This window comes from Mediterraneibacter sp. 210702-DFI.5.30 (genome assembly GCF_020560115.1).
GTDB classification, from domain to species: domain Bacteria; phylum Bacillota; class Clostridia; order Lachnospirales; family Lachnospiraceae; genus Mediterraneibacter; species Mediterraneibacter faecis.
The window spans coordinates 1-115,343 of sequence record NZ_JAJCME010000001.1 but is presented as its reverse complement, the minus strand read 5'-3'; the positions used below and the strand labels follow the sequence as shown (position 1 = coordinate 115,343).

Here is a 115,343-nt window from a genome sequence, read left to right as displayed (position 1 = left end):
CGGCAGGAAGAAGAACATTTCCGTAAACTGGACAGCCTGATTCGCCAGCAACAGGCGACCCGAAGAGAAAGTGTGAAGAATAGTCCGGTACTGAGATTCAAAAAAAGATTTACATAGCATTTCTGCGATTTCTAATTGCACACTGCACATACCGGTAGATTTATTGGATTTGTATACCGAAAAAAGACAGGCGCTCTCCAACAAGTGCCTGTCCTTTTCTTTTTTATATCTCCTGATCCTGCTGACGCAGCTCGTTTCCAAAACGAGTGTACTGTGGCATCCACGCAAGACGCACTGTACCGATCGGGCCGTTTCTTTGTTTTGCGATAATAATTTCTGCAATGTTCTTATCTTCCGTGTCAGGATTATAATAATCATCACGATAGATAAACATACAGACATCGGCATCCTGCTCGATTGCTCCGGACTCTCGGAGGTCTGAAAGCATCGGACGCTTATCTGTTCTCTGCTCAACCGCACGGCTCAGCTGTGACAGTGCAAGCACCGGCACATTCAATTCTCTGGCAAGACCTTTCAAAGAACGTGAGATCTCAGAAATCTCCTGCTGACGGCTCTCATTCTTTCTTGAATTGCTTCCACTCATCAACTGTAAGTAGTCGATAATGATCAGGTCAAGTCCCATCTCCAGCTTGTATTTTCTACACTTTGAGCGCATCTCTGAAATCGTAATACCTGACGTATCATCAATGATCATTCTTGATGATCCTATTGTTCCGGCTCCTTCGATCAACTTCTCCCAATCCGTATCTGACAGATTACCGGTTCTTAGTATCTGTGCATCCACATGAGACTCCAATGAGAACAGACGGTTTACCAACTGCTCTTTGGACATCTCAAGACTGAAGATTGCTACTGCTTTATTCTGACGAAATGCCACATGCTGTGCGATATTCAATACAAACGCGGTCTTACCCATAGAAGGACGGGCTGCGATCAGTACAAGGTCTGAGCGCTGCAGACCGGACAACTTATAATCAAGATCAATGAATCCTGTCGGAATTCCTGTTACTGTTCCTTTTGTCTTAGACGCACGCTCGATTACATCCAATGCATTGAGTACAACCTGCTTGATCGGTACATACTCTTCTGAATTCCCAGTCTCTGCAAGTGCAAAAACCTGCTTCTGTGCATCTTCCAGAATCTCCTCTAATGGCTGATTCTGCAGATAACAGGCATTTGCCGTCTCTTCATTTACTTTGATCAGGCGACGCATGATTGATTTTTCACGTACAATTTCAGCATAGCTTTTGATATTCGCAGAAGTCTGTGTTCCCATCAGCAAATCTCTTGCAAACTCCATGCTACTGATCTCTGGCGGGACATCCTTTTCTTTCAGATATTCCTGCAAGGTGATCAGATCGACCGGTTTTCCCGCATGAAACAGTTCCACCATAGCATTAAACAAGATTCCATATGCTGTCTGATAAAAATCATCCCCTGATAATATCTCGGAGGCCACCGTGATGGCCTCCTTGTTCATCAGCATCGCACCGAGCACTGCCTGCTCTGCCTCCGCACTATGCGGAGGAATTCGTTTCATTGCTGCTTCCATATCCATAAAGATTTCGTCTCCTTATGCTTCTTCCTGTACAACTACTTTCAGTTCTGCTGTAACCTGTGGATGAAGCTTTACAGACACGTTGTGTGTTCCGAGTGTCTTGATTGCTTCTTTTAACTGGATCTTCTTTTTATCAACATCAAGATTCAACTGTGCTTTTACTTCCTCTGCAATCTCTTTGCTTGATACAGAACCGAAAGTTCTTCCGCCTTCTCCAACTTTGATGTGTGTTACAATTTTAGCTTCTGCGATCTTAGCTGCAAGTTCTTTCGCTGCCTCCAGGTTCTCCTCCGCAACTTTTTTCTCGTTATTCTTCTGAAGCTTCAGATCATTCAGATTCTTTCCTGTTGCTTCCAGTCCAAGCTTCTTTGGAAGGATAAAGTTTCTTGCATATCCATCATTTACGTTTACGATCTCTCCTTTTTTTCCAAGAGATTTTACATCCTGTAATAAAATAACTTTCATTGTCAAATATCTCCTTCTTCTATCATTTTATCAATAGTCTCTTTCAATGCACTGACTGCTTCATGCATATTCGTGTGGTCAAACTGTGCTCCCGCAGAATTAATATGACCGCCTCCACCGAGCTTCTCCGCGATAATCTGAACATTCACTTCATCAATGGAACGCGCACTCATATAAATCTTATTTTCATATTCTGTCAATACAAAAGATGCCTTTATTCCGCTAATATCCAGCAATTCATTCGCCGCTTGTGCTGCAAGCACTGTAGGACTGTCAATATCGCTTGGACATACTGCAATCGCATACTCCTTACGATAAACTTCTGCATTGCGGACTGCCTCAGCCTTTGCCTGATAAGATGCCATATCATCACGGAACATCTTACGTACTCGTGTAATATCTGCACCACATCTTCTCAAAAATGCTGCTGCTTCAAAGGTTCTCACACCTGTACGGTTCATAAAGTTTCTCGTATCGATCATAATTCCGGCATACATGCACTCTGCTTCAAGTGCCGGGAATTTGATGTCATCTACCATATACTGTAGAACTTCTGCGATCATCTCGCAAGTGGAAGAAGAATACGGCTCCACATAAGAAAGTACCGCGTTCTCAATAATATTACTACTCTGCCTGTGATGATCAAGCACTGCAATCATCTTTGATTTCTTCAAGAGTTCCGGACACTCTGTCATCTGTGGCTTGTTCGTATCTACTACAATGACCATTGCATTGTCATCCACATAATCCAATGCCTGTTCTGACGTAATAAAAATATCATCCTCATATGCAGGGCTCTCCAGAATCTCATCGTACAACGGACGAACAGATCCTGTAACTTCATTGATCACAATATGTGCCTTTTTCTCCAGACTTACTGCAGCACGGTAAATACCCATACATGCACCAAAAGAATCCGGATCAGCAATCTTATGACCCATAACAATAACTTTGTCTCTGGTCACAATAAACTCTCGAAGTGCCTCAGCCTTAACACGCGCCTTCACTCGTGTATTCTTCGCTGTCTGCTCCTTCTTACCACCAAAATAAGTTATTCCGTTACAATCCTTAATAACTGCCTGATCTCCGCCTCTGGCAAGTGCAAGATCGATTGCCACACGCGCATACTGGTAGCTCAACGCATACGTTGCCGTATTCAATCCCAAACCAATACTCAGTGTTGCTGATCTTGAATTACCGATATTAACCTGTTTTACCTCTTCCAAAAGAGAAAACTTGTCTTCTTTCAGTTTTTTATAAGCATCCTTTCGAAGTACGATAAAGTATTTATCCTTCTCCAGTTTCTTTACGATACCATCTACATCTCCGATATACTTATTGATCTTACGGTCGATCAATGCCACAAGAAGGGATTGTCTGACTTCCTCAACACTCTCCATAACTTCATCATAGTTATCAATATAAATCAATCCGGCAATCATTCGCTGATCTTCGTTCTCTCGGATGTAGGCATTCAGTTCTGTTACATCTCTTAAAGAAACTGCAACAAAATATTCCTGCTCTTCCGGAATCTGAAGCAACTCTTCTTTCTCACTGAATCCCTCCAATGATACTTTTCGAAGCTCTGCCTGATAACTTCTTTCACGATAAGTTACTTCCAATTCTACATGATCCACATCATTTTTTGGAAACACACCCGGATGTAATTCTGGAATCATACGGTTCAGATAACGTTCTTTTCTCTGACCCTCTGTCAGATTCAAAAAGCAATCATTCTTCCACAGAATCCTCCCATCCTCCAGCGCAATCGCATAGGGAATTGCCAGTTCTTTGAGCAACCGGTTTTCAATACCTTTATACTGTACTGAAAACTGGATCAGATCTGCCAGGATCAAAGATCTGTTATAGAAATACAGCGAAAAAGCGATTCCTACATATATAATTATGATCACTGACATCAAAAGTCCGGCTTTCTTGTCCACCATGTACATCCATACATCCATGCCAATCAAGAGAAGTGTCATGATCAGCGGCCATCGCATGTACATTCTGAGCTGTCCCTTCAGCTGCATTTTATTCCTTTTCATAACTAATACCTCACCTGGGACTACTATCAATCACCATCATCTGTGACTAATTACAATATAGCTAATCTATTATAGCATCTTTTCCCCTAAGATGCTATAGGTTGTATTATGCAAAAAACACGCAAAAATGAATTAGAAAAAGCAAAAAGATCGAATTTCTGAATTTCTCCAAAAATTCGATCTTGCTATTAGCTAATTATCTCAATTAGTCCTGAACGTAAGGCATAAGAGAAATGTGTCTAGCTCTCTTGATTGCTACTGTAAGAGCTCTCTGGTGCTTAGCACAGTTTCCTGTAATTCTTCTAGGAAGAATTTTTCCTCTTTCAGAAACATATTTTTTTAATTTTGCAACGTCCTTGTAATCGATTTCGTTGTTCTCTTTACCACAGAACACGCAAACTTTTTTTCTTCTACGAGCTGGGCCTCTTCTTTTGAATCCACCCTCTGGTCTGCTTCCTTTTTCGTAAGCCATGATGGTTATCTCCTTTCCGACTTAGTTAAACGGTAACTCCTCATCGATACCATCCGGGATATTCATGAAGCCATCACCTGCATCTGCGCTAGGTGCCGGACTCGGTGCAGACTGACGCTGGAAACTTGCTCTGTTAGCTTCTGCCTCGGCTCTGCTCTCTGCAAACTCCTGCTCTTCCACGATCACTTCTGTTGTGTATACTTTCACACCATCTTTGTTCGTGTAGCTTCCTGTCTGGATACGTCCGGAAATAGAGACACGCATTCCCTGATGGAAATACTTCTCAGCAAACTCTGCGGAACGTCCGAATATAACACACGGAATAAAATCCGCTGTCGGCTCGCCGTCTCTTCTGAATCTGCGATCTACAGCAAGTGTATATCTTGCAACCGCTGTAGCATTGTCTCCCTGTGAATATCTCACTTCTGGGTCTCTTGTTAACCGTCCTACTAAAACTACTTTATTCATATATACCTCTTTCCGCTTATGCTTCCTGTTTCACGCATAAATATCTGAGTACATTGTCCATAATGCGGATACGCTGCTCTACTTCAGCTGGAACTGTACTTTCAGCCTCGAAGTGGATGAAGTAATAAAATCCTTCTTTCATTTTCTGGATCTCGTAAGCGAATCTTCTCTTGCCCCACTCATCAACGTCTGTTACATTACCGCCGAAACGAGTGATCATTGCTTTCACTTTCTCGATTACTTCTGCTCTTGCTTCGTCTTCGAGTTTTGCGCTTACAACAACAGCTAATTCATACTTATTCATCTTATTTTACCTCCTTATGGTCTCTTGGCCCCCGGTTCCTCCCGGGAACAAGGAAATTGAATGACTGATTGGAATTGTTCCATCAGCATGTCACAGTTTCTTATAATACCATAAAGAATTTATTGTTTCAAGCCTTTTTTGTAATTTGTCTTGTATTTTTTTCTACCAATTTTCTTGGCACCATAATCTGGTGCCCGCAGCCCATACATTTGAGACGGAAATCCGCTCCGACCCGGAGAATCTCCCACTCCTGACTTCCGCATGGATGCGGTTTCTTCATCTTAATAATGTCGCCTACATCAAATCTGTCTGCCATTCTAATTTTCTCCTCCGTCTGTCGCTGTCAACACTCCCTGCAAAAGGAATCTCTCATCTTCTCTTACATTGGTACAAGTTGAAAGACTGACAATCTGAGACTGCGCATTCACTTCTGTTCCTGTGTCATATGCTGAATCTTCTTTACACATTTTCAAATAACTCTCAAACGCTTCGTCTGTCGCATAAGTCAGATTATACTGATCTGCAGTATCCTTCACGACAGCTGCTGAAAACACGGTATAAGTCCTTGTTTTTCCATCCGGTGTATAAATATAGAAATTCGGATGTTCTTTATAGAAAGATTCTTCCTCATACTCTTTCAGCTGCGAAAACATTTCTCCGCCAACTTTCAGGTTATGTCCATAAATCATTGTATTTCTATCTGAAAAATCACTCTTATTTTTCATGTCCATGAAAATTGCACCCAGTTTATTATCATTTGCGGAAAACGTCTTTGTCAGATATTCTTTGTTATCTGCACTTTTTACAACCGGATAACTGATGATTGATGGTTCATCAAACCGGATCCAGGCTACCGTATCTGGATTTTCCTGCAAAAGCACATCAAAATCTACTTTAAATGTGTCTCCCGATACATCTCCCGGATCATCTGTTTGCTCCTGTACAGTGATTGCTTTATTTTTGAGCTTATCATACTCTTTTCCACCAGAATAATATGGCACCATTGTGCGTACCAGCTGATAAAGCGAAAATGCAAAAACACAGACTGCCACAACCAGGACCACCATTGTTACTTTGTCAAATAAACCGCTTTTTTTCTTTTGTCTGCTTCGTTTCTGTCGCTTTTCTAATCTGTGGCGCACCGGCTTCTTTCTATTTTTTCCCATTCTTTTTCCCTTCTCCGGCTACTAGAAACCAAGATTCTCATCTACAAGAATAATTTTGAAACGACCTTTCTGACGGCTGAATCTTGTTACCAGAATCTGACAACAGATACATTCCGGGCTCTTGCAGTCAAAGCAGCTTCCAGCCTTGGAACATGGTGTATCAATTCCAAAACGCTGTGCATTTACAGGTGCAGCTTCATTTCTTGCCCTGCTCATTGCATCTTCCTGTGTCTTTACAACTTTGTTCATACCAACAATTAGAAGTACATTCTTTGGTCCAAATGCATATGCTGCTACACGGTTTGCATTTCCGTCAATATTGATGAACACTCCATCTTCACTCATCGCATTCACACTTCCAAGAAACCAGTCACAGGAAAATGCTGCTCTCGCGATTTCCTGCTTCTCTTCCGGTGTAGCTGCTTTATCTCTGTCACAGAAATTATAGTTTCCGGATTTTATCGCATCAATCAGACCGCATTCGTGTACGGAAGAGGCACCTCCCATATTGATCGTACTTCCTTCCGGAATCCACTCCAGTGCTTTCTGCACTGCTTCTTCCTTTGTCTCAGCATAATAAGCATCCATATTTCTGGATTCAAGTGCTTTCACCACACGTTCTCCAAGTACTTTGTTTCTTTTCTGTCTTACATCCATCTTAATTGCCTCGCTTTTATTTTGTGTTATCAACATGCATTTTCATTTTTTGAAAAGTTATTCACAATTTGAGTAACTGTTCAGAGCCAAGCAAAATTTCAAAAAACAGGTGTAAAATGCTTGCATTTTTAAGACTGTTTTTTGAAATTTTATTTGGCGGATACGCCACACCGACGAAATGCGTAGCATTTTGGAGGTTGGCTCTGAACAGTTACCAATTTGAATTGATTTTCCCCTGCTTTTTCAACAGTTCATGAATGGTATATGCCACCCCTAAGTCTTCATTTGACTTTGTAACATATTTTGAAACCCGCTTCACTTCCTCATCTGCATTTTCCATCGCGACAGTTGCGCCAAAATCCATAGACAACATAGAGTAATCGTTCAGGCTGTCTCCAAACACCATCACTTCCTCTTTTGTATAACCTAAAGATTCAATATATTCCTGAATCGCAGGTCCTTTCTCCGCTCCTTTTACCGTGATTTCCAGATTATTATAGAAGGAAGACGCAACTGCGAGTTCCGGATTCTGCATCAGTCTGCGCTTGATCTTATCAAGCATCTCCAGATCGCCTGTAAAAAGGAAAATCTTATGGATCATAATTCCCTGTTTCTCTAATTCGTCCACAGAATCGATTCGTCTTGAACTTGCCTTCACTCGCTTATAAAGTTCTGACTGCTCTATTTGGTCTCTGCACTCAGATAAATGGAACAGCTGAATCTGACGAACAATACTCTCCTCTACTTCCTCCGGTGTTCCCACACGATACTCATAAGGTCCGGCGCAATACAATACCGAGATTGGATATTCTTCCAATACCTTTGCCACCTCATTGCAAACCTCATATGTAAATCCTATGCTTTTTAGAATTTCACCCTTTGGGTTGCGTATCTCTGCGCCTGAGCCCACAATGAAATCACAGCCAAGATCCAGACCTTTTAATTCTTCCATTGCTCCATTATAACTTCTTCCGGTTGCTATCATAAAGCGGATTCCCGCCGCCTGTGCTTCACGGATTGCTTCTACTGTCTCCGGTGCTACTTTATGATTGTCTCCAAGAAGTGTTCCATCCATATCACTTGCTATTACTTTTATCATAATCCGCTTTCTCCTGTTAAAATTTTCTTGTCTTATAAATATATTTTTTGCCTTTGCCTATGAGTATAACTGTTTTTGTGAAGCTGTGCAAGACACGTCTGTTGAAGTTAACCTGTTGTTTTTAAAACCTTTACTGCTTTCACGATTTCTTCTTCCGAAGTCTGCCAGAGCGCATAATCTCCACGCTCTGACAATCCAAGTCCTATTCCTTCTTTTCTATATTCCATCGCACTGTCCACTACGATTTTTCCAGACATATGATAAGAAGTAATTCCAGTATATGGAAGAAGCTTTTCTATTGATTTTGCACCAATCCCACTTGCCGCAAGGATCTCAATCCTTCCTGCGCTTTTCTCCTGAAGTGCTTTCAGCATCTCTTTTCCTTCCCACGCAGTTTCTTTCTGTCCACTTGTCAGAATCGTATCAAATCCAAGTTCAATGGCTTCTTCGAGTGCTTTCATTGGATCTATACAAACATCAAATGCACGGTGAAGCGCTTTCTCTTTATTTCCTGCTGCCTTGATAAGTTCTGCCATTCGCTCTGTATCCAATGTACCATCCGGATTGAGCATTCCGATGACAACTCCATCAGCTCCCATCTCACAGTACATCTGAACTTCCTCTTTTAGCTGTTCAAATTCATATTGGTTATAGCAATAATCTCCATATCTCGGACGAAGAAGAACTCTCGTCTTGATGTCTGTATATTTCTTGACAAGGTCAAATAATGCCTTTCCCGGAGTAAGTCCTCCGATCACAAGATTGCTGCATAATTCGATTCGGTCTGCGCCACCTTTCTGCGCATTGATCGCTGATTGTACACAATCTGTGCATGCTTCTAATATTATTGTTTTCATATGTTCTATTTTCCTTTAATAATTAAGAATTTGTAACTGTTCAGAGCCAAGCAAAATTTCAAAAAAAGGTGTAAAATGCTTGCATTTTTTAGACTGTTTTTGAAATTTTATTTGGCGGATACGCCACACCTCCGAAATGCATAGCATTTTGGAGGTTGGCTCTGAATAGTTACAAGAATTTTATATATTAGAAGAAGCTGCCGTTGGCAGCTTCTTCATGGTTCTTATCGTTTACTAAGAAGTCTCTCTAGACACAAGCTACTATAAGCTTTAACCGTATGTCAGTTGATAACCTCTTGCAGGCATTTTACAGGTACTTTGCTGCCTCTTCATCACAGATCACTGTTACATGTGGATGGAACTGTAAGATACTTCCAGGTACCTTTGGTGTAACCGGTCCGTTTACTACTTCTTTCAGGATCTCTGCTTTATTCTCTCCGTTTACAAGAAGTACGATCTTCTTTGCACGCATAATTGTTCCGATTCCCATAGAAACAGCTTTTCTCGGCACATCTTCTTTCTTCTCAAAGAAACGCTTATTCGCTTCAATTGTGCTGTCTGTCAGGTCGATCTCACCTGTTACTTTTGTAAACTCATCTGCCGGCTCGTTGAATCCGATATGTCCATTGCATCCAAGTCCAAGCAGCTGGATTTCTACCTGTCCTGTCTTTGCCATCAGTTCTTCGTAAGCTTTTCCTGCCTCTCCAGCTTCAAATCCAACCCCATCCGGTACATGTACATTCTCTTTGTTGATATTTACATGATTGAAAAGATTGTCATTCATGAAATAATGATAGCTCTGATCATGCTCCGGTGCCAGTCCAATATACTCGTCAAGGTTGAATGTAGTAACCTGAGAGAAATCAAGATCTCCAGCCTCATACATTTTAACAAGCTCTTTGTACAGACCAACCGGTGTAGATCCTGTTGCCATACCAAGGATTGTTTTCGGATTCTCCATAATCTCTGCTGCAAACAGTGTTGCTGCTGCCTTGCTCATCTCTTCATAATTCTTCTTTACAATTACTTCCATGTTTAATACCCTCTCATTTCATTATATTTATATCGAGTGCTTTGGAAGCCACCCCATATTTTCATAGATCAAATCTATTTGCTTCCTGCTTCTGTAGATATATTTTATAACTTCCTAGTTCCTTATGCGAGTTTACCATAGCTGATTGTCTGTACTAAATCAAAGTCCTCATTTAATACGACCATGTCTGCATCTTTTCCTGCTGCAATAGCCCCCTTAGAATCAAGTCCGAACTCTTTCGCCTGATTTCCAGAGGTCATCTTTACTGCATCTTCAACTGTAGCACCTGTAAATTCCATAACATTCTTAAATGCCTGAATGTATGTAAGGATACTTCCTGCGATCGTTCCGTCTTCCAGTTTTGCCATACCATCTTTTACGATTACGACCTGTCCGCCCAGTTCGCTCTTTCCTTCCGGCATTCCTTTCGCACGCATGGAATCTGTGATCAGCTCGATTCCATCATACCCTCTTACTTTGCATGCGAGTTTCACCATATCCGGTACGATATGCTTTCCGTCACAGATTAGCTCTGCATGTACCCCTTCTGCCAACATACCATATCCTGTCACACCAGGCTCTCTGTGATTTAGTCCTCTCTGTGCATTGTAAAGATGAGTCACATGTGTTGCTCCGCTTGCATTCAATTCCCCGTATAATGCATTCGAATGTCCTGCGCTTAAGACAACTCCATTTTCCTTGCACCATGTCTCAAATGACGGATCAGCCTCTTCCGGCGCATAAGTAACAATACGCAGGAGACCGCCGCTGATCTCGTTCCATTTTGCCAGTGTTTTTTCATCCGGTTTCTTAATATAAGAAGGATCTTGTGCTCCCTTAAACACAGTTGAGATAAATGGTCCCTCTACGTGGATTCCTTTGATCACCGGGTTCTTCTGTGCCGCATCATGAATATTCTGCATTGCTTTCTCGATGTTCTCATAGGTCTGAGTCATAGTTGTACAGAAATAAGTTGTGATTCCCTCCTGCTTTGTCATCTGCTTAACCATCTCATCAATCTCATCCGGTGTAGCATCCATGTTATCTTTCCCATAACCACCATGACTATGAATGTCAATAAATCCAGGAACAACCCTTGTTCCTGCACAACTTACCTCAAGATCCCCTTCTTTCGGCTCGAACCCCGCCATATCACCGACTTCTTCAATCTTCTCATCAAAGCGGATATAGCCATTTTCGATTACACCGTTCCCAGTATAAATCTTCTTCTCCTTGATCAGTTTCATGTTGTTCTACCTCGTTTTCTACTTTTTAGAATACTGGTATCTGTGAAGATACTGAACAGATACGGATCTATTACTGTTCGCAGTTACCTACGAGCAGCAATAGAACTCTTACTTTTCTATTATCTCACAATACAAGGTGAGATTCCATCAATATTTCATAATTTATGAAAAAATCTCTGTCCGTTTCTACTAACCGCAGAACTATAAGAAACACCTGAAACAATAGTAGTTTCCCCCAAACTATTGACAATATCCGCCTAATTGCGGTAAATTAAATGTTATTGTGGGTTAAAAATGCCTTCAATTATGATACCTACGGATTGTATCTGTGCTACGCACTTTGACGATCCTGCCCGATATCATCATATCAATATAAGGAAAGGATAAAAAATTATGAATTGGGAAATCATTACTTTTATTGCGTATTTCGTCATTTTGCTTGGCGTAGCATTAGTATTTTACTTTAACGGTACCAATAAGAACTCTGAGGACTTCTTCCTTGGTGGAAGATCTATGGGACCATGGGTAACAGCACTGTCCGCACAAGCGTCCGATATGTCTGCGTGGCTGCTGATGGGACTTCCGGGATCGATCTTAGCTTTCGGTTTCGGACAGATGTGGATCGGTATCGGTCTTGCATTAGGAACAGCTGCTAACTGGATTCTGTGCGCAAAACGTCTGCGTACATTCTCTAAAGCTGCAGATGATGCAATCACATTACCACAGTATCTGACAAATCGTTTTGCAACAGACTCCAGATCACTGCAGTTGACATGTGCACTGATCTTCCTGTTTGCTTATACAATTTATGTAGCATCTGCACTGGTAGCCGGTACTTCTGTATTCACAACACTGTTCCCGACAGTTTCTCCTAAGATTGCTATGTTCGCATTCTTGCTGATCATTGTTGCCTACACATTCTTTGGTGGCTTTGCGGCAGTTTGCTGGACAGACTTTTTCCAAGGATTACTGATGATGCTTGCACTGATGCTTGTACCTCTCGTAGTCTGCATCGGTCACAGTGATCTGTTGGATCCTACTGCTCTTACTACAGTATATACGTATACTGATGCTGCTACAGGCGCTGTAACACAGTGTGCTTTCGGAGGCGGTATCTTTGATGCCAGCTGGCAGGATATCGTCAGCGGACTTGGCTGGGGGTTAGGATACTTCGGTATGCCACATATTCTGGTGCGTTTTATGTCTATCGAGAAACCATCCATGATCAAGAAATCTTCTATCGTAGCAATTGTATGGGTAATCATCTCACTGTTCTCTGCTGTCCTGATTGCTTACTTAGGCAGAATGGTTATGGGCGCTGAACTGCTCACTCAGGGAAATCAGAAACTTGTATTCATTGCTATGGCGCGAAGATTCTTCCCGGCAGGCATCTGTGGACTTCTGCTTGCAGCGATCATCGCCGCTTCGATCTCCACTGCAGACTCTCAGCTGTTGGTAGCATCCAGCTCCTTCACAGCAGATCTGTACAAGCCTTTCTTCAGAAAAAATGCTTCTGAAAAAGAGACGCTGATGGTTGGACGTATCCTCGTACTGATCCTCTCCCTGATTGCTTTTGGTATCGCAAACTCCAAGGGAAGTGGTGCTCAGGCTATCATGGATATGGTTGAAAATGCATGGGGCGCTTTCGGTGCTTCCTTTGGACCTACAATCCTGCTGTCTCTGTTCTGGAAACGCTTTAACTACCAGGGCGCTGTAGCAGGTGTAATCTCCGGATTCGTTGTAGATCTCGGATGGCTGCTCACAGGAATGACAGATGCCACAGGTATCTTCGAGATTGTCCCTGGATTCTTTGCAAGTCTTCTGATTGCTGTTATTGTAGCAAAGCTTACTGCTGAGCCAAATAAAAAAGCTGTTGAAATCTTCGACCAGGGAATCAAAGCGGAAACTGAATAAATTACAAATGTATTATAAAGTCAAAAAATCAGTCGTAAATATTTACGGCTGATTTTTTGTGCATTTATGATTCATATTTATCTTATTTATATACAAAAAGAAGGGGCTTACATAAGCCCCTTCGACATTTGACACCTGACTCACATCAGTGTTCAAATCATCCTTCAATTGCGATTGTTTTCTTTGTCTCAACTGGTTTTGCCTCTTTCTTCGGCACTGACAGTCTCAGAATACCATTCTCGTATTTTGCTTTGATATCTTCCTGTGTAAGGTTCTCACCTACATAGAAGCTTCTCTGCATTGCTCCGGCATAACGCTCCTTACGGATGTATTTACCTTTCTTGTCTTCCTCATCCTTATCAAGACCCTTAGCAGCTGATACGGTCAAATAACCATTCTCAAGCTCAATGCTAATCTCATCTTTCTTGAATCCAGGAAGATCGATATCTACTTCATATCCTGCGTCATGCTCACGGATATCTGTCTTCATCATGTTCTTAGCGTGTTTACCGTATAACGGATTCTTCTTTCCCCAGAAATCCTGCTCAAATGGGAAGTTCATCCAATCATCATCAAATAAGTTTTCTCCAAAAATACTAGGCATCATCATAAGTCATTTCTCCTTTCAATGCTAACTAACTTTGTTGCCTTTTGTGAGAAGATCTCACAATTTATATAAGCTGCTTTCGCAGTTGTTGTCAGAACATCCGGAGGATTCAGAAGTTCATTTCTTTTCTTTTTTCTCTGTCTTCCTTTGTTCTACTTATTATATAGCACGCGGTTTTTAGCCATGTCAAGAGGTGAGTGCTAATTATTTTGTGAAGATTTTGTGAAGCCTTGATTTTATGGGCTTCACAGGGATTTTTCACTTGCTTTCGCACTCGATTTTCTTGATTTGACCACATTTTTACGACAAATCTTTTGAAAAATATATTTGTCTGATTTTCTTACCACATTTTACGACAACGACATCTGGTTTATACCACAGCAGGTACAGTTTCCGGCAGGTTCATTTTAGACATCTCATTCTCCACGTGAGACTTCTCAGCAATATGATTATAGACATTCATTGTGATCTGTGCATCTGAATGGCCCATCACATACTGCATAACTTTGGGATTGACATTATTCTCACCCAGTCTAGTACATCCCGTATGACGAAGGGTATGCGATGAAATAGGAGGCATCAGCTCCGGCTCTCGCTTCTCTTCTTCTGCCAGTTTGCTTTCTTTTTTATTATAGGCATTGACAATATTTTTCAGAAAGCTGTTCACTCCCGCCGGCATGATCGGACGTCCATGCTTTGTATTGAAAATGAATCCACTGCGTCCACCGATCTCCACATTGCTCTGCAAACCAAGCATCAGGTTCAGCTCTCTCTGTTTACGGAACGCATCATATACCATCTGTGTCATAGGAATATCTCTGATTCCCGCATCCGTTTTGGTTTCTGAATCATGGAAACAATATCCGTCATCACCTTCATAATACACAAGCTGTCCACCTACATGGATCTCCCGGTTCTTCATATCCACATCTGACCAGGTTAAGCCGATGGTTTCACTCACTCTCAAGCAAGCCCCAAACATAACCTGCATCATTGGAAGATGAGGCTTATACACATTACTCTGTTCAACAAACTTCAGAAGTTTTTCCTGCTGTTCCAGTGTCAGTGCTTCCTTCTCTTTTGCCGGAGCCCCATAATCTCCAAGTGTTCCTGTTACCGGATTCTTACGGATAATCCCATCTTCCACTGCCAGTTCAAAACTGGGATTCAATAAGCCATAAAGACCTTTGATCGTACTGTGTGCCAGTCCTTCATCTGACAATGCGGAAAAGAACGTCCTTACATGTGATGTCTTGAAATCCACAACACGAATGTTTCCAAGAGTATTTCGTATCCGGTAATCCCACATACGGATATAATTCTTCTTCGTTCTTTCCTTGATATTCTTTGTTGCCATGTATCGCTCAAACAACGTATTCACAGTCAGCTTCTTGACTGATGCATCTGTAATAAGCAGATCATCCATATCCTTATTGATCTTCTTTTCCATTTCTCGTAAACTCGCCAAATCAGCTGCATAAACCGAATTACGCTTTCCGGTAATTTCATCTTTGTAGCGATACTCATAACGTCCATCAGGACGCTGGTATTCACCTGTTTTTAAATTTCTGCCTTTATTATCTTTTCTTGCCATATCAATCATTCCTTTCACTTCATTTTTCGTTATTCGGAATGATTTTTGTCCTGTCGGTATCAGTCATATACTGTCTGATATCTGCTCACAGATTAACATAATATTTTATGATTTCCAAGGGTAAATTCCTGCAAAATGCTAATTTTTATTTGCCTGTTTTACAGGAATATTTTCCCTTTTTTGCTTTTCATTCCGAAGGAAAGTTGTTGTATTTTATCTTCTCATCTTTCATTACACTGCCATTGCATCAAGATATTTTTTTATCTTATCCACGTTATAAAGAACACGTCTTCCAATAATCACTCTTGCTTCTGCATAATCTGCAATTTTCTTTGCAGTTACTTCTCCGCAGGATAACATTGCCATTAATCCTTCAATATCTACCGCCAGACGATTCTCAGTCTTATACTCTGTTGTTTTTCTCATGATGCACATACCTCCTTTCCTCCGTATTCTTCTGCATCACCTCCGAGACAGCGGTTATGCCCGTTGTCAGTACACTCTACTTTTTGTTTAGACTTCTTACGATGATTTTCCATTCTGTTCGGCGTGTTGGCTTCCATTTGTATATGGCGGTGTCAACGTTACAATTGACCTCTATCAGAAATCTTTCTGAATACTGGCAGCTTCTTCTCAAGCATACCAGCCGTTGCCGGAGTATCTTCGGTTTCCACATACTACTCTCTGATACAGCGGTGGAATCCTGTGTTACCTTTAAGCCCGAAAGGCACCCATACAGCTCATTCAATTTTCAAGGTTCAATAATCAAAAGTTTTGCAGGTATACATTTTTGTACCCATTTGATTTAATGCCATTATATCCCCCGTTACTGCTAATGTCAATAGCACCTCATGCGTTTTAGGTTCTTTTTTGTACTCTTTTTCATTGATTTTCTGCTAGTTTGTGTTATAATATGGACAAATAGTTATTCATTTCTTGATTTTACTATCTTCAATGGATGTTTATCAGGACTAATGCAGAGGTGACTTTATGAATTTTAATCTGAAATTAAAAAAAATCCGGACATTCCGGAAAATGACACAAAAAGAACTGTCAGAGAAAATCGGACTGACCGATCAGCATAGAATTGTACAATATGAAAAAGGCGTTCGTGTTCCCAAAAAAGATCTGGTCGATAAAATGGCACAGGCTCTTGATGTCAATCCTTATACCCTCTATGATACCGCTGGACGTGACGCTTCCGAAATGATGGAACTGCTTTTCTGGCTGGATGAATTTAATCCATCAGCATTGCATCTGCTTCTCCCTCGGAAATTTCCTGGTGAGAAATGCAATGAAGTAGCTGACACTTCCGTTTACTACCATGACAATGATAGCTGGCCTGTCCATGCTCCTGTCTGTATGTGGTTTAACTATGGAGTTCTGAATGATTTTTTGAAAGAATGGGTGGTTCGGATGGATGAACTGAAATCCGGTGAGATTACCAGAGATGAATATTTTGAATGGAAAATCAACTGGCCACAGACCTGTGATGGGTGTGGGAAATATGAACCTAAGAAAAAATGGCGAATATAGCAAATACAATGCTCCCCAAAACTGGACAATATTCCAATAATGGGGAGCTACTATTCTTTTTTTAATCTAATGCTCTTCTACTATATGTATTTTTCATCACTCAACTACTTTATAGCCCGCATTTGTAATTACACAAATTTCTTCGCTTTTTCTTTCAATATATTTTTCTTTCAAACAAGCATTAAGCGCCTCTTCCCAAACAGCATATTCACGTCTATCTGGATACTCCTTAGCAACTACTTCGCTGCCAATTTGAATATATGTACCTGATTCCAAATCTGAAGTTATCAGAATCTGCCCTCCCGGTGCATCTGCCACTTTTTTAAGGAGTTGCTTCATTTCCTCTGTAATTAAGGCAGGTGTAGCACTGATATTCTCATTTTTGGTTGATACATCGCCATTTATTTCACTGATGAACTTGTCCCTTGCTTCTTCCCAAATAATATCTTCATTATCTGAAATATCAAATTCTGATTCTAATTCCCGTCTCAACTGATTTAGGCGATCTTTTACTTCTGAACGATCACCATCTAACTTAATAGCAATGCAGTCACTTCCAATTACACCTTTCATTCCAGAAAAATCAAAACCAGGAAGAAGAAGTGAAGTTGCATTGGCTCTTAGTACCCATGCTGCGCCCATTTCATTTAAGCTGACTGGGCTTTCGTAATATTCTGGCGAATGTACGAAAATAATATGCAAGTCATAATTAAGGAACCGTTCCCTTAAAAAGTCAAAAATATTGGCTCCATTTGGTATTCCATATCCTGGTAGGGAGCTACAAAAAATATCTCTGCGAGGACTTAAATTGATTGAACGAAGTAAATCCGCAATTTTTGCAACTTGATCCTTATTCTTAGAAGAATGACTTATAAATATAAGCGGTTTCTTTTTCATACCAGAAGCACCTCCTTGTGAATGTGACAATCCTGACTCTTTCTCCTCGTCCGGATAATATTTATCAATATTTTTTCTAATAGCCTGAAGTTTTCCGACAAGCTCAATAAAATACTTTTTCTCCGTAAAACCATCCAGACGCTTGCCACAGAAATTGATAGTTTCCCACACAAAAGTGTCATGAGTTCGATCATAAATTCCCTGTAATTCCAATTTTATCTCTTGAAGCCAATTTTGGAATTCAGGCACATCACTGATCCGTTCAAAGGATGTTCCCATACCGCCACCAAACGGATGAAACATTTTTTCTATTTCTTTTCGTGAATCTATAAGTTTAATTAAGTCTTTCTTCAATCATTCTACCCCCAATGCCTTAAACACCGCATCTTCCGCACTCTGGTACGGAATCAGCTGAAATGCACTCATCAGATCAGCCGGAACACTTGCGAAATCAACAAACGAGGTACTCGGAATCAGCACCTTCTTTGCGCCGCTATCCAGACACACCTGAAGTGTATTGGCAAGTTCATCCACCTTTATCATTGTACCACTAATTGTTATATCTCCCAACACTGCCAAGTTGCTGACAACAGGCTTTCCAAGGGCAATCGAACAAAGTGCAATTAATGTTGGAAGTGCCAATTTGTCTGTCATACCAATTCCCTGTAAATCCTGATAGTTGATGATATAGTCTTTGGTTGAAGTACTGATAGCGCCACTGATCCGATTGCCGTTGGCTTTCAGATAATTAAATGCCGTGTTCACCGCTTCCTTGCATTTAGAATCGCTGCCTAAGCCAGTCCGTTCAATTTTGCCATTGCCCGGAAGCATCTGACTTTCCAAACGGAATACACCAATCATGCCGCTTTTTCCTCTGGATACGGTATAAATCTGCCCCGGGTTACACATTCCATCCGGTATCAGCTTACCGCCACCCTGTTCTGGTACAGAAACATAATGTTCTGACATATCTTCTAAATCTATATAGGAGAAGTTCACATCATAAAACTCCATACCACCCAGCTTCTTCAATTGCTCCTTGACACGGCGACGCATTTCCAATGCAATCTGAATAATTTCTTCCAGTTCTTCTTTAGTAAACTCACCATTTGGGTACATCAACTTCAGATAACCGTCTATCATACGACGAACCGCAATTGTATCACGCTGATTCAGATTTCTCCCCAAGCGGAAGTAGTGGTCAAGTGCATCTCCATACTGCTCCTTACGAAGCTCTCGGATGAATTCTGCCAAATAGTCACTGATAAAACCGTAATCATCGGTAAAATGCTCCGGTCTGAACTTCGGTATCTCCCATCCAGGAAGATAACAGTGCATACGATCAAGAAATGCTGTATCTGTTCCCATTTCCTGCGGGAAAGGTGCAAACAGACTGGAGGTTTTCAACAGCACATCCACACTCTGATTGATATTTCCCACAAATACCATGGACGCAGTAGCAGCTTTTTCTTCTTTGCCACGGGCAAAAGATCCGGATGCCATATAATCCTTCATGATCTGAATGCCATCTTTATCTTTAAACTTGATACCTGCCACTTCATCAAAGGCTACACAATCCCATAAGCCGACCAGTCCGACCGTTTTGCGTCCCATATTGTAAAACAGATTTGCAACTGTCGTCTGCCCACCGGATATTAAGATACTATTCGGAGAAATCTCTTTGTAGAGATGAGATTTACCGGTACTTCTCGGTCCAAGCTCGCAAAGATTAAAGTTATTCTCAACTAATGGAATCATACGGGTCAAGAGCAACCATTTCTCACGGTATGTAAATTCATCTGGCTCCATGCCGATAGAACGAAGAAGAATATCCAACCATTCATTTTTCGTAAAAGCTGTTCGCCCCTGCTTTAGTTCATCAATATCAATGTGCGGCATCTGGATCGGTGTCAGCTTACGGATACTAATTGGTGAAATATCTTTCTGCTTTTTCTGTTTGGAACGAAGCGGATTTCCCTCAATGTCCTCAATGCCAAAATTATTGTCGCCTTCAACCTCATAATCCAGCTGAACAATACACCAGATACCGCCACAGAGCAGGCGATCAAATTTTTCTGGATATTCATCGGCAATCGGTACATTACCAACGCCCAAATTAGAAAACTCTGCAAAAAAGCAATCCTTTTTCATATCCAGTCGAACAGTCACCATATCAATGATTGTGTGACTTCCTTTTTTACGCAGCTGAGACAAAATTTTCTGTGATTCATCCGGGCGTACAAAGTTGTCAGCAAGAATACGCTTCACATTCTGTACGCCTTTCTCTATAACCGTCTCATCATCTGAACTGCAATACTGTCCCAACAAGAACTCAAGAACATACACTGGGACATTCGCCCCTTCTTTAATTTTCTTTGTCAGGTCTTTCCGAACAATCTTACCGTCAAAGTTCTGACGGAGCTTGTTCTTTATTTCTTCACGGGTACTTTCACCCTCTGCAAATTGCTCCATCTTTCTCTCCTCCTGCGGCATTAATTAAAAAAATCAAACTCGTCCACCGCAAAGGCGATGTCAATCTGGAATGGCTCCCGCTGTGGCAGCTGTAATCCCTGTTCATCTGCAATTACCAGATAATAAGTAGCTGTATTGCTGTATTTCAGAGATTTCAAATTAAACTGACAACGGAAAGTTCTTTCTGCACCGTTATCGCTGGTCTTATCTGCAATAATCTTCTGAATATCACTAATCTGTTTGCCGTCCTCATCTGTAAAATAAACTTGATAGGTTGCTGCTTCACGATTTGTACTGACCGCATCTTTTTGATAGAAGTTCAACGAAAAAATCATATTGCTGATTTTACGGTTTGCGGACAGTAAATTGACCGTTACCGGCTTGGTATCATATTTCTGCTTATTTCGCCTATATTCCATAGAATCATTGCGGAGATAATGATACTCAATCACCGGAACAACCATTTCCTGCAAACTGATACCACCATGCACAAAATTCATACCGCCGCCATTCATTTTGATACGAATACTTTCTCTCGGTGCAAATCCATTGAATTCCGTATTTCCGCCCAAGAATTTTACAGGCATCAAGTAATCTGGTTGCACACCCTTCTGCATAATTGCATATCTTCTGCCATACTCCACACATCGCTTGATACTTTCTTTTTTTGTAATGTCAGTGTTTGTTACATCCACATCAAAAAATCCTCTTTTATCTACTTTGTCCTCTTCCTTCAAAGGACTGTATGTATAAAGAAATCCATGATCTGCCGTAATTAAAATATTCGTTCCGCCAAATTCATTTACAATGATACGCACAAGATTCTTCAATTCTGAAATTGCCTTGTCACACGCAGCAAAAACAGCAATATCCGAAGTGTGGCTGGCTTCATCAATGGTATCGTGGTAAATATAAACCACATCCATACCTTTTACCAAAGCACATCTTTCCGCTCGTTTCATAGCAATGATGTCATTATACTTTAAGGCCACGCTTGCCGAATCTTCTGTTTTCAGAACCTTGTCCCTATAAGTACTTGCCGTAGACTGTCCATCTGCCAAAACCGTCAAAATATCGTTCCGAACCTCTACTGTCAATTCTTTGTGCGGCAACAAAGCTGCCATACCAAACTTTGTAGTAGAAGGGAAGATACTCTGCATACTACTGATAGAAACCTTACTTTGCGTTTCTCGCTGAAGCTGATCTGCCATCGTAGCTGCCACTTCATAACGCATGGCATCTGAGATAATTACAAATACTTTAGTATCCGAAGTCTGAATACGAGAACGGTAAAAATCTTCCTGCTGCGGTACTTCCAGAACTTTACCGTAAGTTGCCAGTTCATCCGCACATACATCTGACCAGTTATTGCCCAACTCACCTAAGAACCAGTGAGTATAAAGTCCTTCCACCTTATCGACAACATGCTTGAACAAATCATCCAGCAGAATATTGGAAGTCTCCAAGCTCTTTTGAAAACTAAGATGGAACAAACGGTAATATGTGTCCATCTGATAGTAGCTCTCAGTATATTCTTTCCAGATACTTTTCGCTTCTGCGGTATGGAATCCGGCTGAATGTTCCTTAAAGAAACTTTGCATATTCGCCACTTGTAAGATACCGTCATAAAAATTTTCAAATGGCTCATACCATACACAAGTTCTCCGTTTTTCAACAGTATTCGTAATGGTATCCACATCAATGATATGGTCACTGATCTCTGTCATTAGCTTTGTCAGAATCACTTCATTAATACACGGGAAGCATTCTGTTCCTACCAAATCCTCTACCGTCAGCTTTTCAAAGCGCTGATACAGACGGGCTTCATCCTCAACATAACGTGCCACATCATATAATTGCGGAATGTTGTCACTATGAAGCCATTCAGAAATAAAATCATAGCAATATGCCTGATGTGGCATGGAAATAAAGCCGTCCAGTCCGGCAAGATATTCCTGCCGCATGGTGCGGGTCGTTGCAGTTAAAAGCAGATGAATTGCTAACCGCCCAAGGTCTGGTTCTTCCTCCACAAATCCGCATCCCTGACGAACCATCGCCCAAAATGCTGTGTCTGCATGATATTTTACAAAATCCTGATAAACCGTATTATTATTCAAATCAAGTCCCGCCTGGAACACACTACGGAGAATCATATTAGGCTGTGCATCTTTCAATCCACAGATTGCCGCCATAACAGCCATGTGTAACTGTGCCGGTGTTTCCGGAACTTTATTCTGTGTACTAACTTTCAAACGACGGTCTTTCGCATTGAAGTAAGCACGATAATTTTTAACCTGTTTCCTCATTGCCGGATTTGATATAAGTCCCATCTCATCCATCCAGATAGAAATCAGATCTGCCCGAAACTCTTCGCTGTAAAGCTCCACGTCCAGAAGCCAGTTATCATCCGGGCGATTATAAACACACGGACTGTAAACCAGATAATTTGTGGTCAAATCATCTACTGAAAGCAGTTTTTTTACAGAAAACGAATTATTTCCAGTCAGCGCAATCACCTTTGCATTTTCCAAAACCACTTCATCCAGTTTATCCTCAAATTCCTTATCTTCATCGTACCAGAAAATGATACGACGCTGATAAAACTCAGCCAGAGGTGCAGCAAATCTGCGATTTAAATCTTGTATTATTTTATCTGTATCCATGCTGTCCTCCTACCTTATAATTTTCCAATTTGCTTTTCGTTTTGTTCCGCCCTGTACCAATCTACCTTTTTCCTGTAAAGAAGCGAACATTCGAGAAACCGTTCTTTTCGATATACCCATTTTTTCCGCATAATATGCCTGTGTTGCAGACGGATTCTTCTCTATAATCTGCAACAATTTTTCTATCTGCGTCTGTTCCTTATTAAGCGGCACTTCAGCGCTATTAGTGCCATCATCAACGCCACATTTAACGCCATTAGCGCCATTTTTAGTGCCATTGGCGTTAATCATGGCGTTATTGGTAGCAACCTGACCTCGATAAATATTAATACGCAAATCAACTTCGCCACCAATAAACTCCGGCTCCCGCAATCCGGCAGCTTTTACTTTATCAATAATTCTCGGAATGCCGCTTCCCCAATGCTCAATCAGGTTCATATAGGCAAACGCATGGGCAAGAGCTTCATTTCTGATTTTGGAATAGCCTTCTTTCATACGCTCCATCGTTTGTCCCATTGGCAGCTTTCCTGGAGAAGTAATTTCCAATCGGTTGTCATATACCGCTACCTGTATCGTACCATGATCCAGATAACTACGATGTACCATAGCATTGATAATCAACTCACGAATGGCATCCGGTGGAATCTCATAAACATCCTGGCGATAAATTCCCACAATAGTAGCACCCAGATGAATATTTCTTAAGACAAACTGAAATGCTTCGTCTATCTGTTCCCAAAGCGGACCGCTATATTCTCTACGGTCAACAAAAACTGCTTTTGTTGTCCCTTTGAACACACCACATTGCGTTGCAACATGAAGTCCTCCGTTTCCAGTCAAAATAGCAAAAGCATTAGACGGATAATCTTTTCCATCACGCTCAATTAAAATTCCCCAGGAACGCAACTGCTGTCTTCCCACATCTTTAATCGATGCTTTCTGTTCCTCTGTACGGGCATTTCTGACAGCCTGCTCTTTCATAGCTTTGCAAAGGGCATCAATATCTTCCTCTGTAACATTTAACCCAGTACATAAAGCCTGATCATAGTAGCGGTTATTGCCCTCAAACAACAACTCCTTTACCATATACTCATCGGCAAGGCGGGTAGTTCCGGCAACACGGACATATACACCACCATCTCTACCAAGAGCTTTGATATAATATGGACGTTGTCTGCCCTCAGAAACCTCTACCACGATGACAGTCTTACCATCAACCGTCTGTAAAGTAATATCCGGGATGATTGCCGGTTCACAGCTGTCTGATACGGCATTGGCAATGGCATCCATTTTCTTGAACACATCTTCTTTGTCAAAGCCGACAACCTCTCTGGTTTTATCGGCAATTCCGAAAATGATTTTCCCTCCGGTTCCATTTGCAAAGGCAACCACAGACTTCATATATTTGATGCTTTTCTCTGGCAGGGTCTCTTTGAACTCTATATTCTTGGATTCACCTGCAAGAATTTCTTCTATGGTCATTGTAACACCTCGCTCTCTTTTACAGTTTTAACTGTTGTTACGATAGCATTGGTCCAACGAATTGAATCAATGCCGCAACTGCCGATCCAAATTCGACAGTTCCTTTTATAGCCTGTAACGAAGCTATTGCTGTCTTTATCATAGATTTCTTTGGCTTTTCAGATATAACTTCTGCTTCTATAACTTCCAAGCTTTCAGATGCTGCTTCTTTATCCTCATCAGATGTAAGAGTATCCATCTTCGTCCTAACTGCATCAATTAACTGTTCAATATCGTTTGCTGTTGCCCCAATATTTGTAGTTGCCATAACAGATGAATTATCATTTGCAATAATAGCTTGACCATTTTGCACCGTCACATTATAAATATTCTTTTCATCTATTCCCATATCAATACCTACTTTCGTTAAATAACTTTCCACATGGCGAATCAACACCATAACAAATCGTTCATTAAAACCTTTGATTTTATCTTGCCATTTGGATGAAGAAGAATATCCCATGGCAACACCACGATATACAGAACTGTTATTTTCCACCAAATATCTTAAAACAGCGTACACATTTCGTATTTCTTCGCTATCAGTTTCACCCAATGAAAAAATCAATCTTCCGTAGGATCCTTGTACTTCTTTAACTTCACTCTCTAAATTCCAATCACAGCTGCCACAATCATGAATATAATCACTTATAATCGGAGTACTATCTATGTAGTTCACAAATTTCCCAAGCACATCAGCATAATCTTCATAATTTGCCTGAAGTAGTCGATTAGAGCAACTATTAAAATCATATTGAATTTTTCGCAATTCTTTTCTATTCAATTTCATAATTTTTCACCCCACAAAACGGGCAATATGCACCCGTCATTTTCAATAATGGTTTAATTTTTGCAGTACGTTTGCAACATGGAAAATCACAAATTTCCATTGCTTCTATTCCTGAACGAATAGGATCTTCATTTTCATGCTTCGGACGTTTTCCAGCCTTGAATGTAATGATTCCTTTTTTGCTATGCCGTTCCATTTTTTTGAATTCATTATAAATCATATCATTGACAGCATTCGTCTCCATTTTCATGGCAAGTTCAAGTACATCCTCAGTAACATAGTTTTCGCTTATTAAGCCACAACTTGGACAAAATATATGAAGCACCCCGTCATCCTCCAAATCAGAAGGAGTTGCCTTAAAATATGTGCCACATTGTTCGCATTGCAAAAGAACATAACCATCATCATCTGTAGGAATAGGAATCGTCATATTGATTTCATCACTCATATTGCTCCCCCCCTTACTTACTTTATTTTAGCCAACACATCTTGAAAAATTGCATAATTCTTCTTCACGCCATCGTCCAAATCAATAGAAATCATCTGGTCGGCAAGGTGATGAATCTTTTCCTCGTAGGTTCTGATTTCAGTATCCTGTGCTTGTAAAGTGGTCAGCTTTTTATTCAGCTTCACACGCTCACCAGTGGACGCATTGGCAATACGCTGTTCCAGATCGGCAAGGGCAGTGCGGTAACGAGCCTGCTGCTCATGCACATAATCGGTACGGATGCGGGCAATGGTGTCCGGCTGATAGCGGTGCATATAGATCAGTGCCTTGAAGCCATTCTTTTTGCCACTGTCAAACAACCAGTAGATCGGGCGTTTCTGATACATCTTGCAATGGTCGGAGTAGAAGTCACTCAGGAAATAATTCCGAATCACATCCTTCGGCTGACCCTTGCCACCCAGAGCATCGGCAATGAATTTCAAGTTTTCGTCCAGCATATCAGCACCGTAAACGGTTTTCACAAACTCCACGAACAAACCAACAATATCATCCTCAAAGTATTCATCGTCACAAATTGGGATAATGTTATCCTTATCAACCGCAAAAGAAACACACTTACTGGCATCCCATTCGCCGCCTGCATAGGCAAGACCATCCACATCCAGAGAGTAGCGACCAAACATACAGCCAACCGCATAGGAAATGAAAGAGCGAATATCTCTGCCAAGGTCAGCTTTGCGGACAGTAACATCCTTATCCTCAACTTCTGGTGTCAGTTCGTCCTGTAAACCGTAAATGTCAATGAAAATACGGTTCAATTCTTCCTCGTTGGATTTCAGCTGGTTGAAGCGGTCATCACATTCAGTCTGCCACTGGTCAAAGGCTTCGGCAATGGTAGGAACGTTGCGAAGTAACGGATGGTGCTGGAAATCCCATGAGGTTTCAAAGGAATCCCAATCCTTTTTTGAAAAATCAACATTCTCTCCTGCCAAAGCGGAAACTTTGCTTTTCTGATCTCCAATATCTGGTACAATAATTTTCCCAACATCTCCAACTTGACAATGAATTGTAGAATTAAATACTTTAAGCAATTCTGCAAATATTGACGTATTGGCATACCCCAAAAGCCATAATTGATCTTCTTCTTTTGGAAAGAAACAATGACCAGAAATATCATAAAATGTATCATCTGGTGCTATACGGAAACTATTTTTGCTAATAGTTAAATCTGTCCATGTGCATTTTTTCTTTTTCAAGAAATCCAAATCTAACACTCTGGCATTTTTTTGCTGCAATATAAAATCCGGTGTTTTATTATAAAACAAAAGATATTCTAAATTACCGTACCACTTTCTGTAAGCTCCTCCCTTCAAATATTTAATCCACTTTAGTCCATAACTGGAGCCATTAAATTCAGAAAAATCCACTTCATGCCATAGTCTTAAATATCTATCATTATTCGATGTCTGCATGCCAACTTTAGGAGCAGCAATTTCTGTCATGGTTTTGTAATTTCCATACATCTCATATATTTGGCGATGTAACCAATAGGCTATTGGCATTCCAGGAATCTTCATAAAATCTTCTTGTTGAATGGTATGTAATCCTTTTCTGTGTAAAAAAGCGTTCCTACGTTCCTCTACACCATGAACTTCGCCCTGGCTATCAAATAATCTATAATATCGCCCCACATAGTTCTTAATATATGTTTTAGATATAACAAACGTTGTTGTGCCAAAATCCGATCCGAAAATTCCTCGTCCTGGGTGAACCATATTAACGATCATATTGTTACGAAGCATTGTATTTCGCATTTTTTCATAACTGGACAAGAACATCCATACTGGAATGTTTATCATAGAAATATAACCATGGCTCGTACTCATTTCTAATGTTCGTTCCATCATGATTGTACTCATATCCGATTTCGTATCTGGATATTTTTTCTTTACAAAAGAAGATAATTTTCCCGACATTCCTGACGCACCCATATACGGCGGATTCGTTACAACTGCATCATAATTCTGTGCCAATGCTTCCGCCACCTGCACCAACGGCAGTAACTCTCTCAATGCCGTCTCACGGGACATATTTATATCTTCTGTAATCTCTGCAAAACGATCATACAGTGCAGACCAATCCTGCGGTGTTACGGTCAGAATAGAGCCGTATTCCTTTGCATCATGCAGCTCTTTAATGATGGTGTCCATAGCAACTGTGAGCTTCATATCGCCATTACAGAAATAGTCCATCGCAAATTTATCTACATGGTTGCTCTCCACAATAGCGTACACATGGGGCTGAATGCCACGGCTGAAGAAGCGGCGGTCATACTGACGTGCTTTCATCATTACCGCAAAGTAAGCCAGCTGTGCCGCACGGTCATCAATATCCAGACCGTAAAGATTGTTCTCTACAATGCTTGCCACCGCTTCACGGGTGGTATAGCCGTAGGATTCATAAATCTTCATCAGTACGTCAAACATATATGCAAGGATATGACCGGAACCGGAGCATGGGTCAATGACTTTCAGCTGATCCGGTGTCAGTGCGGCGTATTCCTTACGAATTTCTGCAAGCTGTGCCTGCACTTCCGGCTCCTGCTCAGCTTCTTCCAGATAGTAGTGCCATTTGGTATCTTCCATGTCACGGTTTCCAGCAGCATAGGCAGACTGTTCTTCCTCGGTAGGAAGAAGCTGATCTTTGGCATCTGGGTGTCCTTCCAGCCACAGACGACCAAGGCTGTTCTCTACCATGTAGCGAACAATCCAGTCCGGTGTAAAAAGCTGGGTTGCTGCAGGGATATTTTCCTTGGTGATTTTCACATTCTTTTTCAGAGCTGCGAAAACATCGTCTTTTTTCTCGCTGTTATAATACTGATACAGCCAGCCGATGATCTGGACAGCATCCTTCCAATCATCCTCTGGTATCAGCTCAATCATCTGCTGAATGACACTGCCTTCACGGAGCAGATTGTCCGGCAGAAGAAGCTCTGTGTAGTCGGCAATCTTTTGGAACATTCCCGGCAAAATTTTATTCAGAGCGTTGCACTGCACAGTCAGTAGGTATTTATACAGTTCTTCGGTCTTTTCTGCATCTTTCAGCTCATAGACTTTTTCCATATTGAGTCCATCCAAATCCAGATGAATGGCTTCGGTTATAATCTGCGGCTTAAAGTTGTTTTCCTCGTCCGTAAATACACGCACATGAGAAGGAAGATAGCCGTTGACTTCCATGAATCGCAGAGCAGAGAAGCGATTGAACCAAGTATAGGCAACCTCTTCCATGACCTGCTTATATCCTTTATCGTTAATCTCGGCAATCAGAGCCTGACGCTGTTTCTTTTCATCGGCAGTGAGGACTTTGCCGCCAACACTGTCCGCATTGGCATCCTCAATGTTATCCTCTGTGATACCGTATTCCACACCTTTTAGGGAAACACGGGCGATCAGCTCTGTTCTTGCCCAGACAGCAAATTTTTTAATCGCATTCTTATCCATACTCGTCTCTCCTCGTTAGTTCAGCTTAATCTCGTCGCAATTCTTCAACAACTGTTTCAGCTGAGAACGAATTTTCTCTACATAATCATCAATATCCGCATCCGTCTGTAAGGTCTTTGCCTGAAATACAACCTGACGGTTATAGGCACGAACCACTTTCTTCTTTACAGGAGCAGTTTCTTTTCCTGACTGTGTCGGCTGTACCTGTGGCTTCGGTACAGGCGGAGCCAGAACGGATTCAATATTATCGACTGTATCATCCTTGTACTGACACATTGGCAGAAACATGGCATCCAGAAGGGCAAGGCTTTTTAATTCTGCGATTTTTTCCTTGCACTGGCTGAAATACCGGTCTGATTTTTCAATCAGATGGGATGCCTTGGAATCGCCGTTTGCAGCAGTGTGGGTTGCTTCCATACACTGACGAACTGTTTCCAGAATCTCAACACGTTTTTCTTCCAACATCTTGTCATGAGCTGTACGAACAGTATCCATCAGCGGATTCAGTTCACGAATCCGGTTATAGTTGAACTTACTTCCGGTCTGAACCATGATAATCAAACGAATGGTATTCAGTGCCTTGTGTGCTTCCTCATTTTCTGCGATACAATCAAGATCATCATGCAGAGATTTTTCAAACTGTACTGCCTGATCGAACACTGTTACCTGAGTTTTGAAGAAGTTTTCAATGCCGTTGCTCATGGCTTCTTTATTATCAAAGAGAGCATCCTCTTTTTTCAGCACACGCTCAATCAGAGCAATATTGTCTTTCTTCTGTGAAAGTACATCGTCCATCAGATGAATGGCTTCCTGTACCAATGCACGATCCGGGTATTTATGTCCGTCATAACGAGCATCCAAAGAAGCATAGTAATCACGCTGCTCGGTAAACTTCTCCGTCACAAAGCGAATCAGGCCATCTTCATCGTCCGGTACATCCATGATGTCGAAATACTCTCGGAGCATCGCTTTTACATCACGCATCATCATAGCAGAAATGGTTTTACGCTTGCTGATGGAAGTCTTTCCGATCTCACTCTTTTTGCGGAGCATATCCGGCAACTTCGGGTCATCCGGCTGAATGGTATTGCCTGCATACTTGATGGTTACTTTCTGGGAATAAATCAGCTGTGCCGCAACCGCAGCAATATCAATTTCTTTCCATCCATACGGAATCGCACTGTATTTGCTTTGCACATCTGCCATAGAAGTCGGCAGCTTTTTTGCATCCTGCATTTCCAGATATTCTTCCATGGCAGAAGCAGCATCACGGTTCGGTTCCATGCCCGGAAGTGCTGTTACCGCACCTGTCAGAATCGCAATAATATCTGCATCACTGCCTGCATTATCTGTAATCAAGTCGAGCTTGCTATACACATGGGCAACCAGATATTCAAGTGACTGGTCAATCTTACTCTTTGCATTTCCGGCTTTGATTTCCAGATGCTCACCGTCTACATAGAACTGTGCCCCCTCGATGGCATTTTGCAATTCGCTCATGGCACTCAGCTCATATTTTCCGGCTTCGTCCTGCTGGTCACTTATGATTTTCTGCACAGTTTTTGGAAGCTGGCTTACATTTCTCTGCTTTACATACTTGCGAATTTTCATAGCAGATTCCAGAGATTCATAGTAAGGTGTGTCAGCCAGGACCACGATTGCTTCGTTGCCTTTGGATTCTGCCATCAGACGATAATCCGTTTTTTCAATAGCATCGGTAGCAACAGTCAGGAAACGTAGACGCATACCGCCTGTTGCCACACCGACAGTAATACCATCTACCATTTGGTCGAAGGCAAAGTCATATTTTCCATAACGGAACTTCTTAGTTGTGAAAATATCACCGTAAATCATCTGAGCAATACGCTCTACGATAGAAGCGGTATCCACATTTGTATCTCTAATTTCACGCTGAATGTCCTGTTCTTCGTCAGTCAGGAAGTTATAAGTATCACCGGTTCTGCCGATATAGTTTTGGCTCATCAGACGATCAAGGCATCCACGGACAGCTTCACGCATGATAATCTTATCCACACGAATATCGTCTGCCATAAGGATAACGATATTGTCCAAATTAGAAGGAATATCATCAATATATCGAATCAAGTACAGAAGTTTCAGCACATCCACATCCTGCTGTTCGATGCCATCGCCGTTGTCGGCTGCTTTCTGACAACGCTCAATTACACGACGGATTGAACCATCCAGAAAAGTATGTACGGTATCATAAAAACGGAAGAATGGAACAAGTGCGTATTCATCCTTCTCCTGAATTTTCTGTGCAGCTTCCTGGAAACCGGACAGCATGGAACGCTCACCACCAGACAGGTGCTTACCGGAATTTCCATGTTTCCGGATTTCAGCAAATACCTTCTGCATGATGATAAACTGATACGGCACGAACGGGAAGTTCTCGGTAAATTCCCTTGGGCCGGAATAACCTTTAATATCCAGAATGGAACCGTTAAAGCTGAACAGGTTACGAAGAACAGAATCATTCTGCTCATAAACATCTTCCAGATTTTTAGCTGCTTCTGGTTTCTTTTTCAGAATACGTTTCTGGATGACTTCATCCACAGAGGAAGATGATAAACTCAGTCTTGTCTTAAAACGAGCCTGAATACGGGAGAACTCATCGGCACGAACTTTGATGATTTCATCAATCGCTTCCTGTCCGGTGCAGATCACCCAAATCTTTCCTTCACACTCACTTCCGATTTTTTCTGTCAAAGACTGGAGGTTCAAAAGCATATCGGTGTCTGTGCCGACATACTGACCAACTTCGTCGATCATAAACAGCAGACGGAAGTTCGCTGGTTTAGTATCCACATAGGCTTTCATATCTTCCACAAGCTGAGCAATAGATATTTCTGTTGCAGTTTTATCATTGAACCATGCCTTGGCATCGTCCTCACTCATATCCAGAACTTCCATTAAAGTCGGAATAATAAACTTTCCATTGAATGCAAAGGCACGGCGCATTTCCATCCAGGACTTGCCTTTCTTTTCTTCAAAGACTCTGCGGAACTCCTCCGTTTTTCCCTGCTGGTCGATATAACGCTCCATCATGGCAACTTTCAGATTTTCTCCGTAAAATCCCAGATGGTTATAGAACATCTTCGCAAAAACACGAAGTACAGCTGTCTTATCTTTATTGCTGAATCCCTCAATATCAATATTAAACAGAATTGTCTCCGTTGTTCCCTTTGTAGCACGGTCAATCAGCATAAAGGTTGCCGGATCGTCCTCAAACTTTTTACGAAAACGTTCTACACTCCGAATACCTTTTACCTCTTTATTTTCCAGAAGGTAGGAAAGCATTTTCAGAAAGTGAGATTTACCACTTCCAAAGAAACCAGAAATCCAAACCCCCATATCAGCCGTAGGCTGGTCAAAGGCATCTCCATAATAGTTGAAGAAAGTGATGAAGTGTTTCTTCAATTCTCTGGTAATGACATATTCATTTAACTCCTGCTCGATTACATCATCAGCAGCCTGATCTACTTTAATTACACCATTGATTTTGCGGTTGATGTCATCCGCAAACATATCTCGAATCATCATGGTTTTATCCCCCTTAATCTATGACATTGAATGCCCGGTAATAATCATTTGGTGTCAGACGATTGAACAGTTTTACATGATGACCATCGAACTCACCCGGATACATAACCAAAATCGGAACATCCGAAAAATACGGTTGCAAGGCTTCCAGTAACGTATGGATTCTCATAAATGGAAACACCTCGCCTACACCTGTCAACATCAGCACATCACCTGGTTCGTGTGGCTCATACTGAATTTTATCAATGAACTCTCCATTGCCGATTGCGGAATTCAGCTGCTCCAGAAGATAAGCACTCCCGTCAGCTTCTTCCATATCTGGAATTGCATCTGTGATGTCCATATCATCGCAGATAGAGAGAAATGTTTTATATAAATTACAAACGATCAAATGGCAATCTAAGGACTGATCAGTTTCCAGCTGATTCACAAAATGGCGGACAACCATTTCATTTTCAGGTTCATAACAAAAGATTCTGATATTCACTTCATTGCTCAGTCCCTTGCCTTCCAGGAACTCCGGTTCCTGGATCAATGCCCGAACTTTGTCCAGGCGCTCTTTTATTTCACTCATCGGGTTACCTCCTACACAAAGCAATTAAACGCCGGCAGTATTGTCATATCGCCATTGCTTCTGATGGCATTTTCCAAAACAGGATGCAGCCATACTGGATTCAAATGATCTGCCTTGAGATTATCGAGATATTCTGTTTCGACAAGCACTCTGGCAATAATCTGTTTTAACTTTGTTATTGTACTATCGCTCCAGGAAGCCACGGTATCATTCTGCTCCTGCAAGCGCATAAAAAATGTATTCAAATCAATCTTACCAAAAGACGTGTCCCTTAATCTGTACTTCTCGCCAATGACGGTCAGCATAAATTCCCAGACCAGTCGGCTTTGCTTCATTAACGCATACAGACAAATCTGTTTTGCTACATCAGTTGGTTGTGACGCAATCGCAGAAACCAGAGAATCATCTTCCAGAGCATGAAGCCGTTTGATGCAGGCTTTCGCCATGCGTGTGATAGATTTTTCCGTTGGGTACTGGAAGAGATTCTGCTCTACAATTTCTTTTACAATCGCATCATTGGAAATTCCTTCTACCATTAGCTTTGCGGTAGAACGCATTTCGTAGAAAAGGAACGGCTCTCTGGTCAAAGACGCAATATAAGGATAAGAATGATCCATGTTCCCGTACCTCCTTACTGCTCCTCTTTTTTATCAGGAACAAATTCCATGATATCTCCCACATCACAATTCAAAGCAGAACATATCTTTGACAGAATCTCTGTACTTACATTTTCATCTTTTGATAATCGAGACATCGTTGTTGTACTAACTCCTGTCATTGCACGCAAATCTTTCTTCATCATTTCTTTATCAATTAACAATTTCCACAATTTCTTGTAACTAACTGCCATTTTTTCACCTCAATCTTATTTGCTTGAAATATCTGTTCACATGGTATTTATCATCATATCACAAAAATGCGTTTCAAACAATCTAATCCATCAAAAATCAAAATTTAATTCTGAAATATCGCATTTAAAATCACAAGAAACACATCTTAACAAGACAAGCTGAAAGTACAAATGCCACTATATATCCGATTCCACAGAAAAATTTTATCTCGTTTATTTTCTCTGATTGCAATTTTATTCTTTTTTTCAGTTTTTGCACTTCCTTCTCAGCTATCTTTCTATTCTGTTCCGCTTGATACTTTAATGACTGTAATTGTTTTTCTGCTTCTTTTTGTTTTCTATATGCCTCATCAACAGCTTGCACAGATGATTTATTAACCTGTATCTGCAATTTAGCGTTCTGGTCCCGAACGTCTTTTATTTCTTCTTCGAGCTGCTCTTGCTCGCTCCTGCTCTTCAATCCGTTTCTGTTCCTCAAATCGTCGTTGTTCTTCTGAAGCGATTGATTCAGCTTCTGCGTTTCGGACAGTTCGGTTGTCAAACGATGAATTTCGTCGTTTAATTTCCGAATTTCGTCTTGCATTTCGTGATTCTCGAAGAATAGATTCTGTTTTTCCATTTTCAGCTTGTGTGTCCTTTCCTGAAATTTCTGGATAAACTCGTTCATCTTCTGATTTCTCACCTGTAATTCGTCCCTCTCCACCGTTTCTGCCTGCTCCTTCGCAAGCAACTTCCACTTGTCGGTAGTATACAGCGAGTTCTTCGTCTGATCCGTTTGTTCGTTCTGCTTCGGCTCGTATCCTTTCGTAATTTCCATTAAATTCATTTTCCAATCCCTCCTTGCTGATATCCAGATGAAATGTTTTTGACAAATTGCTGTCTCGCACCTTCTTCCCGTCCTGGTTCTGAAAAGTGATGTGCTTCCGTTTCTCTGACCAGTTTACATTCCATCCAAACTGTTTCATTTTTTCTATAAACTTTTCTTTGCTGATACAATTTTCCATTGCCTTTAATACTGCCATTGCACAGTCCGCTACAAAGCTGTCCTTTACCTGCTGTCGGAACAGGTTATATTTGTCTTTGCTCCATGCAATGACTTCCCCTTTTTCAATCTGACTTCCATCAAAATGTTTTCCTTTTTCAGCAACGGACAAGCCACGTTCTCGGCACATCTGATTGGTAAGCTGTTTCATACGCTCCAGATCCTTTTTGGTGTTATGCAGTTTTCTTCCATCTTCATAACTCACTGAATTAGTAACCAGATGGCAGTGGATATGATCTTTATCCTTATGCACAGCCACTAAGGTCTGGAATCCACTAAACCAATTTTCTGCAAACTCCTTCCCAAATTCTAATGCCTGCTCCGGAGTAATCTGCTCGTCCTTATGCCAAGAAATAATGTTGTGAGCGTACATTCTCCCAGAATCTTTATCCCATAACTTCTTTTCCTCTAAAAATGTTCTGTACACTAGATCATAATTGATCTCGTCATGACAGTACGGGCCTGTTACACAGGTAAATAATTCGTTGGTCTTGTCCTGTCGCAAAACATATTCGATGCAGTTTCTCATTGCTCCATGCGTATTTGTCCGCTTATTAATCGTCTTATTAATAGCCATATCTTTTCACTCTCCTTCCGGTACTTAAGAATATTTTTATTGAGGAAATACAACGTACTATCATTTGGAACTTCTCCATCTGTATGCAGCTTTCTTGCAATCTGATTAATATTTGTAGTAGCTCCACGAAGCTGACTGAGAATATCTGCAAACAGCTGGTTCAATCTTTTCAGTTCTTCCACTTCCTCTGTAGAAGCTATCTTCAAATCTGCGATTGCTTTTATTACAACTTCCTGCTGTGTTCTTCCGGATTCTTTCACTTTGTTTTGAAGCAGATTATATTCCTCGTTATTCATCCGTATGGTTACTGTATGATTTCGTTTTCTCATAGGCTTTTGTCTCCTTCCTTGCTTCATTTTCATTCTTTATCAACAGACACAGCGTTTCGGCTAAAATTTACAGGGATTCCATAAGGGGCAACGCCCCTTTGGTGGGTGCAGGGTGAAACCCTAGTCAATCAGTAAGTGTTCCGTAGGAATGTCCGGTGGACATTTCGCAGGAATACTTACGCCATTGACGTGCTGGGGTTACAAGGGGCGGAGCCCTCTGGCAAGTTTAGGGACAGCCCAAAGGCTGGCTCCGGTGCATAGTGGATTGCCACTTTGCGAAACTTGCCTGTCATCTCCCCACCACTGAACCGACACCCACCAAGCCATATTTTCCACCCTACGTTATCAGATCAAAATGGAGATGACGGTGGTTTTGTGGTGCAGGGACAGACTGTGGAAGAAAGAGAAAAGCTCCCATTCCGATAGATTTTCTCTTTCTGAAACAGGCTGTTCATGCATCACTCCGATGCAAAGAATCGGACAATCATGTGCCGTATCCGGCACTCTATTCTTTTCTTCGCCTTGCTTGTTCAATCCACCCATCTACCAACGCTTTTCTGTTATATTATCCTGTTATTTCTGTCTTTCTTTTTCTGGATCTCTTTCCATTTCTGCTAAAAGACATAAAAATAGCAGTCATAAACATTTCTCCAATTCATAATGTCTGAAATGTAATCACTGCCATTGTCTTTTTCTGCTATTCTGTTTTTGTAAAGCTATTCCTTACTGTCAGTCTGTTTTCCTGTTACTGCTATTTCATAACTATCTAAAAACTGTCTGCAAAATCCAATGCTGCATCCATATCAGCTTCTTTCTCCCAGTCCAGATTATCTTCTGCGATCTCTCCATCCGTTTTCTCCATTGTTAGTGTTCTGTCTGGCAGATTAATTTCTCCTACCGATTCTTTTACAAACGGTACAAGCATTTCCATCAGATTCTTCGCTATAGCCATCGGGGCAGATTCTTTCACTCCATCCCGGACAGCTGTTTCCACTCTTTCTAGAAAAGCATCTTCCTTTTCTCTGGTTTCCAGATACGGATCTGCTTCATTCCTGTACTCTCTGGAAAAATAATCGTTTAAAGCAACTACAACTGCTCTGGTGTACGATTTATATTTTTCCCTGTCCATCGTCTGCAAATATTCCCATGCCTGCCTGTCCTGTTCATCACAAAGATTCAAACGGATATTTGTGTTGATGATTTTCCGTTCTTTTCTCATACAAGCATCCCTCCGTTTCTCTGGATTTTCCTTACGGTCATTGCTTCATAGCCTTTCGCTGTGGCACAGATGTCCCGTACAATTGTCACCCGGCTCTTGTCATATTCTCCAAAATTCTGGATCATACAACCGCCACCGCCGACCACATACAGACGCATCAGTTCTGGATTATATTCCCGTTCTCTCAGCTTATGAAAGATTTCTTTCGTATAATCTCCGGCAGCTTTACGAATGACTGTCAGATATTTCTCACCAATATCTGCTGTCCCGGTACGGATCACCTGCTCAATCACCAGATCATCCACCACTGTTCCCAGTTCTTTCAACAAAGATTCCCTGACTGCAAGCACACACTGGTGCGTTCCATATTTCTCTGTAAAGCATTTCTTCTCTAATGGACGGGAATTATTGATATACATGATGTTCATTGTCCCGTTTCCAATATCCACAAGCATGTTGATTCCTTTAAAATCCTGTAAACGGTAAAAAGCTGCTGCAAATCCCTGTGGGTAAATATCAGCTCCTGCAAACTCTACATGATATTCTTTATTGCGGAATGTAAAATCCACACATTCATTCTGGAGAAGATATTTCTGGAAATCTTCTTTCTGTGTAGCTACCCAGGTAAGTGGAAGTCCGGCTGCAATGTGTACCTTTGCCCGGTTCATACCTTTCCCATCCAGTTCCCTTGCGATAGCCGCCAGTGTCAGCACATAATAGTCCTCGTCCTGCGTTTTCTCTGCACAGAACTCCTTGTGTTCCTCTCCGATCTGGTAATACATGCCATTGTAAACAAGAAGATTATTCTGGAAGATTGGCTCCTTGTCATATCTGGCTACACCGGATGGAAAGCATCTGGTAGCTGTTTTCATGTTTCCATAACCATGATCAATCCCGATCACCATAACTGTTTCATTTCTGTTATTTTTCATCATTCTCATAATCATACCTCATTCTTTCTTTTCTTATCCAATCCTATTAATACTTACGTGAATTGATAAGATGGATATTTTATTTACTGATTCTTTAATAATTCATATTTAGTAACATAGATTATTAATAGCAACGATTTGTCCAGTATGGGATTTACCATATCTGGTTTTCCTATTTTCTGATGTCCGGAGATAGAAATTTCCTATGACCTGATTGTCCAAAATTGGACTATCTACCCTTAGGCACTTCTCTTCTCCACTTAATCATTTTCTTCTCCTAATGGAACTTCCCGGATAATATATTCGGTATCGCCATAAAAGCCATACTCATTACGCAATCTATGACGTTCCACATATCCATGATGCTCTAATTCCTTAATTGCAGAACGAACAGAATCAATCCCATCTCTGCTCAATGTTGCCAGTCCTTGCATATTGTAATTCCAGTCATCTGGCAAACTTAACATCAGCGATAATAGACCTTTCGCTTTCAATGTCAGATTCTTATTCTTGAAATGATGATTACTCATTACCGTAAAATTCTTAGTTCTCTCTACACGAAAAATCTGTGCCATGCTCCCATCCTCCTTTCCAGTTCAAAAGAAAAAGACGCAAGCCATATCTTATGACTCACGTCTTACTTCGCTCACAATATTCTATTTTTATCAGTTACCTGCCAGATTAGTTACTGGCAATCCTTATACATAAATCAATTCTTTCAGGATAATCTCTTCTGCAATCGCTCTGTGCTGATTGGCAGCTCTTACCCATGCCATCTGATCTTTCTCCTTATCCGGCAGTAGTTCTTTTTCTTCCAACTGTTTCAGAATCACTTCTTCCCGTTCCCTGGCTGCCTTGTCCACTTCCAGAAGATGCTCTCCAATCGTATCCTGCAGAAGCATCACCTGATAGGTTGAATTTCGATGGTTTTTCAGATAATCTCTGCGAAGAAAACCATACTTGCCAAGTTGCTCCATCTGCTCACCGGATTTATAGGTGAGATTCGGGATCAGATATCCATTTACATTTGTATACGTTAATTTCATTTTATTAGCACTCTCCATTTCTCATCATTTTTTGACCACAAATTTACGACATTTACGACAAATCTGACACTGCTTTACAATACCAGACAAAATGACTGATGCCCCGGAAAGCCTGTAAAACAGGCACTTCCGGGATACACAAGACAGGACAAAAATCGACTTCCATTATCAATAGGTGAGTGCTAATTTTTTTGTGATTTTTTCTTTTTGACACCAATTTGACACTAATTTTTCTTTTTATAAGCCTCAAGCATTTAACACCATACTATCTAGTCTTGCAATCTCATTTTCAATCCTTATCAGTTCAATCGCTTTTTCGTCCCCGTCCATTGCTTGTGAAAGCAAATAGTAGGACTGCTTCTTAAATGTTTGCTTCCTTTTACTATTTCTCTTTCTTCCAGTTTTAATCTTTCATCAGTTCAAAAAAATGAAAGTCTACTGTACCTTTTCCCTGAAATCTGGAGAATAATGCTCTTTTTCCTCTTGGGATGTTTAAGGCACCTTTATAAGTATGCATTTCTTTCTCTCTGTTACTCACTTCAATCTCTGCACAAATATTTTCAAAATCAGATTTGTCAGAAACCTGCATTGTTCCCTTTGCATTCCCCTGTATAGTAATTCCGATCTGATTTGCCTCTCCCATTTCGAAATATTTAAAACCAGCGACCGACCCATTCTTCATATTTGCAATGTACTGATCTCCATTATTTTCTCGATCTTTTCCACTCTGCGTGAAATAAGGATGATCTTTCAATTTTTGTTTCGATGACTTTCCATCATATCGTCCTGTTCCATTTATCGACCACAAATTGCAAGCTATTCTTGCTTCATAAGCTCCTATCCCTTTCAACGCTCCTTGATTTAAGCCACAGCTTGTAATTTCTGCCTGCTGAAAGCCTCCGTCATTTCTACGTTCCAGTTTTTCTGCACATGCCTGTCTTGCATAAGAACTACGATTTGTCTGTCGATGATAAAAGATATACCATTGATCTTCTATCTGAAGCATTCCCCCATGTGTATTTCCTAAATAATTAGAGGCATGTGTCTCATCTTCATTTCCATTCAAATAAAGATCACCAATATCTACCAGAACGCCTCCATAAGTAAATGGACCTTTAGGTGAATCTGCCATTGCGTAGCAAAGATCATGATTGTGTTCTGATGAATATACAAAACAATATTTTCCATCCACTTTTCGTATAGAACTTGCTTCAAAAAAAGCATGATCCTGAAAAGCACCCTTTTTTCCTTTTGTAGGAAATAGAAGTTCTGGGCCGGATTTGATTGTAATCATATCCTGTTCCAGTTCCAGAACAACTCCGCCTTCATTGGTCAGATTACGTCCTCTGGAAGCAACAGCCGGAACCTTAGTAGCAAATCCGGAATAAAGATATACTCGCTTATCATCATCTACCAATATCCCCGGATCAAACGGAAATGGTTCCCCACTCTTTTTTCCCCATACATGTCCATCTTTAAAATGAACATGTCCGTAAAATTCGTACTTGCCTGCCGGAGTATCACAGACAGCAACTCCCATCTCACCCATGAAGTCGAAGGCATAATAGAGATAGTATCTTCCATCTGGTCCCTGTGTAACATCTGGTGCATACAAACAGCGAATTCCTAATTTATTAGAAGGATCCTGATTTTTTCTGTATATAACACCTTCATATCTCCAATCAGAAAGATCTGTCACAGGTGCAGACCAACAAACATAATCCTTCACACAGAAAATCGGCGCTCCAAAGGAATCATGAGAGCCATAGACATATACTCGATCTCCAAACACATAGGGTTCTCCATCCGGGATATATTCCCAGCTTGGCAGATATGGATTAAATACCTGCTGTTTCATTCCTATCATCTCCTTGTATCATTATATTATAGTTTCTTTACTGAACACATCTTATCACAAAATATGTAATGTCATTTTTTTATTTCATAAAATGTATTTCCCATTTCACAAATAGTAAGCTTTTTCAAAAATTCCTCTCCAGCACAATATAAGAAAAGACGTAAGTCACATTTCTATGACTCACATCCTTTCTTGCTCATGTTTTACCTTTTTATAACAAACTATTTTCGGAATGTATTTTCACAGTCATATACATTCCATAATTATCTTCTCGCATCTGTCGTACCCAAGCTTGGAACTATTCAGACACAACGTATAATTGCTGGCTTTTCCCCATTTCTGATCCGTATAAAAATTGTAATTCGCCATACGCCTTTTATCTGTATCTGCCATCATTTTGACAGCTTCCTTTTCTTCTACATTATATAACCCCATAATTCGCTGTGTTTTTTCCGGCATATCCCCATGGATAAATACATTCAGTACATCATCCCGGTCTTTCAGAATATAATCTGCATTTCTTCCAATGATCACGCAAGGCTCCTTTTCAGCCAGTTCTAAAATAACTTTCCTCTGTGCCTCATACACCATGTCTTCTACTGATTTTCCTGTGATATCACGTCCAGCAAATGCATATGCAAACAAGCCTTTTTTCGGAGATAATTCCGCATTTTTCTGAACATACTCCGGTGACAAACCGGACTTCTCTGCAATGTCATTAATGATATTTTTATCATAATAAGCAATTCCAAGTTTCTTTGCTACTTCTTCTCCGATAAAACGTCCGCCGCTTCCGAATTCTCTGCTGATTGTAATAATTCTTTTTTTCATCTCCGCTTCCTCCTTAACTTAAAACATCAACTTTATTTTTTCTGATTTTCTTTAAGAACATATATCCCACAAAACATGACACTATTTCAGTAATCGGAAATGCCCACCAGATTAATGTAACTCCCATCTGGCCATTTCTGACAAATATCGAAAAAATTCCGGCCAGTGGCAGAATAATGATAAGCTGTCTCAAAAGCGAAATTACCAATGATTCCACACCACCGTCCAATGCCTGATAAATACCCTGATAAGCAACATTAATTCCGGCAAACAGAAAGCTGACTGAGATTACCCTCATTGCTCCGATAAAATATTCTCTTGACTGTCCTGCATTAAACAGTGTCGCGAACGCCCCAGGGAAAATCTCTGTAATAGCAATTCCAAGAATCATTAATGCAATCGTATAGATCAGACCATATTTGATTCCATCCTTTATTCTCTTCTTACTTCTCATTCCATAAGCAAATGCAAGGATCGGAGTGATCGCGTCACGCAGACCAAATGCAAGGAAGAGAACAAACTGCTGCACCTTATAGAACAAACCATATGCTGTCTGTGCTGACGGATTGAACTTCAGGATCAGATTCATTACATAAACCATAATCGACATCAATGCCTGTGCAATGATCGCCGGAAGTCCGATTGCATAGATTTCTTTTATAACACCGCCATCCGGCTTCATATATTTCACCCCATGCTCAAACTCTTTATTCAATTTTATATGGAAAATGAACAGCAATACTGCGGACGCTACCTGACCAATTACCGTTGCATAGGCCGCGCCTTTCACTCCCATTTCCGGGCAAGGTCCAATACCATAGATCATGATCGGATCAAGAATAATATTTACAACTGCTCCGACCACCTGACCGATTGTGGAATAAAGGGATCGTCCTGTTGCCTGTAATAACTTTTCGAATAAAGAGAAGAAAATAATTCCAAAAGAAATCACGCAGCATATCCGCAGATAACTGACACCCATCTGAAAAACTTCTGCATCTACTGTCTGGGATGAAATGTATGCTTTCACTTCAAAGATGCCAAACAATAAACAAACCACATAAATGATCACTCCCAGGAACAGACTGTTTCCGGCCACCTTTGCTGCTTTTTTACTATTCCCCTGGCCAAGCGTTCTTGCCAGAAGTGCATTGGTTCCGACACCTGTTCCGATTCCCACTGCTACCATAAGCATCTGAACCGGGAATACCAGTGTCAATGCATTTAATGCTGCCTCACTGCCCACTCTCATATTTCCTACAAATGCACTGTCTACAATATTGTAGACCGCCTGCAATGCCATAGATAAGATCATCGGGATTCCCATCTGGACCATCAGCTTATTCACCGGCATATCCTTCATTTTGTTGCTTTCCACCATTTTGTTTTAACTCCTCTCTTTTCTGCACAAAAAAAGTGCGCACCTTGTCTTATAAGCTGGACTTACGCTGACAGGCTACACACTTTTTCATGGCGATATTCTATTTGTAACTGTTCAGAGCCAAGCAAAATTTCATAAAACAGGTGTAAAATGCTTGCATTTTTAAGACTGTTTTTGAAATTTTATTTGGCGGATACGCCACACCGACGAAATGCGTAGCATTTTGGAGGTTGCCTCTGAACAGTTACTTCTATTTTAATAAGAAAACGAGCAGCCGGTAAACTGGATTTACGCTTACATGCTACTCGTTTGTAGTTATTATATTTCCTGTTTTATTAAAAGTCAAACAAAATTTTCTTTACTTTTCTATCCTCTAACCAGCTCTCTCAACTTATCCAGATCTTTCTTATCCGGATGTGATAAAGCACGGTCAAAATTTGCGATCAGCAGATCAAGATTCGGCATATGATCCGGCTGCTCTTTCATTTTCACATAACGGTCTCTCACCGCTTGCGGCATCTTTCCCTGACACATATACTCACCAACTACCTGATTGCTTTCATCCATAGAACTCTTAACATTATTCAGAAGCTTCTGAAAATATGCCTCATTCTCACCAAACCCGGCTGTTCCAAACAGAAAGACTTTCTTATTCTTTATTCTTTGCAATAACTCCAATGCGGATTTATCTGCATTTCCCTGGTCTGTCCAGAAACCAATGTAAAGCATTTCCGATACCGGTTCTTCGATTTCGCTTGTTCCGAAATAATCACAATTCTCCTGCGGCAATGCATCACGAATCGCATTTGCCAGCTCTGCTGTATTTCCTGTTTTGCTGCTGAATATGATTGAGTATCTTTCTTCTTTCATACTATAACCTTCCTTCTAAGCTAAATCGATTCTGGAACAATATCTTCAGACTTCTTATTTCTGCTTGATTTCCATAATAACAGTTTTTCCAGCCTGAACTTCTCCCTCTTCACATACAAGCTCTTTCCCTTCAAGGCTTGAACCGATGACGATCGGTGTGATGGAATTACGTCCTGTTTCTTTGATAAACTCAAGGTCTGCATCTGCAAGAAGATCTCCTGCTTTTACCTTGTCTCCTTCTTTCACATGGATCTGGAAACATTTTCCATTCAGTGCGACTGTCTCAAGTCCGACATGTATCACAACTTCTACTCCGTTATCGGAAGTAACAGCATAAATGTGACCTGTCTCTGCTACTTTTGATACAGTTCCGTCAACCGGGCTTACAACCTTACCTTCTGTCGGAACGATTGCGATTCCATCTCCAAGAATCTTCTCTATAAAAATAGGATCCGGCACTTCTGTGATTGCTACTGCTGTACCGGTCATAGGTGCTAAAATTGTTTCAAATACATTCTCCTGATTGCTCATATCTAACTCCTCCTTAGACGTCTTTCATCCACTCATTACTTCTCTTACTAACTAAAAAATTATAGTCACTGTTTCTGCGAATTTCAATCCCATTTTTTGATTTATTTGTGAATTCTATGTTTTGCATATTTTTCCACGCTAGTATCGTTTCTTCTTATTCATAATGATCAGCAAATCTCTGCAAAGGTCTTATAGAAATCATATACCTTACCGTCTTCCTGTGCGCAGAGTAGAAAGCGACTGATCACATCCCCTGTTTTATGATATTGCTGTAGATATTCTATATGTTTCTGCAAGTCATTTGGATAATTCTCGGCAACTTCTTCTTTCATAAGAAATGTCATATATCTGCCGCCATGCTTACGCCAGATAATATGTGACTCGTCAAACACATTGCTCGCGTCCGGCAAGACAGTCAGACCACGTTGTTCCTGCTGCAGCGTGTCCGTATGCTGTACGCGGGAATAAAGATACGGATCTTCAATATATTGAAGTAACTTCTCCTGCTCAATCAACTCAAAAGAGACAATGCACTCCGTATCGATCTCTGTTTCCTGATAAGGCGTCTGTCTCAATTTTTCCAACGTCTTCACCGCCTCAATATGCCTTTGCAGTTTTTTCATTCGAAGTTTTAGCAGTTCCTGTTCCTGTTCAAGCTCCGATAACTTCTGTTCAAACAGATTTGCCTGTTGTTTCGGTGTATTGGATTTCATCTCTCGAATCTGCTTTAACTGAAATCCGAGATTTTTATAAAAGATCACATCAGAAATTGTCATCAGATCTTCTACCGCATACTCCCGATAATGACTTGTCTCCCCTTTGTTCGGTGATAGAACCTGCATCTCTTCCCAATAGCGCAATGTAGATGCGGGAATGTCAAAGAAATGGGATATCTCTCCTATTTGAAATTCCAAAGCTATATTTTCCGCCTCCTCTTGATGATTAGATGATCTTTTTCTCTTCATCGTTCATGAAGATACCGACATCTTGCTACTTGTATTTTAGCAATCTTTTTATTGACCTTCAAGTACCTTTAAGGTTTATCCTATACTAAGATATTTTTTTAACAAGGAGGCTTCCTTATGGAAAAAACTCTTATATTTCGTTCGGTAGATGAGATTCGATTAAAGAAATTATTACGCTTTATCATTCCAACTTATCTGACCTCATTATTTACTACAGTTTATACGATCGTTGATGGAATCTTTGTTTCTGCTTATGTTGGAACAAATGCACTCGCTGCGATCAACGTTGTCTATCCGCTTGTAAATATTCTGTACGGTATCGCACTTGCCTTTGCGACAGGCGGAAGTGCGCTTGCTGCTCTTCATATCGGTGGAAAGAAAAATGACGAAGCCAGCCGGACTTTCTCGGTAAGCATGGCTGCTGCCATTGTCATTGGCGCTCTTGTCTCTGCGCTTATTCTTTTCCGGTTGCCACTCATCCTGCAGATGCTTGGTGCAACCTCACTGTTGATGGAAGATTGTAAAGCTTATATCTACTGGTGGCTGTTCGGTGCTCCGATCGTGGTTGGAAAAGAGATGTTCACTTATTTCATCCGTGTTGACGGTTCTCCGACGTACAGTTTTCTGACAGCACTTTCCGGAGGGATTTTTAATATTGTTTTCGATTACATTTTTATCGGACAGCTCCATATGGGAATTACAGGTGCCGCACTTGCAACTTTCCTCGGCCTGCTGCTTTCTTTTGTAATGGGAGTGGTTTACTTTGTAACACATCCGAACTTCCTTCATTTTACATTCCACGGATTATCTATAAAGGAAGCATTTCATAGCATGGTCAACGGAACTTCTGAATTCGTAAACCAGCTTGCGATTGCGATCACAACCGTTATCTTTAACCGAAGTGCCCTACTTTTCGCCGGAGAAGACGGCGTTGCTGCTGTTTCAATCATCATGTATTTACAGTTCTTATGTATCGGAATTTATTTTGGATTTTCTATGGGACTATCAACGCCACTAGGATATGCTTACGGAGACAGAAATTTCTCTGTCTGTCGTGTTTTAGAAAAGTACGCTTATCGCTTCTTTGCGATTGCACCGATCATTCTCTACGGATGCACTTATCTGCTGACACCAATTGGAGTGCGTTTCTTTGCATCTCCCGGCAGCACAGTCTTTAACATGGCAGTTTCCGGAATGCGCTTATATGGACTCGGATTCTTATTTTCAGGAATCAATATCTTCGCAGCAATCCGTATGATGACATATGGCAAAGGATATATCTCAGGTATGATTACTTTCCTTCGTTCCTTTGCACTGCTGCTTCTTTTCCTGACAGTTCTTCCAAGGTTCTTGGAATTAAATGGAATCTGGCTGGCAGTACCGGCAGCTGAGATATTGACACTGATTGTTGCACTTTGGACGTTGAGGAAAAAACTGTAGCTTAAAAACAACTATTTAAAGAGAACTAAAAGACGGAGGTTTCTGACATTTTGTAATCAGAAATCTCCGTCTCTTTTTCATAAAATCTTATTTTTTAGAATCCTACTCGACTGTCTCCCAGTTCATTCTTCCATATCTGAGTGTCATCTCCTGGATTTCCTTCTGCAATTTCAATGATAACTGTCTCGTATTCACTCTCCATTTCCAGTTCTTTCCTACCGTAGACGGAGTGTTGATACGACAATTATTTCCAAGTCCTAAATAGTCCTGCATCGGAATAACACACAGCTTTGCACTGCTTCGCATAATCAGGCTGATCAGAGATTTATACAGTTCACTTTCCGGTGTGTACTGGTCACACATGTAATCTCTCGCCAGTTTCTGCTCCTCTTTTGTGATACTGCTCCACCATCCAACGATTGTTTCGTTGTCATGAGTTCCTGTATAAGCCACACTGTTCACCGGGTAGTTATGTGGAAGATAATCATTCGCACAACCTGAGTCACGGGAATCAAATGCAAATTCCAGAACCTTCATTCCCGGAAAACCACTCTCGCGGACCAGCTCACGAACAGAATCTGTCACATAACCAAGATCTTCGGCAATAACCTGCTTCCATCCAAGTGCCTGTTCCACTTTGCGGAACAGATCGATTCCAGGACCTTTCTCCCAATGTCCTCCGATCGCATTCTCTGCCCCATACGGAATTGAAAAGTATTCATCAAATCCACGGAAATGATCGATTCTGACAACATCATACATCTGGAATACATAATGCAGTCTTGAAATCCACCATGAATATCCTGTCTCTCTATGATAGTCCCAACGGTACAGCGGATTTCCCCACAGCTGTCCTGTCGCAGAGAATCCATCCGGCGGGCATCCGGCTACAGCTGTCGGAACATTTTCCTCATCTAACTGAAACAGTTCCGGATGCGCCCAGGTATCCGCACTGTCCATTGCAACATAGATCGGGATATCTCCAATGATCTTGATTCTATTTTCATTTGCATATGCCTTTAATTTCATCCATTGCTCGTGGAATTTAAACTGCATGTACTGCTGGAATTCAATATCATAATACAGTTCCTCTCTGTAATAATCCATTGCCCATTTCCAACGGAGACGGATATCTTCTGCCCATTTTGTCCACTCTACATTGTCAAATCTTCCTTTTACAGCCATGAACAGTGCATAATCTGACAGCCACCAGCTATTCTCATTCACGAATTTCTGATACTCCGGATTCTCACTGATCTTACTTCTCTCATAAGCCTTTCGAAGCAGTGGATAGCGTCCTTTATAAATCTTCTCGTAATCAATAGAACCCTTTGCTTTTCCCCAGTTTACTTTCTCACATTCTGCACGTGTCAGAACACCTTCCTCGATCAGTTTATCAAGACTGATAAAGTACGGATTTCCTGCAAATGTAGAAAAGGACTGATATGGAGAATCTCCATAACTGGTCGGTCCAAGCGGGAGAATCTGCCAATAACTCTGGCCTGCTCCTTTGAGCCAATCTACAAATTCATACGCACTTTTTGAAAAACAACCAATTCCGTACTCTGACGGCAAACTACTGATCGGCATTAAAATACCTGCTGCTCTTTCGCTCATTTTATCTTCCTCCTCTTAATCTTCTACCTCGATCATTACTCCATAATGATCGGATACTACCGGGTAATTCTTACCATTACATACCACTTTCGATGACTTTACTTTTTTCTGCGTATTACAGAAAATGTAATCCAGACGTTTGGCATCTTTCACTGCTCCACCGCCTTCTCCATCGTACTTCCGATTGTCATTACGATAGAAAGATCCGCTCCTGCCATCTGTACCAGCTTACCGATACTGATCATCAATCCTGCTGCCGGCATAACTGCGATAACCGTCATCAGAACTTTACCTAATTTCTGAAGCAAATCAAAATTGAGATTGAATTTCTTCTTTCCTTTCGTTTCCACCTTTAAATTTCTCTTTTAGATCTCCCTGCATACCATCACATCCTGTGGCACGCCTCTGTTTGTTGCATTATTCCATGCAACCGTTTGCATTAATTATATGTACGTTTTGTACGAAATGCAATTCTATTTATAGATCTATTTTCTATTTCTGCCTTTTGCACAATTTATATGCTCTGTTTTTGTACATTCTCACAACAGTTTCTATGCAAAAAACTATGCAACAGATTTGACATCATTGTATTCTTTCACTAAAATAGTAGGTGACGAAATGCGTAGCATTTTGGAGGTTGGCTCTGAACAGTTACGTGAAAATAAAGGAAAATAGGTATCAGACTCCTGACATCCTCATTTCCTCACAGGAGGGAAAATATGGCAGTAACAATTAAAGATGTGGCCGCTTTGGCAGGTGTATCACCTTCCACTGTCTCCAGAACTTGTAAGAATAACCCATCCATCAGCACAGAAACAAAAGAAAAAGTTCGTAAAGCGATGATCGAACTTGGTTACGAAGTAAACTTTCAGGCCAGCAATCTTGCTTCTCAGTATTCCCGCACGATCGGGATTATCCTTCCGGCATCTGCCCGTGAAGTATATGAGAATGCTTTCTATCTTGAAGCAATTCGCGGCATCAGCCACTACTGTAACCAGAGACAATACATGTCTACTGTTGTGACAGGTCAAGATGAAGATGAGATCTTAAAAGCGATTCAGTCTATGTCACGAAGTGGAAAAGTAGATGGGTTCATCATTCTTTATTCTCGAAAGGACGATCCGATTATTGATTATCTCTTCAGCGAAGGGCTTCTTTATATCTTGATTGGAAAAGCAACACAGTACACAAATCAGACATTATATATTGACAATGATAATCTTCTTGCCGGAGAGGACGCGACCGAATATCTCTATCAGCTCGGTCATCGCAAGATTGCTTATCTGGGTTCCGACAGTTCACTGACTTTTGCCGCAGACAGAAAAACCGGTTACCAGATGGCATTGACTAAACACGGAATCCCTTTCCGTCCAGAATACTGCGCGGAAGTTCTGAATGTATCAGGAGATAACACAGAAGCAATTTCTTCTCTGTTACTGCAGGATGAACCGCCAACTGCAATCGTTGTAAGTGATGATATTCTTGCTGTTTCTCTTGAAAGAGTCTGTCTTCAGAATCATGTTTCAATCCCTGATGATTTGTCGATTATATCATTCAACAACTCTCTATTTGCAAGATCGACATCTCCACAGCTTACTTCAATTGATATTAATTCTAAGCAGCTGGGTATCGAGGCGGCATCTCAGATGATCAATCATATTGAGAATCCGAATCTTGTTGCAACAAAGATTATCGTGCCGCATCAGCTGATTGAACGCGACAGCTGTTGTAAAATAAATGGATAAAAGGACGGAGAGTTCTGACATTTTCAATCAGAACTCTCCGTCCTTTTTATCATTTTTTCTTCTGATATCAACCAAGCGCTTACAAACTTGGATGTTGCAACAATCTGCATACCTCTTGTGCAACTGCATCATCTTTATTAGGTTCGATGACTTTCTCTGCGATTTTTTTCAAGCTTTCTACTGCATTTCCCATGGCTCTGGAATGCGGGAACTTTTCAAACATTAGAATGTCATTCTTCCCATCCCCAAATACCAATACCTCTTCTTTACTATATCCATAATACTCAGCGACCTGTTCAAGCATAGTTCCCTTATTCACCTGCCGGTCTGTAATCTCTATGTTCCAGGCTGCAGATGACGTAATTGTGATATCGTGTCTCTTCTTCAAAAACTCTTTTATATTTTTCAACTTATCCTGCTCTTCTGAGAAAATAAATATCTTTTGAATTTTAATCTGCCCATCAAAAATTTCTTTCTCCGAAGGCATTGGACGAGCCGTATCGCAAAACTCACAGTCTGTCGAAAAATCTCCTGCTGAAGTATTAATTTCAAAATCAAGCTTCTTTTCCATGAGCATCTGTATAATTTCCTGCGCACAGGATTCTTCTATTGATTTTTGGAAAATCAAAGTCCCATCACTCTTTCGGAATTCAGCTCCATTTAGCAGAAGATATTCCGGTAAAACTCCCGCTGTTCTCATAAGCTCAGATGCCGTTTTCAGCGAACGGCCTGTTGCCGCAACCCACAGAATTCCTGCCTGCTGTGCATTCCTTATACACTCCGCTGTTTTCTCTGATAACATGCCTTCCTCATTTAGAAGTGTCCCATCCAGATCACTTGCAATTAATCTGATCACCGTAATTCTCCTTTACCTTTGAAAAATGAAATGCAAATGTATGGAAATCTCGTTTTATTAATGGTAGCGATACTCCGATCTCCATCAATTCATCTCCACCGAAAATCTGCCCGGTACTTTCATCTTTATAATCCCATTCCGGATGCAGACCACAGAGATGAATTCTTCCATGAGAATATCTCGGATCAAACAGTTTCTGCATGATAATAACTTCGCATTCTTCTCCCGTTACGGAAACAACCGACCATGCAATATAATTCTCATTCGGAACTTCAAGATAACTAAGCACTCCCTTTTGCAGCCAGCCTCTCTGTTCTTTATATTCCTGAATCTGATCAGCAATTTCTTTTCTTTCTTCTTCGGAACATTTTGTAAGATCAAGTTCATATCCCAGATTAAATAATCTTGCTACCTGATATCTTGCATCCAGAGAAGTACTTCTTCCGGTCTGATGATTCGGAACAATACTTACGTGAGCACCCATTGTTATCTGCGGATATAAAAGGCTATATCCTCTTTGGATTGTCGCACGGTCAAATGCATCTGTATTGTCACTTGTCCAATTCTGCGGCACATAATACAACATTCCCGGATCAAATCGCGCACCACCACTGGAACATCCTTCAATCAGAACATCCGGATATTTTTCTGTAATGCGTTCCAAAATATCATATAATCCAAGCACATACCGATGACTGATCTCTTCTTTTTGCTGTACTCCCAGACATGCAGAATTCACATCTGTCAGCGGTCTGTTCATATCCCACTTTATGTAATTGATTTTTCCATCTTTCAAATAAAAATCTAATGTTTTAAATAAATATTCACGGACATCTTCTCTTGAAAGGTCCAGCAGATATTCATGTCTTCCTTTTACTGATTGATACCCCGGAATGTGAAGCGCCCAGTCCGGATGATGACGTAACAACTTACTATCCTCGCTGACTGCCTCCGGTTCAAACCAAAGTCCAAACTGTAAACCTTTTTTATGAATCGCATCTGCAACTGCTGCAATTCCACCCGGGAGTTTCTGTTCATTGCATATCCAGTCTCCCATTGAAGATCTGCTGTCATTTCCTTTACGGAACCAACCGTCATCCAATACAAATAATTCAATTCCCGCAGCTTTAGCCAGGTCTGCCTGTTCATCAATCTTCTCCTTTGTTACATCATAGTACATAGATTCCCAGGAGTTTAAAAGAACCGGTCGTGTCTTTCCCTCAAATCGTTTAGGAATTAGATGCTGTTGGTACAGCCAATGAAAATTGTGGCGCATTCCATTCAGACCCGTATTGCTATAATTCAATACCGCTTCCGGAGAAGCAAATGTATCTTCTGGCTTCAATTCCCATTTAAAGCTGTCCGGATGAATTCCAATCTGTGCCCGTACATTTCCAAACTGGTCCTTTTCCACCTGTGCGAGGAAATTTCCGCTATAAACAAGATGCGCTGCCCAGACATCTCCGCTGCATTCATTCGTCTCCGATTTTAACGCTGCCAAAAATGGCTGATGCTGAGGACTGCTGCTTCCCCTGACACTCTCCGTTTTCTGCACCCCATAATGAATCGGGAAACGCTGCATATTTGCCTCTTTAGCATGTGTTCCATATAATGTCATAAGTTCATACTCTTCTGCCGGAAGTTCCAGAGACATACTCTGAATATTCTGAAGAAAAACGGTCTGCTTCCCATAATTTTCTACTTTTTGATGTCGTAAAACAATTCCGTGATTTTCAAAAATTGTATAATAAAGAAAAAGTCGGATCCCTGCTCTGTCATCTTCACAGATCACTTCCAGTGTCTCCGACTCATTTTCATTAACACGAATCTGCGGCATACCTTGTAATTTAGGCTTACCGGATACTACACTCCAGCTTTTAAACACCGGTTCGCAAAATGTTATTCCATCTTCTTGTGTGATTGCAAAAGCCGGAATACGAAAATCTCCATGTCCTCCGACCGGATATTCAAACGGAAAATCATCAAAGGATACATTTTCGACAGAGCTGTCATGTTCCGTATTATACCCTCTCTTAAAATACAGGGGATTTCCGGTCCCCCGGTAATTTCGGATCTTTCGTCCGAAATACCGATGAACCAGATACTTTCCATCCACAACTTCCATCACATAACTTATTGTATCATTACTTAATTGCACGATCTGTCCTTTGTTATGAAATAGAATACTCATACTTACTGCTCCATTTTCTTATTAAAACCAAACATCCATGTCAGTCCGAATGCCACACCGAAAGCAACTACATTTACTAGAATATAGAGTGGCAGCTGCTCGTTAAGATACAGCAATGTTCCTGGGATACCTGTAATTGACATTCCTGTTGCTCTCAGATGGAAGATTGATGCCAGAAATCCTCCAACACCACCACCGATCATTGACATTACAAACGGTTTCATAAATTTTAAGTTGACTCCAAATACCGCCGGCTCTGTAATTCCAAGTAATGCAGACAGACATGCCGGATATGCCACCTGCTTTGTCTTATTAGACGCTGCTTTGATTGCAACTGCAAGAACTGCTCCTGCCTGAGCAACATTTCCGCAAGTTCCGATTGGATTCAGATAATTCCATCCATCTTGTGCCAACATACTGATCTCTAAGAAATTCAGAATATGATGAATACCAAAAATACCAAGAAGCTGTCCGAAACATCCATATAAAAATCCGCCTATTCCCATTGGAAGGAAAAGAAGATGTTCTACTGCAAACAGAACTCCTGACTCTACTGTATGTAAGATTGGTCCAAGTACGAACAATGCCAGAACACATCCAACCAACAATGTTAAGAATGGTGTCACAATCAGATCGATTGCATCCGGAACTTTCTTTCGCAGCCATTTTTCAAACTTGGAAGCGACAATTCCTGTCACAAATGCCGGTAATACTGATCCCTGATATCCTGTTACTTTTAAGAATCCAAAGAAAATCAACGGCTGTGCCTCTCCTGATCCAACTGCATAAGCGCTTGGCAAGCTGCTGTTTACAAGCATCAATCCTAATACAATTCCAATTACCGGACTTCCGCCAAAATTGCGGAATGTTGACCAACACACTAAAGCCGGAAGGAATGCAAATGCCGTGTCTGTCAATACCTGTGTAAATGTAAGAAGATTCTGCGGAATGCTATCAGCTGTCAGACCAAATACTGCAAGTACTGCCTCCTGAGTCAGAAGCCCTCTAAGTCCCATAAACAAACCAGTAGCTACAAGCACCGGGATAATTGGCACAAATACATCAGAAAACATTCTGATTGCTCTCTGGAATTTATTTCCATAAACCACCTTTTCTTTTTCCTCCGACTTTTCTTCGTCGCCTGTTCCTGTAACTTTTACAATTTCATCATAGATTCGGTTAACCAGTCCTGTTCCGAGAATGATCTGGTACTGTCCAGAATTAAAAAAGCTTCCTTTTACTTTCTCCAGATTTTCAATCTCTTTTACCTGAATCTTTTCTTTATTAGCTACTACAATACGAAGTCTTGTCGCACAATGTCTTACTGACACAACATTTTCCGTACCGCCAACCAGTTCAAGAATCTTTTTTGCTAATTCTTTATCACTCATTTTTCTCCTCTCCTTCTCCCATTAAATCATACATTTCCACGACTGTTTCTTTCATGAGTCCGTTTATTTTTACTTTTCCATTTTCTTCTTCTGTGAACATTCTCATAGAAAACACTTTGCTTCCCTGATTCACAAAAATTTCCATACTGGAAATATCAGACCAACATTCTATCGTTTCCAACGAATCAATCTTACAGTTTCTCTCATCATAATCTTTTGTAACCCAATTTTTTCTCTTTACAGAAATTATTTTTTCTACTTTTTTGTATTCTAGAATAACTTCTCCGTTCTGAAATTCTATTTTAAAGGAAGTTTCATTCTGAAGATTAGATAGTTTTGCACAGTATACTCTGTTCTTAAGAATTATTTCTCCACTTTGTCTTTCCTGCTCAGAAATCTTATGTATGCACAAACTTTTTTCCAATTCTCTTACCGGAAGCTGACACAGTTCTCCGTTTCGATAAGAAAGCTCTCTTGGTAATGTCATACAATGGATACTGGATTCTCCTTCACCAAACAGCTTCTCTTCTTCCTCTTCCATTCTTGACATCCACGCAAACAGAATTTTTCTTCCATCCGGTGATGTAAATGTCTGCGGCGCATAAAAATCAAATCCCTGATCCATCTTTTTACGCCCTTCATCCAGATTCTGTACATTGCTATCTTCTATTTTTCCTGAAACTATGTCATTAAAACCAAACTCTTTATAAGCCGAAAAACTACAAAGTGAACTATCACTTTCATTATCTCTGTGCTGCGGACAATAAAGCAAAATTCCTTGTCCATCTACCTGAAAATAATCCGGACATTCGACCATTTCATACTCCTTGGATTTTGCAAGCACTAATTCGAATTTCCAATTTTCCGCATCCTTGGAGCTACATAGTGCAACAGAACCTCTTCCATTTTTCATCTGTGCTCCGATCACCATATAATAGTCATCGCCGTCCTGCCATACTTTCGGATCTCTGAAGTGCTCGGTAAACTCAGTAGGTGTTGATAGCACAATGCCTTTTTTCTGAAATGTCTTGCCATCCTCAGTAACTGCAATGCACTGGCTGCTTTTTCTCACACCGCCACTCTTATTATTTCCTGTATAAAATAAGCGAAGCTGACCATCCTTTATCAATGCACTACCTGAGTAAACTCCATTTTGCTCATAAAACTGGTCCGGCAAAAGAGCACTTCCTTCCCAATTCCAATGAAGTAAATCCTTCGATGTAAAATGTCCCCATTCCTTGTAAGAATGATTCTTTTCAAATCGATTCCACTGAAAGAACACATGATACATATCCTTGTAAAAAACTAACCCATTAGGATCATTTAGCAGACCTCTGTCCGGTTCCAGATGATATTTCTGCCGTTTTATCATTTCTAAATGACCTCCCGTCCTTACTTTCTGGCGCCTGACTATATTAAACTATATTTTTCTATTTTGGAACATAGCATTTTCAGAAGAATATATGGAAAAAACTAACTTTTTGTATTATGATAGACTTATGATTGAATATAAAGAAACCAAACATTCTCTGGTATATAAAGCCAATAGTGATCTTTCTCTGTACAGTGCCGGTTATGAAGAATGTACACCTGGCTACAGTTATGGTCCGACTTTGAGATCATATCAGCTAATCCATTTTATACTCAACGGGGAGGGAGAATTTCGTATTAATGAGCATGTGTTTCACCTAAAAGCAGGGGATGCATTTCTCATTCCGGCAGGTAAGATCACTTATTATGAAGCCTCAAAAACAAATCCTTGGTCTTATGCATGGATCAGCTTTATCGGCATCAGCTCAGAAAGCTATCTCTATCAGATTATGACTTCAACAGAAGATATTTATGTAATCCATGGTCTGGATACCCGAAAATATTACGATTCTATTTCCAGGATCATGCAATTAGATGCCTCATTGACCAGTCATTATTTTGAAGGAAATAGTATCCTGCTTCATATTATTTCCATGCTTTTTTCCGATGTTGATTTTCATGAAGCAGACACAAATAAACTGTCAATTATCGATGAAATTAAATTTTACTTTGACATCAATTATGCTGAGAATTTGAAGTTAAAAGATGTAGCTGACTATTTCGGCATCCATCAGAATTACCTTACACGGGCTTTCCATGAAAAGTTTGGAATCTCACCCAAAAAATATCTGCTTCAACTGAAATTCAAAAAAGCTGCAAGGTTACTTGCAACTACACAACTTCCTGTTTCGATTATTTCCAATTCACTTGGATTTGAAGACCAGCTGGCATTTTCACGTACATTTAAAAAGTTTTATAATGTTTCGCCAACAGATTACCGGATCTATTTAAAACCGTAACACTTCTTACGTTTTTTCATCCATTTTCTGTTACTCACCACCTGAAGGAGTGGGAGTCTTCTCGACTGAGATAAACAATCCGCAGAATACAAAGTTGCGAACTATACTGATACTTACAAAAAGGACAGAGATTTCTGACATTTTTCAATCAGAACTCTCTGTCCTTTTTCATCATTTTGATATTTATAAGACCTTATATTTTTCAAATATTTCCAAGTACTCCTGCTCAACATCCTTGAATGCTCTCACCGTATAATCAGGTACCATACACGTCTCTGGCTTGTCTCCTTCTGAGTCTTCACCCAGTAAATATTTCATATCATACCACAATACCGCATCATCAATCTCTTTGATCAGCTTCTCTTCCTGCTCATCAAGTGGTGAACCCAGGAACTTGGTATACAAAACATCAAGCAAATGATTCTCCTGCTCTTTATATACTGTCATAAATTGCTTCAGCGGACGCGGCACGTCTGACATATAACACTCACTTGCATCATGCAAAAGTGCACCCTCGATCACACGATTGCTGTATCCTCTGGCAGCGGCTTCCTTCGCACACAGAATACAATGCTCTCCCACAGACCAGAACGTACTGACCTGGCCGTTCCCCCGGCAGATCATCGGAAGTGCATGGGCGATATCTACAATGTTGATTAGTTCCGGATCCGGGTTTATCGGATCAAAATGATTTCCTGTGTATGTTGTGATGTAACTCATAATAAACTCCTACTCTCTTTAATATAATTCCATAAACTCTCATCTAAATCTATCTCTTCTTTTGCTTTGAGACCTCGTCTCATTTATAACTTCTTGGATATCCCTATACGGCACACTTGTAAAAATATCTCTAAGTTCATCTGCCATATCCAATGCCATCGCAATCTTCGTCAATGAAAGTAATGAAATCATTCCTGTCGTCTCAAACCTTTTAATCGAACCATAACTCACACCACTCATAGATGCTAATTTTTCCTGTGAAATTGAACGTCTCTTTCTAATATTGCGCACTCTTTGCGCAAGCTTTTGATCAAGTTCTTCTGCTGTTTCCCATACTAACTGTTGCATTCATCCACCTCACTCTACGGATAATATTTTATCTATTTCAAACCATTTTATGCGTTTTTAGATAATATTTTATCTATTTGAATCATATCACTTTTATCTTTTAATATCAACCAGGCACTTGCAAAATAACTCTAAAACCTCTAAAATTATTGTATCTGCCAAAACATTTAATTAAGGGAGAAAATTTATGAGTATATACGCAATTTACTTCAGTCCAACCGGGGGAACTGAAAAAATAGTTACATTTATAGCTGAACAATTTGGCGAATATCAGAGCATTGATTTATGCGAAAAGACTTCTGATCTAACAAATGATTTTTCCAAAGAAGATCTCTGTATCATCGGAGTTCCTTCTTTCGGTGGACGTGTTCCTGCCATTGCATTAGAGAGAATCAAAGCCCTGAGCGGAAATAATGCAACTGCAATTCTAATCACCGTTTACGGAAACCGTGCTTATGAAGATACATTGATCGAACTTGAAGATACTCTGATTGAAAAGAACTTCACCTGCCAGACAGCTATTGCGGCTATCGCAGAACATTCCATCATGCATCAGTTTGCAACTGGAAGACCTGATCAGAATGATCTTACAGAACTCGCTTCCTTTGCACAGAAGATAAAAGAGAAAACAAACAACACTGTAAAAACTGATTTTCCACCAGTACATGTTCCGGGTAACAGACCTTACCGCGAATACGGTACGATTCCGCTTATCCCTGGTGCTTCACATACCTGTGGTTCCTGTGGATTGTGCGCAGCGAAATGCCCGTCAGGAGCAATTCCATCTGACAATCCTACGCAGACTGATAAGGACAAATGTATTTCCTGTATGCGCTGTATCAGCGTCTGTCCAACGCATTCCCGCAAGCTGAATCCACTAATGCTGGCTGCTGCTTCCCAGAAGTTAAAAAAAGCTTGTTCCGGACGAAAAGAAAATGAACTGTTTTTATAAATAAGACTATAAAAACACCCGCTATTTTCATCCTTCTCAAGATAAAATAACGGGTGTCTCTAAATTATTACACTATACCACTACTTCTATCAGTGTCTTGTCACCAAATTGAATTTTCCTATTCGTTATTCTTCATCCTCCAGCTTCACGCACGGCAGATTCCATCTGTAATGCGCTGCTCCGATACGAATCACAAGCACAACTACTGTTCCGATCACAAGCGCCGGAATCTGTCCCCAGCTTCTATATGCCAGTACACAACAGATTGCCCCCGCGATCGATGCACAGGCATACACATGCTTTACAAAAATATATGGTGGAACCCCTGCCATCACATCTCGTAGAAGTCCTCCTCCAACACCGGTCAGCACTCCAAGGAAACTTAAGAAAAACATATTATCATGATATCCTGCTGTCCATCCTGTGGATACTCCGACTGCTGTAAAAATCCCAAGTCCGACCGAATCCATCAGGAACATTAGTCCTGCATAGAGTGCCTGGTATTTGCTATGCAACAGTCTCTTATTAATAGAAAGTAAGAGAAATGGCGCTAATGCAGAAATCACTGCCACTTCTACATAAATCGGCTTCACAAATGCGCTCGGTGTCTTCCCCAAAATCACATCACGCATCATTCCGCCTCCTACTGCGGTCACCACACCAAGCACCAACACACCGAAAATATCCATCTTTCGCCGGATACCAACCATTGCCCCCGAAATTGAAAATGCGATCGTTCCGATCAACTCGATGATCAAAACGATCAATGTCTGTAAATCCATATTGTTTCTTCCCCATTTCTATACCGATATTTCGACTAATATCAGTAGTTTCTGTTTGAAATTTTATCATAAAGGATTTGCATTTTCAATAATGTTACACATGTTTTGATTCCTTTTTAATTTCGTCATTTTTCTTCTGAAGCATCCTTCCGAAACATTCATTTCCGCCATTTTCACAACAATTCTCTGAATATTCCCGTTATACAACCTTAATTTTTTCATTTATCACACCTTTTTAAACCTTCAAAACCTTAATTTTTCACCCTACAATTCTCCCTGCTTTTTCCTTCCCCTTGACACCGGGTGCTATAGTGTAACTGTAGCAAAGAAAAAGAACACTTAACAAAACCTACTTATTATTTTGACAAGTTGAAGGCTGCTAAGCGAATTCAGTAATTTGGAGGAAAAGATAAATGAATACTTTAAAAGCTGAAAAAAGAGACATGTCAATCAAAGCAAAAAAATTAAGACGCGAAGGATTTGTAACAGGAAACCTGTTTGGTCGTGAACTGGAAGATTCTATTCCACTGAAATTTGATAAAGGTGAAATAGAAAAACTTCTGAAAGTCGAAAACAAAGGTGGCCAGGTTATGTTGGAAGTTGCCGGTGAGACTTATGACGCTCTGATCAAGGAAGTTGATTACAATCCTTTGAAGGGATATGTAGATGAAATAGATTTTCAGGCACTGGTAAGCACTGAGAAGGTTCACTCTGTAGCAGAGATTCACCTTGTAAACCTCGAGAAACTGTCTTCAGGAGTACCACAGCAGATGCTTCAGGAGATTTCCTTCAAGGCTCTTCCTGCCGCATTGGTAGAGAAAGTCGAAGTTGATGTTGGACCTCTGAAAATCGGGGACACAATTCGTGTTGCTGATCTTCCAATTGCCAAAGACAAAGATGTTGATCTTATGACAGATCTTGATGCAACAGTAGTTACTATCACAGAAGTACACGTAAAAGCTTCTGATCTTACTTCAGATGAAGAGGAAGAAGAAGCCGCAGAATAATTTTAACTTAACAAGCGACAGGCGCAGGGCTTCATAATTGATTCCCTGCGCCTGTTTTTTGCTTTCACTTTTACATCGCTATCTTCCCTTGTTTCTTCCACTTCCGTGTCACATAGATATAATACGGGATCAGTGGAATCAATGCAGAAATCCATGCTGCCGGATCCGCCAGGCAAACTCCCGCAAAACTTGTTTTTCCTGCCACAAGAACTACAATTGCAGATCTCGCCGCAAGTTCAAACACTCCTCCGAGCATCGGCACAAGTCCATATCCAAGTCCTTGCAAGGTATTCCTATATAGGAAGATACTTCCCAGGAATGGATAACACCAGAATACTGTATGGAAATACAGCACTGATACTTCAATAACTTTCGTCTCTGATGGGCTGATAAAAAGGTAGGTCAGATATTTACTAAAGAAAAATACCAGTATCATTGCAATTACGCTGTAAGCCAGAATCATAATCTGTGTACAGCGCACACCTTGTCGTACACGGTCTACTTTTCCAGCTCCCCAGTTCTGTCCCACATAAGTTGCAATCGTTGCACCGAAAGCAACGAATACTGTGCAGATTACATTCTGAATCTTTGCTGCCGCAGAGAAACCTGCCATATAATCTTCCCCGTAAACATTTACAGCACCCTGTACAATAATTGTTCCGATCGCTGTAATAGAAAACTGTAATGCCATCGGAACTCCAAGAGCCATCAATTTTCCGCAAGCTGGAAGAGAAAATCTGAAATTCTCTTTTTTAAGATGCAGAATAGGGAACTTCTTCACGATATATATAAAGCAGAGTACTGCTGAGATTCCCTGTGCGATAACTGTCGCATAGGCACATCCTTCTACACCCATGCCGCCATAAATAATGAACGCCACATCAAGTCCTACATTGATTACTGCTGAAATGATCAAAAAATACAATGGGGATTTCGAATCACCCAGTGCACGTAGAAATGCAGCCAGCGCATTATACGCTGCCGTTACAATCAGACCCGCATAAATAATTCCCATATAGGCCTTTACGTCCGGCATAATGCTATCCTTATAATTCATCAAACGTAAGATTGGCTCATTTGCAATTCCAAGACCGATCGTCATAAGCACAGCCCATCCAGCAGAAAGATAAATAGACATCGCCACATAATGCCGCATCCTCTCATATTCTTTCGCGCCAAACCACTGTGACACCAAAATAGCAAATCCACTACTCAGACCATTCAGCCAGCCTGTCACAAAGAACATCAAGGATCCCGTACTTCCAATTGCAGCCAGTGCTCTTACACCAAGAAACTGTCCTGCTATGATTGAATCAGCAATGTTGTAAAACTGCTGAAATATATTTCCCAAAAACATTGGTATCATAAACTGCATGATCAGGCGGGCCGGACTTCCGGTCGTCATGTCATGAATCGTTGTGTTTTTCATTGTTGCATTGTCACTCATACTGTCATTATTTCCTCCAATTCATTACATCCATCACCGATTTTTGTCGGTTATTCATTCTTTTCTGCACCTTCAAGTCTCGCACCTTCCATCATGGCCAGAACAAACTCTTTCATCTCCTGTGCATCCCAGATCTCCGGAACCGGATAAACCGGATTCGCCTCTTTCTGTGCCCATTTTACAATCTGGTTCACATCTTCTTCCCGGATCATATCCGGATATTTCGGAATTCCAAGTTTCTCTTTTAACTCTTCCATCCACTGGAGAAATGTTTCGGCACGAACTTCGGCTGAGATCATACCGTCCGGTGTATCTACTTCCATCGCACAAATATCACACAAATCCGCAAGCTTATCATACACAGAAGAGCCATAGGCACGCATCACATGCGGAAGCAGAATTGCCATCACAAGCCCGTGAGGCACTCCATAGAGCCCGCTGAGCGCATGGCCAATTGCATGAACATAACCCACACTTCCTCTTGTAAATGCGCGTCCCGCATGAAATGCAGCCTCCTGCATATCCTGTCTCGCTTGCAGATTTGTCCCGTCTTCATATGCTGTCAGAAGACTTTCATGAATCAATCGCACTGCCTTACTACACATCAGACGCTCAAAATCACTGTTATATGTATCATTCGTGTATGCTTCCACTGCATGACACAGCGCATCCATTCCTGTCTGTGCTGTTACCTGTGGTGGCAGTCCTACTGTAAGGCACGGATCAAGTACTGCAAAGCGTGGCATCAATTGCAAATCATTGATTGATGCTTTATGATGTGTCTGAACCTCGGTAATCACCGCTGCAATCGTTGTCTCAGACCCGCTGCCTGAAGTTGTAGGCACGGCGAAGATTACAGGAATCGGACGTAGCACACGGAAAAGTCCCTGTAAGTTCCGAATTGCTTTCTTCGGTCTCGCAACTCTGGCTCCGATCCCTTTTGCACAATCCATCACACTTCCGCCACCAAATGCGATCATGCAGTCACACTTTTCTCCAAGAAATATTCCTACTCCATTTTCAACTTCTTCATCCGTAGGATTTTGAGAAATGCCGTCAAAGATAACATATTTCAACTTCTTCTCTTTCATCTCTTCCAGCAGTTCATTAAGAAGCCCCCTCGCACGGATCTTCGGTCCTGTTACAATTAATACTTTATGAAATCCTCTATCTCGAACCGCCTCTGGCAGCTTCTTCACTGCTCCTGATCCACTGAGCATTTTCGGTGAACGCCACGGAAGTGCAGCCATCAAATGCTTCGCCCCCGCCTGATATACTCTGCAATATTTTTTCATTAAAACTGATTTCACATTTGCTTTCATCTCACACCTGCCATTTTCATGAATACTGTGATTTGTATTTTGCCACACTCCTGCTTTAAAATCAATCAATTCTTTCTATATTAAAGGAATTTTTTTAATGTTCCTTTTCACTTGTATATAATAATGCCTAAAAATCTGTCTGATTTTCCTTATTTTCTTTTTTTGTGAAAAATGACAAATGATTTTCGATAAATTTTTCCATTATTTTTGCTATTTTTTTATTTTTTCTATGCAAAATCCTAGCAATATCGCACAAAAAAGAGTATACTAAAGAAGTAGTATTATGAAAGAGAGGGCTTTTTATGAAACACGATAACATGTTGGCTATGATCTTAGCCGGAGGTCGAGGAACCCGCCTCCATGATTTGACAAAAAAAGTGGCTAAACCAGCCGTTTCATATGGCGGAAAATACCGCATTATTGATTTCCCACTTAGCAACTGCGCAAACAGCGGAATTGACGTTGTAGGTGTTCTGACTCAGTATGAATCCGTACTTCTGAACAGCTATGCAGCAGCAGGAAGAAGATGGGGACTTGATGCGAAGGACAGTGGAGTTTATGTGCTCCCACCACGTGAGAAAGCCGATGCGAACCTTGATGTATACAGAGGAACAGCTGACGCTATTTCCCAGAATATTGACTTTATAGATACATACTCCCCAGACTATCTGCTGATCCTCTCCGGAGACCACATTTATAAGATGAATTACGACAAGATGCTCGAATATCATAAACAGAACAACGCAGATGCAACGATTGCCGTTATCGAAGTTCCTATGAAGGAAGCAAGCCGTTTTGGTATTATGAATACAGATGAGACAGGACATATCGTTGAATTTGAAGAGAAGCCTGAGCATCCAAAGAGTAACCTCGCTTCCATGGGTATTTATATCTTTAACTGGAAACTTCTTCGTAAGATGCTTCTCGCAGATATGAAGAATGCAGATTCCAGCCATGACTTTGGTAAAGATATCATTCCTACTATGCTTAATGACGGAAAGAGTCTGTATGCATACAAGTTCAAAGGATATTGGAAAGATGTTGGAACAATTGATTCACTCTGGGAAGCTAATATGGACCTTCTTGATAAGAACAATAAGCTTGATCTGAATGACCCAAATTGGAAGATCTATACAGAAGATGCAACTGCACTTCCACAGTATATCGGAGCTGATGCAGTTGTAGAAAGAGCCTTCATTACACAGGGATGTGTCGTTGATGGTACAGTTAAGAATTCTGTTCTGTTCACTGGTGCGAAAGTTGCTGCCGGTGCAAAAGTCATTGATAGTGTCCTCATGCCGGGTGCTGAGGTTGCAGAAGGTGCCGTTGTTACACGTGCCCTTGTTGCCGATGGCATTAAGATTGGAAAGAACGCTGTTGTCGGAGACGCAGCCAGCGAGAATATCGAGCTCGTTGCAAAACGAGTAAAGGGGGACGAATAAGATGAGTAAAGCTTTTGGAATTATCAACTTTGCAGGAAACAACATACAGGTAAATGACATGCAGGCATACCGTCCGATCGGTGCCTTCTCCTTCCTCGGAAGATATCGTGTGATCGACTTTCCGATTTCTAACATGAGTAACAGTGGAATTGATGTAATGCAGGTTTATGTTCGCAGAAAACCTCGTTCTCTCGTAGAACACATCGGAACAGGACGTCATTACAATATCAACTCCAAACGTGGTAAACTGATTACTCTCTTCCAGGAGAGCAACATTGACAACGGTATTTACAACACAGATATCGCTGCTTACATGGAAAACCTTGACTGCTTCGATGAGATCAACTCTGAGTATGTTGTGATCGCGCCTAGCTACATGGTTTACACAGCTGATTACAGTGCATTTCTCAAGACACATATTGAATCAGGTGCAGACATCACTCTGATGTATCACTCTGTTGACAATGCGAAGGATCATTTCCCGAACTGTCAGACACTGAACATCAACAAACAGAAAGGTGTTCTCTCCATGGAGCCAAACCTTGGAAATGCTAAGAACAGAAACATCTTCATGGATACTTATGTAATGAAGAAAGATCTGTTCCTTGACCTGGTTCAGAAGGCACACAAACTTTCCTCCATGTACACACTGGCTGATATCGTGAATGAGTCTTGTGAGGAACTTGATGTTCGCGCATATCCACATCGTGGATACTTTGCAACAATCTCAGACTTCAATAGTTACTATGAAGCAAACCTTGAACTGATCGACCTGAAAAAAGCAACAGATCTGTTCCATGATAACTGGCCAATTTATACACGTACAAATGACTCCTGCCCGACACAGTATTTTGAAGGCAGCAAGGTAACATCCTCCGTAATTTCTAACGGATGCCTGATTGAAGGTGCTGTTGAGAATTCTGTTATCGGACGTGGCTGTACAATCAAAGAAGGGGCAGTTGTTAAGAATTGTGTCATCGGTGCAGACGTGGTTATCGGAAAAGGTGTTCATGCTGAGAACCTTGTGATCGACAAACATGCACGCCTGATTCGTGGTAAGCGTATTATCGCATCCCCTGATAAACCGGGATACATCAAACGTGGTGACAGACTGTAAGCTTAAAATCATTTTTACAGAATCTTATAGGAAAATAATTTTTCCATAAATATGTGTCGTTAATACATACACATAAAAAACCGGAAAGTAAAAGATAAATTTAAATTCTTTTACTTTCCGGTTTTTCAGTTTATACTCAAATTTGATTTACATTTTTATTTGTGTCATCTTTTACTTACGGTTCTTTTTGTAAATAATTGCAAGTCCTTTCAGGAGCAGATCATCGTCCAGGATAATCTCTCTTCTACAATGAGAAACAATCTTCTTCGCCAGTCCGCCTGTCGCGATCACAGTTGCCTCTCCGCCAAGCTGTTCCTGCAGACGATCAATAATTCCATCCATTGCGGCAGCGCTACTGTAGATCAGACCGCTCTTCATACACTCTGTAGTATTCTTTCCAATCATATGCTCCGGTGCTTCAATACTGATTCCGCCAAGCTGAGATGCATGAGCTGTCAGAGAATCCAGAGAAACTCCGATTCCAGGATAAATCATGCCTCCGATATAATTCTTATTTTTATCAATCACACAGACTGTATTTGCTGTCCCAAGATCAAAGATTAGAAGTGGAGCCGGATACTCAACAATTGCCGCAACAGAATCGACCACCAGATCACTTCCCAACTGTGCAGGGTTATCGATTCGAATGTTCAATCCTGTCTTAATTCCGGCTCCCACAACAAGAACATTCTTCTTCAGGATCTTCTCTACCGCCAGCTTCACGATGGTTGTAATCTGCGGCACGACAGAAGAAATGATTCCACCTTCGATTTCATCTCTATGAATATGATAAATATCAAGTACATTCTTAATATCGATTGCATACTCTAACTCTGTCTTCGTACGAACAGTTGACAAACGTTCTACAAAAAGAGTTTTATCTCCATCAATACAGCCCAATACAATATTTGTATTTCCAATGTCTATTGTCAGTATCATCTTTTAAACTTCCCCTCTCTGTGCCAGAATCTGATCAAGGATTCGATCTGCTGTTTCCTCTTTTGTCAGCTTGCCGAGCTCTTTTTCAAAATCTTCTGTAATCACTGTGACCACATTCGTATTCCCGCCAAACCCGGCGCCTTCCATTTTCAAACTGTTTGCTATAATCATGTCCAGGTTCTTTTTCTTCAGCTTCTTTCTGGAATTCTCGAGCATATTTTCTGTTTCCATAGAAAATCCACAGAGAAATTGATCTTTTGTTTTATGCGCTCCAAGATACGCAAGAATATCATCTGTGCGTTCCATTTCAAGTGCCAGATCGTCATCCTTTTTCTTCACCTTTTCATCACTGACATAGCGAGGTCTATAATCCGCAACTGCTGCTGCCTTAATAATAATATCCTGTTCTTCGGCCCGTCCTGTCACTTCTTCAAACATTTCTCTCGCCGTTGTGATTGGAACAACATTTACAAAATGTGGCTTCTCAATAGAGGTCGGTCCTGTGACAAGTGTAACATCCGCTCCACGCTGCATACATACCTTTGCAATCGCATACCCCATCTTTCCGGTAGAATGATTCGTAATATAGCGTACAGGATCAACAGGCTCCTGTGTAGGACCTGCTGTAACCAGAACATGCAGTCCTTTCATATCCTTTTCTCTTGCGATTTCCCGCAAAATATATTCAAGCAAAAGCTCCGGTTCCGGCATTTTCCCTGCTCCTGTATCTCCACAGGCAAGATAACCAACCGCCGGGCTGATCACTTCATAATTATAATGCTCCAGTACCTTCAGGTTATCCTGAACGATTGGATTCTCAAACATATTCGTATTCATTGCAGGAGCAACGATCTTCTTACATTTGCACGCCATGATTGTTGTTGTCAGCATGTCATCCGCAATGCCATGAGCAATCTTCCCAATCACATTCGCACTTGCCGGTGCCAACATAACTACGTCCGCTTTCTTCGCTAATGATACATGTTCTACACTATACTGAAAATTCCGGTCAAATGTATCTACAAGACACTTATTTCCTGTCAGTGTCTCAAATGTGATCGGATTAATAAAATTTGTCGCATTTTCTGTCATAAGCACATGCACATCTGCATGCAATTTCTTCAGCGCACTTGCAAGTGACGCAATTTTATATGCTGCAATACTTCCTGTCACTCCAAGAAGCACAGTTTTTCCCTTTAACATGAGTACATTTTTCCTTTCTGTTAAACTCTTTTTTTAGTTTAGCACAACAAATATTCTTAGAAAAGTCCTTTACCGTTATGTTTTTCACAAAATACCGTATAATTTTGTATTTTATCCACATTCTATATAAAGAAACCCACATTCTTTTCTTATAACTGATGCACGTATTCCATCTTTGATATTATTTCATAACAAATAACACACCATAAAAAGGAGGATTTCATCATGGATGAACAAACACGAAAACTATATGAAGAATGCAACACAGGATGTCAGATGGCAATCGAAAGTATGCAGCAAATCAAAGATTTCACCCAAGATACAACCTTATTCCAATTAATTGAAAAATACATTGATCGTCATTCTCGATTAGGCGGTAATGCAAAAGATCATCTGATTGATTCGGGAAATGAAGTTAAAGCTCCGGGAATGATGGCTTCCGCATTTTCCTGGTTCAGCACAGAACTTAAACTGAATCTGAATGATGATAACTCCAAAATTGCAAAACTTCTGATTGATGGATGCAGCATGGGAATTAAAACACTCGGAGAACGTGCCAATACATTGAACAGGGCTGACAAATCTGCCGATGCGCTGGCAAGAAAAATTATCAAAACAGAAGAAGAAATGATACGAGAATTAGAATCATTTTTATAAAATTTGCTTTCTCTTATCTGTAATGTTAGTATAGTGATATTAAGTTATTGACATTACAGATAAGGAGCATTCTATGCTGAAATCATATATTGCATTTGACCTGGAGACAACCGGGCTAAGTCCTCAGGAACATGAAATTATAGAGATTGGTGCCCTCAAAGTCCGGGAAGGAAAGGTTGTTGACCGTTTTATGGAATTCGTCCATCCAGACAAACCGATCACACCGATGATCACCAACATCACACATATCACAAATGATATGGTTGCAGGAGCAAGATCCTGCCCGGAAGTCATCCACGATTTTCTCTCCTTTTGTGAAGATGACGTGCTGATCGGACACAACGTCATGTTTGACTATAGCTTTGTAAAATGCAGTGCAGTCAGAGAAGGTCTTACATTTGAAAAAATGGGGATCGATACTTTAAAAATTGCCCGCAAAGTACATAAAGACTTTGAGTCTAAAAGTCTCGGTGCGTTATGCGACTATTATCATATTGAGAATCCTGCTGCTCACCGCGCATACTATGATGCACTCGCAACCGCAAAGCTTTATCAGACACTAGCACACTATTTTGAGCCACAGGATCCGAAAGTGTTCCAGCCTCTTCAACTTCAATATAAAATTAAAAAAGTGCAGCCTGCCACACCAAAGCAGATTGCACTCTTAGAACGTCTGACGGAACAGAAAGAACTGATACCTGACTGGGATGCAGCTACGCTGACAAGAAGCGAAGCCTCCCGGATCATTGACAGGCTTTTGAAATCTTAATCTTCCTGAAGTCTCTGTACCATTGCCCAGATTGCCTTTGCTGAATTGAAGTTCACCGGCATCATCTCAGAGGCTTCAATGCTGATATCAAATGCATCCTCCAGCTCTGATACAAGTGTGATGATCGCGAAAGAATCAAGAAGCTGATCATCGATCAGAGCTGTCTCGTTCTCATAGTCAATACTATCATCAATCTCATTTAAAATCGCTAATAATTCTTCCATTTTTTCTTCCTCTTTTCCTATCATTTTGAATCTGTAACTGTTCTACCATGTTCAATTCATAAGTTTCCTGCTGTACTCTTGCCTGGATCCATCCTTCTTCCTCGCTGTAAAGCACAACCCCCGGAAGTTCATGGCTCAAGAACAATGCCATTCCTTCCATTGCTGAATACGCACCGGTTCTCTCGAATACAAGGATGGCGCCTTTTTCCAAACCTTTCAGGGTGATTTCATTGCAGAGAACATCATTCAGTGTACATAAGGATCCACAGACTTTCCAGGTCTTTTCTTCTGTATTCTTATTTTCGGAAACTTCCGCAACCTTCACTGAAACTTCCTTTGGAAGTACCTTCACATACGGTTCATACATTCCCTTGATTTGCCCGTCATAATTGAGCTGATGACAGCCCCCGTCAACAATGCAATAATGAATACCGTCACTCGTCTTGGTATCTTCCACTTTGGTCAAATAGTAGCCACACATCGCCGCCAGCGCGCGTCCCAGCTCTACTGTTACATGTCCCTTCCATTGCATGCCCTTCACAGCGTCCTGAAGTCCCTTTAATCCAGCTTCTTCAAAGGTCTCTGCCGTTTTATCGCGGAAATACGGAACTGCCGTTCCAGAGCCGTATTCCAGACATCTCACATCGATCTGCTCTTCTGCCGCTTTCTTTAAAAATTCATCCAGATATGCCAGTTCCTTCTGATGGCGCTTCAGATTCTTCTTTTGTGTTCCTGAGAAATAGTGAATTCCTTCTGCCTTGATTCCCGGAAGTTCCTTTGCCTTTTTCAGAATTTCTAATACCGTATCTTCGTCCATTCCAAACTGATTTCCACTCGTAAGCCGCGGGTATAACCGGAGCACACCATCCTCCGGATGTTCCTCGCTCCATTCTGCAAAATATTGGAAATGCAATGGAGATTCCACTGTATATGCACATTTATTTCCGCAATATGAAAGTATCTCCCGGATATCATCCCGTTTTTTCATAACACCTGAAATAAATAATTTTTCCAATGGTACCTGCAGTCTCCGGCAGATCCGGAATTCTCCCATGGAGCAGACTTCGATGCGGTCTGCCCACTGAGCCATATATCCTGTCAGAAATGGATTCGCCTTCATTGCATAACAAAGGCTGATCCCCGGACCAAAGCCTGCACGAATACGCTCTGTCTGTTCTTTTAAGATATCCAGATCAAACACGTAAAGCGGAGTTCCATATTTTTTTGCAGCATTAAACAGCATTTCTTTTTTCACAATATTTTCTCCTTTCTTATGCTGCTCCTCTCAACGCCCAATGTACAGCCTTTATTTTTTCCATAATTCTTAAAATAATTACGGTCTGTCTTGCCATTCTTGTTCAACGGCATCTCATCTACCTGAATCAATTTTGTCGGAACCATATAGACCGGAAGTTTTTCCTTCATCTGTTTTCTGACATCTGAGGCTGCTTTCTCTCCAAGATAAAATCCCATAATACGATTTTTCTCCATATCAAAGACACAGCAGCTCTTCTCCACTCCATCAAGTGCTGTCATAGAACGCTCAATTTCCTCCAGCTCAATCCGGTGTCCCATATGTTTGATCTGGAAATCTTTTCTTCCTGCAAATACGATATTTCCTTCTTCGTCATAACTTCCAAGATCTCCGGTTCGATACATTCTCTGTTCTGTTCCATCTACAGGATACAGCACAAACTTCTCCGCTGTCTGCTTAGGTTCTTTATAATAGCCATTTGCCAGAGATTCTCCTGCCGAGCAGATTTCCCCCTGTACACCAGGTTCTGTCACCTGTTTACCTTCCTCGTCTACAAGGATTACTCTTCTTCCCGGGAATGCCTTACCAGCCGGTATTTTCTCACTGTCCTCATACTGTCGCTCAATCGGGAAATAGGTACAGTTACAAGTAATCTCAGTTGGTCCATATAAATTTACAAATTTTGCATCCGGCAGCTTTTCCTGCCAGATACGCAGCTGTTTTGGCGGCATTGCTTCTCCGCTGAACATAACTCTTTTCACTAATCCCGGCACTCTGTAATTCAATCCTTTCAGCGCAGACACAAGTGTTAATGCCGAAACAGCCCAGGTCAGATTGGTCACTTTCTTATCGCAAAGATAATCCAGAAGTCTCGGCGGTGTCGAGAAGTATTCTTTCGGTATCAAAACAAGCTGTGCCCCTGTCATGATGCTGGAATAAATATCTTTTACAGACACGTCAAAATCAAATGGTGCCTGATTTCCAATCACATCTTCTGATGTAATCTCAAAGATTTCTGTAAAATGACGGATAAACCGGCTGGCTGCTCCATGACTTACCACAATCGCCTTCGGAGTTCCTGTAGACCCAGAAGTGAAAATTCCATACAAAGCATCTGTCTCTTTCCATTGTCCCTGGATCTGTTCAAGTTTACTGCGCTGTTCTTCTGACAAATCCGTTCCTGTTGTCGGTAGAAGTGTCTCCGGTCCGATCACTTTCTCTTCGAGTCCTATTCCGACTGCTGCCAGCTGCTCTTTTCCCTTCTCATCAGAAATGATCACTTCCGGCTCCAGCTTCTCCATAATCTTTCGCAGACGTTCCGCCGGGTTCATCGGATTCACCGGAACATAAAAACATCCTGCATAAACGATTCCAAGCATCACTGCCAGTGTTTCTGAACTTTTCTCTAAAAGAACCGGAATCGGATTTCCCGGTTGAACCTTTTTACTTAATTCTGCACCTATCACCTGAGCTTTCTTCACAAGTCCTTTCCAAGTCAGCTCCTGATTTACATCCGAAACAGCAACCCTGTCTTCATACTTTTCCGCTGTCTGCTCCAGGCTCCACAAAATATTCAACTCTTCTTTTGCTATCATTTTCCTACACCCGTTTCTTTTGCTACTTCTATTTTTCCTTTTATTCTTGCAAGGTTCTGCTTATACTGTTCGGCCAGCTGATTCCATGCTTCATACGTCGGATCGTTTCTATGATCTTCCAGTTCATAATTCTCTTCTAAATAATTTCCAAGATACGAAGTCACCTTCTCTGCCCCATAAACATTTAGATGATCGCCCTTATCCTGTGTATCTTCTGTCCAATTCAGCCCTAATTCTTCCACCTTCTTATTCAGATCCAGATATGTGATTCCTTTTCCATCCGCATATTTCTGTATCTCTGCATGCCGTTTATGATTCCAATTCTTTGGTGATGGCATACTTACAAGCAATAACTGCGCATTATTCTTTTCACACAGTTCTTCAATTTTCTCCAGATAAACCTTTACATACTCAGGCATTGTTTCACATTTTTTCTTTTTCTTCATATAATCCGGTTTTCCTTCATATGGATCAACCTCATCCCTGATCACAAACCCCTTGTAATTCGTATGCATTTCCGGCTCATCTACTACTGTCTTCCACAGATTATGATAACGGAAAACCGGCAGATAATACTGTCCTGCCTGCGTTAATATCTCCTGTGTACTTTTTACTGCTCCAATATCACGGAACAATGTATTTGTCTCAAGTATCACAATCTTTGGAGACTGTTTCTTAAATGCATGTTTCAGCATGTAATAAGTCTCTGGAATTCTCTGTGCTCCCTGTCCACAGTCATAAGTTGTAATCCCTTTATCGTCCCACAATCGCATTGTTGATACGGAATTATAGCTTTCGCTGTCACCGGCCACCAGCAGATCCAGTGTATCTTCCGGCTCAACTGTAAGAGCCGCAAACGGACGGTTTCTTCCGGTCACTTCTCCATTCAGCTGATGCACCACATAATATTCCATCCCGACAGAACTTGCCAACAGAAATACTGCCAGTATTACAATAAAGAGAACTCCTCTTTTTATCTTACTCATTCTTATCACCTCAGAAACCGGCGTAAATCAGATCTTGAATCTGATATCCATCCCCATACGCTGCGAAGATTAAAATACCTATAATCAAAGCATAATACAATCCCCAACGCACCGGTACAGCCAGTTCTCCCATTTTCTTCTGCACAGAGATTCCGTGCTCTTTCATAGAACCCACAATTCCGACGATCAGGCATCCCACTATCACTGCCAGATAATCCGCCCGCTCGAGCCCGAGTGTATACAGTGTCCCATCTGTTAATTGTCCTGCATCAAAACGCTTTATCATATTGCAGAACATATACCATCCGGCCTTCAATCCATTTGCACGGAAAAATAATTCTCCGACCACAATGATCACCCACGTCTTTGCGATCTGAATCATTCTCCAAACCCTCGTCTCTGGATTGATATGACATGTTTCCAAAATGCAGTCTCGAACCGGTTCTACAGCAATCCCAAGCATGATCAGAACAAAGTAATACATTCCATAAAAAATATAATTCCACTGCGCACCATGCCAGACTCCGTTCGCAACCCACACTGGGAACAGGGCGATTGCAGAAGTCACCAGTCTTGTAATATGTTTTCCGCAATGCTTTCTTCCATACTGGTTCCATTTCTTAACCAATCCGGATACCGATACCGGATAGAAAATATATGCCTTGAACCACGCGCCGAGTGTAATATGCCATCTGCGCCAGAATTCCGAAGGATTCTTCGCACAGAACGGCTGTCGGAAGTTTTCCGGAAGGCAGATACCAAACAACTTTCCACTTCCTATAATGATGTCCATACAGCCGGAGAATTCCATATAAAGCTGAATCACGTAACCAATCGCTGCTGCAAGAATCACTGCACCATGATAGTCTGCATAATGGTCAAATACCTGATTTACCATCAGTGCCATACGGTCAGCTATCACCATCTTTTTAAAGAGTCCCCAGAAGATTCTTACATAACCATCGACCACATTTCTATATTCCAATGATTTTCCTGTATACAATGTGTCTGCCACATCAGAATATCTTGCGATTGGTCCTTCCATGATCTGTGGGAAGAATCCAAGAAACAATGCGGTTCTCCAGATTTCTGTCTCTGCCTGTATGGTTCCCCAGTACACATCTGTCATATAACCAATAGCCTGCAATGTATAAAATGAAATTCCAATTGGCATTAATAGATTTTCCGGTCTCCATCCTTCCAGAACCGGATGTCCAAACAGATGACTTAAATTCACCGTAAAGAAATCAAAATATTTCAGATAGCCGAGAATTCCAAGTAAAATGAAGATGCCAAGTGCAAGAACTCTTCGTCCTTTTTTCTGATATTCCATCTTCACTGCTTTCTTTTGTTTCCGTTCCAGACCTTCTACAGCCTTCGCTTCCTGCATCCGGATCACAGTCAGCCAGATGCCGATACAATGGGTCAAAAGCGTTGTTCCTAAAAGATAAACCAGTAATTTTCCACTTAACAGATAAAAGAAAATCCAGCTGAATCCCAGCAGGACTCTTCCTCTCCATTTCTCCGGTGCAAGCTGATAGACGAACAGACAGACCGGAAGAAATAAGAAGATATATATGATCGAATGATATCCCATCTTTTGTAGTTCTCCTTCTTTTGTGAACTGTGTTCCCTGGCAACGTATCTATACAGGTACAAACGGTTCTGATTTAAATCTTTTTTATTATTTCATCAACATCTTAAAGCATACTCTCTACATTTCTTAAGATTTTATAAATTTATTTTTCGTTTAAAACTGGTATGGTTTATTTTTGTAAAAGTGGCTCTTTTTTATAGTCCACTTATGTTGTATAGTATGATAAATCTTAAAGGAAAGAGGTTTTTGTTATGAATTCTAAGTCAACAGTAACATTAAAGAAACTTGTCATGGCTGCACTGTTCGCAGCGCTTGCCTGTGTTGCTACGATGTCAATCAAGATTCCTACTCCCGGAACAAGCGGATATATTCACCCGGGTGATGCGATTGTTATCCTTGCTGGTGTTGTTCTCGGACCTGCATGGGGATTCCTCGCAGGCGGTATCGGATCTGCTATGGCAGACCTGCTCGGAGGATATTTTGTCTATGTTCCGATCACATTTGTGATCAAAGGACTGGTATCCCTTTGCTCCGCCCTTCTTTACCGTAAAGTAGGTAAGAATTCCAAGAGCCGTTACACAGCAGTCATCCTCGGCGGTGTTGCTGATATTATTCTCGTTGCCGGCGGTTACTGCCTGTGCGAGTACTTTATCTACGGAGCCGGCGCATTCGCAAGCGTTCCGGCGAACCTGGTCCAGGGAATCGGTGGACTGATCCTTTCTGCTGTACTTTATCCGATTTTGATTGCAATTCCGGATGTAAAACAGACAGCACTTGCGAATTCATAAGTTTTGTTTATTAACTGATAAGCCCTATAATATTGCACGCAAAATCCCCCATGGAAAGACAGAACCTTTACTTCTTCTCATGGGGGATTTTGTTGTATCTAATACTTATTTTCACATAAAGAAAAAAGTCCGAAAACAATCATTTCCAGACTTTCTAAGAGGCGCAGACCGGATTTGAACCGGTGAATCAGGGTGTTGCAGACCCACGCCTTACCGCTTGGCTACTGCGCCATATCTTAAATTTTATTACAGCCAGCAATGCTTTCTGTAAAATGACCCCGACGGGAATCGAACCCGTGTTACCGCCGTGAAAGGGCGATGTCTTAACCGCTTGACCACGGGGCCTCAACGATCACTTTCTCGCGTGACCGTTTTATATAATATCATATGTTTTTGTGAAATGCAAGTGTTTTTACAAATTTTCTTTTATTTTTTTCATCACAATTCAAGAATGTAACAGTTACTCACCATTTTTCACTTCGAACCTGCTGATTCCCATCATGCTTACTGTTCCATCCGTGCTGTTCGTATCGATCTCGCAACTATTATAAAAACTTCCGTCTTCATACCAGTTATATACATTTACAAGCTCGGATTCTGTATGTTGGGATGCTTCTCCATATGCTGCCTGAACGACATCAATTGCCGTTCCTAACTGGATTCCTCCCGGGAATATTACTGTCAAGTCTTCGTTTCTCAGTGAATACTGTTCCACATAGATTCCTCCGACCAGACAATCCTTCGCTTCTTTTACAGCATTCCCTGTATTGATCAGATCCACCATGATCGTATTCTTGGAAGCATCTTTAAACCAGGCATTCTGATAATCTCCTGCTTCAATCTCATACTCCTGCGGAAGGCTTTTTTCATCCAGCGTAAGTCCAGTGCTTTCCAGGTCTGCGATTGTACACGGAAGCGTCAGTCCTTTACCGTTAATCTGAACGGTATAAGAATTCCAGCTTGCTCCAAGTTCTTCACTTTGTGGTGCGGCACCTTCTATATCCGACTGGATTCCCTTAGTGGCTTCTGCTTCTGCCGCTGCTTCCTGATTCTCTTCTTCCAGCATTTCATCTGTATTATTCTCCGCTTCGTCCTCACCGTTATCCTTCGCAGATTCCTTTACAGCCTTTGGCACTTTAATCTTCTTTGTATCATTATAGGACACAAATGTCACTTCCAGTGTATAGGATGTCACCTGTGCATTCTCTTCTCCTGCTGCCTTCAAATAATCTGTCAGATCAAAGGTAATCTTTGCCGGAAGTATATTACTTCTATAAATATCAATCACACAGTCCACTTTTACGTTGTTCAATTTCTGCTGAAGCTCCTCGTTGTTTTCCTCATCCTCGGAAGCCTGTAGATTCCAGCCTGACAGATCAGAGGAATCTTCTCCGAGTAAAGCTTTCAGCGTATCTGCAAATGTCTCCTGGAACTGTGTTCCACTGATCGTTCCTGTCAGCTCAAAGCACTCTTCCTTATTCACGGTCGCAAGATCCTGTGAAACGCTGAATGCTCCGGACAGATTCTGAAGTCCATCGAACAATACCGTCTGCTGTGAAGATGTCTCTTTCTCCTCAACAGCGTTCTTCTCCCAGGCTTCATCCGTTCCACTGTAGATCACAGTCTTCCCGTCTTCTTCCACCTGATAAGATTCCATCTCCTGTGTCTCTTTCGTTCCGGCCATATTCGTCTTCTGCTGACCTTTTCTGTGTACTGCTGCCGGATCCCGTGTCATCTCGATATCCAGATTGCTCTCCTGGCTGATTGCACTGTTGCCATTACCCATCTGCAGTTTTACGATCTGATTCTCTTCTGCCGATTCTACCGATGTCATATTAACCTCAATATCGCGGAACAGATTCTCCGATGTCGCTGCTTTCTGACAGCCACTCAGACTTCCAACTGCCGCAAGAAATATAATTCCTGCTGTTAACTTCTTTATCCATTTACATTTCATAGTTTGTCTTTCACTTCCCAAGTCGTATATTCAAGAATGCCTCGACATTCTTGCTGCTATCTCTTATCGTAACCAGCTTTGCACTTCATTATACAAAATTATTTTCTCAAAAACAATGCTTACTTCCTGCCTGTGACATCTCATCGATGAACAATAATTACTGTTCACACACCACTATCCCGCGAGGTGTTTTGGCATGAATATGCCAATAACCCGAGCATTCCCCTATCGTCTTCTATTTCCTACTACTTTTATATGTTTATTGGGTTTTTCTATTGACTTTCTCGTTAAAATGCTTTATCATACTTTTCATACTTGTTTAATATGTTATTTTGTTTGAGTGAGGAATTTGCTTATGAACATCTTATGCTTTGGAGATTCGAATACTTACGGATACCGCCCGGATGGAACCGGACGCTTTGATGAAAAAACAAGATGGACCTGCCTGCTTCAGAAGAAATTCGGCAACGGACATCGCATTATCGAAGAAGGATTGTGCGGCCGCACAACTATTTTTTCGGACGCTTTTCGCGAAGGCCGCCGCGGATTAGACCAGATTGGAATCACAATAGAGACTCACAATCCTATAGATCTTCTGGTTCTCATGTTAGGAACAAATGACTGTAAAACGCGCTTTAACGCTTCTTCCAAAACGATTGCCAAAGGATTGATTCAGGTTATTGAAAAGGCGAAGAAATATAGTTCTCAGCCCTTTGAACTCTTGATCATCTCTCCGATCCATCTTGGCAATGGAGTCGGAGATGACGGCTTTGATCCTGAATTCGATTTTGCGTCTGAACAGGTTTCCAGACAGCTTGCACAGGAATATCGGAAAGTTGCCACTCATTATCACGCCGGTTTTCTGGACGCTTCAAAAATCGCTCTTCCAAGTGAAATTGACCGAGAACATCTGGATGAATCCGGTCATGCAGCACTTGCAGATGCTGTTTATAAAACAATTACTGAAAGTGGATTGCTTGAGAAAGGGATGGACTTTTCTTTCTGTCATATTGCATAATATTCTTCCCTAATGCTCTTACCAACTATGAGAAACACGCTCCGCGAGTTTCTCAAGTTATCACGGCAGTCGCCAAGGTCTCGTGCAAGCACGGACTTTGGCTCGTTGCCCGCGTAAATTAAAAGAGCTGTCATACGACAGCCCTTTCATCAGAAAAGATTATTATTGTGTTTATAAATCAAGTTTTTTCTTCAATTCTTCACGAATCTCATATGCGCTGAATCTCATTGGAATTTCGTAAGTCTCATCTTTACTGTGCTGTGGATCCCATACCTGTGCATAGAATGGGTTCTTTCTTGCAATCTTTGGATAAGCCCAACTCTTCTTCATACATTCTGGACACCAGTGTCCTCCCTGAAGAGCCGCATTTACAGATAAATCAAATTCATGTCCAAATGCACATTTCCATTTTACAGGAGTATAGATATCTTCGATTTCTCCGCCAAGATACTCGCCTCCTCTGAATTCTGCCGCTTTCTGCAGATCTTCAGCTGTCAGATTCTCAAGATCTTTGCTTTCATCATATCCGTGATCAAGGAATGTTTCTTCTTCGCTTGGACGATGAAGTTCGAATTTTGTTCCGATCAATTTGTGTTTTTCTTCCAAAGATCCGTAGAATGCCTGAATCCATTCAGTTTTATTATTTTCTTCTGCCCATCTTGGTCCCATTTCTTTTGAAGCTATCGCTTTATTTTTTTCCTTTAACTGCTCAATATTCGGAAGCATTGCCGCAACCATTGGGTTCTTGAAGAGACGTCTTGCTGTGTTTTCAACTTTTTCCCAATACTCTTTTCCGGAAATGCAGCGGAAGTGGAGATAATTTTCCAAAACATCTGCATCTGTATAGTACTGTCCATGGAAGTTAAATCTTGCCATCTGCTGTGGTTCATAAATATCTTCAAAATTATAACCCATTGGATTCAGATTAAGATTCATGAATTCCCATGTAGTCTTACGGAATTCTTTTCCACTACTTAAGTTATATGCTTTTCTCCAAAAGCTTTCATCTACCCAGTCTTCACATAAGTTTGCCATACAGATACCAGACTCAATCTGTGTGCTCCACTCCAATACATTGTTCGGTGGCTGATGGAACATGATTGGTTCCTGAGCTGCCGTCTCTGCACTTGGATGCTGACCAGTCTGGCGAATGGATACCCAGTATTTTAATCCGCAATCATACAATGCTGCCTCAGTAAATACTTTTGACAATGCATAGTAATCGTGAATAGACGGGTTCATCGGATCTCCAACTCTACCAAAATGTACCGGTTCCAGTCTGCTTCCTGTCATAGCAACTGTTCCGACATATGCCAAATGAACTTTATCCGGATCTGGCTGCTCTTTAATTGCTTTTATGATATTTAATGTTGATCCGATATTTGTATACAATGTCTCTTCCGGATATTTATCCGCTGCCGGAGATACCATTGCGCCAATATGTAATACATAATCACAACCATCTACGCATTTTTTGATTGTGTCGTAATCTGACATGTCTCCCCATACAACTTCAAGTGCAGGACACATATGTTTCTTTGCAAATACACGATTCTTATCGGATGGTCTGAGCAGCGCACGTACTTTGAATCTGTTTGGTCTTGCCAGCAACTGTTTCAGTGTCTGGCCTCCCATCATTCCGCTCGCACCTGTTATGAAAACAAGTTTTTTCGGTTTTGATACATCTCTGTGCACATCTTCACGGTCAAATGTAAGTGCTGCATCCATTGCTTCTCTGGTTGCATTAATTGCACGTCTTGCCATTGCTGCATCACCGATCTCAAAGTAGCCGATTCCGTTTTTATAACATGTCTCTGCAAGAGCACTTCCGTCACGTTTCTTAGCACCGATTGCAAGTACTGCCGTATCACATGGGAATTCAACTTTTTCTCCGTCTTTTTCGCCGATCACAACATTGTCACCGATTTCAGTTACTTTTATGGATGTAACCGGGATAATGCCGGATTTCTGGATTTCTTCACCCATACATATTTTTCTTGTTGTTCCCATATCAGAACAGATATCCGGAAGCATTTCGAGAACGCTTACTTTCGCTCCCTTTTCTGCCAGATATTCTGCTGTTTCCATGCCGACCATACCGCCACCGATCACAACAACATTTCCTGTAGCTTCTGCTTTACCGTCTAATACATCATGAGAATCTTTTACAAATGCCTTATCTACGCCCGGAATCGGAGGAATGATTGACTCTGCACCGATTGCGTTCATAACAGTATGAGGTTTGATTTCTTCAATCATTTCCGGTGTAACTTTTGTATTCATACGAATATCAACGCCCAGTCGTTCCGCCTTCTTAGCCATTGAGATTGCCGCCGCTTTCATTTCTTTCTTACGCGGTGCCTCACCTGCTGTTAAGAACTGACCACCAAGTGTGTCTGTCGCTTCGCAGAGAATCGGATCATGTCCTCTCTTCTTCAGGATAATTGCAGCTTCCAGTCCTGCAATACCTCCACCGGCTACAAGTACTGTCTCTGGTTTTTCTGTCAGATGGATCTCACATTCTTTTTCGCGTCCAAGAGCCGGGTTACGAAGACAGGTAATACATTCCATATCCATATTTTCAAATCCGTCATAACAGCCCTGATTGCATCCGATACAATAATCAATATCGTCTGTCTGCCCTGCTTCTGCCTTCTTACAGAAGTCAGGGTCTGCAAGCTGTGCACGTCCCATAACAACCATATCTACTTTGTCTTCTTCCAGAATCTTTTCTGCAAGTTCAGGTGTATTAATTCGTCCAACCCCAATTGTCAACATTCCTGTTTCCTCGCGGATTTTAGCTGCATTGTCAACATTAAATCCCTGTGGAAGATCTACAGGAGGAACTTCGAATTTCAATCCATTTGACAAAATATTTCCTCTGGAAACATCCAGAACGTCAACACCTGCTTCCTGTGCAAGTTTACAGAATTTGATTACTTCTTCGATTGTAAGTCCACCTTCAAGATAATCATCATGTGCATCGATTCTCATTAACAATGGCATACCCTCCGGCATATTAGCACGGATTGCACGAATACACTCTAATGGGAATTTTGCACGGTTTTCAAAAGATCCGCCATACTCATCTGTTCGTCTGTTAATTCCACCGGACAAGAAAGAGTGTGGCAGGTAGGTATGTGCACAATGGAATTCAATACAGTCATATCCTGCCTGAACTGCGCGGTTTGCAGCCTTTCCATAAGCATCTACTACAACCGGAATCAATTCTTTAGGCATTCCCGGAATTGTGATTTCTGCACTGATCGGCATATCACTTGGGATAATGATCTGCGCTGCACGGTCAGAAGAAACTGCCAGAGCTCCAAGCCACAACTGAACGCCGGCCTTACCACCTTCTGCATGGATTGCATCTGTTAATCTTTTCATACCCGGAATATACTCGTCTTCACTAAGGGATAAGAAACGTTTTGGTGCTGCTGGTGTGTAAACACTTGTAACTTCGACAATGTTTAATCCGCTTCCACCTTTTACACGAGCCACATGATAATCGATCAGTTTGTCTGTAACTTCACTTCCGTCACCTGAAAATTTCGTTCCCATAGCCGGAAGAATAATACGGTTCTTTAATTCCATATCTTTTATTTTTATAGGACTAAATAACTTCTCAAACACAAAAATCAGCCTCCTTTTTCTTATTTCATTTTCCAAGAATGCTCCATCATTCTTGCTACGAGTTTTGCGTTACCTATAGTTTACACTGTACAGATGAATGAACGTCAATGACACATTATTGCCAAACTTCATGCCCTACTTTTTACTTTTTTCCAAACTACATTAGTTAAAATCCCCATGAGAAATCTTTTATCGGAAAACAGGGCCATTTCCTCTGTACAGTTGACTGTACGCTTTAGAATAAGTATACTGAAATTATACAGATAACGTGACAAGGAGGATACGTTATGAGAATGCAGGAAATCTGTAAAATCAGCGGATTTACAAAAAGAACTATTCACTATTATATTAAGGAAGGATTACTTTCTCCTGCTTCTGATGTTCAGAACGGTTATTATGATTTTTCAGAGAAAGAAGTGAAGCGACTATCTTTAATACGTCTGTTTCGTAATGCCGGCCTTTCTATTTCCGTGATCAGATCTATTATGAATACGCCTGACAGCACCGGACTATATTTAAATCAGCATATCAAAGAGCTCCATAAAGAAAAGGAACGTTTAGAAGGAATTTTATCTGCTATGAATGATCTTTTCGAACGCCTTCCGGTTAACACAGATATTGATAAACTATATGCCTTAGGAACTCAGATCCATATTCCTGAAATATGCTCTTATCCGGAAAGTGATTCTTTTGATGCAAATGATAAGCTTCAGGTTAACCGGATTTTGTGGGTTCATTTCCTTCCCGAACCACCGTTGACCGAGTACCAAGAATTTTTGTGGCAGAAATTAAATCATCTTACAAACATTCAGTATAATGAAAACTGTCGCAAGATTCGTCAGTTTCTTCATACACTTGACATTACTGACATTGACAGACTTTTCAAAAAGAAAGACAAGCATATCAACTATGTAGCATCTTTAGATCACGACGGCTGTTTGCAATATGCCGAAGAAATGAAAAACAGAATCCGTGCGTTTATGAAAAATAAAGAAAATATTGATGCCTGGAAACGATATTACTCTCTGTATATTTATCCGGAAATCCAAATCTACGACAGTGAGATTTGTTCTATCATGTTAGAAATCAGTCCTCTTTTTGTTGATTATTGCACGAACATTCATCTCACCTGCGAAAGAGTCTACGTTTGGCTGCAACAGACTTTAGAAGGAAAAGCTCTTGAAAAACAGCTTCTTGATTTATTTGATGACAAAATTGATTTAATACACAGTCAGCACGGCGAGTTAGAACTTTTAGCAAATTTTCCACAATTAATCCTTGGAGCCGACTGGTAGATACAACTACTGTTAAAAAATGGTTAGATAAAAAAATTTGATTTTATCATAAAATCGCCACTCACATTGTACTGTAAAAAATATTACACCAAAAGAAGCATCATCTCGGTGCTTCTTTTCTTTATGTAAATATGCTATAATACATCAATACGTTCGTGTACAAAAGTATACGCACTTTTACAGGAGGACTACACATGGGAAAACATGAGAAAGAACGTGACGGATTCAAAAGCCGGACAGGATTTATCCTTGCCTGCATCGGATCTGCCGTCGGTATGGGGAATATCTGGCGATTTCCTTACATGGTATCAGACTGGGGTGGTATGACTTTTCTGATTCCTTATATTTTATTTGTAATATTGATTGCTTCTACCGGAGTGATCGAAGAGATGGCGCTCGGACGCGCTGCCAAAGGTGGACCAATCAAAGCCTTCGGTGTCTGTACAGAAATGCGAACTGGCAATAAGAAAACAGGTGAATTGATCGGACTGCTTCCGGTTCTCGGCTCCCTCGCACTTGCAATCGGATACACCGTTGTTGTCGGATGGATTTTCAAATACACTTTCCTTGCGCTGACCGGACAGCTTGCCGGCATGAAACAAGATATGAATCAAATTGGAGGCATGTTCGACAGTACTGCTTCTGCTTTTGGTAATAACCTTTGGCTTGTAATTGCAGTCCTTGTAACTGCTGTGATCATGGCAATGGGGATTGCCGGTGGAATCGAGCGTGCCAACGGCGTAATGATGCCGTTATTGTTCGTACTGTTTCTTGGACTCGGGGTATATATTTTCTCCCTTCCTGGTTCATCAACCGGATATCGTTACATCTTCACGATCAATCCAAAGGGACTTTTAGATCCAAGACTTTGGATCTATGCTTTTGGGCAGGCATTCTTCTCTCTGTCCATTGCCGGAAATGGAACTGTTATTTATGGTTCCTACTTAAAGGATTCTGAAGACCTGGTAAGTTCTGCAAAAAATGTTGCCATCTTCGATACAATCGCTGCCTTACTCGCTGCTTTCGTGATCATTCCGGGAATGGCAGTCGGCGGTGCTGAATTGTCTTCCGGTGGACCAGGACTGATGTTTATCTATCTGGTCAATGTATTCAACGGAATGCCCGGCGGCAAGATTGTAGGAATCATTTTCTACATCTGCGTACTTTTTGCTGGAATGAGTTCACTTGTAAATCTGTACGAAGCTCCGGTTGCTACATTACAGGAACGTTTCGGATTAAAGCGTGTCTCAGCTGTTGGAATCATTGCAGCATTCGGCTGCTGTATCGCACTTCTCATCCAGGGCATCGTCTCCGGATGGATGGACGCAGTTTCTATCTATATCTGCCCACTTGGAGCAATGCTTGCAGCGATCATGTTCTTCTGGATCGCAGATAAAGAATTCGCACTGAAAGCTGTAAATACTGGACGTGAGAAAAAAATCGGAACTTGCTTCTTGCCACTTGGAAAATATGTCCTTGTTCCACTCGCACTTGTTGCACTGATTGCCGGCGCAGTGCTGGGCGGAATCGGATGATGAAACAATAACGTTAAACTACCACATAAAACTATGAGCCACAATCATTCGCAGCATCAAGCTACCATGATCGTGGCTCTTTTCATTCAGCTATCATTATTCTGTTATACCCATTCTCACTTCAAATGTCGTTCCGCCCTGCTCATTTCCGCGAACCTCAATCTTCCCATCATGCACCCGCACAATTTCACGCACTAACGCAAGTCCAAGTCCCACACCGCCAAGCTCACGGCTTCTTGACTTATCTACCCGGAAAAATGGTTCAAAAATCTGCTCTCGAAATGTCTCATCAATTCCATTCCCAGTATCCGCAACTGTCAGGACAACTTCATTCTTTTCTCTCTTCGCCGATACTGTAACGGTTCCATCTACCCGATTATATTTAATTGCATTTTCAACGAGATTATAAATCATCCGATAAAGTAGAATATCACTTCCTGTCAATATCAGTTCATCCTCTGGCTTTTCGTTACTGTTCACACTACATGCAACCAGCAACGACTCTTCTGTTCCATCTGATCTTCCATCCGACGAATTCTGTGTCTTCTGTATCAGTTCAATATTCTTTTCCTGCGCCAGCGGTTCCAAATCTGCCAGCACCTCCTCTATCAGCCCCTGCATTTCAATCTTTTCATTACGTGCTACCGTCTGCAGCTCACTCATATCTAAAAGCGTTCTGACAAGCTTGCTAAGGCGTTCATTTTGCTCTGTTACCATCTGGATCGTCTCTTGTGCAGCTGCTTCGTTCTCTGAATTCTCCGCCGCATGATAGAGATCTAGTTGTGCCTGTATTAATGCTAAAGGGGTTCGGAGTTCATGTGCTGCATTCCCTGTAAACTGACGCTGTGTCTCGAATGATTCCGAAAGTCGCAGGAGCATCTTATTATAAGATGTACGAAGTCGGTCCAACTCTGCGATTTTATTTTCCTCAATCGTATACTCTGTCAGATTCTGCGCCTGAACCTTTTCTACTGTTTCTGAGAATTCTCTGAGTGGTTTCAATGCGCGGCCACTGACAAAATAAGTTACTGCTCCGCCAATCAGCGCTACAACACCAGTGATCAACAAACTTCTATTTCTATAATCTGATTTCGAATTATAAACCTTCGTGGCAAACTGCGCTGCAAAATCATCCCACTCATTATCCGGAATATCAATGTAGACTGCCTCCGGCGTAGTGCCCTGATCTGTGACGGTCTCCTGAAGCGTATCGATATAATAGACACCATTCTTATATAAGAAAAATGTCAGACATCCGCACAATACTGTGATCAGCACGGTTGTAAGAATCGTCAGTCTCCACTGGAGCGATATTTTTCTCATGCTTTTCCATCTCCTATCTTATACCCCTCACCAATCTTATTCACGATGGGATCATAACCAAGTCCTGCTTTCAGTTTCTTTCTCAGAGAAGACATATGCACTCGGATCGAACCGCTGAAACTATCTACAGAAGAATCCCAAACATGCTCGATCAACTCTTCCTGACTGACCGGTCTTCCCTGATTCAAAAGAAGATACTCCAGAATTCCATTCTCTTTTCTTGTCAATGCGACCGGCTTGTCTTTTGCATATGCAGTCCTTTCTTTTGTATCAAAACGAAGACTGCCACATTCAAGACAGACATTTTTCTGTACAAACTTTCTTCTTGTCAGGCTTCGCACACGGGCTTCCAGCTCTTGCAGATGAAATGGTTTTTCCATATAATCATTCGCCCCCGCATCAAGACCGTCAACCTTATCTGCAATCTGACTTCTCGCAGATAAGATCAATACTTTTGTCTCTTCATTTTCCTTGCGAAGCTCCCGAAGAATATCCATTCCATCCATCCCCGGAAGGTTAAGATCCAGCACGATCAGATCATACATTTCCGCATAAATCATATCCAGTGCTTCCTCTCCGTCATTACACGTGTCTACCTCATAACCTGCCTGATGCAGACTTTTCGCAATCATATCACATAATTTCTTCTCATCTTCAACAACTAATAATCTCAATTTATTTTTCTCCATTTTCTTAACAGGAATTTTACACCCTCTATTGTATAATGCAAACATCGAAAGGTCAATAAACCGACTTTGAACATTGAAAGGAGTATTTTAATGAAATCTGAAAAAGCAACACCGATTCTTTTACTTGCAGCCGGTTTGGCATTTTTCCTTGTCGGAATCTTCCGCGGAGAAGCTGCGGTTGTGCTTAGCAAGGCAATAAAATTATGTATGGAGTGTGTCGGAATTGGATAAGAAAATGAAATCAAGCAAAAACCCTCTGGTCCGCTTCCGCGGATGGATCCAGGCGGCTGCAACGCTGCTGACCAATATTCATATCCCGAATCTGTTTAAAGGGAAAATTTATCAGGGAAACATAAAGACGATGTGCGTCCCGGGACTAAACTGTTACTCTTGTCCTGCCGCCACAGGCGCCTGTCCGATCGGAGCATTTCAGGCTGTAGTAGGATCCTCCAAATTTAAGTTCACTTACTACATCACAGGATTTTTCATCCTGTTAGGTGTTCTGTTAGGACGATTTATCTGCGGATTTCTCTGTCCATTTGGATGGTTCCAGGATCTGCTGCATAAGATTCCGGGCAAGAAATTTTCCACCGCAAAGCTGAAGCCTCTGCGGTATCTGAAATATGTGATTCTGGTTGTCTTTGTTATACTGCTTCCGGCATTTGTAACCAATTCACTTGGTATGGGAGATCCTTTCTTCTGTAAATACATTTGCCCGCAGGGAGTACTTGAAGGCGCAATCCCACTGGCACTTGCCAACTCAGGAATCCGTTCCGCGCTTGGACATTTATTTACATTTAAATTCACGATCCTTGCGCTTTTCATCATCCTGAGCATCTTGTTTTACCGTCCATTTTGTAAATGGATCTGCCCGCTGGGCGCTATTTACTCACTGTTTAACAAGGTATCTTTTCTTAAGATCCAGGTTGATCATGAGAAATGTGTTGGCTGCCAGAAATGCAGCCGTGTCTGCAAGATGGATGTCAACGTAGTAGACACGCCAAACCATCCGGAGTGTATCCGCTGCGGAGAATGTATGAAAGCCTGTCCGACTGACGCAATCTGCTATCATTATGGGTTTTCAAACAAGAGAAAGGCTGACAATAAATAAACTAAAACAAACAAAATGTAATTTAAAGGAGATTTAAAATCATGAAAAACAAAACACTTAGAACAAACGCAATGAAATTAAAAAAGGTAATCGCTGCATCACTTGCCATTTCTGTACTTTTTGCATTTACAGGCTGCGGAAATTCTTCCTCAACAACCAATACAAAACAGGAATCTTCTTCCACAACAGAAACGGGCAGCAATGACGAGCTGAACAAAAAACTGGACGACCTTTACCAGCAGGAAAACCAGCTTTTCGCTGATCACAAAGATGCATGGGACAAAGCCTTTGGTCTTATGAACAAGAACACTGCCGGTGATACCAAGAACGAAAACTATGCTGACGTTCTTGCAAGTACAGTTGAATCTAATAAAGACTCTTTCTCTGAAGAAGAATATGAAACTTTGAGCAAAGACATTGAAACAATTCGCGGTATCGAAGAAGAGATTGCAAAACTCGAGAAAGAGAGCGCTGCATCCGAATCCTCCGACAACGCTTCCTCTAAATCAGATGAGTCCACAGGTGTATTCAAAGGTTTCAAAGGAAAAGATCTGAATGGAAATGATGTAGACGACAGTCTTTTCGCTAAAAACAAAGTTACAGTTGTAAACTTCTGGTTCAGTGGATGCAAGCCATGCGTTGGAGAACTCTCTAAGCTAAATGAATTAAATGAGACACTGAAAGAAATGGGTGGTGAAGTTGTAGGTATCAACACTGACACTTTAGACAACAATGAAGCAGGAATCAAAGAAGCAAAAGAAATTCTGAAAGCACAGGGCGCTTCTTACAAGAACCTGACTTTCGATTCTAATTCAACAGTTGGAAAATATGCCGGAAACATCATGGCATTCCCTACAACAGTTCTTGTAGATAAAGACGGAAATATTGTTGGCGAGCCATTCATGGGTGGCATCGATGATCAGTCAAACTACGATCAGCTGATGAAGCAGATCCAGTCCGTACTTGATCAGAACTAATTCGCATAAGTATCATACTTAGGGGCAGTTACGGTTTGCAGTAACTGCCCCTAACAGCATTTACGCGGATCGTGTTTCTCATAGTTTACATCCACCGCCGCACTTGCTATACTAAACTCATATATACAAACTCAGGAGGCTATTTAAAATGTCTTTTATCAGCGTTTTTGATGTTATGGGGCCGAATATGATCGGTCCTTCCAGTTCTCACACTGCCGGTGCGGCACGCATTGCTTATCTTGCACAGAAGATGATCAACGGACCGCTTGCAAAAGTAGAATTTATTCTCTACGGCTCTTTCGCCAGAACGTATCACGGACACGGTACTGACCGCGCACTTCTTGGAGGAATCATGGGATTTTCCACTGATGATATGCGAATCCGGAATTCCTTCGAGATTGCTACAGAAAACGGACTGAAATACTCTTTTACTCCGAATGAGGAAGAAACTGATATTCATCCGAATACCGTCGATATTATTATGACCAATACTGCCGGTCAGGAGATGACGATCCGTGGAGAATCTCTTGGCGGCGGTAAAGTCCACATCACACAGATCAATCATGTAGAAGTAGATTTCACCGGTGAATACAGTGCTATCATTGTTGTCCAGAAGGATGTTCCGGGTGTTGTTGCCTGGATCACCAGCTGTCTCAGCGACCGCCGGGTCAATATTGCTTTTATGCGTCTGTTTCGTGAATCGAAAGGACACACTGCTTACACGATTGTAGAATCCGACGGAAAACTTCCGGAAGAAATTGCCGACACCATCCGCCAGAACGAACATGTTCTGGATGTTATGGTCGTACAGATGTGATTGTGTTCAAGGAGGTTTTTTATATGGATTTTAAAAATGCAAACGAACTCCTTACACTATGTAAGGAACAGAATATTTCTATCTCTGAAGTTATGCGTAATCGAGAGATCATAACCGGAGAATGTCCTGCTAAAGAAGTGGATCAAAAAATGGCGCGTGTTCTTGAAATCATGAAAGAAGCTGCCCGCTCTCCGATTGAAAAACCAATCCGTTCCATGGGCGGGCTGATCGGCGGAGAGGCGCAAAAACTTGCCCAGCATTCTGCCAGTGGTCAGGGACTGTGCGGTGAACTGCTTGAGAAAGCTATCACTTATGCTATGGCAACCCTTGAGACAAATGCGTCCATGGGACTGATCGTTGCTTCACCTACCGCCGGTTCCGCAGGCATCGTTCCGGGATTGCTTCTCGCTTTTCAGGAAGTATACCATTTCTCCGACAAAGAGATTCAGCAGGTTCTCTTCAATGCGGGCGCTGTCGGTTACCTCGCCATGCGAAATGCCACTGTTGCCGGTGCTGTCGGAGGGTGTCAGGCTGAGGTTGGTGTTGCATCTGCTATGGCAGCGTCTGCCGCTGTTGAACTTATGGGTGGAACTCCTAAGCAATGTCTGGATGCCGCCTCAACAGTCCTTATGAACATGCTTGGACTCGTCTGTGATCCGGTCGGAGGTCTGGTAGAATACCCTTGCCAGAACCGTAATGCAGCCGGGGTTGCCAATGCACTGATTGCAGCTGAAATGTCCCTTGCCGGCATTTCTCAGCTCATTCCTTTTGATGAAATGCTCGAAGCAATGTACAAAGTCGGAAAGCGACTTCCGGTTGAACTGCGTGAGACAGCACTAAGCGGATGCGCAACAACACCATCTGCCTGTGAAGCATGTCATATACACGCATGATGATACTATTAGATCAACTATTCTAAACAATTAACCCGGAGGCAGGAAAAAATGAAACCGATTTACGAAGAAAATGAAGAAACACTGGAAATCGCTGAACAGATTTCTTGCCATATTCCCCCACATCTTCACAAATCAATGGAACTTGTATCCGTGACAGAAGGTACACTGGAAATCGGAGTCGGAACTGAATTGTATCATATGGAAAAAGGCGATTTTGCACTTGTATTTCCGGAATTGATCCACCACTATCAGGTATTCAACAGTGAATCCTGTAAGGCGATTTATGCACTTGCTTCACCGCTTCTTGCTCCTAGTTATACGAAAGAATTACAGCAATTTTGTCCTGTAAATCCGGTAATTCTGGCTCAAGAAGTACACCCAGACGTAAATTATGCCCTGCGAAGCATGCTGGTCTATCCAGCCGCTTCACAAGGGCATGTTCTGCATCAGGCATTTATTCAGATTATACTTGCACGCACTCTTCCCTTATTTGAAATGATAGATAAGAGCAGTGTGGGAAGTAATGACATTATCTACCAGACTGTTTCTTATATTGCTGCACATTATACGGAAGAACTGACGCTTTCCAAAATGGCTCATGACCTTGGAATCAGTCAGTCCTCTTTATCACGTGTCTTCTCCGGCACATTTCATACTAATTTTAACCGGTATCTGAATGAAGCAAGATTGGATTACGCCTGTAGTCTCCTGCTTCACAGCGACCATACGATTCTCGACATCTGTATCCGGACAGGATTCGACAGTCAGAGAACATTCAACCGCGTATTCCAGGAACGATACCATATGTCACCAAGAGAGTATCGAAAGCAGCCGCATTAAGCAGCGCTTTCGATATTAACTGTTATTAACCTCTCTCATATGCCATCTGATAAATTACCAGAATATCCTCATATGCCAACGGTTTATATCCGATTAATGAACGCGTTTTGTTTCTTGAACAATCAAGTGCCAGTTTCGCAAGATCCTCTTCTTTTACACCAAGTTCTTTTAATCCGATCGGCATTCCTATCGATGCATAATACTGCTCCTGCATATCAATTGCAGTTTCAATTGTCTTCTCCGGATGTTCAAAATCAATATCCAGTCCCCATACGTTAGATGCATACTGCAGCCAGCGATTTATATTTGCTTTATAAACATATCTTGCCCAACTGCACCACAGCGCTGCAAGTCCTGCTCCATGCGCTACTTCCGGGTACATTCCGGATACTTCATGCTCTAACTGATGAACAACGAGCTGGAACTCTCTTCCACACTGTGTAAGTCCGTTATGTGCAAGTGAAGATGCCCACATCATATTTGCTCTCGCAGCATAGTCTTCCGGATTCTTCAGACAATCTCCTGCAGCTTTGCGTACACTCTTGATCACGGCCTCTGCAATTGAATCTGTCAGATAGGTATCCTCACCCGGACAGAAATATCTTTCAATCGTATGCATTGCAATATCTACTGCTCCGCATGCTGTCTGATAAGGACTTACTGTATAAGTAAGAACCGGATTCTCAATTGCAAAGTTCATACGGTTAAAGAGTCCGTTACATCCTCGTTTCTCTCCTGTTTCCGGATTACTGATTACACAGGAAGAACTCATCTCTGAACCTGCTGCCGCCAATGTCAGAATTGCTCCCTTCGGAAGTGTCTTCTGTGGAACAGCTTTACCACAATGAAAATCCCAGACATCCACTTCCGGATTCGCCAGTCCATTTGCAATCGCCTTAGATGAATCCAGAACGGATCCACCTCCTACTGCAAGAACAAAGTCTACGCCTTCTTTTTTGCCAAGCTCAATCCCTTCTCTTACAAGCGGAAGTTCCGGATTCGCAACTACTCCGCCAAGCTCTACAAAACTGATGTTTTCTTCCCTCAGACAATTCTCCACCTTATCAAGCAGTCCACTCTTTCTTGCGGAATTTCCACCGAAATGTACCAGGACTTTCTTTGGATGAAACTCTGCAATGATCTTACCGACCTTTAATTCCTCGTCTTTTCCGAAATATACTTTTGTTGGTGTTTCATAGATAAAATTATTCATTTCTAGCACTCCTCATTGATATCTGCACGGTCTATCATTACATTCAGAATCTCTGTATCCGTAGTACGCATACCAACTCTTCCAATATATCCCATGCTCTTAATTGTTTCTTCAATATCATCTTTGATGATACCTTCTCCCGGCAGGAAACTTTTGTTCTGAATACTAAGCTGAAAAGCCATAAGCGCAGCATCAACAGATGTTGCTATCTTCGCTGCACAAGATGGTTTCGCTCCATCGCAAACGATTCCTCCGATATTTCCAAGTGTATTAATGATTGTCAGGGAAACCTGTTGATAGGTTCCACCATACATATAGGTAATACCTGCACCGGCGCCACAGGCAGCACTGACTGCACCACAGTACGCCGAAAGACTTCCAATATAATATTTCTGATGGATCGCAATCAGATTGCTGACAACAAGAGAACGGCAAAGCTTCTCATGAGATACTTCCCATTCATCTGCAAACACAATAACCGGAAGCGACACCGTCATGCCTTGATTACCACTTCCTGAATTGATAACAACCGGCATAGAACATCCGCCCATACGCGCATCACTTCCGGCTGCTGCCCTTGCACAGGCTCTCGTAGTAACACTCTTTCCCCATACATGCATCAGTGTTTTACCAATCTGCGCTCCATAGTTATTATCAAGTCCTTCCTGAGCAATCGCAGAATTCAGTTTAATCTGTCGATCAATGATCGGCTGCACATCTTCCATACGAACCTGATCCGCAAAATCAAGGATATCTTTAACCGTAAGTTTTGATTTATCTACGGTAGTCTTAACCTCTGATTTATAAGGATTATCCAACAGCACTTCACCATCCTTTTCAATTCTTGTAATATTCGTGTGCTGATGTTCGATTGTTACAGAAGCAAAATGCTCTCCTTTTCTTACTTTAGCTGTAATATAGAGGTTATCAACTCCTTCAACTAAAGAACAGGAACAGATCTTCTGACTGATTAGTTCTTTCGTTTTCGCAATATCTTCACAAGTCACTTCACTCAATACTTCCAGTGCCTTATCCGCATTTCCCCCTACGATACCAAGAACTGCTGCCACTTCCATTCCTTTCATTCCTCCGGAATTCGGAACTGTAACGCCCTTAACATTCTTGATAATATTTCCACTGAGTTCCATTTCTACAGAATCTGGAAATTCTCCAAGAATCTGACGTGCTTTTGCCGCTGTATAGGCAATTGCGATCGGTTCTGTACATCCAAGAGCAGGTACCAGTTCCTGCCTTAGGATATTCAGATAGTTTTCGTATAATATAGAGTCCATTTAAAAGGTGCTCCTTTCTCAAAATAACGTAAAATATATATGAAACAAGTATATACTTTTTGAGAAAATAAAACAATCATTTACGGATAGAATCACATTTATGAAGAATTGCTATATATAAAAAATAAGAGTAGATATCTTCTCTCAAGACATCTACCCTTATTTTTTATTGTTTATTTGATTCGATTTTTCTGTATATTCCATGGCTTACAATCTTCCGCCCCATCCATAAGTATTACCCATTAATTTTACATAACTTTCAAGTGCTTCTTCAAACCATTTTGCTAATTTTCTCATGATTTTCTTTCTCCTTTTTTCTTTTATTTTCTTTTTCTAGTGCTTATCGAAAATACATTCCGTTCATCTGTCCGAAGAACTTGATATCTTCTTCATAAATCTCATGCAGCCATCTTTTAATTCTCTTCATCATCTCTAAACACCTCCTTTTCGTTTACAATTGCATTATAGGCGAAAAGAAGGTGCATTTCTTGCCAAATCCAGATGAAAAGTAGCCAAAATCTGCAAATACGCTATAATTTAAATATTTTTCTTATTTTTTCAAGACATTTTCCAGTAAGTTATGTATCTCACATAAAGAAGGGGCTGTCGGTAAATAACGTTTTTTAAAGCTGACAGCACCAAACAAAAATATCCTGACAGTTACAAGGCTTTCTGGCTCTGCAACTTGTTCAGGATATTTTTATTTTGATAAATACTTTCTGTTTTTGGCCGCAAAAAATCCTTGTTTGGATTTTTTATTATCAATTTATTTATTCTCTGCATTTATTTTCTTGTAAAATGCTTTGTCTGTATAAATTTCATCCTTAAATGGATTCAACTTATTCTTGCGGATCACGCTGAACTGGTAAATAACTGCCGCCGCATTCACAACTAAAGAAAGAAAGCTTACAGCAAAGAATGCTTTCGGATTATGTGTTGTCGGAACAGGCGCCAGTCTGTCTGCAAACTGTGGAACTGTCATGATAAACATAATCCAAAGTGCCAGTGTGTGTGCTCTGTGCTGTAACCAGCATCCCTTCTTGATAAAGAATGCAGGGATAGTACAGGATAACAGCAGAATCACACCACAGTATACAGAATGGTCTGAAATACAGTTATATGTATATGCAAAGTTCCAGAGGTCATATCCGAGGATATAGATCCAGTCCATATCCGGCCACATCATATCTTTACTCTTCTCTTTAGAAATGTAGATACCTGTCCATCCGCAGATCAGCAGGATATTTAAAATACCTGCGATTCCATTCATGATATTCCACGGTCCTGACATAACCCAGAGATTGTTTACCTTCTCGCCTGCAAATGCATGGAAGCTGTATGCCTCGAAATCACGGAAAACTGCCTCACAAATATTGATTGCAAGAATCAGTGGCGGGAAGCAGATTACCCATTTATGCTTTGTCGCATTCGGAATATAACGCATTAGCATGAAACCAACACAGCCTGCAAGTGCAGAGTAAGTCTTTGCCCAGTTGAACCAGTTTCCGGTTCCGTACTCATTTCCCGGCGCACAGGTTGTCGGCCATACAAAGATTGTCAGCACAACCGGAACAATCACAAACAGTAAGATTCCACCCCATTTTGTTTCACGTCCTAATTCATTCAGTGCGATCAGGACTACGAGGATAAAGAACATAATTCCCCAGGTTTTTAAGTCAGGTACATTATAAAGTATTCCCATTTACTTTTCCCCCTTGTTTCCTTTTAAAATTTTCCTTAGCGGATACGCCACACCGACGAAATGCGTAGCATTTTGGAGGTTGGCTCTGAACAGTTACTTTAATTTCTTTCAAATTTATTTCTTCTTAAATTTTAGTTTGATGGACTGTTTTACCATGTTCGGAAGAACAAATTTCAGACGATCCTCGTAAGGAACCATTCTGCTACATTCCGGAAGTTCTCTATGTAACTTGATTGCATCAAATTCACATTTTGTTGTACAAAGTCCGCAGCCGATACATTTATTCGGATCAACAACAGATGCTCCACATCCAAGACAGCGCGCTGTCTCCGCTTTCACCTGCTCTTCTGTAAATAAAAGCTTCGCATCACGGAAGGAGTGTTTTGTATCAATTGCATCATTATGTCCTGGAATCTGACGGCTGGAATTATCATAATTCTCCACCTTGATGTCATTCTTATCTAATTCGATGAAATCATTTCTGTTACGTCCGATTGTGAGACTGGACTGTGGCTGTACAAAACGATGGATTGAGATTGCTCCCTGCTTTCCTGCTGCGATCGCATCGATTGCAAACTTCGGTCCTGTATAAACGTCTCCACCAACGAAAATATCCGGTTCTGCTGTCTGGTAAGTAAGCTCATCTGCAACTGCTCCATTTCCGCGTCCAAGTTCTACCTTGCTTCCCTTTAACAGATCACCCCATACGATTGACTGACCAACAGAGAAGAATACATGCTTACATTCTACTGTCATAAGCTCACTCTCATCATATGTCGGATGGAATCTTCCTTCTGCATCAAATACAGAAAGACATTTCTTTAATACAACACCACGGACCTCACCATTCTCGTCTACGAGAACTTCCTTCGGTCCCCAGCCCGGATTTACAACGATTCCTTCTGACTCAGCTTCTTCTATCTCTTCTACGGAAGCCGGCATTGTCTCTCTGGACTCCAGACAGAACATATTTACCTTTGTATCGTCACTTGCACATCTCTTAGAGTCTCTTGCTACGTCGATTGCTACGTTACCACCACCGATGACAACTACGTCACCCTTGATGTCGTATTTCTCATTTGCATTCACCTCTTTTAAGAGATCAACCGCAGATGCACATCCCTTTGCTGTATCATTCAGGATTCCCGGAAGACGTCCGCCCTGACATCCGATTGCAATGTAAAATGCTTTGTATCCCTGTGCACGAAGTTCATCTAATGTGATGTCTTTTCCAACTTCTACACCAGTCTTGATCTCTACCCCCATCTCTTTGATAATATCGATTTCTGCCTGTACGACATCCTTCTCTAATTTGAATGATGGGATTCCGTATACGAGCATACCGCCGACACGCTCATTTTTCTCGAAAATAGTCGGCTTATATCCTTTTTCAGCAAGATAGAATGCACAGGATAAACCTGCCGGTCCACCACCGATAATCGCAATCTTCTCATCGAAATATCCTTTTGTTGCCGGAACTACTTTCTCCGGAATAAAACGTGTCTCAGCATTCAGATCCTGAGCTGCAATAAACTTCTTAACTTCATCGATTGCAATTGCCTGATCGATTGTTCCACGTGTACATGCGTCCTCACAGCGACGGTTACAAATATGTCCGCAGACTGCCGGGAGTGGGTTGTTCTTCTTGATCAGTGCAAGGGCATCTCTGTATCTTCCCTGCGCTGCCATCTTGATATAACCCTGAACAGCGATATGTGCCGGACAGGCTGTCTTACACGGAGCTGTACCTGTATCATAACAGTTGATGCGGTTCTTATCACGATAGTCTTCGTCCCACATCTCCGGTCCCCATTTCTTCTCTGTAGGAAGAACATGCTTCGGATACTCTACCTGAGAACCATCCTTCTTACAAAGCTTCTGACCAAGCTTAACAGCACCTGCCGGGCAGTACTCTACACAACGTCCGCAAGCCACACAGTTCTCTGTCTCAACTTTTGCAACATATGCAGATCTGTCCATATTCGGTGTATTAAATAACTGTGAAGTACGAAGCGCATAACAGACATTTACATTACAGTTACAGATGGCGAAAATCTTATTCTCACCGTCAATATTTGTAATCTGATGTACGAAACCATTGTCCTCTGCCTGTTTCAGAATCTCTAACGCACGTTCCTTTGTAATATAGTGTCCACCTTTATTTGTCTCAACGATATAATCTGCCATATCGCCCACCGCAATACACCATTCTTCCGGATCATCCGCACATCCCTCATCGAATGTTTTACGAGATCTTCTACAAGAACATGGACTCGCTGCATATTTTCCCTCATACTTTTCAAGCCAATGTGAAATGTGCTCGATTGGCAGAGACTGATTCTCTGTTGAAATCGCCTTCTCTACCGGAATAACATGCATTCCAACACCGCCCTCAGGCATAAATGGTGCAAGTCCTTCCAATGCAATACGACTCATTCTCTCAAAGAAAAGTCCAAGCTCCGGATGCTTCTCTAACATCTTCGCATTCATACAAGAGAACTCTGCACTTCCAGGTACGAAGATCGGCAGTACATACTGCTTCTCATGCTGTGGATTTTCCCAGTTATACTCCACCAGCGCAACCTCTGCCATTTCCTCTAACTGCTTCTCCAGATAACCTCTGTCCTTGCCTGTCACCTTTACCATCTGATCTAAAGTTTTCGGCTGGCGCACCCCCATCTTCAATGCGATCTCAGCCTGCTCATCTGTACACAAAAGTGCCAGTCCCCAATACTCCGGATCGTACTTTGTCATCTTCTCTAATCCGAGCTTTTTCTTTGCACGCCCTGTCATCATCTTGGCAAGTTTTAAGATTGGTTCACGTTCTTTTTCGTTCTCAATATAGTCCGGATACCAGCCTTTAAATTTGTCTGTCATATTCCCTCTCCTTTTTCATAAATCTTTTCATAAATTATAATAATTTCCTATAAGACCAACATAACATTTGTTATGTGCTTTGTCAAACAAATATCGATGTTACATTTATCTTTTTTTATGCTATAATCATGTTACTGTTCACTCCCGTGTCAACCACACTGCCAAGAGACACGGATAATGCAGATTTTGTGAGTAATAACACAAATTCATTTCGAGGTGTAAAGAACATGAATGAACAAAAAAATACAACCAAAACACAGATCAAACAAGCTGCGATCCGACAGATTGAAAAGTTCGGAATTGATAAGACAAGTATGCGTTCGATTGCTGCCGAAGCCAATATGACAACCGGCGCGATTTATTATTACTATAAGAATAAACAGGATTTATTTGCTGAAATTGTCACTGATTCGATTCATTTTGCACATCGTATTTTTCATGAAAATAAAAAAGAGAAAATCACCGTAGATTCTCTCTTTTCTGATGTAGAAAAAGAAGCTCGGATTCGTTTCAAACGCCTTCAGGAAGAAAAGCTATACTTACTTCTATTATCAGATGCGATGAAATGTGATTCAGAATTTTCCCAGAAATATACCTCCGGATTGAAGTCGATCCTGGATCAGGCTGCTACGCTTTTTGCTTCTGCATTTGCACTTGATGATCGTAAGCTTGCAGAACAATTCGCTTCTATCTTTATGGCTACACTTGATGGATTCGCGATTCAACAGGTACTTCATGCGATTCCAAAAGATGATACTTCTTATGCAGATACGATTCTTGATTTCTTCACAACCTGCGTTCCGTATTATATTGAGAAACATAGAGAGTCTTGATAGGAGCAGTAAAGCCGATACAGGAAATGAATCCTGCACCGGCTTTATTTTCTTCTATCCCTTTCTTTTTATAACTTTCGAGAGCATATACATCATCCAGCATGTCGCCAATACCAGATAAGTGCCCACTATCAGTATTGCTAAAAGAGTTCCCTGTAAATAAACAGAATCCTCCACTGTTACGGCAACAATATAACTATCGTCCCGTCTCGTCATACATCTACAGTGTTTCCCATCTATTTTAACATGCTTAACAACTACTTGATTCTTGTCTACCTGTTCAGACGATATCCCGATTGCATCAAGTTTCTCTCGTATTTCCATCAACACGGTTCATTTCCAAATAGATGAAAAACGGTTGAGAATTTGTAGGTTCTATGATAAGATATTAACTGTGTCTGGAATACAGATACAATTGTTCCCTTAGTTAAATGGATATAACGAGGTCCTCCTAAGGAAGGCCGAGGCATTCCCCAAAGGGAAAAATCCTAGAAACCCAGTAAAATCAAGGGTTTGCGTCATGTGTCTCTGTAGCTCAGCTGGATAGAGCACCGCCCTCCTAAGGCGGGTTTTTGCGGGGGTTCGAATCCCCCCAGGGACGGTTCAAAGCGTTCGAAAATGTTAGCTGAATTAGCTGACAACGAACGCTTTTGTTATTTTCTAATCACATTCGTGACATAAAATTCCATTCAAAATGATCAATTTCCAGCTAACGCAATCCGATTTTTGTTAGCTGACAGCTAATCAAAATTACCGGTTTGCAAACATGGGTTTTAAGAAGTCCAGCTAACATTTTGGTTCCGCTCTGTTGTCACCCCTTATTGGGAGATGTAAATTTGATCTTCTGGTGTCTCTGCTGCGACCGCCGTAGAACATGCTACAGAAATTATCATTGCAAGAGAAAGAAAAAAACCAATCGTTCGCTTTAAAATTGTTTTCATAAACATTTACCTCCTTTACTTCCTTTATTTCCCACACTTCCTGTTACCTATATATACAATGGAACATTAAAAAAGTTGCATAATTTTAAAAAAATTTGAAGTTTCCTATAATAAAAAAATGAGAGAGAGTGCGATCACCTAACCTGGTAATCGCACTCTCTCTCATAACCGTTTTTTACTATTTAATAACTATTTTTCCTTCCTTTAAAGATATAGGATCTGAGCTTACACCTAAAAGACAGATATAATATTCTCCGGATTTTTCTGCAGTTAATTCAAAGGTTTGATTTAATTCTTTACGAGGCTCTGATTTTCCATCTAATATTTCACCGTCACAGATATAAAAATACATGATTCCCTGGCCATTTCCACCGTTTGTTTCCGCTTCATATTCCGTTGCCTGAATCATTAAGGTTTCTCCCTCATTTAATTTCCAGCCTGATCCGTCTTCCTGCTCAAAAATGACTAAATCATTGTTGCCAAATATAATTTCCGGAGTAATATATTGTCCGGCGTCACCGGATACAGCAAATTCTGTTATACTGTTTGGACTAATGCTTACGTTTTTGTATGATTTAATACGAGCTGTTGTTTCCCAAATTCCATCTGAAGGTTCATCCGGAACCTCTATCTCTTCATCAGCTCCTATTATCTGTCCTTCTCCATGAAGTCCTTTTCCAACTAAATGCCGGTTGCTGTCATCAATTAATGCTGCACCGTAGTTGTGAGCAATAGCAAGAATAGACGACATTGCAGCAAGAGCTGCAACCAGTAAAACACTCTTGATAGCAAAATGCCTTTTTCTCACGATTTTCTGATCATGGATCATATCTGTTACATCTTTACAAGTTCTATCTGAAGAAAACATATCATCGGTTTCATCATTAAACATATCATTTTCTTCTAATATTTCATAAGCAACATCTGAAATGTTAGTAAACATATCGTTATACGAAATTTTCATACTGATTTCCTCCTTCTTCCAAAAATTTTTTCATCTTCTCTTTGCAGCGTTTGAGTTTGCTTTTTACTGTGGATGCCGGAATACCTGTAATGCGGGAAATATCGGCTATTTTCTCATTTTGAAAATAAAACAGAACTAATATTAACTGCTCATCCTTATTCAGTTTCCTCAGAGCATTCGCCAGCAGTAATCTCAATTCAACCTGGTTAAAATCATCGGAAATATCTGCTATGACCTCATCATTTATCTGGTAATCTGGTATGCATTTTTTCTTTTCATTTATAGCTGTATTTCTGGCCAATGTGCCTAAATAACCTTTTATTGTAACGCTTTTCGATGGATCAATTTTATTAGCTTTATGCCACAAGGTAAAAAAGATCTGATTAACCACACCCTGAAGATCAATTTTATGAGAGTAACTGCCTAAGATACTGTATACAATTTTTCCGACATAAGCATGATATTCCGAAATTATTATTGCTAACGCTGATTCATCTCCTTTTTGGATTCGTCTAATTAGTTCATTCTCATCATAATAATTACTCAATACGTTCCACCTCCCACCTTCTTTTCATCTCTTTACCTTATATACAAAAGTCATATGAAAAAAGTTGCAGCCATCCATTATATTTTTACAAGTTTCCCTGTATACGGCTCGAGCCTTGATGACTACTAATCCTTTTATACATAAGTAGGATTAGCAGCGGCAACTCGATTCTTTGCTATTTTTCTTTTTCTCCTGATGAATTCTTTTCGTTTCTCAAAATATTCTATGTTCCTATAGGGATTCATTCCTTGTTTTAGCTTAGGATACCGGTTGATGAATCATTCCTTGTGTTATTATACACAAAGGAGCTGAGTACATACAATTGTAACCAGCTCCTTTGTCTTTTCCATTCTAATAATACTTACAAGAGTAATACAGAATCTAATCTTATCCTATCTGTGGCTCAAGAATCAGAAGATGATAAGATCAGATGTGATGAGATGGAACAGTATTCTATCTTGGAAGAGACAGTCAAACAAAATATCGATTATGATGTTCTTTTGCAGAGTTACCCAAACGAAGTACAACTCGTACAGGGAATCTATGAGTTGATTGTTGAGACTGTAGCATACACTGGAAAAAAGTTAGTGATTGCCAGTAATGAACTACCAACAGAATTTGTTAAAAATCGATTCATGAAACTAAACTTCATGCATATCCAGTATGTAATTTCCAGCATGAAGAAAAATACAACCGAAATCAAGAACATTAAGAAATATTTACTCGCTGCATTGTATAATGCTCCGGCAACCATGCAGGGATATTACCAGGCAGAGGTGAACCATGATATGCAGGACTGGTAAGATAGGAGGTACACATGTTTATTTTAAAACTTGCTGGGAAGATATTATTACTGCCAGTATGGCTGATCCTTTTTGTGATCGGCCTAGCAGTGAAGATGACAGTACAGACTTATGCGGTTGTCAGGGGAATCCTTGGGTTTCTATTCACTTTGCTGATTATAGCGACTGCATACTGTTATCATGACTGGGTACAGGTTGCATTTCTATTTTCGCTGAGTGTAATTCTGTATCTGATCCTGTTTGCAGGAGTATTCGTGGACACTGTACTGGACATGACAAGAGAACGTATTATTGATTTTATTATATCGTGAGGAGGATATGAAAATGAGCGAAAACAATGATTATATTCAGTTACCACCACTTAAAAAAGACACACCGTCCGATGTGGTAGCATTTATGTGGGAGTACATGAAAGTACCGGAGAATTCAAGAGAAAAAGTTAAGAATTTGCTTAAAGATGCAAATGAAAATGGCGTAAAATTAAGTCATCAGGCACCAACACTGTATGATGTTGTCCCAAAAGAAGAAATTGCTGAATTTGAAGAGCTTATGCGCAAAACCATAGCTGACATTGTATCAGAAGCCAGTAGCGTTGCCTGTTGGGTGTATGTGCAGAAATATGTGAAGCACAAAACCCTAAACGAAATGCTGCAAGAATTGCCAGACGTAGGTCAATTCATCCTAGCTATGGATACCTGGTTTGAAAAACTGATGGAGAAATAATCTAGGAAAATAGTTTAAAGTTTACATGTTATGATCATGTATGAAGTTGGAACAAAGTAAAAGAATTGTGCTATAATATTGTTCAAGAAAAAGCTCATTGACATATTTCAATCTATTTAGGAGGATAAACGATCATGTGTACAGCAGCAACTTATAAAACAAAAGATTTTTACTTTGGACGAACCCTCGATTATGAATTCTCTTATGGTGATCAGATAGTAATTACACCACGTAATTATGCGTTTAATTTTCGCCATGTTGGCGATATGAAAAATCATTATGCAATTATTGGAATGGCTCATGTTGCTGAGGATTATCCTTTGTATTATGATGCTATGAATGAAAAAGGAGTGGCAATGGCAGGACTGAATTTTGTCGGAAATGCTGTTTATGCTGCGCTTAAGCCAGATGTGGAAAATATTGCACAGTTTGAATTTATTCCGTGGATTTTAAGTCAGTGTTCTTCTTTAGTTGAAGTTCGCGAGCTTCTTGAACGAATTAATATTGTTAATACTCCTTTCAGCGAGCAATTACCATTAGCACAATTACACTGGATCATTTCTGATGAGAATGAGTCAATTACGGTAGAATCTATGTCAGATGGTTTGCATATTTATGACAATCCAGTAGGAGTGCTTACGAATAATCCACCATTTCCACAGCAGATGTTTCAACTAAATAATTATATGTATTTATCTCCTAAACAGCCCAGAAATACTTTCTGCGAAAATTTGGCTCTTGATGCATATAGTAGAGGTATGGGAGGATTAGGTCTTCCGGGAGATCTCTCATCTTCCTCACGCTTTGTACGTGTAGCTTTTACAAAGGTAAATGCAATTTCAGGTGAATCAGAGGAAGAAAGCGTTAGCCAATTCTTCCACATTCTCGGATCTGTGGATCAGCAACGAGGATGTTGCGAAGTAGCGGATGGAAAATATGAAATCACATTGTATACGTCGTGTTGTAATGTTACAAAAGGTATTTATTATTACAATACTTATGAAAACCATCAGATCAGTGCAGTAGATATGCATGTAGAAAATCTGGATAGTGATAAAATGATTTGTTATCCAGTAATTCAAGGAGAACGAATCAACTATCAAAATAAATAATGTTTTGAAATCAGGGATGAGGTAGAAAGGAAAGTTCCATGACAAAAGATGAAGTAAAAAAACTCGGGATGAACAGTCCGGAATCACTACAGTTTTTAAATAATGCTACAAAATTTTATAATTTAATGATGATGTATCGTTGTGCTATTCGGGAGATACAAACTAAACTTGAGGTTTTGGATGATGAATTTTCAGTTGAGAACAATCGAAATCCTATTTCTTTTATAAAAACAAGAATTAAGCAGCCCAATAGTATTTACGATAAACTGCAGAAGATGGGATATGAATTTACAACAGAAAATATACAGACATATCTCAATGATGTAGCAGGCGTTCGAATAGTTTGTGCGTTTATTGACGATATTTATATGATATCAGATTTGATTACCCAACAGGATGATATTAAAGTTATTGAAATAAAAGATTATATAAAAAATCCAAAATCGAATGGTTATCGAAGCTATCATATGATTGTTGAAATACCAGTATTTTTTGCTAAGGGTAAAACACCTATGCGTGTAGAATTACAGATTCGAACCAATGGTATGGATTTCTGGGCTACATTGGAACATCAACTTCGCTATAAAAAAGGAATTGAAGAAATGCCTGGCTATGATGAGATAAGTGAAGAATTACTTCATTCTGCAAGAGCTATCATTGAAGCAGATAATGAAATGCAGAGAATAAAAGACAAAATTGGTATGTTCCACGAAATTTAGGGAGAAAACTGAGCAAGTAGGAAGGTGGAATATATATGAAACAAGATACTTTAGAGGGCAAAGCAAAAACAAAAAATGGGGTAAAACGGCTGTGTTTTTCCATAATCTGCATTCTTCTGGAAGTGATTTTTATTATTACTATCGTAACACGCTTGAATGAATATGCAGAAATCATAAATTTATTTACAAGGATTTTGAGTGGGATCTTGGTTTTGGGATTGTACGCATCAAATAAGACATCCTCTATGAAAATGCCTTGGGTCATCTTAATTCTAATTTTCCCAATTATGGGTGTAGGCCTGTATTTGTTGATTGGTTTGAATGGTGGCACACATAAAATGCGTGAGCGATATGCAGAAATTGATAGCAAATTGTTACCAATGCTTCCGGACAGTCAGGAGTGTTTGAGCAAAATAAAAGAAACAATTCCGAAAGCAGGAAATATAGCAAGTTACATACAAAGAAATTCGCAGTATCCAATCTATCAGAATACGGATATTGTGTATTTTGATGAAGCAGTGAAAGGATTAGAGGCACAGCTTAAGGATTTGGAGAAAGCACAGAAGTTTATCTTTATGGAATATCATGCGATAGAAGACGCTGAAGCATGGCATAAGATTCAAGATGTTCTGGAAGAGCGAGTAAAAGCAGGTGTGGAAGTTAGAGTATTCTACGATGATATGGGTTCTATAGGCTTTATTAACACAGATTTTGTGAAAAAGATGGAGGCAATAGGAATTCATTGCCGTGTATTCAATCCGTTTATGCCAGGTTTAAATCTGTTTTTGAACAATCGTGATCATAGAAAAATAACAGTTATTGATGGAAAAGTCGGATTTACAGGTGGATATAATCTAGCAAACGAATATTTTAATTACACACACCCGTATGGACAGTGGAAAGATACAGGTATTCGTTTAGAAGGAGATGCTGTTCAGTCGCTTACGGTGACATTTTTGGAAATGTGGAATGCAGTAAGTGATAAGGATGCTAATGATTCTGATTTTAGTAAATACCTTTTCCACTATGATTATGCGGCACAGCAAACTGGGTTTGTTCAACCTTATGCAGACAGCCCTATGGATAATGAGCAAGTAGGAGAAGAAGTTTATATCAGTATGATAAATAAAGCTGAAAAATATTGTTGGTTTATGACTCCATATCTAATCATAACAGATGAAATGACGCATGCGTTATGTCTGGCTGCTAAGCGAGGGGTAGACGTAAGAATTATCACACCTGGTATCCCTGATAAAAAATTCATTTATAATATAACTCGTTCTTTTTATCATGGATTAGTTAAACATGGTGTTCGTGTTTATGAGTGGACTCCTGGTTTCTGCCATGCAAAAATGAGTGTGGCAGATGACTGTATGGCAACTTGTGGAACAATTAATCTGGATTATCGAAGTTTATATCACCATTTTGAAAACGGCTGTTTTATGGCAGATTGTCAGGCAGTTGTGGAAATAAAAAATGATCTGATAAGAACGATGGGAGAATGTCGTGATGTAACAGACCAATATCAAACCGGACGAAGTGCATATTTGCGACTGGGACAATTATTTATGAGATTATTTGCTGGATTGCTATAAGAATCTGATGAAACGACCTTTCAAAAAACAGTTGATTTAGAAGTTAACTGTTTTTGAAAGGCCGTTTTTGCTATATCTAACAGTCTGTTGTACAAAGAAGATTTTGCATGGATGAAAAAACAAACCTTGTTGAGGTTAAATTGAGTTTTCCATTGTATTGTATTGCTAATGAATAAGAATAAGAAAAAGAACAAACAATGCTGAATGCTCTGGAAACAAGAATATCTGAGTATAGTATGTAAGTTCGTAACAGAATGAAAGGAGCGATTAAAATGAGCAATTTGGAAAATTATATGAAACAGCAAGCAATTTTTTGTGAACAAAATGATAGCATTAGTAAGAATCTGTATTCAGAGTATGGTGTAAAAAGAGGCTTACGAGATGAAAAAGGCCAAGGTGTGTTGACGGGGCTTACAAATATTTCTGATATAAAAGCTTTTGAATATCGTGATGGAGTAAAGAGTCCATGTGATGGCGAGTTATCTTATCGTGGTTATAATATAAAAGATTTAGTAACAGGAAGTAAAGGAAAAAGGTTTGTCTTTGAAGAAGGAGCATATCTTCTTTTATTCGGAGAATTGCCAACTGATACACAGTTAATGGAATTTCAGGGAAGACTATCTGATTGTATGGAACTACCGACTAACTTTACCAGAGATGTCATTATGAAAGCACCTACATCAGATATTATGGGTTCTATGACTCGAAGTATTCTTACATTGGGCTCTTACGATAAGGAGAAAGAAAGTCTTGAAATTCCGAATGTGCTAAGGCAGAGTATGCAGTTGATCGCAGCATTTCCTATGTTAGCAGTATATGCATACCATGCTTATTGTCATTATGAAAAAAACGAAAGTATGTATATTCATAGACCTGAAAAAGATTTATCTATTGCTGAAAATTTCCTGCGCCTATTAAGGCCAGATACAAAATTCACAGAACTGGAAGCAAGAGTACTGGATATAGCATTATTGTTACATATGGAACATGGTGGTGGTAATAATTCTACATTCACTACACGGGTAGTAACATCTTCAGGTTCAGATACTTATTCTGTTATTTCAGCAGCAATGTCATCCTTAAAAGGAAAAAAACATGGCGGTGCAAATCTGATGGTAATGAATATGATGGATGATATTAAAAGTCATGTGAAAGATTATGAAGACGAAGAGGAAATTGCATCATATCTGAGTAAGATTTTGAAGAAAGAGGCGTTTGATCAGAAAGGCCTTATTTATGGAATGGGACATGCTGTATATTCTATTTCAGATCCGAGAGAAAGGGTGTTCAAAGGCTTTGTAGAACAACTCGCAAGGGATAAAGGACGTGAGAAAGATATGACCCTTTATAACAATATTGAGAAGATTGCACCTAAGTTGATTGCAAAGCAGCGTCAGATATTCAAAGGAGTAAGTCCTAATATAGATTTCTATAGTGGTTTTGTGTATGACATGTTGAATATTCCAAGAGAATTGTACACGCCATTATTTGCGATAGCAAGAATTGCTGGTTGGAGTGCACATCGCCTGGAAGAATTGATAACTACAGATAAGATCATTCGACCGGCATATAAGAGTCTAGTCAGCAAAAAAGAATATATAGAAAGAGAGGAACGATAATATGGGAGCAGGAACCAGTGCAGAGGAGTTTTTTTTAAAGAGCATCAATGTTGAAAGCATATTTGAATTTGTTGAAAGAACAGATTATTTGTTCCTTTATAGTATAAAGGAATGTGTTGAAAAATCAGACTGTCATGAAGGAGTATATCTTTCAGAAGTGGCAGAATACATGAAATTATCGATTCCAGAAACATCTAAGATGGTAAAAAGTCTTGAAAATAAAGGATATATTATCTGGAAATTAGATGAAAAAAAAGAAAGAACATACCTTGTTTTGACGAACAAGGCAATTGAATTAAGTAATTGTCAGAAAGAAAAAATGATAGAAGCTTATGAAAAAATCATATCGAATATACAAGAAGATGACCTGGCAGTTACACGGTGTACATTGAGAAAAATCCGACAGCTTATGGAAGAAATAAAATAGTGATTAATACAACGGAGTAAGAAAAGCTCCTTCATATATTAGAATAAAAATATGACTGTTTCTTTAAAAAGAAGCCGGTCATATTTTTTTATGAAAAATAAATTTTGTTGAGGTTAAATTGAGATTGACTTTGTATTGTATAAGTATGAAATAAAAAGGAATCAGGTGATGTACAATGAAAAAGCATAAAATATGTAAAATCCTTCTTGTTATACTGGCAATTTTTTTATGTGTGGCTTTTTATGAATTGCTCGGAATCTGCGTTGCATATAAAAAGCAGCCGGAAGTGTCCAATACAACCAAAAAAGAAACAAAAAATGGGTCATGGAACGAATGCAGTGAAAATACAGAACGGGCAGTAATCATAGAAAAGAATCCAGAAGCACTTTTACAAAGAGTGCGTTTGATTAAGAATGCAAAAAAGGAAATTATTCTTTCTACTTTTGCATTTCAATCCGATGAAAGTGGAAAATTGATTTTAGGAGCACTGCATGATGCGGCAGACAGAGGTGTACATATTCGTCTGTTAGTAGATGGAATGGAGAGCTGGATTGATATGGAAGGAAATCCGTATTTCTATGGATTATCTTCCCATGAGAATGTTGAAATTAAACTGTATAATAAGGCCAATCCGTTGAAACCGTGGAAAATGATGGGTAGAATGCATGATAAATATTTGATTGCAGATGGAAAGAGATATATTCTTGGGGGAAGAAATACATACAATTATTTCCTGGGGGATTTTCCGGGACATAAGAACTATGACAGAGACGTGTTAGTGGTTTGCGATGAACCTGAGAAAGAAAATTCAGTTAACCAGTTGTTAGAGTATTTTGAAACGATATGGGAACAAGAAGACAGTGGTTATTTTCATGACAATAAAAAACTGGCAAATAGAAAATCTGTAAAGAACGCAGTTTTAGAGCTGCAGAACGGCTATCAGAAATATTTTGAAGAGAATAAGGAAAGAATCTGCGATACCGATTACACGGACGAAACTTTTGAGACAGAAAAGATTGCATTAGTGTCAAATCCTATTCACACAGGTTCCAAAGAACCAGTAGTGTGGTATCAGTTGGGAGAATTGATGAAAAATGCAAAAAATCGTGTGAAGATCCACACGCCATATATTATCTGTAATGATATGATGTATAATACATGGGAGGAGATTGCAGAGAACGTTTCAGATTTTTCTATCATGACAAATTCAGTTGCGAATAATGGGAATCCATTTGGGGCTGCCGATTATGCGAAAAACAGAAATAGAATCTTAAGTACAGGAATTAATATCTGGGAATATGAAGGCGGTTATTCATACCACGGAAAAAGTATTCTGATTGACGATGATCTGTCTGTAATCGGTTCCTTTAATATGGACATGAGAAGTGCATATCTGGATACGGAACTGATGCTTGTAATTCGCAGTAAAGATATTAATAAACAGTTGGAAGAGGGCATGATGGAATATGAAAGAGTGTCCCGCCAGGTATTGGAAAATGGAACCTATCGTGATCCATATCATGTAGAGCCGATCGAATTAACAAAGAAACGTCAGAGAAAAATATTTTTGGTACAGCATCTGCTTGGATGGGCAAGGTATCTGTTTTAATAAGGAGGAAGGAAAACGTGTTTCAAATATTAATTGTAGAAGATGATAAAGAATTAAGCCAGCTATTCCAAAAAGTGCTTGAGAAGAATGGATATCAAGTCAAAAGTGCATCGGATGGAGCACAGGCATTAGAAGTATTGGATAAGGAATATATTGATCTGATCATTTCTGATATTATGATGCCGGTTATGGATGGCTATGAACTGGTGTCAGAACTTCGCTCAGCAGGATATCAGATACCAGTGCTTATGATCACTGCGAAAGGTTCCTTTGATGATATGCGCCAGGGATTTCTTTCGGGAAGTGACGATTATATGGTAAAACCGGTAAATGTGAATGAAATGGTTTTAAGAGTCGGAGCACTGCTTCGCCGTGCACAGATACTGAATGAACACAAAATTGTGATCGGTTCAACAGAGTTTGATTATGATGCAATGACGGTTACAACTGATAAGGAAAGTCTTGTTTTGCCTAAAAAAGAATTCCTGCTTTTATATAAGCTTGCAGCTTCGCCAGGCAGAACATTTACAAAACAACAGTTGATGGATGAAGTATGGGGATACGAGACGGAGGCAGACCCACATACGATAGAGGTACATATAGGAAGAATCAGAGAGCGTTTTAAAGATAACCCTGATTTTGAAATCGTAACAATGCGTGGAATTGGATACAAGGTGGTGAAAAAATAATGGAACAAAAGAAAGAAAAAAGATTGCGGATCCGATCCTGTCTGACTGGTGCAATCTGGCTGGCACTTGTATTTTCAACAGTCATATCTGCTTTATTATTTGCTTTTTTGAATCATTTTTTTAATCTGCCGGGCAGCATACCTGTGCTTGGCTGGCTTTTGATTTTCAATACATTGATTGCAGGGCTGATCACTTCCTTTATCAATGCAAAGTTACTGGAACCAATTACCAGACTTGGTAAAGCAATGAAGGAAGTTTCTCAGGGAGATTTTGAACAGCATTTGGAAACGAACAGCCGTATAGCAGAAGTTGGAGAATCTTATCAAAGTTTTAACGTTATGACAAAAGAACTTCGTGCAACAGAGGTGCTGCAGATGGATTTTGTATCTAATGTTTCTCATGAGTTCAAGACCCCGATTAATGCCATTGAAGGATATACAATGCTGCTTCAGGGAGAAGAACTGTCTCCGGATCAAGAGGAATATGTAGAAAAAATCTTATTTAACACCCAAAGACTTTCCGGATTGGTTGGTAATATTTTGCTGTTATCCAAGTTAGAGAATCAGAATATACCAATGAAAAAAACAGAATATCGTCTGGATGAACAGATCCGCCAGGCATTTCTTTCATTGGAAACAAAATGGACAGAAAAAGAAATTGGTTTTCAGGTAGAATTGGAGGAAGTTAAATATACTGGGAATGAAGGACTTTTTATGCATATCTGGATAAATCTTTTGGATAATGCGATTAAGTTCAGCCCTTCAAAGGGGACAATTACGATGTTTCTGAAACAAGAACAGGATTCTGTTAAGTTCATTCTGGAAGATGAAGGACCAGGAATAGAGGATGATGTAAAATCCAGAATATTTGACAAGTTCTATCAGGTAGATGGATCTCATAAAGCAGAAGGAAATGGCCTAGGTCTTGCACTTGTAAAACGGATTGTAGATAGTGCCGGAGGAACAATCAAAGCAGAAAACCGTGAATATGGTGGATGCAGATTTGTTGTAGAGCTTCCAATACAGAAAGATGAGGCCATATAAGTTTAAGAAAAACAGATAGAGGAGGAATTACATGACATTTTATCAGGAATTGCAGTTAAATCAGGCAGGTTCTAAAAATCTGTTGAAAAAGAGTGAAACAGTGAAAGAAAAATCATATCATATACTGCTATATTTGGTAAAGATAGCTGTTACAATGGCATTTTGTTTTTCATTTGTTACTATTTTCAGTATCTTATTTGGAAATGAGAATAGTATTGTGGGTGTAGTAGTTTTATTATGCCTTATGGTATTTCGGAATGCGGATCTGGGGATCCACACCGGACAATCTACGATGCTTTTGGCTTTGTTCTTTGTAATTATGACTGTATGTCCGCATTTAGCAAATCAGTTTTCACCGGTATTGGGAATGCTGTTAAATATTGCGGCACTGGCTGTGTTGATTCTGTTCGGATGCCATAATCCATTCATGTTTAATCAATCTACATTGGTTCTTGGGTATCTGCTGCTATATGGTTATGATGTTACGGGAAAAAGCTATCAGATGCGATTAGTCGGAATGGCTTTAGGTGCAGCACTTACCTGCTTCGTATTTTATCGAAATCATAAAAACAGAACTTATAAAAGAAATCTGAAAGATCTGATACAAGAATTTGATATCACTTCTTCCAGAACAAAATGGCAGATATGTCAGATTTTATGCGTACCGATTGTCCTTTGCATTGCAGAACTTTGTAATATGCCACGTGCAATGTGGGCTGGTATTGCGGCCATGTCCGCGATTTTGCCGTTTATGGAAGATATGCACTACAGAGTCCGTAAAAGGATTGTCGGAAATATTGCAGGTGTTATATGTTTTACAGTATTATATTTTCTGCTTCCTTCGTCAATCTATGCATATATAGGAATTCTTGGTGGAATCGGTGTAGGACTTTCAGCACAATATGGCTGGCAGGCAGTATTTAACACATTTGGTGCTTTAGCCATTGCTGCAGAGACTTATGGACTACAAGGAGCGGTTAGTCTTAGAGTGATTCAAAATGTTTTTGGTGTTGTGTTTGCTTTAGCATTTTGTGTTATATTTTATTGGTTTATGTCTAAAAAAAAGAAAAGTGAGGTGACCGTACATGCAGAGTGAAGTGAATCAGGAAGAAAATTTGAATAGAATTATTACGGTTCCTAATCTTCTTTCTTTTTTTCGGCTTTGTCTGATTCCGGTAATTATATGGAGTTATTGTGTAAAGAAAAATCCTCTGTTAGCTGGTGAAATCTTATTGCTGTCTGGTCTTACGGATCTTGCTGATGGATATATCGCAAGAAGATTCCATAGGATTAGTAATTTAGGAAAAATACTTGATCCAGTGGCTGATAAGCTGACACAGGCAGCGATGTTAATCTGTCTGTTTACTCGTTTTCCGCATGTGCTTCTTTTAATCGTAATAATGGCAGGTAAGGAGCTGTATATGGTAGTCAGTGGATGTCTTGTGATACAAAAGACAGGAAAAGTACATGGTGCAGACTGGCATGGAAAGATAGTAACCTTTTTATTATATGGAACTGCAGCGGTGCATATTATATGGTTCCACATTACACCGATGGTATCAGATCTGTTGATTGGTTTGTGCGCTATAATGATGGTCATATCGGTCGCTCTGTATATTATCCAAAATACCAGGACTCTTAAGGGAGAGACTGTATAAGCAATTTTATATTGCAATGACTAGAAAAATATTTAGGAGAAGATAGATATAAACAGTAAGTCAAACACACAAACTATGGAGTCTTTAGTCGGTTTAATAAAATTTAAAATAGAAAATAAATCATTATAAAAAGATCCTGTTCATACTATGATATATAGAACAGGATCTTTATTTACTTTATTTCGCCAGGAAATTGCTCTGAATCTCCATCGGCATATGATAAGCCTGGCCTCGTTTTGTCAGGCTGTATAGTTTAA

At 40.6% G+C, this 115,343-nt stretch carries 106 protein-coding genes and 3 tRNA genes (1 of these 109 running past the window's edge); 37 read left to right on the top strand and 72 right to left on the bottom strand.

Annotation, left to right across the window (positions count from 1 at the left end):
- Nucleotides 1–117, top strand: partial view of a helix-turn-helix domain-containing protein gene (locus LI126_RS00540; protein ID WP_227164614.1) — the end only. Its footprint begins 501 nt before the window's first position; 117 of the gene's 618 nt are visible here — the last part of the coding sequence; its start codon lies beyond the left edge, outside the window; the stop codon is at nt 115–117.
- Between the two features lie 106 nt (nt 118–223).
- Here LI126_RS00540 and dnaB read toward each other — a convergent pair whose 3' ends face one another.
- The 13 genes from dnaB to nagA form a co-directional block, all read right to left on the bottom strand.
- Entirely contained in the window at nt 224–1,579 is a 1,356-nt protein-coding gene (dnaB, locus tag LI126_RS00535) for a replicative DNA helicase (protein ID WP_227164613.1), read from the bottom strand.
- Between the two features lie 15 nt (nt 1,580–1,594).
- A complete protein-coding gene (gene rplI / locus LI126_RS00530) occupies nt 1,595–2,044 on the bottom strand; it encodes a 50S ribosomal protein L9 (protein ID WP_144367483.1) in 450 nt (149 codons plus the stop codon).
- 2 nt (nt 2,045–2,046) lie between these two features.
- Nucleotides 2,047–4,092, bottom strand: coding sequence for a DHH family phosphoesterase (locus tag LI126_RS00525; protein WP_054752773.1), 2,046 nt, complete (start codon nt 4,090–4,092; stop codon nt 2,047–2,049).
- 205 nt (nt 4,093–4,297) lie between these two features.
- Entirely contained in the window at nt 4,298–4,564 is a 267-nt protein-coding gene (rpsR, locus tag LI126_RS00520; RefSeq protein ID WP_015527519.1) for a 30S ribosomal protein S18, read from the bottom strand.
- A 21-nt stretch (nt 4,565–4,585) separates the two neighbouring features.
- Complete coding sequence (locus tag LI126_RS00515) at nt 4,586–5,032, bottom strand: single-stranded DNA-binding protein (RefSeq protein WP_015527518.1); 447 nt, start codon at nt 5,030–5,032, stop codon at nt 4,586–4,588.
- Between the two features lie 16 nt (nt 5,033–5,048).
- A complete protein-coding gene (gene rpsF, locus LI126_RS00510) occupies nt 5,049–5,336 on the bottom strand; it encodes a 30S ribosomal protein S6 (RefSeq protein WP_015527517.1) in 288 nt (95 codons plus the stop codon).
- Between the two features lie 127 nt (nt 5,337–5,463).
- Nucleotides 5,464–5,652 (bottom strand): DUF951 domain-containing protein, encoded by a 189-nt coding sequence (locus tag LI126_RS00505; protein WP_015527516.1) that lies wholly within the window; start codon nt 5,650–5,652, stop codon nt 5,464–5,466.
- Between the two features lies 1 nt (nt 5,653).
- On the bottom strand, nt 5,654–6,502 hold the full coding sequence (gene srtB / locus LI126_RS00500; protein ID WP_055163244.1) for a class B sortase: 849 nt from the start codon (nt 6,500–6,502) through the stop codon (nt 5,654–5,656).
- Nucleotides 6,503–6,523: 21 nt separating this feature from the next.
- Complete coding sequence (locus LI126_RS00495; RefSeq protein ID WP_054752766.1) at nt 6,524–7,159, bottom strand: lactate utilization protein; 636 nt, start codon at nt 7,157–7,159, stop codon at nt 6,524–6,526.
- A gap of 211 nt (nt 7,160–7,370) precedes the next feature.
- Nucleotides 7,371–8,258: a Cof-type HAD-IIB family hydrolase gene (locus LI126_RS00490; RefSeq protein WP_020437016.1), complete on the bottom strand. Its 888-nt coding sequence runs from the start codon at nt 8,256–8,258 to the stop codon at nt 7,371–7,373.
- A 107-nt stretch (nt 8,259–8,365) separates the two neighbouring features.
- Nucleotides 8,366–9,115, bottom strand: a complete 750-nt coding sequence (locus LI126_RS00485; RefSeq protein ID WP_227164612.1) for a copper homeostasis protein CutC — start codon at nt 9,113–9,115, stop codon at nt 8,366–8,368.
- 307 nt (nt 9,116–9,422) lie between these two features.
- Nucleotides 9,423–10,148, bottom strand: coding sequence for a glucosamine-6-phosphate deaminase (nagB, locus tag LI126_RS00480; RefSeq protein ID WP_020437018.1), 726 nt, complete (start codon nt 10,146–10,148; stop codon nt 9,423–9,425).
- 122 nt (nt 10,149–10,270) lie between these two features.
- Entirely contained in the window at nt 10,271–11,395 is a 1,125-nt protein-coding gene (nagA, locus tag LI126_RS00475; RefSeq protein WP_227164611.1) for an N-acetylglucosamine-6-phosphate deacetylase, read from the bottom strand.
- A gap of 393 nt (nt 11,396–11,788) precedes the next feature.
- On the opposite strand from nagA, the gene LI126_RS00470 reads away from it, so the two are divergent.
- Nucleotides 11,789–13,309: a sodium/proline symporter gene (locus LI126_RS00470; protein WP_055173488.1), complete on the top strand. Its 1,521-nt coding sequence runs from the start codon at nt 11,789–11,791 to the stop codon at nt 13,307–13,309.
- A gap of 157 nt (nt 13,310–13,466) precedes the next feature.
- On the opposite strand, the gene LI126_RS00465 is transcribed toward LI126_RS00470, so the two are convergent.
- The 3 genes from LI126_RS00465 to LI126_RS00455 form a co-directional block, all read right to left on the bottom strand.
- The gene (locus LI126_RS00465; protein ID WP_055173490.1) at nt 13,467–13,919 is read right to left on the bottom strand and encodes an Hsp20/alpha crystallin family protein; all 453 of its coding nucleotides are present in this window, start codon (nt 13,917–13,919) and stop codon (nt 13,467–13,469) included.
- A 367-nt stretch (nt 13,920–14,286) separates the two neighbouring features.
- On the bottom strand, nt 14,287–15,510 hold the full coding sequence (locus LI126_RS00460; protein ID WP_118699097.1) for a tyrosine-type recombinase/integrase: 1,224 nt from the start codon (nt 15,508–15,510) through the stop codon (nt 14,287–14,289).
- A gap of 231 nt (nt 15,511–15,741) precedes the next feature.
- The gene (locus LI126_RS00455; RefSeq protein WP_118044984.1) at nt 15,742–15,936 is read right to left on the bottom strand and encodes a hypothetical protein; all 195 of its coding nucleotides are present in this window, start codon (nt 15,934–15,936) and stop codon (nt 15,742–15,744) included.
- A gap of 564 nt (nt 15,937–16,500) precedes the next feature.
- Here LI126_RS00455 and LI126_RS00450 point away from each other — a divergent pair.
- The gene (locus LI126_RS00450) at nt 16,501–17,046 is read left to right on the top strand and encodes a helix-turn-helix domain-containing protein (RefSeq protein WP_118447460.1); all 546 of its coding nucleotides are present in this window, start codon (nt 16,501–16,503) and stop codon (nt 17,044–17,046) included.
- 96 nt (nt 17,047–17,142) lie between these two features.
- On the opposite strand, the gene LI126_RS00445 is transcribed toward LI126_RS00450, so the two are convergent.
- The 24 genes from LI126_RS00445 to LI126_RS00330 all read right to left on the bottom strand — a co-directional run bounded on the left by LI126_RS00445 (nt 17,143) and on the right by LI126_RS00330 (nt 45,855).
- On the bottom strand, nt 17,143–18,297 hold the full coding sequence (locus tag LI126_RS00445; RefSeq protein WP_227164610.1) for a toll/interleukin-1 receptor domain-containing protein: 1,155 nt from the start codon (nt 18,295–18,297) through the stop codon (nt 17,143–17,145).
- Entirely contained in the window at nt 18,298–20,415 is a 2,118-nt protein-coding gene (brxL, locus tag LI126_RS00440) for a protease Lon-related BREX system protein BrxL (protein WP_118447461.1), read from the bottom strand.
- 20 nt (nt 20,416–20,435) lie between these two features.
- A complete protein-coding gene (gene pglZ, locus LI126_RS00435; protein ID WP_118447462.1) occupies nt 20,436–23,078 on the bottom strand; it encodes a BREX-1 system phosphatase PglZ type A in 2,643 nt (880 codons plus the stop codon).
- 9 nt (nt 23,079–23,087) lie between these two features.
- Nucleotides 23,088–24,560, bottom strand: a complete 1,473-nt coding sequence (locus LI126_RS00430) for an RNA-binding domain-containing protein (protein WP_118447463.1) — start codon at nt 24,558–24,560, stop codon at nt 23,088–23,090.
- 37 nt (nt 24,561–24,597) lie between these two features.
- Nucleotides 24,598–25,389 carry a hypothetical protein gene (locus LI126_RS00425; RefSeq protein ID WP_118447464.1) on the bottom strand — a complete coding sequence of 264 codons (792 nt, stop codon included), beginning with the start codon at nt 25,387–25,389 and terminating at the stop codon, nt 24,598–24,600.
- Complete coding sequence (locus tag LI126_RS00420) at nt 25,376–25,837, bottom strand: TFIIB-type zinc ribbon-containing protein (RefSeq protein WP_118447465.1); 462 nt, start codon at nt 25,835–25,837, stop codon at nt 25,376–25,378. The genes LI126_RS00425 and LI126_RS00420 overlap by 14 nt, the downstream gene beginning before the upstream one ends.
- Before the next feature lie 17 nt (nt 25,838–25,854).
- Nucleotides 25,855–29,337, bottom strand: coding sequence for a BREX-1 system adenine-specific DNA-methyltransferase PglX (gene pglX / locus LI126_RS00415; RefSeq protein WP_118447466.1), 3,483 nt, complete (start codon nt 29,335–29,337; stop codon nt 25,855–25,857).
- Between the two features lie 15 nt (nt 29,338–29,352).
- Nucleotides 29,353–32,901 carry a BREX system P-loop protein BrxC gene (gene brxC / locus LI126_RS00410; RefSeq protein WP_118699091.1) on the bottom strand — a complete coding sequence of 1,183 codons (3,549 nt, stop codon included), beginning with the start codon at nt 32,899–32,901 and terminating at the stop codon, nt 29,353–29,355.
- Nucleotides 32,902–32,914: 13 nt separating this feature from the next.
- On the bottom strand, nt 32,915–33,475 hold the full coding sequence (locus LI126_RS00405; protein ID WP_118447468.1) for a DUF1788 domain-containing protein: 561 nt from the start codon (nt 33,473–33,475) through the stop codon (nt 32,915–32,917).
- An 11-nt stretch (nt 33,476–33,486) separates the two neighbouring features.
- Entirely contained in the window at nt 33,487–34,092 is a 606-nt protein-coding gene (locus tag LI126_RS00400; RefSeq protein WP_118447469.1) for a DUF1819 family protein, read from the bottom strand.
- 14 nt (nt 34,093–34,106) lie between these two features.
- Entirely contained in the window at nt 34,107–34,325 is a 219-nt protein-coding gene (locus LI126_RS00395; protein WP_002578407.1) for a helix-turn-helix domain-containing protein, read from the bottom strand.
- Nucleotides 34,326–34,455: 130 nt separating this feature from the next.
- Entirely contained in the window at nt 34,456–34,716 is a 261-nt protein-coding gene (locus LI126_RS00390; RefSeq protein WP_118447470.1) for a hypothetical protein, read from the bottom strand.
- A gap of 1 nt (nt 34,717) precedes the next feature.
- The gene (locus LI126_RS00385; RefSeq protein ID WP_187307067.1) at nt 34,718–35,944 is read right to left on the bottom strand and encodes a relaxase/mobilization nuclease domain-containing protein; all 1,227 of its coding nucleotides are present in this window, start codon (nt 35,942–35,944) and stop codon (nt 34,718–34,720) included.
- Nucleotides 35,893–36,273 carry a plasmid mobilization protein gene (locus LI126_RS00380; protein ID WP_118699093.1) on the bottom strand — a complete coding sequence of 127 codons (381 nt, stop codon included), beginning with the start codon at nt 36,271–36,273 and terminating at the stop codon, nt 35,893–35,895. Before LI126_RS00380 ends, LI126_RS00385 begins: the two co-directional genes overlap by 52 nt.
- Before the next feature lie 766 nt (nt 36,274–37,039).
- Nucleotides 37,040–37,492, bottom strand: coding sequence for a hypothetical protein (locus LI126_RS00375; protein ID WP_026649311.1), 453 nt, complete (start codon nt 37,490–37,492; stop codon nt 37,040–37,042).
- A complete protein-coding gene (locus tag LI126_RS00370; protein ID WP_182438813.1) occupies nt 37,489–38,433 on the bottom strand; it encodes a ParM/StbA family protein in 945 nt (314 codons plus the stop codon). The genes LI126_RS00375 and LI126_RS00370 overlap by 4 nt, the downstream gene beginning before the upstream one ends.
- 251 nt (nt 38,434–38,684) lie before the next feature.
- The gene (locus LI126_RS00365) at nt 38,685–38,999 is read right to left on the bottom strand and encodes a helix-turn-helix domain-containing protein (RefSeq protein ID WP_019162573.1); all 315 of its coding nucleotides are present in this window, start codon (nt 38,997–38,999) and stop codon (nt 38,685–38,687) included.
- A gap of 123 nt (nt 39,000–39,122) precedes the next feature.
- The gene (locus LI126_RS00360; protein ID WP_118447473.1) at nt 39,123–39,470 is read right to left on the bottom strand and encodes a TnpV protein; all 348 of its coding nucleotides are present in this window, start codon (nt 39,468–39,470) and stop codon (nt 39,123–39,125) included.
- A 403-nt stretch (nt 39,471–39,873) separates the two neighbouring features.
- Nucleotides 39,874–41,328, bottom strand: coding sequence for a family 43 glycosylhydrolase (locus tag LI126_RS00355; protein ID WP_227155604.1), 1,455 nt, complete (start codon nt 41,326–41,328; stop codon nt 39,874–39,876).
- A gap of 246 nt (nt 41,329–41,574) precedes the next feature.
- Complete coding sequence (locus LI126_RS00350; RefSeq protein ID WP_227155606.1) at nt 41,575–42,159, bottom strand: cytidylate kinase-like family protein; 585 nt, start codon at nt 42,157–42,159, stop codon at nt 41,575–41,577.
- A 13-nt stretch (nt 42,160–42,172) separates the two neighbouring features.
- Nucleotides 42,173–43,540: an MATE family efflux transporter gene (locus LI126_RS00345; protein ID WP_227155608.1), complete on the bottom strand. Its 1,368-nt coding sequence runs from the start codon at nt 43,538–43,540 to the stop codon at nt 42,173–42,175.
- Between the two features lie 366 nt (nt 43,541–43,906).
- Entirely contained in the window at nt 43,907–44,410 is a 504-nt protein-coding gene (bilS, locus tag LI126_RS00340) for a flavodoxin family protein BilS (RefSeq protein WP_227164609.1), read from the bottom strand.
- A gap of 54 nt (nt 44,411–44,464) precedes the next feature.
- Entirely contained in the window at nt 44,465–44,941 is a 477-nt protein-coding gene (locus LI126_RS00335) for a PTS sugar transporter subunit IIA (RefSeq protein ID WP_055147167.1), read from the bottom strand.
- Nucleotides 44,942–45,108: 167 nt separating this feature from the next.
- Nucleotides 45,109–45,855 (bottom strand): MerR family transcriptional regulator, encoded by a 747-nt coding sequence (locus tag LI126_RS00330; protein WP_226866077.1) that lies wholly within the window; start codon nt 45,853–45,855, stop codon nt 45,109–45,111.
- Between the two features lie 168 nt (nt 45,856–46,023).
- On the opposite strand from LI126_RS00330, the gene LI126_RS00325 reads away from it, so the two are divergent.
- A complete protein-coding gene (locus LI126_RS00325) occupies nt 46,024–47,346 on the top strand; it encodes an MATE family efflux transporter (protein WP_055147173.1) in 1,323 nt (440 codons plus the stop codon).
- A 102-nt stretch (nt 47,347–47,448) separates the two neighbouring features.
- On the opposite strand, the gene malQ is transcribed toward LI126_RS00325, so the two are convergent.
- The 3 genes from malQ to LI126_RS00310 are packed head-to-tail and all read right to left on the bottom strand — an operon-like array spanning nt 47,449 to nt 49,313.
- Nucleotides 47,449–48,963: a 4-alpha-glucanotransferase gene (malQ, locus tag LI126_RS00320; RefSeq protein WP_227164608.1), complete on the bottom strand. Its 1,515-nt coding sequence runs from the start codon at nt 48,961–48,963 to the stop codon at nt 47,449–47,451.
- Nucleotides 48,964–48,978: 15 nt separating this feature from the next.
- Nucleotides 48,979–49,116 carry a hypothetical protein gene (locus tag LI126_RS00315; protein ID WP_226901283.1) on the bottom strand — a complete coding sequence of 46 codons (138 nt, stop codon included), beginning with the start codon at nt 49,114–49,116 and terminating at the stop codon, nt 48,979–48,981.
- Nucleotides 49,113–49,313: a hypothetical protein gene (locus LI126_RS00310; protein ID WP_255651131.1), complete on the bottom strand. Its 201-nt coding sequence runs from the start codon at nt 49,311–49,313 to the stop codon at nt 49,113–49,115. The genes LI126_RS00315 and LI126_RS00310 overlap by 4 nt, the downstream gene beginning before the upstream one ends.
- A gap of 369 nt (nt 49,314–49,682) precedes the next feature.
- Between LI126_RS00310 and LI126_RS00305 the strand changes: the two genes are divergently transcribed.
- Nucleotides 49,683–50,708, top strand: coding sequence for a LacI family DNA-binding transcriptional regulator (locus LI126_RS00305; protein ID WP_117498271.1), 1,026 nt, complete (start codon nt 49,683–49,685; stop codon nt 50,706–50,708).
- A gap of 79 nt (nt 50,709–50,787) precedes the next feature.
- On the opposite strand, the gene LI126_RS00300 is transcribed toward LI126_RS00305, so the two are convergent.
- Genes LI126_RS00300 through LI126_RS00285 form a run of 4 tightly spaced genes read right to left on the bottom strand, consistent with a single transcriptional unit; the run spans nt 50,788 to nt 56,518 of the window.
- Complete coding sequence (locus LI126_RS00300; RefSeq protein WP_227164607.1) at nt 50,788–51,564, bottom strand: Cof-type HAD-IIB family hydrolase; 777 nt, start codon at nt 51,562–51,564, stop codon at nt 50,788–50,790.
- Nucleotides 51,542–53,755, bottom strand: a complete 2,214-nt coding sequence (locus tag LI126_RS00295; protein ID WP_117498275.1) for an alpha-galactosidase — start codon at nt 53,753–53,755, stop codon at nt 51,542–51,544. The genes LI126_RS00300 and LI126_RS00295 overlap by 23 nt, the downstream gene beginning before the upstream one ends.
- Before the next feature lie 2 nt (nt 53,756–53,757).
- Complete coding sequence (locus tag LI126_RS00290) at nt 53,758–55,146, bottom strand: sucrose-specific PTS transporter subunit IIBC (protein WP_227164606.1); 1,389 nt, start codon at nt 55,144–55,146, stop codon at nt 53,758–53,760.
- On the bottom strand, nt 55,139–56,518 hold the full coding sequence (locus LI126_RS00285) for a glycoside hydrolase family 32 protein (protein WP_227164605.1): 1,380 nt from the start codon (nt 56,516–56,518) through the stop codon (nt 55,139–55,141). The genes LI126_RS00290 and LI126_RS00285 overlap by 8 nt, the downstream gene beginning before the upstream one ends.
- 127 nt (nt 56,519–56,645) lie before the next feature.
- Between LI126_RS00285 and LI126_RS00280 the strand changes: the two genes are divergently transcribed.
- A complete protein-coding gene (locus tag LI126_RS00280; protein ID WP_227164604.1) occupies nt 56,646–57,476 on the top strand; it encodes an AraC family transcriptional regulator in 831 nt (276 codons plus the stop codon).
- Between the two features lie 183 nt (nt 57,477–57,659).
- On the opposite strand, the gene LI126_RS00275 is transcribed toward LI126_RS00280, so the two are convergent.
- Nucleotides 57,660–58,196: a hypothetical protein gene (locus tag LI126_RS00275; protein ID WP_015527498.1), complete on the bottom strand. Its 537-nt coding sequence runs from the start codon at nt 58,194–58,196 to the stop codon at nt 57,660–57,662.
- Nucleotides 58,197–58,235: 39 nt separating this feature from the next.
- On the bottom strand, nt 58,236–58,544 hold the full coding sequence (locus LI126_RS00270) for a helix-turn-helix domain-containing protein (protein ID WP_020435958.1): 309 nt from the start codon (nt 58,542–58,544) through the stop codon (nt 58,236–58,238).
- A gap of 187 nt (nt 58,545–58,731) precedes the next feature.
- On the opposite strand from LI126_RS00270, the gene LI126_RS00265 reads away from it, so the two are divergent.
- Nucleotides 58,732–59,496 carry a 4Fe-4S binding protein gene (locus tag LI126_RS00265; RefSeq protein WP_227164603.1) on the top strand — a complete coding sequence of 255 codons (765 nt, stop codon included), beginning with the start codon at nt 58,732–58,734 and terminating at the stop codon, nt 59,494–59,496.
- Nucleotides 59,497–59,621: 125 nt separating this feature from the next.
- On the opposite strand, the gene LI126_RS00260 is transcribed toward LI126_RS00265, so the two are convergent.
- Complete coding sequence (locus tag LI126_RS00260; protein WP_055147200.1) at nt 59,622–60,278, bottom strand: trimeric intracellular cation channel family protein; 657 nt, start codon at nt 60,276–60,278, stop codon at nt 59,622–59,624.
- Nucleotides 60,279–60,691: 413 nt separating this feature from the next.
- Between LI126_RS00260 and LI126_RS00255 the strand changes: the two genes are divergently transcribed.
- On the top strand, nt 60,692–61,285 hold the full coding sequence (locus tag LI126_RS00255; protein WP_055147203.1) for a 50S ribosomal protein L25: 594 nt from the start codon (nt 60,692–60,694) through the stop codon (nt 61,283–61,285).
- Between the two features lie 70 nt (nt 61,286–61,355).
- Here LI126_RS00255 and LI126_RS00250 read toward each other — a convergent pair whose 3' ends face one another.
- Nucleotides 61,356–62,732 carry an MATE family efflux transporter gene (locus tag LI126_RS00250; RefSeq protein WP_226866080.1) on the bottom strand — a complete coding sequence of 459 codons (1,377 nt, stop codon included), beginning with the start codon at nt 62,730–62,732 and terminating at the stop codon, nt 61,356–61,358.
- Between the two features lie 50 nt (nt 62,733–62,782).
- Nucleotides 62,783–64,054 (bottom strand): iron-containing alcohol dehydrogenase, encoded by a 1,272-nt coding sequence (locus LI126_RS00245; RefSeq protein WP_055147329.1) that lies wholly within the window; start codon nt 64,052–64,054, stop codon nt 62,783–62,785.
- A gap of 302 nt (nt 64,055–64,356) precedes the next feature.
- Here LI126_RS00245 and LI126_RS00240 point away from each other — a divergent pair, with 302 nt between their 5' ends.
- Both LI126_RS00240 and glgD read left to right on the top strand, forming a co-directional pair.
- Entirely contained in the window at nt 64,357–65,496 is a 1,140-nt protein-coding gene (locus LI126_RS00240; RefSeq protein WP_227164602.1) for a glucose-1-phosphate adenylyltransferase, read from the top strand.
- A 1-nt stretch (nt 65,497) separates the two neighbouring features.
- Nucleotides 65,498–66,613: a glucose-1-phosphate adenylyltransferase subunit GlgD gene (gene glgD / locus LI126_RS00235; RefSeq protein WP_020435951.1), complete on the top strand. Its 1,116-nt coding sequence runs from the start codon at nt 65,498–65,500 to the stop codon at nt 66,611–66,613.
- A gap of 171 nt (nt 66,614–66,784) precedes the next feature.
- Here glgD and LI126_RS00230 read toward each other — a convergent pair whose 3' ends face one another.
- Both LI126_RS00230 and coaBC read right to left on the bottom strand, forming a co-directional pair.
- Nucleotides 66,785–67,552, bottom strand: coding sequence for a type III pantothenate kinase (locus tag LI126_RS00230; RefSeq protein ID WP_020435950.1), 768 nt, complete (start codon nt 67,550–67,552; stop codon nt 66,785–66,787).
- Between the two features lie 3 nt (nt 67,553–67,555).
- Nucleotides 67,556–68,755 (bottom strand): bifunctional phosphopantothenoylcysteine decarboxylase/phosphopantothenate--cysteine ligase CoaBC, encoded by a 1,200-nt coding sequence (gene coaBC, locus LI126_RS00225; protein WP_226866082.1) that lies wholly within the window; start codon nt 68,753–68,755, stop codon nt 67,556–67,558.
- A 225-nt stretch (nt 68,756–68,980) separates the two neighbouring features.
- Here coaBC and LI126_RS00220 point away from each other — a divergent pair, with 225 nt between their 5' ends.
- Together LI126_RS00220 and LI126_RS00215 are read left to right on the top strand one after the other, a co-directional pair.
- Nucleotides 68,981–69,412, top strand: coding sequence for a hypothetical protein (locus LI126_RS00220; protein ID WP_020435949.1), 432 nt, complete (start codon nt 68,981–68,983; stop codon nt 69,410–69,412).
- Between the two features lie 73 nt (nt 69,413–69,485).
- The gene (locus LI126_RS00215) at nt 69,486–70,181 is read left to right on the top strand and encodes a 3'-5' exonuclease (protein ID WP_020435948.1); all 696 of its coding nucleotides are present in this window, start codon (nt 69,486–69,488) and stop codon (nt 70,179–70,181) included.
- On the opposite strand, the gene LI126_RS00210 is transcribed toward LI126_RS00215, so the two are convergent.
- From LI126_RS00210 to LI126_RS00190, 5 genes are read right to left on the bottom strand one after another with little or no spacing between them, the layout of a single operon-like run.
- Complete coding sequence (locus LI126_RS00210) at nt 70,178–70,405, bottom strand: acyl carrier protein (RefSeq protein WP_227164601.1); 228 nt, start codon at nt 70,403–70,405, stop codon at nt 70,178–70,180. The genes LI126_RS00215 and LI126_RS00210 overlap by 4 nt on opposite strands.
- Entirely contained in the window at nt 70,377–71,660 is a 1,284-nt protein-coding gene (locus LI126_RS00205) for an alanine racemase (RefSeq protein WP_227164600.1), read from the bottom strand. The genes LI126_RS00210 and LI126_RS00205 overlap by 29 nt, the downstream gene beginning before the upstream one ends.
- Entirely contained in the window at nt 71,657–73,255 is a 1,599-nt protein-coding gene (locus LI126_RS00200) for an amino acid adenylation domain-containing protein (RefSeq protein ID WP_227164599.1), read from the bottom strand. The genes LI126_RS00205 and LI126_RS00200 overlap by 4 nt, the downstream gene beginning before the upstream one ends.
- A complete protein-coding gene (locus LI126_RS00195; RefSeq protein WP_226866086.1) occupies nt 73,252–74,241 on the bottom strand; it encodes an SGNH/GDSL hydrolase family protein in 990 nt (329 codons plus the stop codon). The genes LI126_RS00200 and LI126_RS00195 overlap by 4 nt, the downstream gene beginning before the upstream one ends.
- 10 nt (nt 74,242–74,251) lie before the next feature.
- Entirely contained in the window at nt 74,252–75,838 is a 1,587-nt protein-coding gene (locus LI126_RS00190) for an MBOAT family O-acyltransferase (RefSeq protein WP_227164598.1), read from the bottom strand.
- Between the two features lie 251 nt (nt 75,839–76,089).
- Here LI126_RS00190 and LI126_RS00185 point away from each other — a divergent pair, with 251 nt between their 5' ends.
- Nucleotides 76,090–76,626 (top strand): ECF transporter S component, encoded by a 537-nt coding sequence (locus LI126_RS00185; RefSeq protein ID WP_015527747.1) that lies wholly within the window; start codon nt 76,090–76,092, stop codon nt 76,624–76,626.
- Between the two features lie 159 nt (nt 76,627–76,785).
- Here the strand turns inward: LI126_RS00185 and LI126_RS00180 are convergent.
- The 3 genes from LI126_RS00180 to LI126_RS00170 form a co-directional block, all read right to left on the bottom strand.
- Nucleotides 76,786–76,857, bottom strand: a tRNA-Cys gene (locus LI126_RS00180).
- Between the two features lie 42 nt (nt 76,858–76,899).
- Nucleotides 76,900–76,971 (bottom strand) — tRNA-Glu (locus tag LI126_RS00175).
- 115 nt (nt 76,972–77,086) lie between these two features.
- Nucleotides 77,087–78,583 carry a DUF6612 family protein gene (locus LI126_RS00170; protein ID WP_227164597.1) on the bottom strand — a complete coding sequence of 499 codons (1,497 nt, stop codon included), beginning with the start codon at nt 78,581–78,583 and terminating at the stop codon, nt 77,087–77,089.
- A gap of 355 nt (nt 78,584–78,938) precedes the next feature.
- Between LI126_RS00170 and LI126_RS00165 the strand changes: the two genes are divergently transcribed.
- Nucleotides 78,939–79,601 carry a GDSL-type esterase/lipase family protein gene (locus LI126_RS00165; RefSeq protein WP_227164596.1) on the top strand — a complete coding sequence of 221 codons (663 nt, stop codon included), beginning with the start codon at nt 78,939–78,941 and terminating at the stop codon, nt 79,599–79,601.
- A gap of 171 nt (nt 79,602–79,772) precedes the next feature.
- On the opposite strand, the gene baiCD is transcribed toward LI126_RS00165, so the two are convergent.
- On the bottom strand, nt 79,773–83,237 hold the full coding sequence (baiCD, locus tag LI126_RS00160; protein ID WP_055147243.1) for a bile acid Fe-S flavoenzyme BaiCD: 3,465 nt from the start codon (nt 83,235–83,237) through the stop codon (nt 79,773–79,775).
- Between the two features lie 287 nt (nt 83,238–83,524).
- Here baiCD and LI126_RS00155 point away from each other — a divergent pair, with 287 nt between their 5' ends.
- Nucleotides 83,525–84,532 (top strand): helix-turn-helix domain-containing protein, encoded by a 1,008-nt coding sequence (locus tag LI126_RS00155; RefSeq protein ID WP_227164595.1) that lies wholly within the window; start codon nt 83,525–83,527, stop codon nt 84,530–84,532.
- A gap of 194 nt (nt 84,533–84,726) precedes the next feature.
- Entirely contained in the window at nt 84,727–86,067 is a 1,341-nt protein-coding gene (locus LI126_RS00150) for a sodium-dependent transporter (RefSeq protein WP_227164594.1), read from the top strand.
- 96 nt (nt 86,068–86,163) lie between these two features.
- On the opposite strand, the gene LI126_RS00145 is transcribed toward LI126_RS00150, so the two are convergent.
- Nucleotides 86,164–87,390: a sensor histidine kinase gene (locus tag LI126_RS00145; RefSeq protein ID WP_227164593.1), complete on the bottom strand. Its 1,227-nt coding sequence runs from the start codon at nt 87,388–87,390 to the stop codon at nt 86,164–86,166.
- Nucleotides 87,387–88,124 carry a response regulator transcription factor gene (locus tag LI126_RS00140; protein ID WP_055157866.1) on the bottom strand — a complete coding sequence of 246 codons (738 nt, stop codon included), beginning with the start codon at nt 88,122–88,124 and terminating at the stop codon, nt 87,387–87,389. Before LI126_RS00140 ends, LI126_RS00145 begins: the two co-directional genes overlap by 4 nt.
- A gap of 45 nt (nt 88,125–88,169) precedes the next feature.
- On the opposite strand from LI126_RS00140, the gene LI126_RS00135 reads away from it, so the two are divergent.
- The 6 genes from LI126_RS00135 (at nt 88,170) to LI126_RS00110 (ending at nt 92,720) form a co-directional block, all read left to right on the top strand.
- Nucleotides 88,170–88,310 carry a CD1871A family CXXC motif-containing protein gene (locus LI126_RS00135; protein ID WP_227164592.1) on the top strand — a complete coding sequence of 47 codons (141 nt, stop codon included), beginning with the start codon at nt 88,170–88,172 and terminating at the stop codon, nt 88,308–88,310.
- Nucleotides 88,303–89,190 (top strand): 4Fe-4S binding protein, encoded by an 888-nt coding sequence (locus LI126_RS00130; protein ID WP_227164591.1) that lies wholly within the window; start codon nt 88,303–88,305, stop codon nt 89,188–89,190. Before LI126_RS00135 ends, LI126_RS00130 begins: the two co-directional genes overlap by 8 nt.
- A gap of 41 nt (nt 89,191–89,231) precedes the next feature.
- Nucleotides 89,232–90,167, top strand: a complete 936-nt coding sequence (locus LI126_RS00125; RefSeq protein WP_227164590.1) for a TlpA disulfide reductase family protein — start codon at nt 89,232–89,234, stop codon at nt 90,165–90,167.
- A gap of 148 nt (nt 90,168–90,315) precedes the next feature.
- Complete coding sequence (gene sdaAB / locus LI126_RS00120; RefSeq protein WP_020437103.1) at nt 90,316–90,984, top strand: L-serine ammonia-lyase, iron-sulfur-dependent subunit beta; 669 nt, start codon at nt 90,316–90,318, stop codon at nt 90,982–90,984.
- Between the two features lie 23 nt (nt 90,985–91,007).
- Entirely contained in the window at nt 91,008–91,877 is an 870-nt protein-coding gene (sdaAA, locus tag LI126_RS00115) for an L-serine ammonia-lyase, iron-sulfur-dependent, subunit alpha (RefSeq protein ID WP_227164589.1), read from the top strand.
- Between the two features lie 51 nt (nt 91,878–91,928).
- Complete coding sequence (locus tag LI126_RS00110; RefSeq protein WP_015527732.1) at nt 91,929–92,720, top strand: helix-turn-helix transcriptional regulator; 792 nt, start codon at nt 91,929–91,931, stop codon at nt 92,718–92,720.
- A gap of 25 nt (nt 92,721–92,745) precedes the next feature.
- On the opposite strand, the gene LI126_RS00105 is transcribed toward LI126_RS00110, so the two are convergent.
- The 4 genes from LI126_RS00105 to LI126_RS00090 form a co-directional block, all read right to left on the bottom strand.
- A complete protein-coding gene (locus tag LI126_RS00105; protein ID WP_227164588.1) occupies nt 92,746–93,933 on the bottom strand; it encodes an iron-containing alcohol dehydrogenase in 1,188 nt (395 codons plus the stop codon).
- Between the two features lie 2 nt (nt 93,934–93,935).
- Nucleotides 93,936–95,225: an L-cysteine desulfidase family protein gene (locus tag LI126_RS00100; protein ID WP_117498323.1), complete on the bottom strand. Its 1,290-nt coding sequence runs from the start codon at nt 95,223–95,225 to the stop codon at nt 93,936–93,938.
- A gap of 766 nt (nt 95,226–95,991) precedes the next feature.
- The gene (locus LI126_RS00095; RefSeq protein ID WP_055163273.1) at nt 95,992–96,927 is read right to left on the bottom strand and encodes a DUF5692 family protein; all 936 of its coding nucleotides are present in this window, start codon (nt 96,925–96,927) and stop codon (nt 95,992–95,994) included.
- A 114-nt stretch (nt 96,928–97,041) separates the two neighbouring features.
- Entirely contained in the window at nt 97,042–99,804 is a 2,763-nt protein-coding gene (locus tag LI126_RS00090; protein ID WP_227164587.1) for an FAD-dependent oxidoreductase, read from the bottom strand.
- A gap of 227 nt (nt 99,805–100,031) precedes the next feature.
- Here LI126_RS00090 and LI126_RS00085 point away from each other — a divergent pair, with 227 nt between their 5' ends.
- Together LI126_RS00085 and LI126_RS00080 are read left to right on the top strand one after the other, a co-directional pair.
- The gene (locus tag LI126_RS00085) at nt 100,032–100,637 is read left to right on the top strand and encodes a TetR/AcrR family transcriptional regulator (protein WP_227164586.1); all 606 of its coding nucleotides are present in this window, start codon (nt 100,032–100,034) and stop codon (nt 100,635–100,637) included.
- 524 nt (nt 100,638–101,161) lie between these two features.
- A tRNA-Arg gene (locus LI126_RS00080) sits at nt 101,162–101,238 on the top strand.
- 217 nt (nt 101,239–101,455) lie between these two features.
- Here LI126_RS00080 and LI126_RS15665 read toward each other — a convergent pair.
- The 3 genes from LI126_RS15665 to LI126_RS00070 form a co-directional block, all read right to left on the bottom strand.
- Nucleotides 101,456–101,578: a hypothetical protein gene (locus tag LI126_RS15665; protein ID WP_255651100.1), complete on the bottom strand. Its 123-nt coding sequence runs from the start codon at nt 101,576–101,578 to the stop codon at nt 101,456–101,458.
- A 178-nt stretch (nt 101,579–101,756) separates the two neighbouring features.
- Nucleotides 101,757–102,542: a hypothetical protein gene (locus tag LI126_RS00075; RefSeq protein WP_055163319.1), complete on the bottom strand. Its 786-nt coding sequence runs from the start codon at nt 102,540–102,542 to the stop codon at nt 101,757–101,759.
- Nucleotides 102,526–103,089, bottom strand: coding sequence for an RNA polymerase sigma factor (locus LI126_RS00070; RefSeq protein ID WP_117861307.1), 564 nt, complete (start codon nt 103,087–103,089; stop codon nt 102,526–102,528). The genes LI126_RS00075 and LI126_RS00070 overlap by 17 nt, the downstream gene beginning before the upstream one ends.
- 440 nt (nt 103,090–103,529) lie before the next feature.
- On the opposite strand from LI126_RS00070, the gene LI126_RS00065 reads away from it, so the two are divergent.
- The 13 genes from LI126_RS00065 to LI126_RS00005 all read left to right on the top strand — a co-directional run bounded on the left by LI126_RS00065 (nt 103,530) and on the right by LI126_RS00005 (nt 115,086).
- Nucleotides 103,530–103,892, top strand: coding sequence for a DUF6017 domain-containing protein (locus tag LI126_RS00065; protein WP_147322155.1), 363 nt, complete (start codon nt 103,530–103,532; stop codon nt 103,890–103,892).
- A 14-nt stretch (nt 103,893–103,906) separates the two neighbouring features.
- Entirely contained in the window at nt 103,907–104,203 is a 297-nt protein-coding gene (locus LI126_RS00060) for a hypothetical protein (protein WP_055166957.1), read from the top strand.
- A gap of 7 nt (nt 104,204–104,210) precedes the next feature.
- Nucleotides 104,211–104,615 carry a hypothetical protein gene (locus LI126_RS00055; protein WP_021650147.1) on the top strand — a complete coding sequence of 135 codons (405 nt, stop codon included), beginning with the start codon at nt 104,211–104,213 and terminating at the stop codon, nt 104,613–104,615.
- A 134-nt stretch (nt 104,616–104,749) separates the two neighbouring features.
- Nucleotides 104,750–105,727: a choloylglycine hydrolase gene (gene bsh, locus LI126_RS00050; protein WP_161286586.1), complete on the top strand. Its 978-nt coding sequence runs from the start codon at nt 104,750–104,752 to the stop codon at nt 105,725–105,727.
- Between the two features lie 38 nt (nt 105,728–105,765).
- Nucleotides 105,766–106,446 carry a GTP pyrophosphokinase gene (locus LI126_RS00045; protein WP_055166959.1) on the top strand — a complete coding sequence of 227 codons (681 nt, stop codon included), beginning with the start codon at nt 105,766–105,768 and terminating at the stop codon, nt 106,444–106,446.
- A gap of 35 nt (nt 106,447–106,481) precedes the next feature.
- The gene (cls, locus tag LI126_RS00040) at nt 106,482–108,041 is read left to right on the top strand and encodes a cardiolipin synthase (RefSeq protein ID WP_055166960.1); all 1,560 of its coding nucleotides are present in this window, start codon (nt 106,482–106,484) and stop codon (nt 108,039–108,041) included.
- A 254-nt stretch (nt 108,042–108,295) separates the two neighbouring features.
- The gene (locus tag LI126_RS00035; protein ID WP_227164585.1) at nt 108,296–109,660 is read left to right on the top strand and encodes a citrate/2-methylcitrate synthase; all 1,365 of its coding nucleotides are present in this window, start codon (nt 108,296–108,298) and stop codon (nt 109,658–109,660) included.
- A gap of 1 nt (nt 109,661) precedes the next feature.
- Nucleotides 109,662–110,087, top strand: coding sequence for a MarR family winged helix-turn-helix transcriptional regulator (locus tag LI126_RS00030; RefSeq protein WP_006858455.1), 426 nt, complete (start codon nt 109,662–109,664; stop codon nt 110,085–110,087).
- A gap of 175 nt (nt 110,088–110,262) precedes the next feature.
- Nucleotides 110,263–111,696 (top strand): phospholipase D family protein, encoded by a 1,434-nt coding sequence (locus LI126_RS00025; protein WP_055166961.1) that lies wholly within the window; start codon nt 110,263–110,265, stop codon nt 111,694–111,696.
- On the top strand, nt 111,675–112,385 hold the full coding sequence (locus LI126_RS00020; protein ID WP_003693048.1) for a response regulator transcription factor: 711 nt from the start codon (nt 111,675–111,677) through the stop codon (nt 112,383–112,385). Before LI126_RS00025 ends, LI126_RS00020 begins: the two co-directional genes overlap by 22 nt.
- Nucleotides 112,385–113,428, top strand: coding sequence for a HAMP domain-containing sensor histidine kinase (locus LI126_RS00015; protein WP_015527718.1), 1,044 nt, complete (start codon nt 112,385–112,387; stop codon nt 113,426–113,428). Before LI126_RS00020 ends, LI126_RS00015 begins: the two co-directional genes overlap by 1 nt.
- A 31-nt stretch (nt 113,429–113,459) precedes the next feature.
- Entirely contained in the window at nt 113,460–114,524 is a 1,065-nt protein-coding gene (locus tag LI126_RS00010) for an FUSC family protein (protein WP_227164584.1), read from the top strand.
- Nucleotides 114,514–115,086, top strand: a complete 573-nt coding sequence (locus LI126_RS00005; RefSeq protein ID WP_055053943.1) for a CDP-alcohol phosphatidyltransferase family protein — start codon at nt 114,514–114,516, stop codon at nt 115,084–115,086. Before LI126_RS00010 ends, LI126_RS00005 begins: the two co-directional genes overlap by 11 nt.
- The last annotated feature ends 257 nt before the right edge of the window (nt 115,087–115,343 follow it).

Coding starts and splice junctions, on each gene's coding strand:
- LI126_RS00515 (WP_015527518.1), bottom strand. CDS start 5,032: ATGAATAAAGTAGTTTTAGTAGGACGGTTAACAAGAGACCCAGAAGTG.
- LI126_RS00030 (WP_006858455.1), top strand. CDS start 109,662: ATGGGAGCAGGAACCAGTGCAGAGGAGTTTTTTTTAAAGAGCATCAAT.
- LI126_RS00385 (WP_187307067.1), bottom strand. CDS start 35,944: ATGGCTATTAATAAGACGATTAATAAGCGGACAAATACGCATGGAGCA.
- LI126_RS00060 (WP_055166957.1), top strand. CDS start 103,907: ATGTTTATTTTAAAACTTGCTGGGAAGATATTATTACTGCCAGTATGG.
- LI126_RS00090 (WP_227164587.1), bottom strand. CDS start 99,804: ATGACAGACAAATTTAAAGGCTGGTATCCGGACTATATTGAGAACGAA.
- LI126_RS00210 (WP_227164601.1), bottom strand. CDS start 70,405: ATGGAAGAATTATTAGCGATTTTAAATGAGATTGATGATAGTATTGAC.
- nagB (WP_020437018.1), bottom strand. CDS start 10,148: ATGGAAGTAATTGTAAAGAAGAATTATGAAGAGATGAGCAAGGCAGCA.
- LI126_RS00240 (WP_227164602.1), top strand. CDS start 64,357: ATGAAACACGATAACATGTTGGCTATGATCTTAGCCGGAGGTCGAGGA.
- LI126_RS00200 (WP_227164599.1), bottom strand. CDS start 73,255: ATGATAGCAAAAGAAGAGTTGAATATTTTGTGGAGCCTGGAGCAGACA.
- LI126_RS00370 (WP_182438813.1), bottom strand. CDS start 38,433: ATGAGAATGATGAAAAATAACAGAAATGAAACAGTTATGGTGATCGGG.
- LI126_RS00190 (WP_227164598.1), bottom strand. CDS start 75,838: ATGGGATATCATTCGATCATATATATCTTCTTATTTCTTCCGGTCTGT.
- nagA (WP_227164611.1), bottom strand. CDS start 11,395: ATGAAACTGATCAAGGAGAAGAAGATTTATACTGGGAACGGTGTAATC.
- LI126_RS00020 (WP_003693048.1), top strand. CDS start 111,675: ATGGGCAAGGTATCTGTTTTAATAAGGAGGAAGGAAAACGTGTTTCAA.
- LI126_RS00055 (WP_021650147.1), top strand. CDS start 104,211: ATGAAAATGAGCGAAAACAATGATTATATTCAGTTACCACCACTTAAA.
- LI126_RS00100 (WP_117498323.1), bottom strand. CDS start 95,225: ATGGACTCTATATTATACGAAAACTATCTGAATATCCTAAGGCAGGAA.
- LI126_RS00450 (WP_118447460.1), top strand. CDS start 16,501: ATGAATTTTAATCTGAAATTAAAAAAAATCCGGACATTCCGGAAAATG.
- LI126_RS15665 (WP_255651100.1), bottom strand. CDS start 101,578: ATGAAAACAATTTTAAAGCGAACGATTGGTTTTTTTCTTTCTCTTGCA.
- LI126_RS00495 (WP_054752766.1), bottom strand. CDS start 7,159: ATGGATGTAAGACAGAAAAGAAACAAAGTACTTGGAGAACGTGTGGTG.
- coaBC (WP_226866082.1), bottom strand. CDS start 68,755: ATGTTAAAGGGAAAAACTGTGCTTCTTGGAGTGACAGGAAGTATTGCA.
- LI126_RS00505 (WP_015527516.1), bottom strand. CDS start 5,652: ATGGCAGACAGATTTGATGTAGGCGACATTATTAAGATGAAGAAACCG.
- LI126_RS00105 (WP_227164588.1), bottom strand. CDS start 93,933: ATGAATAATTTTATCTATGAAACACCAACAAAAGTATATTTCGGAAAA.
- LI126_RS00425 (WP_118447464.1), bottom strand. CDS start 25,389: ATGAAATTGAATAGAAAAGAATTGCGAAAAATTCAATATGATTTTAAT.
- LI126_RS00135 (WP_227164592.1), top strand. CDS start 88,170: ATGAAATCTGAAAAAGCAACACCGATTCTTTTACTTGCAGCCGGTTTG.
- LI126_RS00035 (WP_227164585.1), top strand. CDS start 108,296: ATGAAAGGAGCGATTAAAATGAGCAATTTGGAAAATTATATGAAACAG.
- LI126_RS00460 (WP_118699097.1), bottom strand. CDS start 15,510: ATGGCAAGAAAAGATAATAAAGGCAGAAATTTAAAAACAGGTGAATAC.
- rplI (WP_144367483.1), bottom strand. CDS start 2,044: ATGAAAGTTATTTTATTACAGGATGTAAAATCTCTTGGAAAAAAAGGA.
- LI126_RS00005 (WP_055053943.1), top strand. CDS start 114,514: ATGCAGAGTGAAGTGAATCAGGAAGAAAATTTGAATAGAATTATTACG.
- LI126_RS00010 (WP_227164584.1), top strand. CDS start 113,460: ATGACATTTTATCAGGAATTGCAGTTAAATCAGGCAGGTTCTAAAAAT.
- LI126_RS00255 (WP_055147203.1), top strand. CDS start 60,692: ATGAATACTTTAAAAGCTGAAAAAAGAGACATGTCAATCAAAGCAAAA.
- LI126_RS00260 (WP_055147200.1), bottom strand. CDS start 60,278: ATGGATTTACAGACATTGATCGTTTTGATCATCGAGTTGATCGGAACG.
- LI126_RS00065 (WP_147322155.1), top strand. CDS start 103,530: ATGGAACAGTATTCTATCTTGGAAGAGACAGTCAAACAAAATATCGAT.
- LI126_RS00110 (WP_015527732.1), top strand. CDS start 91,929: ATGAAACCGATTTACGAAGAAAATGAAGAAACACTGGAAATCGCTGAA.
- LI126_RS00085 (WP_227164586.1), top strand. CDS start 100,032: ATGAATGAACAAAAAAATACAACCAAAACACAGATCAAACAAGCTGCG.
- LI126_RS00525 (WP_054752773.1), bottom strand. CDS start 4,092: ATGAAAAGGAATAAAATGCAGCTGAAGGGACAGCTCAGAATGTACATG.
- LI126_RS00155 (WP_227164595.1), top strand. CDS start 83,525: ATGAGAATGCAGGAAATCTGTAAAATCAGCGGATTTACAAAAAGAACT.
- LI126_RS00250 (WP_226866080.1), bottom strand. CDS start 62,732: ATGAGTGACAATGCAACAATGAAAAACACAACGATTCATGACATGACG.
- LI126_RS00290 (WP_227164606.1), bottom strand. CDS start 55,146: ATGAGTGATAAAGAATTAGCAAAAAAGATTCTTGAACTGGTTGGCGGT.
- LI126_RS00420 (WP_118447465.1), bottom strand. CDS start 25,837: ATGAGTGATGAAATCAATATGACGATTCCTATTCCTACAGATGATGAT.
- LI126_RS00470 (WP_055173488.1), top strand. CDS start 11,789: ATGAATTGGGAAATCATTACTTTTATTGCGTATTTCGTCATTTTGCTT.
- cls (WP_055166960.1), top strand. CDS start 106,482: ATGAAACAAGATACTTTAGAGGGCAAAGCAAAAACAAAAAATGGGGTA.
- LI126_RS00350 (WP_227155606.1), bottom strand. CDS start 42,159: ATGAAAAAAAGAATTATTACAATCAGCAGAGAATTCGGAAGCGGCGGA.
- malQ (WP_227164608.1), bottom strand. CDS start 48,963: ATGAGCGAAAGAGCAGCAGGTATTTTAATGCCGATCAGTAGTTTGCCG.
- sdaAA (WP_227164589.1), top strand. CDS start 91,008: ATGGATTTTAAAAATGCAAACGAACTCCTTACACTATGTAAGGAACAG.
- LI126_RS00355 (WP_227155604.1), bottom strand. CDS start 41,328: ATGAAACAGCAGGTATTTAATCCATATCTGCCAAGCTGGGAATATATC.
- bsh (WP_161286586.1), top strand. CDS start 104,750: ATGTGTACAGCAGCAACTTATAAAACAAAAGATTTTTACTTTGGACGA.
- LI126_RS00455 (WP_118044984.1), bottom strand. CDS start 15,936: ATGAGAAAAACAACAGAGTATAAGACTGAGAATCGTCTGGCGGTAGAT.
- LI126_RS00025 (WP_055166961.1), top strand. CDS start 110,263: ATGAAAAAGCATAAAATATGTAAAATCCTTCTTGTTATACTGGCAATT.
- brxC (WP_118699091.1), bottom strand. CDS start 32,901: ATGATGATTCGAGATATGTTTGCGGATGACATCAACCGCAAAATCAAT.
- LI126_RS00375 (WP_026649311.1), bottom strand. CDS start 37,492: ATGAGAAAAGAACGGAAAATCATCAACACAAATATCCGTTTGAATCTT.
- LI126_RS00145 (WP_227164593.1), bottom strand. CDS start 87,390: ATGAGAAAAATATCGCTCCAGTGGAGACTGACGATTCTTACAACCGTG.
- pglX (WP_118447466.1), bottom strand. CDS start 29,337: ATGGATAAGAATGCGATTAAAAAATTTGCTGTCTGGGCAAGAACAGAG.
- LI126_RS00275 (WP_015527498.1), bottom strand. CDS start 58,196: ATGAGTTACATCACAACATACACAGGAAATCATTTTGATCCGATAAAC.
- LI126_RS00170 (WP_227164597.1), bottom strand. CDS start 78,583: ATGAAATGTAAATGGATAAAGAAGTTAACAGCAGGAATTATATTTCTT.
- LI126_RS00485 (WP_227164612.1), bottom strand. CDS start 9,115: ATGAAAACAATAATATTAGAAGCATGCACAGATTGTGTACAATCAGCG.
- LI126_RS00360 (WP_118447473.1), bottom strand. CDS start 39,470: ATGAAATTAACGTATACAAATGTAAATGGATATCTGATCCCGAATCTC.
- LI126_RS00270 (WP_020435958.1), bottom strand. CDS start 58,544: ATGCAACAGTTAGTATGGGAAACAGCAGAAGAACTTGATCAAAAGCTT.
- LI126_RS00345 (WP_227155608.1), bottom strand. CDS start 43,540: ATGGTGGAAAGCAACAAAATGAAGGATATGCCGGTGAATAAGCTGATG.
- LI126_RS00280 (WP_227164604.1), top strand. CDS start 56,646: ATGATTGAATATAAAGAAACCAAACATTCTCTGGTATATAAAGCCAAT.
- LI126_RS00150 (WP_227164594.1), top strand. CDS start 84,727: ATGGGAAAACATGAGAAAGAACGTGACGGATTCAAAAGCCGGACAGGA.
- LI126_RS00245 (WP_055147329.1), bottom strand. CDS start 64,054: ATGAAAGCAAATGTGAAATCAGTTTTAATGAAAAAATATTGCAGAGTA.
- LI126_RS00215 (WP_020435948.1), top strand. CDS start 69,486: ATGCTGAAATCATATATTGCATTTGACCTGGAGACAACCGGGCTAAGT.
- LI126_RS00140 (WP_055157866.1), bottom strand. CDS start 88,124: ATGTTTGCATTATACAATAGAGGGTGTAAAATTCCTGTTAAGAAAATG.
- LI126_RS00265 (WP_227164603.1), top strand. CDS start 58,732: ATGAGTATATACGCAATTTACTTCAGTCCAACCGGGGGAACTGAAAAA.
- LI126_RS00465 (WP_055173490.1), bottom strand. CDS start 13,919: ATGATGATGCCTAGTATTTTTGGAGAAAACTTATTTGATGATGATTGG.
- LI126_RS00185 (WP_015527747.1), top strand. CDS start 76,090: ATGAATTCTAAGTCAACAGTAACATTAAAGAAACTTGTCATGGCTGCA.
- LI126_RS00095 (WP_055163273.1), bottom strand. CDS start 96,927: ATGGGAATACTTTATAATGTACCTGACTTAAAAACCTGGGGAATTATG.
- LI126_RS00295 (WP_117498275.1), bottom strand. CDS start 53,755: ATGAGTATTCTATTTCATAACAAAGGACAGATCGTGCAATTAAGTAAT.
- LI126_RS00395 (WP_002578407.1), bottom strand. CDS start 34,325: ATGGCAGTTAGTTACAAGAAATTGTGGAAATTGTTAATTGATAAAGAA.
- dnaB (WP_227164613.1), bottom strand. CDS start 1,579: ATGGATATGGAAGCAGCAATGAAACGAATTCCTCCGCATAGTGCGGAG.
- LI126_RS00490 (WP_020437016.1), bottom strand. CDS start 8,258: ATGATAAAAGTAATAGCAAGTGATATGGATGGAACACTTCTTGGAGAC.
- LI126_RS00165 (WP_227164596.1), top strand. CDS start 78,939: ATGAACATCTTATGCTTTGGAGATTCGAATACTTACGGATACCGCCCG.
- sdaAB (WP_020437103.1), top strand. CDS start 90,316: ATGTCTTTTATCAGCGTTTTTGATGTTATGGGGCCGAATATGATCGGT.
- LI126_RS00230 (WP_020435950.1), bottom strand. CDS start 67,552: ATGATACTGACAATAGACATTGGAAATACAAATATTGTATTGGGCTGT.
- LI126_RS00015 (WP_015527718.1), top strand. CDS start 112,385: ATGGAACAAAAGAAAGAAAAAAGATTGCGGATCCGATCCTGTCTGACT.
- rpsF (WP_015527517.1), bottom strand. CDS start 5,336: ATGAATAAGTATGAATTAGCTGTTGTTGTAAGCGCAAAACTCGAAGAC.
- pglZ (WP_118447462.1), bottom strand. CDS start 23,078: ATGGATACAGATAAAATAATACAAGATTTAAATCGCAGATTTGCTGCA.
- LI126_RS00380 (WP_118699093.1), bottom strand. CDS start 36,273: ATGAGAAAACGAAATCATACAGTAACCATACGGATGAATAACGAGGAA.
- LI126_RS00305 (WP_117498271.1), top strand. CDS start 49,683: ATGGCAGTAACAATTAAAGATGTGGCCGCTTTGGCAGGTGTATCACCT.
- glgD (WP_020435951.1), top strand. CDS start 65,498: ATGAGTAAAGCTTTTGGAATTATCAACTTTGCAGGAAACAACATACAG.
- bilS (WP_227164609.1), bottom strand. CDS start 44,410: ATGAAAGAAGAAAGATACTCAATCATATTCAGCAGCAAAACAGGAAAT.
- LI126_RS00125 (WP_227164590.1), top strand. CDS start 89,232: ATGAAAAACAAAACACTTAGAACAAACGCAATGAAATTAAAAAAGGTA.
- brxL (WP_118447461.1), bottom strand. CDS start 20,415: ATGGAGCAATTTGCAGAGGGTGAAAGTACCCGTGAAGAAATAAAGAAC.
- LI126_RS00285 (WP_227164605.1), bottom strand. CDS start 56,518: ATGATAAAACGGCAGAAATATCATCTGGAACCGGACAGAGGTCTGCTA.
- rpsR (WP_015527519.1), bottom strand. CDS start 4,564: ATGGCTTACGAAAAAGGAAGCAGACCAGAGGGTGGATTCAAAAGAAGA.
- LI126_RS00335 (WP_055147167.1), bottom strand. CDS start 44,941: ATGAGCAATCAGGAGAATGTATTTGAAACAATTTTAGCACCTATGACC.
- LI126_RS00045 (WP_055166959.1), top strand. CDS start 105,766: ATGACAAAAGATGAAGTAAAAAAACTCGGGATGAACAGTCCGGAATCA.
- LI126_RS00195 (WP_226866086.1), bottom strand. CDS start 74,241: ATGAGTAAGATAAAAAGAGGAGTTCTCTTTATTGTAATACTGGCAGTA.
- LI126_RS00430 (WP_118447463.1), bottom strand. CDS start 24,560: ATGACCATAGAAGAAATTCTTGCAGGTGAATCCAAGAATATAGAGTTC.
- LI126_RS00325 (WP_055147173.1), top strand. CDS start 46,024: ATGGAAAAAACTCTTATATTTCGTTCGGTAGATGAGATTCGATTAAAG.
- LI126_RS00220 (WP_020435949.1), top strand. CDS start 68,981: ATGGATGAACAAACACGAAAACTATATGAAGAATGCAACACAGGATGT.
- LI126_RS00075 (WP_055163319.1), bottom strand. CDS start 102,542: ATGAAAATTTCGTATAACGATATGTTTACTAACATTTCAGATGTTGCT.
- LI126_RS00400 (WP_118447469.1), bottom strand. CDS start 34,092: ATGGATCATTCTTATCCTTATATTGCGTCTTTGACCAGAGAGCCGTTC.
- LI126_RS00405 (WP_118447468.1), bottom strand. CDS start 33,475: ATGAGTGAAATAAAAGAGCGCCTGGACAAAGTTCGGGCATTGATCCAG.
- LI126_RS00365 (WP_019162573.1), bottom strand. CDS start 38,999: ATGGCACAGATTTTTCGTGTAGAGAGAACTAAGAATTTTACGGTAATG.
- srtB (WP_055163244.1), bottom strand. CDS start 6,502: ATGGGAAAAAATAGAAAGAAGCCGGTGCGCCACAGATTAGAAAAGCGA.